Raw genomic sequence first — 115,343 nt, 5'->3', positions numbered from 1 at the left:
ATGTAGACCAACCTTTATTGATAAAAGGAGCCGGTGCAGGAGCTGCAGTTACTGCTTCAGGGATATTTGCTGATGTAATCAGAATTGGAAACGTTTAATTAGTAGTCAGTGTTCAGTAGCAGTTTTCAGTTTGAAAACGGATAAAAAACATTGTGTCTTTGTGCCTTCGTGGCAAAAAAAATAAAAAATTATGAATGAAATAAAAATATTTTGCCCCGCCACAATCGCCAATCTTTCCTGTGGATTTGATGTCCTTGGACTGTGTTTAGAAACTGCGGGTGACGAAATGATTATTCGAAAATCAGACATAAAAGGCGTTCGTATCACTAAAATCGTTGGTGCCGACTTGCCTTTGGAAACCGAAAAAAATGTAGCTGGAGTATCTGCTTTGGCGATGCTGGAAGCCATTGAAACGGAATTTGGATTTGAGATCGAAATCTACAAACACATCAAAGCCGGTAGCGGAATTGGCAGTAGTGCCGCAAGTTCAGCTGGAGCTGTTTTTGGAATCAATGAATTACTGGGACGTCCATTTACAAGAAAAGAGTTGGTACAATTTGCCATGCAAGGCGAAAAATTAGCCAGTGGAAACGCCCATGCCGATAACGTTGCTCCTGCCCTTTTGGGTGGCTTTACGTTGGTAAGAAGTTCGAATCCTTTAGACATTATCAAAATAGAAAGTCCTTCCGAATTGTACGCAACCGTTGTTCATCCTCAAATTGAGTTGAAAACATCTGATGCGCGTTCGGTATTGAAGCAAACAGTTTCCCTAAAAAGCGCCATAACGCAATGGGGAAATGTGGGCGGATTAATTGCCGGATTATACACCAAAGATTACGAATTAATCGGACGTTCGTTACATGATGAGATAGTGGAACCATTGCGAAGTGTATTGATTCCAGGTTTTGATTTAATCAAGCAAACTGCTTTAGAAAACGGAGCTTTAGGTTCCGGGATTTCGGGTTCCGGTCCCTCTATTTTTGCTTTAAGCAAAGGAAAGGAAACCGCTGATAAAATCGCCAAAGCCATGAGCGCCGTATACGATGCAATGAATTTACCGTATGAAATTCACGTTTCTAAAGTGAATGATGAAGGAATGAAAATATTATCCCCCTAACCCCCCCGAAGGGGGAATAAAAAAATAGTGCTTTTAAAATTACAATAACACATTCTGAATCCAGTTTCGTCTCCCTTCCCTTTGGGGAGGGTTGGGGTGGGGATTCTAAAATTAGTATACATAATGAAATATTACAGTTTAAACCATAACGCACCCAAAGTTTCTTTCCAAGAAGCCGTAATACAAGGATTAGCAACAGATAAAGGTTTGTATTTTCCGGAAACAATTAGCCCTTTAGCTCCCGCTTTTTTTGAAACTATCGAAAATTTAAGCAACGAGGAAATTGCTTTTGAAGCGATTCAACAATTTGTGGGAGACGAAATCCCGGAAGCAACCTTAAAACAAATCATTGCCGAAACTTTATGTTTTGATTTCCCAGTGGTTGAAGTGGAAAAAGACATTTATTCCCTTGAATTGTTTCATGGTCCAACGATGGCTTTTAAGGACGTTGGCGCGCGTTTCATGTCGCGTTGTTTGGGTTATTTCAATAAAGACAACAAAGACAGTAAAAACACCGTTCTTGTAGCGACTTCCGGTGATACCGGTGGTGCAGTAGCCAGTGGTTTCCTTGGCGTAACCGGTGTGGAAGTGATTATCCTGTATCCATCCGGAAAAGTGAGCGATATTCAGGAACGGCAATTGACTACTTTGGGACAGAATATTAAAGCGCTTGAAGTGGACGGCGTTTTTGATGATTGTCAGGATATGGTCAAAAAAGCGTTCTTGGACGAAAGTCTAAAACATAAAAACTTGACTTCGGCGAATTCGATTAATATTGCGCGCTGGTTGCCACAAATGTTTTATTTCTTCTTTGCGTACAAAGCATTAAAAAAACAGAACAAACCATTGGTTTTCTCTTGCCCAAGCGGGAATTTTGGAAATATTTGCGCGGGTATCATTGCCAAAAAAATGGGCTTGCCAATCGAGCATTTTGTAGCTTCCACGAATGTGAATGATACAGTGCCACGATTTTTAGAAAACGGAGTTTACGATCCAAAGCCTTCTATCGCCACGATTTCGAATGCGATGGATGTGGGGAATCCAAGTAATTTCATCCGAATTCAGGAAATGTACCACAATGATTTGGAGCAATTCAAAAAAGATTTTTCTTCGTTTACTTTCACTGATGCAGAAACCATTGCAGCGATGAAAACCATTTACAATACAGACGGTTACATCGCAGAACCTCACGGAGCAGTTGGTTATTTAGGATTGAAAAAAGAATTACAAAACCACCCAAATGCGATTGGTATTTTCTTAGAAACTGCCCACCCAATTAAATTTTTGGATACAGTTGAACCAACATTAAACGTAAAACTGCCGATTCCTACCCAAATTGAAAGCGTATTAGGAAAAGAAAAAGTGAGCACAAAAATTAAAACGTATGAGGAATTGAAAGCTTTCTTGGGATAGCATTTCAATATCCAGACAAAAATACAAACCGACTGAGAAGTGATTTTCAGTCGGTTTTTTTGTGGGAATTAGTCCGATTTTTTTTATTATTAGATTAGTTTTCTGTAGGTAAAATCATTAAGTTTGACAGAGTCTGAATATGCTGATTTATTACACAAATTCAACTGGATTTGAGCGCATTGTAGACAATTTAAAAAGCAACGCACAAATAGCATATTTGTGCATTGCCAAACCTAAGGCAAAAAAAAGCAATAGAGTTACTTTTAGCCAACGACAGAATATGAAGAAACACAAAGAAACATTATCGCAAATAATCAAAGACAAAAATCATTGGTCTGACTTAAAAACCGAATTGTCTAAATACAATATTGACAATAAAGCAGAAGCGTTAAAAGATACTTCAGCAGGTAAAATTTTTGAAGTATTTGCGAAATATTATTTTTTGACTGCGCCTGAATTTGATGGTGTCTATAATAATGTTTGGTTATATGATGAAATCCCACTAAAAATAAAAGAAACTTTAGCTTTAGGAACTGTTGAATACGGTATTGATTTAGTATTAAAAACTCCTAAAAATGAATATATTGCTGTACAATGTAAATTCAAAAATGATGAAACCAGTAAATTAAATTGGTCTTCTGACAAAATCGCAAATTTATTTGCATTTTGCTCAAAAGCCGATGGCTACATTGTGTTTTCAAACTGTGCTTCATTGGATAGTGTGTCCTTATCCAGATATGAAAATTTTACATTTTACAATATAGGTCATTTATTGGAAATTGAACCATATACATTTACAAATATTTTGCTACGATTAAATGATAGCAAACCAAAAGAGAAAGTATATTTTACTCCAAAACCACACCAACAACGAGCTATCAATGAATGTGTGGAATGGTTTACAGAAGGAGAAGAATCAAGAGGACAACTAATACTGCCTTGTGGGGCTGGTAAAACTTTTACTTCATTATGGATAAAAGAAGAATTAAAAAGTCAAAAAACTCTTGTTTTAGTTCCTTCACTTGCTTTATTAAGACAAATCAAAAATGAATGGTCAAAACAACGAAAAACACAATATAAATATTTGTGTGTTTGCTCCGAAACAGATATTGATGGAGATAATCAAGATTCAATTGTAACGCACACCTATGAAATTGGTGGCAATGTATCTACTAATCCTGAAGAAATTAATATTTTTTTAAATCAAGATATTCAAGAAAAAGTAATTTTTTCTACATATCAATCATTACCAGCAATTGTTGAATCAATTAAAAATACTGAAATTACGTTTGACTTTGTATTTTGTGATGAAGCACATAAGACTGCTGGAATAAATAAAGGTGTTTTCGGTTTAATTCACGATAATAGCAAAATACCCGCATATAAACGATTGTATGCAACCGCAACTCCAAGAATCGTAAAAGAATCACTAAAAAAGAAACTAGGAGATGATTTAAAATACACACACGATATGAATGACCCTTTAACATTTGGGGAAGAATTCTTTCGAATGTCTTTCAAAGATGCTATTGATGAAGACGTACTTGTTGACTATAAAATTATCGCAATTGGAGTAAATGACAATCAATTATCAAGCTATTTAAAAGAGAGGAGGTATGTTGATAATAATATTTCAATTGATGAAGTAGCAAATAATTATGCACTAGACTTTGTAATGTCAAAATACTCTGCAAATCATGCTCTCACTTTTCATTCAAGAGTAAATTTAGCAAAAGACTTTTCTTCACGACATTCAAAATTTTTTGAAACTACAAGCGCATTTTCAGTAGATGGGACTCAACCAACCAGTATAAGAAATCAAATTTTACATGAATTTAAGAATTCAGACAAGGCAGTAATTTCAAATGCTAGATGTCTTACAGAAGGTGTTGATGTACCTACTATTGATTTAGTGTATTTTTCCGATCCAAAAAACTCAAAAGTCGACATTATACAGGCTGTGGGACGAGCATTAAGAAAAAAAGACGGAAAGAAACTAGGTTATATTGTTGTTCCAATTTATCATACAGAGAATGGAGAAGTTGAAAATTCAATAAGCCAAGGCTCTTTTAAAAATTTATTACAGGTGATTCGTTCTTTATGTGAACAAGATGAACGACTTCAAGATGAAATAAACTCAATCGCTTTTGGCAAAGGAAAAAGAGGTTCGAAAAAAATAGATATTATCTCTTCATTTGATGAAGAGATAGAAACTTTAAATCTTATTGGATTTGAAGAAAAACTTAGAAAATCCTTATTCGACCAAATTATTTACAAAACTTCAAATAATTGGGATATATGGTTTTTAGAATTAAAAGACTATTTGGAATTAAATGATGATTATCCTTCCCAAACAGTCAACAAAGACTTGTATTCGTGGGTAACTCAACAACGTAACAGGAAAAACAATGGTGTATTAAAAATTGAAGAAATTAGAAAGTTGAATTCTATAAATTTTGCGTGGGATATAGTAAAATGGAAATGGGATAAAATGTTTGAAAAATTTAAATCTTATTCAGAGGTTAACATATATTCTCCATTCAAAGGATTTGACGATTCAGATTTAGTAAATTGGTACAGGAGTCAGGTAGGGTATATCAATGACAATAAAACTCTAACTGATGAACAAATAACAAAGTTTAAATGTATAGATTCTAAATTCTTAGGCTCGGGAAGTAGAAAAAAATGGATTGCCATTTATGAAGATTTAGTAGAATGGCGAAATAAAAATCCTAATCGATGGCCACAATATAACAGAACCGACAAGAATTCAGGAGAAAGTAAACTTAATGTTTTTTGTCAAACAATTAGAAAACGGTTTAGGGAAAATGATTTAGAAGATTATTGGTACGATAAAATTACTGAACTACAATTTAACTATGAGGGTAAAACTGATGCCTGGACTGATTATTTTGAAAAAATAAAAAGCATTCTAAATACTCGCACCTCAATTTCAATTGATGAAATTGGTTCAAATGAATATAATTGGATTTATCGACATAGAAAAGATCTTGATGAAGGAAAATTATCAGAATTTCAAAGTCAAAAAATCAAAGAATTATCTCTTGATAGTTTTTTTGAAACTTGGGAACAAACTTTTGAGAAAGTAAAAAATTGGCAAATAGACAATAATAAATTACCGACAGGAGTTACCAATAAAGATTTTTATAGTTGGCTTAGTTCGCAAAAAGTTAAATATAAAAATGGTAATCTATCAGAACAGCAAATTATGAATCTTAAATCAATTGGATTCAATTTAATCACAGAAGGAAAAGAAAAGAATGAGGAAAAATGGACAGAAAGATTAAATCAATATTCAGATTTTATTAAAGAAAATAAAAAAGAACCAAGTTATGCGGCTGGTGGCGTGGAAAAAATCCTTTATCTGTGGTGTGCTGCACAGCGAGCAGTTAAAGCTGGAAATGCAAAAAATAGAATTCCATTGTCCAAAGAAAGAGAGAGTGCTTTAAACAATATCAATTTCAACTGGATTGGTGAAGGTACCTTCATACAATCTTGGGAAGATAGTTTTAATGAATTTAAACAGCACGTAGACATAAAAGGAAATTTGAACCTTTCTTTAACCATTAATGGAGAGAGGAATATTTTATATACTTGGTGGACAAATCAAAAAAGTCTCTTTAAAAACAATCAGTTATCAGAAGAAAGAATAAAAGCTTTTTATGAAATTGGAATAACATTTGAAAAATTCACTGATTCAAAAAGGGATGGTTATACAAAATGGGCAAATAGAACTAAAGAAATAGCAGAATTTATAAAGATTAATGGAGTATATCCGAAAGCAGGTAAGGATGATCAAAGAAATTTATATCAATCGTTAGCTAGAACAAAAAAAGCTTTTAAAGACGATAAGTTATCCGAAAAACAAATTGAATTACTAAAAAAACTTAATATTGAGCTTTAATAAGACCGCACGGATATGTCCCTTAGTTCGATAGTGCGGAAATCTTTTCACTACTCACAACAATCAGACACAACAACAAGACAAAAACAGAAAAAGCTACATTCATAAAAAGATGTAGCTTTTTTTATATCATGGCTTTAAAATAAAATCATATCAACAAAATACGAAGCAATCTAAATCGCTCAGTTTTCACTGGCAAAAAAAAGTGTCACAATTTATTAAACTTAAACTTCTGACCTCCAATCGATGCTTCGTACATGAGTCCGCCTTTTTGCATGGTGAACACCATAACACCATCGGTATATTTTACATTCGCTGAGGCGCCTTCTGTTACGGCTACCGCTGAAGCTTGTGCGGAAAACTCGAATCGGCTTTCTTTAAAACGGTCCAATTCCTTTTTTGTTTCAAAAAATATCACTTCCCGATACGCTTGTCCGCCGGCCTGAAATCCAATGCTTAGTTGCGACAACTTGGCCATTCCTATCCGCTTGTTCTGTTCATAGACAACGCCGTTTCCAGCTGCACCTCCAATACCGAGTCCGGCCTTGCCCACATTGGGAAAGATCACATAGCCGTAGGCTTTATCAAAAAGTGCTTTCATAAGAGGGTCACTTTTAATGAACTCGGCTTTTGCTGTTTGGCTGTCTGCAATGATTTTATTCTTTTTAGCGGTCGATTGCCCGAATATAGGCGCTGTGTTTAGTACAAAAGCCATTACTATCACCCAAATAATATTTAAATTTTTCATAATTATAGCTATTAAATTGTTATAAATTTTCTTTATCCAAAGGTAAAAAAAAAATTTTGTTTAATAATTAAATATACTGATTATCAATTACATACAATTTATTTTATACGTTTTAAGAATAATTATTTCATCTAAAAAATGAAACGATTAATCCCTTTTTTCTACCTTTGAAAAACATAAAGCAATAACCCAAGAATAGAAATATTATCCATGATTACAAAAGCAACAATAGAAGACGTTTCCCTATTAAATACATTAATCAATTCAGCGTATCGCGGCGAATCTTCTAAAAAAGGATGGACCACTGAAGCCAACCTGTTAGAAGGACTCCGAACCACCGAACAGGAACTGACAGAAACCATTCAGAATACTAAAAATACCATTCTAAAATTTACGGAGAACAACCAGATTATAGGTTGTGTATTGTTAATTGAAAAAGAGCATCAATTGTATTTAGGAATGCTGACGGTTTCGCCTGAATTGCAAAATAGTGGTGTTGGGAAAAAATTATTGCAACAAGCTGAAATTCATGCTTCAGAATTGGGTTTACCTAAAATTGTAATGACGGTGATTTCCGTTCGAGAAGAATTGATTGTATGGTACAAACGCAACGGTTATGCAGATACGGGAGCAAGGGAACCTTTCCCGGCAAGCGACGTTCATATTCCAATCTCAAAAGAACCTTTGGAATTTATTGTATTGGAGAAAAGGATTGGATAGTTATTGTCATTCAACAATTGGATTGTCTGAATAGCAAATTAATTATCTCCACCTTAGGGCTGCCCGCGTAAGGGATTGTGGCGTTATCCTTTATTTTTTTCTTTAAAAAATAAAGATATAGCCAAAAGCCCGACCCCAAAGTTGAAAATACGGAAGGAACGACCGAAATTTTTAACTTTGGGGTTACGCCCAGATTATAAAGAATATTCTTGGGTATTATTCCCCTTACAATACCAGTTCTTCAAACAATCGTTGTGCTGTTTGTTCCAAATCATCACAGATTCCCGGATGTGGTCTTGAGGTTTGAATGGCGGAACTACGAATAGCCGTCAACCAACGGAAACGCGATGGAATATCGAATTGCGCTATTGGCCCACCCGATTTTTTGCCATGTGCCACTTTCTCGAATGCCTGTAAATTTAAATGCAATTGCTCCAGATCTAAATCTACTGAAAAAAGTTGGAGTTTGGCTTCGTTAATCGAAAAGAGGACTTTTATAAATTTCGCTTTTTTACAAAAGAGAATAATACCCACATTGAGGAATTCTTCGCGTTCTACCCTTGGTACAACCCGGATTACAGCATACTCATATAAGTGTTTCTCTTGCATTTTGGGCTTCATTTATAAAAATTTCGGAATGGTTCAAACGTATGGATAAAAACTGGAAATAGACTTCTCGAAGCGCTTCGGGAGTTTCATCCGAATCTTCCCATTGCAGCCATTCGTCTGGAATGAGATTAACAATTGACTGTAGCACTTCGTTAGTTAATATTTTTTTGAAAATCGCATCGGTTTCTTTCAACAACGAAGCTTGAGGCAATAATACGTGGTCTTTTATCAGTGCAAAAGGACTTTGTGCATGAGTTTTCCAATTGGTCCAAGAATGATGAAAATAAAGACTTGCACCATGATCAATCAGCCACAATTCTTTGTGCCAAATCAGCATGTTGGTGTTTCTGAAGGTTCGATCCACATTGGTGATAAAAGCATCCAGCCACACAATTTCTGAAGCTAATTTTGCATCAACCACCGTAACTACCGGATCAAAAGTTATGGCTCCCGATAAAAAATGTAAGGCCAAATTAAGTCCCTGACTCCCTTGAAGCAAGTCCTGAATTTCTTCGTCTGCTTCGGTTCGTCCGAAAGCTTCGTCTAGATTTGCATAAACGAGTTCCGGCATTTTTAGGTTTAAAACACGGGCAATTTCCCCGCCTATTAATTCGGCAATTAAGGCCTTTACGCCATGTCCGGCACCTTTAAATTTTAAAACATATTTAAAATCATCATCGGCTTCAGCGAGCGCAGGTAAAGAACCTCCTTCCCGCAAAGGAGTGATGTATCTCGTAACATTTACGGTTCTAAGATGGGGTATTTTTTCCATAATTGAATTGGATAAAGCTATTTTGCTTGAATACAAATGTAAATCAAAAGTTAAAGACTTTTTTGTACCACAAGGCACTAAATATTGGTAGAAAACAAGAATCGAAACGGATTTAGCGTGCCGTAGGTACGCAACATTTATCATTTTGTCGCGCACTACGGCACGCTAATAAATTTTGAAACTAATTGCTCCCAATATTTAGTACCTAAAGGCACATTCCAAACCTTGACTTACATTACAAACTTACAAATAACTCGGATAAATTTAAGGCCTATTTTGTAGAATGATGGTTTTCTATTAAGCGAAACTTCGATACCGTTGAGATTCCTCCTTTGTCGGAATTGACAAACTGGAACGGAATGACAAATCAGGATGGAATGACGAATGAGAAATAAATTACAAGAAGTTCCAATCCTTATTCTCTAAACTCAAATACGCTTTCCCAATATTCGTAATAATATCAGAAGCAATAAAGGACTGATAACCGGTTTCGGGTAGTGCGATATCAGCGGTTAATCCATGAAGATAAACGCCAAGTATCGCAGCACTAATTGGTTCATAGGATTGTGCCAATAAACTGGTAATCATTCCGGTTAGGACATCTCCGCTTCCTGCGGTGGCCAAAGCGGCATTTCCTGTAGTGTTTTCGTAGATTGTATCTTCATCAATAATACGAGTTGGTGCGCCTTTCATTACAATAATCAGATGGTATTGTTTAGAAAAAGTGATCGCTTTATCGATTTTCTCTTCTTCCGAATTCCATTTTCCGATTAATCGTTCCAGTTCTTTGGGATGTGGCGTAATTATGGTTTTGGGCAATAATAAAGGAAGCCATTCTTTGTTTTTAGATAGAATATTCAACGCATCCGCATCGATTACCAAAGATGTTTTATTGATTTTTAAGAATTTATAAACGGCTTGTTGCGTTTCGATTTCCAGGCCTAACCCCGGTCCTATTCCTATGGCTTGCGGTTTGATATCGAAAGTGATATTGGAGATAAATTTTTCCTGATTATCCGTTACAACCATGACTTCGGGAATGGAAATTTGAAGGATATCGTAACCGCATTTGGGTATGAAAACAGTGACTAATCCGCAACCGGTTTTCAAGCAAGCTTTGGAAGACAAGGTCACCGCTCCTATTTTTCCATAACTTCCACCAATGATAATAGCGTGTCCCTGAATTCCTTTGTGGGTATATTTGTCAGGTTGTTTATAGTGTTTGAGAATTTCTTTTTGGTCTATATAAATTGGATTCATCATGGGATTTATTTGTATAAAATTACAAATTTAAAAGTTTGTGGTAATCCAGAAAATTATTTTTTTGCCGCTAAGACACAAAGGCGCTAAGTCTTTTTGTAGTTGAACAAGATTATCTGTTTTGGTAATAAAACAAAAGCATATGTTCTCATTTACAAAAAATGTTATCTTGGATTCTAAATTCCCTAGCCCTGATTGAAACGGCATCCTTTCCTTGCTTTCTTTAAGCAAGGAAAGATAAAGTGTAAAGCAGGACACGAGCGAAGCGAACTGACGAAGTAAATAGCTCCTAAAAATTATGCTTCTTTTTTCGCTTTTAACTTATTTACTGAAGCATTCAATTCAAAACCCAGCAGTAATATCATACAGTTGATCCAAATGTAAAACATCAGAATTAATAAGGTTCCTATCGAGCCATATAATTCATTGTATTTTGAGAATCGGATCACCCAAATCCCAAAAGCATAAGAATCCAAAAGCACCAATATAGTAGTAAATACGGAACCTATCGAGATAAAAGCCCTGTTTTTATCGTGTTTTGTACCGAATTTGAAAAGTATGGAAGTTGTGACTAAAATCATTAAAATCACAAATGCATATCGCCCTAAAATAATCAATTCAACTTGGTCACTCAATATCGTTTTTTGAATAAATACCTCAAAAACAACTATTATTGCTACGGTAACGATCAATAGCACTGACAATAATAATGACATGGCCAGAGCAACTATGTATTGGTGTATAAATCCTCTTTTGATGAGGACATGACGCGAGGATTCAAAGCCTCCTAAAATTCCATTTAACCCATTTGCCATCAGAAAAATAGACAATATAAATCCCGAAGACAATAAACCGGAATCACTGTTATTGAGAATATCATTGATAATTTTATAAATGGCGTCATACGTGTTTGGCGGTACTCCTTCTTTTACAAATAGAAGAAAATCATCCTGAAAACCTTCAATGGGAATGTAGGGAATAAGATTTAATATGAACAGCGCAAAAGGAAATAATGCCATGAAGAAACTAAATGCAATCGCACTGGCATGATAGGTCAAGGCACTTTCGACAATTCCTAATCCGTACAATTCCAATAAATCATACAAAGACAATCCCTGTAACCATGGGAGTTTTATCTTTTTTAACCCTCGGGCAAGATTCCGTATTACGAGGATTTTTTCTATTCTTTCTTCTATTTCTGCTGACATAAACTAAATTGCTTTTAAGCTCAAATCCATATTATAAACAGAATGTGTTAAGGCTCCAGACGAAATATAATTCACACCACATTCCGCATAATGACGAATCGTGTTTTCATTGATATTTCCCGATGATTCGGTTTGGCATTTGTCTCCTATCAAAGCTACTGCTTTTCGGGTATCTTCATAATTGAAATTGTCTATCAGAATTCTATAAACGCCTTCGCTCTGCAAGATTTCTTTGATTTCGTCTAAATTTCTGGCTTCGACAATGATTTTCAGATCCAGATTATTTTCTTTGAGATAGGCTTTGGTTTTGGCTATAGCCAAAGGAATTCCGCCGGCAAAATCATTGTGATTATCTTTGAGCATAATCATATCATATAAAGCAAAACGATGGTTTTCGCCACCTCCAATTTTCACCGCCCATTTCTCACAGGCTCGGAAACCAGGTGTCGTTTTGCGCGTGTCGAGTATTTTAGTTTTTGTTCCTTCCAGAAGATGAACATACGCTTTGGTTTTGGTAGCGATTGCAGACATTCTCTGCATCGAATTTAAAACTACCCGTTCCGATTTCAAGATGGATTGTGAGCTTCCCGAAACATGAAAAACAACATCCCCTTTTTTTACCGAAGTTCCATCCTCTATAAACGTTTCTATTTGCAAATTAGAATCTACATATTCGAAAACCATTTTGGCGAAAGCCACACCGGCAATAATACCATCTTCTTTCACAAGTAATTTCGCTTTTCCAGTTGCCGTTGCAGGAATACAGGCCAAAGAGCTATAATCACCTGGACCAACATCTTCCCTTATGGCGTTTTCTATTAGTATGTGTAACTCGTTTTCGAACTGTGCTTCGCTAATCATTTTTATAGGAAATTTATGGAATGCTAAAGTAAGATTTATTTTGTGGATTTAAAAACATGTTCGCTGGGTTCTTTAGAAAAGAAGCAAACGAATCTATTTTTAATAAAGCATTGCAAAGCTATAAAAGACGAGGTTGTGATGGAATCTCCTGATACTAAACCAAAGCTCACCATAAAGTCACACTAAAAGATGGCTTCTTAACAAATACCAAAGAAAAAGTTAGTATGATAGTCCATTCTGCCATTTGGAAAGTAAAGCCCTTAAAATCAATCCTTATTATTTAGTCCAGTATTATTTAAAATCCTATATTTGGTTTCAGTAACAACAAAAAACACTGTTTATGAAATCTTTTTTAAGCCTCCTTTTTGTTTCCTCAATACTATTGGCTTCTTGTAAAAAAGAACTCGAACCACAACAAAGCACTACTCCAACAAACGTAGTTCCCTTTACCGAGGTTGGAAAACAGATGCAGAATCAATCCGCAATTTCTTCTCAAGTACAACAAGACCCCAATATGGTCAATCAAAATAAGGCTTTGGCAACACCAGCCCCTGTTGCCAAAGGAATGAATCCAGCGCACGGTCAACCCGGTCATCGTTGTGATATCCCTGTTGGTGCTCCATTAAATTCTCCGGTAGCCACAGCTAAAAATACTCCAGTAATTCAACCAGTTTCTACTAATCCCGTAACTTCTGCTCCAACAGTAACTACACCCACTCCTGAAGGAATGAACCCACCACACGGTCAAACAAACCACCGATGTGATATTGCCGTTGGCGCACCATTGCCTAAGTCATAATTTTAAGATAGCGTACGTTTACATGAGAACTGGCACGAATTCGTTTGAAAAATCAAAATCATGACTAAAGAAACAAAATATTATGCAAAAGCTGAAATGCTAATTAGAAAACCCATTGAACACGTTTTTCAGGCATTTATAAATCCAGAAATTACAACTAAATTTTGGTTTACTAAGAGTTCAGGAAAACTTGACGAAGGAAAAGAAACCGAATGGACTTGGGAAATGTACAATCATTCTATTTTGGTTAGAACTAAAACGATAGAACGGAATAAAAAAATCATAATTGAATGGGGAAACTATGATGAAATTTCAACCGTTGAATGGACATTTAAAAATTTAGGAGAAGTTGGAACTTTTGTAAGCATTGTTAATAGCGGGTTTCAGGGCGAAACGGAAAAACTTATCTCACAAATACGGGATTCAACAGAAGGATTTACATTGGTTTTAGCAGGTTTAAAAGCTTATTTGGAACATAACATTCAGCTAAATTTAGTTTTTGACAGATTTCCAAAGGAACTTAATGAGTAAATAATAAACATCACACAGCTCGGAGAACTATTACTGTTGACTTCCAAGAAAACACAAGAAAAAAAGCACTTAAAAAAGCTCCTCAAATATTCCTATAAAAACTATTAAGCAGCTCTTTATATTAATTACCTAAATTTGATTATTATTTTCTTCCGTAGGAACTTTATATTGGTAGTAAAAAATTGGAAACCAATGATTTTTGTTCCGTTAGGAATTATACATTAATCTGCAGGTATAATCCCTACAGGATATTTTTTGATTTATCAATTAATTTTCTACCAATATTGAATCCCTACGGGATAATTTGAATTGAAAATCAATTAGTTAATTATCCGATTCAGGTCTATCAGCATTAAAAACAAGTAATCAAATATTTGATTTACAATTAATTAACAAAAATACATTTAGATTAACTTTTTATTTTTAACTAATTTTGTACTTTTAATATCCCAAAATAATTGCTTGTTTAAAATGATGCAATCTCCTTATTTTTTCCTGTTTTGTAATTTAAGTTCAATACATAAAAAGCTGTTTTATGGAAAATAAAAAAATAATCACCCAAAAAATCACACCTTGTTTATGGTTTAATGATAATGCAGAAGAAGCAGTGACTTTTTACGCATCTGTTTTTAAAAATTCAAAAATTGGAAAAGCAACCCATTACGGTAAAAATGCACCATTGCCGGAAGGAACAGTTTTAACGATTCCATTTCAATTAGACGGAGAAGATTTTTTGGCTTTGAATGGTGGATCGGTATTTACCTTTTCGGAAGCTATTTCATTCATCATTAATTGTGAAAACCAACGGGAGATTGATTCGTTTTGGGAAAAACTTTCTGAGGGCGGGCAAATTCAACAATGCGGATGGCTGAAAGATAAATTTGGTGTTTCCTGGCAAATTGTACCGGTTATATTGGGTGAAATGCTACAAAGCAACGATAGTGAAAAATCAAACCGGGTTATGCAGGCGATAATGCAAATGGTAAAAATTGATATCGAAAAGCTAGAAACAGCCTATCATGGTTAAAATAATTAAACCTTCAAAAAAAAGCAATCCAAAGAAATTATTTAATTAAAAAAACAAATAAAAATGGCACGAGTAAGCACATATCTAAACTTTCCTCGCAATACAGAGGAAGCATTTAATTTTTACAAATCCGTATTTGGAGGAGAATTTAGCGGAGGCGGAATAGCACGATTCAAAGACATTCCAGCAGCAGAAGGAATGCCTCCAATTGATGAAAATGATAAAAATCTAATCATGCACATTGAATTACCAATTCTTGGCGGACACATTTTAATGGGAACTGACGCTCCTGAATCAATGGGTTTTAAAGTTAATTTTGGCAACAATGTTTATATCAATTTGGAACCAGACACAAGAGCCGAAACAAAAAAATTATTTGAATCATTGTCAAATGGAGGAACCATAACTATGGAACTTCAAGTAATGTTTTGGGGAGCCTATTATGGAAGTTGCACAGATAAATTCGGTGTTCAATGGATGTTTAACTGTGTTGAAAAAACAGAATAAATTGAGTTATGGACAAGAAAGCCAAAACATTGATAACAGTTGAAACTGTTGTTAATGCCCCAATTGATACAGTTTGGAAAAAGTGGACAAACCCTGATGATATCGTTAAATGGAACAATGCCTCTGATGACTGGCACACAACCCGAGCCGAAAATGCCATGCAACAGTCGGGTTGGCAATCCATATTGAATAACTTCAAAAAATATACAGAATCTAAATTGTAAAAAAATCAAGAACTAGCTCAAAAAGTCCATTTATATCCTTACTGTATAAACACAAATTTTGGATTAGATATTTAAACACGAATTTCACTAATTTCCACTAATTAATTCGTGTAAATTAGTGAAATTCGTGTTAGACTTTTTTATATTAACTTATAAATCAGTATAAATCCGCTTAATCAGCGTCATCTGCGTTCTTATTCTACTTGTGTCCATATGTTAGGATATAAATGGGCTTTTTTGTTAATCAAATACAGTATCAATTTTCTATCTTTGCGCCTCTGAAATTCCACAAAATGAACATTAAACTTATTGCTATAGGTAAAACCGATAACAAAGCTTTACAATCTTTGATAGATGATTACACCAAGCGTTTGTCTTTTTATATCAAGTTCGATTTGGATATTATTCCTGATATCAAGAACGTAAAAAACTTATCTGAAAGTCAGCAGAAAGAAAAAGAAGGCGAATTAATTTTGGCAAAAATCACACCTACAGACCAACTCATTTTATTGGATGAAAACGGAAAAAATTTTTCCAGCGTTGGTTTTTCAGAAGAATTACAAAAGAAAATGAATTCCGGTGTTAAAACCTTAGTTTTCGTAATTGGTGGTCCTTATGGCTTTTCGGAAACGGTTTATGCCAAAGCGCAAGGAAAAATCTCCCTTTCGTTAATGACTTTTTCACACCAAATGGTTCGGTTGTTTTTTATAGAACAATTGTATCGTGGGTTTACAATTTTGAGAAATGAGCCATATCATCATCAATAATTAGTTTGCAGTGTCCAGTCGCAGTTTTCAGTTCAAAAACTTCACATCCTAATCAACATTTAGAAAAATCTATTTTCGGTTTTATAAAAAAACAATTTGTAAAAATTTGTATCAAGGCGAATTTATGACATAATTTCAACCCTTCCATTTTTTTTAGCTATTGTGTCCCCGAACGATTACTCTTAAACAATTATAAAAGTCAACACGTTACACATAAATAACTGAATATCATAATATTAACGCAAAATTAACGCCTCTCAAAACATAAAATTACTAAATTTATTCTCATTTTAAGACTAGATTTTGCTTACACCACTTGATTCATTCAGGGGTTACTCAACTTACTAGAAGTAGTGATTACCAATCATTTTTCTAACCTTTTAAATATTTTTATCATGAAACTCTTAATTAGGTTTTTAGCAATTTCAATTATTTTATTGGGTCAATTTTCCTGCGATGGAGACGGCTACTCAAGCGATCCTACTCCAATCCCAACCACAACAACCTTTACGGCTGTCTTAACTGGTGCGAGGGAAGTTCCTCCCAATGGTTCAACGGCAACAGGAACTGCAACGCTTACATTCAATAATACCACAAAAACATTTACGCTTACAGTGACACATAATGTTGTAGCACCAACTGCCGCCCACATCCATAAAGGCGCTGTAGGAGCCGTTGGATCTCCTGTTTTTCCTTCTCCCACTTCAAGTTTTACCTTTCCAATAACTTCTTATGTAAGTCCTGCTTTAACTCCAACAGAGGAAGCTGACCTTAAAGCCGAGCTTTATTACGTAAACATACACAGCGCTGCATATCCGGGAGGAGAAATAAGGGGACAACTTTTTAGACAGGGGGCAGGAGGAGGATCTTATTAAACAATATTATTCTATTTTCTTGTACGGTTTCATCGGTAAAGCCTTTCTTTTTTGCGAAAGAAAGGCTTTTGCCTTTATACTATTCCCTGCCCCCTGTTTAAGCCATTTAGAAAATCATAAACGCAGTCAATGTCTATACTATACAGCGTAGTTTTTTTGGGTTAGTAAACAAACTCTTCGTTACCAACATTTAATTCCGACATCGGAAGTTTTAAACTTTGAATGAAAATTTTATTCTGAATGTAACTCCAAAACTTAAGTCTTTATCAAAACAAAAGAAGTATTTATTGGTTTCATCGCTTGGTAATTTATTCAAATATTCTTTTAGTTTTTTTCTTTTTACAGCCAAATTATCCACTAAAATTTCATTGCTTTTTGTAAAAAATATTATTACTCCGAATTTCGGTTTTCCCAGTTTGTAATACACGTTTGTAAAAGAAATAAAAGCTAAGTTTTTACCAATGGTATCTGCATAGGAGTAATAATTTTGAGCCTTTTCATTCTTGTGCGCTTTTTCAGTGCGCTTTTTATCCTGCAATTTCATGATTTCCGGAATTACAATTCGCAAAGACAAACGTTTGTCAATATTGAGAATCCAATTGGTAGAAATAATACTGTTTTTTCTGTTTACTTCTGCCAAAGTATCTTTCTCTTTTGTTCTAAAAAAAATATAAATTGGTGAAAGATCATCTACATTTTTGACAATCGTTGTATTTGCTTTTGGCAATAATATGTCTTCTTTATTACCACAGGAAAGAAAAGTAAAAAGAACAATCAGACTAAAATATTTCATGTTTATAGATTTATTTTATTAAATAATGTAACGCATTCCACCGCTTCTTTTACATCATGAACACGAAGGATTTTTGCACCTTTGGTTAATGCCAAAGTATTTAAAACTGTGGTTCCGTTCAACGCTTTTTCCACATTGGTATTCAGTGATTTATAAATCATTGATTTTCTGGAAATTCCAATAAGAAGTGGCAGTTCAAGCATTTTAAATAATTCCATTTTTTGAAAAACTTCATAATTCTGTTCTATTGTTTTGGCAAAGCCAAAGCCTGGATCAATAATTAAATCATTGATTCCAAAACTTCTTGCTTTGGCAATTAATTCCGAAAAATAGAACAACATTTCTTTTACAATATCCTCATAATTTGTGAGCTTTTGCATCGTTTGTGGATTGCCTCGCATGTGCATCATGATGTAAGGAACATTGTATTTTGCAATTACCTCAAACATTTTATCGTCCAGATTTCCAGCGGCGATATCGTTAATGATAGCAGCACCGTTTTCGATACTCGCTTTCGCCACTTCACTTCTAAAAGTATCAATAGACAGAATAGTTTCCGGAAAATGTTTTAAAATCAAATCAATAGCGGGAATAATTCTCGAAATTTCTTCTTGTTCAGAGACAAATTCGGCACTAGGCTTACTGGAATACGCGCCTAAATCAATGAATGTAGCGCCATCTATTAGCATTTTTTCGACTTGAGAAAGTATTTCGTTTTCATTTTTATACTTTCCACCATCAAAAAAAGAGTTGGGCGTAACATTCAAAATTCCCATTACCTTGGGAGTTGATACGTCTATGAGTTGTCCTTTGCAGTTAATAGTCATTATTTTTTAGTTTTCAGTCGCAGTTTTCAGTTTAAAACCTTTTACATTAAACATTATTTATCCTTCAATCTTCATTCAAAAAAAATATGCTATTTTTGAAGAAATTTTAGACAAATATACATCAATAATGAAGAATACTTCAAAGGAATATGATACCGTGATTGCGATTTGTCGCTCGCTGTTTATCAACAAAATGAAAGATTACGGATGCGCATGGCGTATTTTAAGATTGCCTTCGTTGACAGACCAAATCTACATTAAAGCCCAAAGAATAAGAAGTTTACAAGAAAACGAAGTCCGTAAAATTGATGAAGATGAAACGGGTGAATTCATCGGAATTATCAATTATTCCATTATGGCATTGATTCAATTGGAATTAGGCGTTGCTGACCAACCTGATTTAGATGTCGAAAAAGCAACCGAATTATACGATGCTAAAGTTAAATTAACCAAAGAGTTAATGGAAGACAAAAATCATGATTATGGTGAAGCTTGGCGCGACATGCGCGTTAGTTCGTTAACGGATTTGATTTTGCAAAAACTACTTCGTGTAAAACAAATTGAAGATAATAAAGGTAAAACTTTGGTTTCTGAAGGTATTGATGCAAATTATCAGGATATGATTAATTATTCGGTTTTTGCATTGATTTTAATGGGTTTTGGTAAATAAAAATAAAACTATGAAAAATATAATTACACAATTTTCTAGAATTTTCGTTGGAATACTATTTATCATTTCGGGATTAATCAAACTAAATGACCCAATTGGGTTTTCTTATAAATTAGCTGAATATTTTAGTGAGCCGGTTTTCAATATGCCCTTTTTTGTTCCATTTGCATTGGGAATCGCTTTGTTTCTAGTGATTCTTGAAGTGGTTTTGGGCATTATGCTACTTATTGGATACAAAACAAAATTCACAATTTGGAGTTTACTGGTTTTGATTGTACTATTTACTTTCTTGACTTTTTATTCTGCTTATTATAATGTGGTGAAAGATTGCGGTTGCTTTGGAGACGCTTTGAAACTTACACCGTGGCAGTCCTTCACTAAAGACATTGTTTTGTTATTTTTCATTCTAATATTGTTTTTCAACAAAAAACTGGTTCAACCGTTATTTAGCAATAATGTTCAAAACATAATTATTTATACTAGCATAATTTTGTGTTCGTTTATGGGAGTTTTGGTTTTAAACCATTTACCATTGATAGATTTCAGACCGTTCAAGGTGGAAAATAATATCCAAAAAGGAATGAGAATCCCTGATAATGCACCAAAAAGCGTAGTAGAAATGGTTTTCATTTATAAAGTAAATGGCGTTGACAAGGAATTTACTGAAAAGGATTTAATGGCTCTTCCTGAAGGAGCAACTTTTGTGGATCGAAAAGACAAAGTAATTATAGAAGGTTATATCCCTCCTATCCATGATTTTACTATGGAAAAAGACGGCTCCGATTATAAAGATGAGTTGTTAGAAGAGCCCAAATTGGTCATCATTGTGGCTTATGATTTGGTAAATGCAGATCAAAGTGGCTTAGCCAAAATGGAGAAATTAAACAAGGAAGCTAAAGCAAAAGGCTATAAAGTAATTGGTATGACAGCTTCTTCACCAGAAGAAATTGAAAAATCAAAAAAACAATTCGGAATAACATTCGATTTCTATTTTTGTGATGCCATCACTTTAAAAACTATTGAAAGAGCCAATCCTAGTATTGTAATTCTTGAAAAAGGAACGATAAAACAAAAAGTGCATCATAATGATCTTGCAGATTTGAAGTTATAAAAAAGTTTAAAGTTACTTGAAATATGAAATTTTAAACCTTAAACAATTTTATATATTCAACACTTTTTCCTAAAATAGATTCACAATAAAAAGATATTTCACTCTCATTACTAGAGTAACTACAACATTTAATATTGCATTTTTGCAGAAATATGTCTCAAAAAGTAATAAATTGGTTTGTTTTAAGAGCTAAAATTTCAATTTAATTAAACAAACACTTCTTTTAAAGTCTAACTATTACGATTTCACTACTTTTAACATTACAAAAAAATCATTTTTTGTGATATAATAGCGGAGAATTCAAAATTATCTAATCTATATTCCTCAATCAAATTGTTTGTTTAACTTTGTTCCAAAATTTTAAAAGATGAAAAAAATATTCGCTTTATTCATTGCTTTCATTACCTTTTCTTGCACTAATGCTCAAAAAACGGCATTTTCAAAAGAAGCATTATCAGAAACATTGTTATCAGCTGATGGAAGCCAAGTTGCTTTTAAGAATATTTTAAAAAAATATAAAGGCAAAACTCTAGTGATTGAAGTTTGGGCCTCTTGGTGTGGCGATTGTGTAAAAGCGATGCCGAAAATCAAAGAATTACAGGCTAATAATCCTGATGTGGCTTATGTGTTTATTTCTATGGACAAAACAGCCGATAAATGGAAAATCGGTATTGAAAAACACGAAATGAAAGGAGAACACTTCATGGCAAATGACCAGATGAAAGGTGTTTTTGCAAAAGCGATTGACCTGGATTGGATTCCAAGATATATAATTATAGACAAAACCGGCAAAATTGTTTTATATCGTGCGATAGAAACTGATTTTGACCTCATAAATGAAACTTTAAAAAAATTGAAATAATAGCACTATTAATTTCAAAACAAACTATCTAACTAAAATAAAAACAAGAAAAATGAGAAAGAAGATCGTAGCAGGAAACTGGAAAATGCATAAAAACGCAGAACAAACGGAAGATTTATTGAACGAATTAATTGCAAAAATCCCAACAGAGACTAAGGCACAAGTAATTGTCGCTCCAACTTTTGTTAACTTGGCTTCTGCTGTAGATCATTTAGAGTTTACCAATATTGATGTAGCCGCACAAAATGTACATCAGGCAGAAAGTGGTGCTTTTACAGGTGAAATTTCAGCTGATATGCTTAAAAGTGTAGGTGTCAATATCGTAATTCTTGGACATTCAGAGCGTAGAGCAATTTTCAATGAAACAGATGCTTTAATTGCTAGTAAAGTAAATACCGCTTTAGAACATGACATGACTGTTATTTTCTGTTTTGGTGAAGAATTAAAAGACCGTCAATCTAAAAATCATTTTAATGTAGTTGAAAATCAATTGCGAGATGGTTTGTTTCATATTGAAGCTAAAGACTGGGCAAATGTTGTTTTAGCATATGAGCCAGTTTGGGCAATTGGAACTGGAGAAACAGCTTCTCCGGAACAAGCACAAGAAATGCACGAATTCATCAGAGAAACGGTTCGTAAAGCTTTTGGAAGCGATATCGCAGAAGATGTTTCAATTCTTTACGGAGGAAGTGTAAAACCAGAAAATGCAAAAGAAATTTTCTCTAAACCGGATGTAGACGGTGGCCTTATTGGTGGAGCTGCACTAAAAGCAGATGATTTTGTAGCAATTGTAAACGCTATTTAATAATTTAGATTAAACTTTGTAAATAGAATCCTCAATTACAAATGTAATTGGGGTTTTTTTTTATCTAACTTAGGAATAAACAAAACTATTCATATCTTACTTTAGCAACTAAGGTAAATAATCATAAATTGACACAAAGATATAAAGGCAGGAAGGAAATTAATAACAATTGCTTATACTATCAAATGGCTTAAAATCTGGTGTATTTTTGACTTGGCAACAACAAAATGGTTTCTATTTAGTTCTAGAATAGTTACAAATAAATAATTCAAAAAAACACAATACAAAAACCCATGAAATCAGAAGGTTTAATTAAAAAATCAGGAAGAAAAATTTGGCAAAAATGGTCCATTGCAATCCGAATAATCCCTTTAATCATTTTAATAGCAACATTAAAAATTATTTCCCATAATTATGGATTAGAAGTAATTGAATTAAATGCACTTTTTACAAGTTTAGTGGCTGGTACCATATTCCTTATAGGATTTTTAATTAGTGGTGTACTATCCGATTATAAGGAGAGTGAAAAATTGCCCAGTGAACTTTCGGCATCCATGAAATCATTATTTGATGACACTTACACTATTTATAAAAGCAAAAATACTCCAACAGCTCTCGAATTTATAGAATTCCAAAAATCCTTTTACAGTTCCCTTGTTGATTGGTTTTACAAAAATGAAAAAACCGAATCAATATTAAAAAAAATAAGCGATATGAATCATTTTTTTATTGAGCTTGATAAAGAAGGAATTCAAGCGGGGTATATCATTAAAATGAAAAATGAGCAAAATAGTCTTCGAAAAATGATATTGAGAATCGATACCATCAGAGACACTGATTTTATTGGTTCTGCTTATGCAATTCTGGAAGCAATGGGTTTTTTAATTGGATGCTGTCTTCTAATTATAAAAATCGAGCCCTTTTATGCTTCGCTATTTTTTACATTAGTAGTAACGTTTTTAATTTCTTATATGTTTATGTTAATCAAAGACCTTGACAATCCATTTGATTATTCCCAAAACGGTGAGAGTGGAACAGAGATTTCATTAAAACCAATTCATGACCTTAAAATTGTGATCAACGATTTTATATAAAAAATTAAATAGCGTCTTTTTCACATACCATTTATAATATTTCATTGCGTCAAACCTTACGGTTTATAATGCCTAGTTTAAAATTTCCTTGAATATTTACTTACCTTTGCAAAAAAAATAAACATGTCAAACATTTATATCGGATATCATTTTACCATAGAACCAAAAGACTCGAGCGATAGCGAACAGGCGAAGCAATTAGGTTCGGAAATATTAATTGCCCAATTAGGAGAAAAAGCATTTGAAAGTTTTACTGAAACCGAAACTGGTATTTCTGCTTTTGTGCAAAAAGATTTATGGGATGAAATGATTCTTAATGACATTCACATTTTACAATCGGAGGAATTCAAAATTGACTACACTTTTGAAGAAATCGAGCAAGTCAACTGGAATGAGGAATGGGAAAAGAATTTTGAACCGATTGATGTAGATGGAAACTGTCATGTCCGTGCGCCTTTTCATCCAAAAACTGATGCCGAATTTGATATTGTAATTGAACCAAAAATGAGTTTTGGAACAGGTCATCACGAAACCACTCACATGATGATTCAACATTTATTGGAAATAGATGTTACTGGATTAAAAACACTTGACATGGGTTGCGGAACCGCAATTTTAGCTATTCTTGCTGAAATGAAAGGTGCTCAGCCTATTGATGCCATTGATATTGACAACTGGTGTTATTTGAATTCTATCGAAAATGCCGAACGCAATAATTGTGGACATATTTCAGTTTATGAAGGAGATGCCGCATTGTTGAAAGACAAAAAATATGATTTGATAATTGCTAACATCAATAGAAATATTTTGTTGAACGATATGCAAAGTTATGTGGATTGTTTGAATCCAAAAGGAACCTTACTTTTAAGCGGTTTCTATGAAGAAGACATCCCATTTATTGACGCTTCTTGTACTGAGAAAGGGTTAACTTATGTTAAAAAGTTCCAAAAAAATAATTGGGTTTCTTTAAAATACGTAAATTAGTTTAATATTTTTTTTTATTAATAAAACGAGTACAAAAAACCTACAAAATGAGTACTAAAGAAAAAGTAAGAGAAAGAGTCAGTGTAAAAGAAATTATATCAATAAATAACGAAATTATTGTCTATAATGATGATGTAAACACTTTTGATCATGTTATAGAAACTTTAATACGTGTTTGTAATCACACTGCAGAACAAGCGGAACAATGTTCGTTGATTGTTCATTACAACGGAAAATGTACGGTAAAAACAGGTCCTTACAACAAACTAAAACCTCAGTGTACCCAACTATTAGAAGCTGGATTAACTGCTGAAATTATATAGCCGTATTTAAATCACATAGCCTATTATAGAATTATTACAAATAATTCAAAAAATATATACTTTTATTATATATTTGAACAATAAATTAGGCTTTTATGGAAGAATACGGTAAAATTTTAGTTTTTGTAATGCCCATTTTTTTGATATTAATCATAATAGAAAAAACATATGGCCATTATAAAGGAGAAAACACTTCTCCTAATATGGATTCTGTTTCGAGCGTAAGTTCAGGAATGGTCAATTCCGTAAAAGATGTTTTAGGACTTAGCATCACACTCATTTCTTATGATTGGATTGTTTCTAAAATAGCACTTTTCCATTTAGAGGCCACTACCCTTGCTTACCTCATCGGTTTTATAGCTATCGATTTTTATGGCTATTGGAGCCATCGTTTCTCGCATCAAATCAATTTTTTATGGAATAAACATGCTATTCATCACAGTAGCGAAGAGTTTAACTTAGCTTGTGCTTTACGCCAACCCATATCCAGTTTTGTAAATTTATTTACTTTTCTGCTTATTCCTGCGGCTCTTTTCGGAGTTCCTTCAAAAGTGATTGCGGTTACACTTCCCATTCATTTATTTCTTCAATTTTGGTATCATACCAAACACATTAAAAAAATTGGTTTTCTGGAAAATATTCTTGTTTCACCCTCCCATCATCGGGTGCATCATGCTATCAATTCAGAATATATGGATAAAAATCATTCCCAAATATTTATAATTTGGGATAAGTTATTCGGAACATTTCAGGAAGAGTTAGAAACTGTTCCGCCAGTTTTTGGAATCACAAGACCCGCACAAACCTGGAATCCAATCCGTATTAATTTTCAACATCTTTGGTTAATGATAACGGATGCTTGGCGCGCCGAAAATTGGAAAGACAAATTCGCCATTTGGTTTAAACCAACGGGATGGCGTCCAGAAAATTTTGAAGAAAAATATCCTGTACACAAGATTAAGAATGTTTATGATTTTGAAAAATATGGCACCCAACACTCCAAAAAACTCATGATTTGGTCCATGGTTCAAGCGATAATCACTTTATTGTTCATTAGCTATTTATACAATTCTATTGCCATAATAGGTTTACCCAACGTATTTATATATGGTGCTTTTATTTTTGTCACTGTGTATAGTTACACCGAACTAATGGATGCCCGAAAAATCTCAATACTTTGGGAAATCCTCCGATTTGCATTTGGGATAGCTATAATTGCATATTTGGGTGACTGGTTTTCAATGAATCAACTTTTCCCTTTAGCAAATTATATCATTATTGGATATCTTACGTTATCATTAATAGCCACAATCTATTTTGTAAGCGTAAATTTTGAAAAGGAAAAAGTGGCGTTAGCATAATCTTAAAAATAATTCATGAGAAGTACCTTATCATTCAAAGCCTATATAGGAATTAGTTTTCTTTATCTTTTATTAATTATTTTAGGAAAAGAAGCCATTGCCTGGTTTTTAAAACCCTTTTTGATTCCTTTTCTTATATCGGCAGTTTATTTCTGTGGAGACTTTCCATCAAAAAGATTTCTTTCAATAGCCTTAACTTTTTCTTGGATGGGAGATGTAATTTTAATGTTCGCTGACCAAGCAGAAATATATTTTATACTTGGATTAGTAGTATTCCTGATTTCGCACATTGCTTATATCATTTTGTTCAGCAAACAATTAAGGATAAATTCGTCCAGAAACAATGCCGTTTTCTGGGTAGGCATCACAGCTATTATTGTATATTTAGTAGTAATGTTTTTACTATTATTACCCACTTTAGGCGATTTAAAAGTGCCGGTTTTGGTTTATGCTATCGTTCTGTCTACAATGCTTTTATTTGCATTTAAAGGGTATTTAAAATGGAGTAAACCTGCTGGGGCTTATATATTACTGGGTGCTGTTATTTTTGTAAGTTCGGATAGTATTCTGGCTTTCAATAAATTTTATGAACCCATTCCCTTTAGTTCTTTTCTTATAATGGCAACATACTTAATAGCACAATACCTGATTGTAGTTGGTATTTTGAAATTAAATAGAAAAAAATAGCATTCACTTATTTTAGAAAATGCTATTTAAAATTTTAATTAAAGTGGTATTAATGAGGCAATTTATCTTTCAATAATCCATAAATAAAGGTACCTAACAAAGCTCCCAAAAGCACTAAGAACACACTCCAGAAACCAGCACCCAGCAAAATAAATATCGGGCCTGGGCAAGAACCTACAAGGGCCCAACCTAATCCAAAAAATAATCCGCCAATCCAATAGCGGGAAGAACCTACTTCTTTATCAATAATTTCTATTGGTTGTCCTTTTATATCTTTCAAGTTATTTCTTTTTATGATTTGAATGCCAATAATTCCTGTCAAAATAGCCACAGCAATAATTCCATACATGTGAAATGACTGAAATTGAAACATTTCATAAATGCGGTACCATGAAACCGCTTCTGATTTTGTAAGTACAATTCCAAAAACAAATCCGACAAATAAATATTTTAATACGTTCATATTCTAAAAAATTAATGGTAATAAAAAATGAGCCATAATCAATCCGCCAACAAAAAATCCTATAACGGCTTTTAAGGATGGAAGTTGCAAATTACTTAAGCCTGATATGGCATGTCCTGAAGTACATCCTCCGGCATAACGAGAACCAAAACCTATTAAACCCCCTCCTATAATAAGGATAAAAATGCTTTTGGGAGATTGCCAAATTTGTGTACCGAAAAGTGCATCTGGCATTAATTTTCCGTTTGGAGCATCAATTCCCAATTGCGCTAACTGTGCAATAGTTTTTGGGTTTACAGCAACATTTGAAGCATCACCCATAAAATGAACTGCAACAAAACCACCCAACATAGCTCCCAATACAACTGCTAAATTCCAACGTTGTGCTTTCCAATCAAAATCAAAAAATTCCACTCGTTTACCCAAACCAGCCATAGAACATAGTGAGCGTAGATTAGAAGACATGCCGAAAGTCTTTCCAAAATAGATAAGACATAGCATAATCATGCCTATCAAAAATCCGGAAACATACCAAGACCATGTTTGATAAATTAAATTCATATTATTTCTTTTTTTGTAAAAATAAGGATTCTGTTTTTTAAAAAAAGTACAATTGAGGCACAATTGTTGTTCAAAGTAAGAAACCGTTTAAAGTTCTGATTATATTTGTATTTTTTAAATTAGGTTACACTATTATATTGCATAAAATAGTATTCCAAAATTAAGAAAAAAATAATCAAAATAATTCTTAGTTCAAAGTTTAAGGAAGTTTAAAAAAATATGAAAAAATGAAAAAGTCACTACTTTTTATCGCTTTGCTACTCGTTTGTGTTTCTTGCATAAGTACCAAATCTACTTTGAAAAATGTGGATAGCAATGCGCCTAATCTCAGAGTTACAGATCAAAATACTTTTTTAATAACGGAATATAGTAAAGACAAAAAATATGGTTATGACCAGGACTATCCCATCAACCTATTTTATGGAAACACAGCAAACGAGACGATTAATCAAGAGCGTTTTTTGAATGCATTGGCTGGACCTAAAGGTGAGAAAATCACCTATACAAAATTAGAAAGCTGCTGTCCGTTTCCAACAAAAAATACTGATTTGGGTGCAGGTTTTCTGGATGTGTATGAACTAAAATGGGAAGGTCAAAAAAAACCTGTAAAACTCTATTTGAATATTTACGAAAAAGGAATTTTAATGGTACCCGTTGGTCTTACTTTAAAAAAATAATTAAATACACAAACGACTTCCCTAGCCCTGATTACTTCACTTTGCATTTATTTTAATTGGTGTTCAGTGAATTTCATTTGAAGTGAAAATCTTTTTCTTTTTTGCTGCCAAAAAGGAAAAGATTACTTCACAAAGTTTTATTTTTATTAGAGTTCAGTGAATTTTATTTGTAACGGATAGCAGGAATTAGCTTCAAAAAAATACTAAATCAAAATTTCTAATTACCTTTGCACTTTCAAAAAAAATATTTATGAACATACAACATATTCCACAAATCAAACATACTGAAAGTGGTAACTTCTTCCTACTTGCTGGCCCTTGCGCCATTGAAGGGGAAGAAATGGCAATGCGCATTGCCGAAAAACTAGTTGGAATCACAGATAAACTGGAGATTCCATTTGTATTTAAAGGTTCTTTTAAGAAAGCTAATCGCTCTAGAATTGACAGTTTTTCTGGAATTGGAGATGAAAAAGCATTGAAAATCCTTAGAAAAGTATCTGAAACTTTTGGAGTTCCTACAGTAACTGACATTCATACCAATGAAGATGCGGAAATGGCTGCTCAATATGTAGATGTGCTTCAAATTCCCGCTTTTTTGGTTCGTCAAACTGATTTAGTTGTGGCTGCTGCCAATACTGGAAAAGTCGTAAACTTAAAAAAAGGACAATTTATGAGTCCGGAAAGTATGAAACATGCCGTACAAAAAGTACTGGATTGCAACAATCAAAACGTAATGGTTACGGATCGTGGAACGATGTTTGGCTACCAAGACATGATTGTGGATTTTAGAGGAATTCCTACGATGCAACACTATGCGACTACCGTTCTTGATGTTACGCATTCGCTGCAACAACCCAACCAAACGGCTGGAGTAACTGGCGGAAGACCTGATATGATCGAAACTATTGCCAAAGCTGGAATTGCTGTAGGTGTAGATGGAATTTTTATCGAAACTCATTTTGATCCCGCTAATGCGAAAAGTGACGGAGCTAATATGCTTCATTTAGACTATTTTGAAGGTTTAATGACCAAATTAGTTGCCATAAGAAAAACTATAAATCAGTTTTAAATTTAGATACAAAAATGTATTGAACATTTTTATGTTCAAATGGAATATAAGGGAGGCTGTCAAAAATGATAGCCTCCTTTTGTTTGACCTATTTTTTTATTTAAATGATGGCGATACGTTTTATTTTAATTATAAATTTGTTTATACCATTGCTTTTATAAATAATTATTAGCTAAATTTGATATTATGTTTTCTTCTAAAATAATAAAATTAAACAATTCATAAAATTTGTATTTGTCTAAAATCCGAATAACAAATAACTTTTAAACTCAATGACTATAAAAAAAAGAAATCCTGATTCAGATTGGGCATATCACTTCGATAATTTTTTTAATATCTCAGCTGATTTTATTTGTATTGCAGGATTTGATGGCTATTTCAAGAGAATAAATCCCGCTGTTTCAAAATTATTAGGTTATTCAGATGAGGAATTGTATGCTAAACCCATAAGTAGTTTTGTTTATACACCAGACCTTAAAATTACTATCGAAACTAGAGAACAAGTATATAAAAACAAGCCCCTTTTAAATTTTGAAAATCGGTATTTAACTAAAAGTGGAGAGATCGTTTGGTTATCTTGGACATCAATGCCGGTAGAAAATGAACAACTGGTTTATGCTATCGCTAAAAACATTACACACAAAAAAAGAATTGAAGAGGAACGAAACTTACTTCTTGCAAATCTGACAAAAATCAATAAAGACCTCAAGCATTTAACATACACCACTTCGCATGACTTGAAGTCTCCCGTAAATAATTTACTCTCTGTATTCAGCCTGATTGATATTTCGAAAATTAATGATCCTGAAACACTTGAATTCATAACTATACTAAAATCAACAACGGAGACTTTAAGACAAACGATAAAAAATTCTGTAGATGAGTTAATTCAAAAAGATGAATTAAATGCTCCCATTGAAGAATTAAGCTTGAATGATTATTTAAATGAAGTGTTACTTTCTATAAACTCTTTAATAGAAAATTCAAAAATCATCATTAATATTGACTTTTCAGAGCTTCCTGAAATTAATTTCAATAAAGAATACCTTAAAAGTATATTTCTAAACTTAATTACAAATTCAATTAAATACGCTAAACCGGACACATTACCATGTATCGCTATTTATTCTAAAAAAGTAAACGGAGTCAGTCAATTAATTTATTCTGATAATGGCCTTGGTTTTGATATGGAAAAAGTTAAAGACAAAATTTTCGGATTGCATCAAAAATTTCATAATCATATTGACAGTAACGGGATAGGACTTTACTTAATCTATAATCACATTACTAATTTAGGAGGTCGTATTGAAGTGGAGAGCAAAATTAATGAAGGTGTAAAATTCACGATTTTTTTTAAAAATTGAAAATTTTACACCTTCCTATTTATATCCTTAAAATTTATTCTTACGTTTTAGATTTAGATACCAAAATGTTTTCTATCCCTTATTGATTTTCCTTACTTTTTTCAATTCCATTTTGATCTATCAAATACATCAAAGAAGCCATGGTTGCTGCTCCCAACTCCAATTCTCTTTTATTGATGGCATCAAAGGTATCATTCTCGGCATGATGATAATCGAAATAACGTTGCGAATCTGGTTTTAATCCCGCTTTTACAAGTGTTTTAGACGTTAATGGATCAATATCTGAGCCACTGTGTCCTTTTACAAAACTATGAATTAAATAAGGTTCGAAGAGGTTTTTCCAAGTCAGAATTTTGTTGAAATTAACATCATCACTTTCAAATGAAAAACCTCTTGGACTAAATCCGCCCGAATCACTTTCTAAAGCAAAAATGTGATTTTCCTTATTGGCTTGAGCCAATTCTTCATATTTGTCTCCACCTCTGCCTCCATTTTCCTCATTCATAAACAGCACGACACGAATGGTATTTTTGGGCTTATAGCCAATTTTTTTGAAGATGTTTACCACTTCCATACTTTGCACCACACCTGCGCCATCATCATGAGAACCATCAGCTAAATCCCAAGAATCAAGATGTCCGCCAACAACCATAATATTTTCCGGATTTTCACTTCCTTTTATTTCTCCTATGACATTGTATGACAAAACATCCTCCATCTGCTTACAGGATTGCTTAAAATAAAATTTTAAATTTGGATTGTTTTTCAAAGTTTTGCTTAATAATTCCGCTCCATTGGTACTAATGGCAGCTGTAGGAATGTATTCCGATTTTGAAATATCACCATAACTTTGTACTCCAGTGTGCGGAAAATCATCCAATCGTAAATTCATGGAACGCACAATTGTACCCACAGCACCAAACTTTGATGCTTCTTTTGCCCCAGCATATCTTTGATCCACGCAACCGCCATAGGATTTAAATGTTTCTATATTTTCCGGTTCCATCGGTCTGTTGAAAAATACAATCTTACCTTTTATTTTATTCCCTAAATCAGTTAATTCTTTAATGCTTTGCACTTCAATTACTTCAGCAGTAAGTCCGTTTTTTGGTGTAGCTATAGATCCACCTAAAGCACAAATAGGAACATTTATTTTAGTCTTTTTATCTTGAATATAGGCTGTTTCTTTTTCGCCACGTACCCATTTTGGCACCATTACTTCCTGAAGATAAACTCTGTCTAAACCCAGTGTTTCCAGTTGCGCTTTGGTATATTGAACTGCTTTTTCAGCGCTGGCAGAGCCTGATAATCGAGCTCCGATTTTATTGGATAAATAATCCAACCAAGAATAACATTTGGAATTAGTTAATGCTGATTTATAGATTTCCTTGATGTTTTTTTCATCATTTGTTTGCGCAAAAAGAAAAAAGCTATTTAAAACCAGAACAACAGATACGATTGATTTTTTCATTAATTTTTTTATTACGATTTGGAATTCAAATATATTAAAAAACAAGTTGGGTATAACTATCAAAAAATAATTATACCCAACGGATTAAATTGTGAAGCAAATTTATTCCACTTTCTTAATCTCACTTCTTGTACTGATACCATTATTATTGAATGCTTCAATTTGGAAATAATAAGTATCCTCTCGATCCATTCCTGTAAAGAAATAATCATTTTTACTATAAACCATAATACTTCCGTATAATTTATCCGGCGATTTTCCAAAGTAAATTACATATCCATCAGCTCTATCGTTTTGTTCCCATTTCATCCAAGAACTTCTTCTCTCACCAAATTTATTTTTTTCTGCACGAAGCACAACAAAATTTTCTACCGCTTTTGGTTTTTCTCCAGCTCCTTTTCCAAAAACCCTGAATCCGCTTAAAGCAAATTTACCTGTTGGCATTTTTATGTTTTCTAATTTTAAAAAACGAGCTTTTATTGGTGTTTCTAATTCAATATAGTCATGCGGAACATCTTTCTTATTGACACTTTTATCAACTGCAACAGTCCATTTTTTTCCGTCAATCGAAGCTAAAATTTTATATTGATGAAACTTACCAATTGTTTTCCCCATAAACTCTGCATCCTGATCGGCATAATTTATTTGGATAGCATTTACGGTCGAAACGTCACCCAAATCGGATTGAAACCATTCACCGGCATTAGCAGTTTTGGCACTCCAATAGGTTTTTATATCTTCATCAACAGCCAGATTCGGTTGAAATCCACCCAAAGTAGAAGAAACTTGTACGGGTTTATTATAATTTAATACCATCCAACCCGTAAATAAACCTTTGATATGATCGGCATTTTTGGTTGGTAATTGCGTTGGATAATCGCCATAGGCCGTATTGCAATACATCACATCATCTTTATCAAAACCAGCAGGCCAAATCCCTAGTCGACGCTCAAAACTATTTTTGACCCCTACAACTATAGTTGAAACATGCCAGTAATTTTTGAAATTATCTTGATAGGTAGCACCATGACCCGCTCCACGGGCAAATCCCCCCGGTTTATACGAAAAAGGATTATGGGCTTGATAAGCAAAACCTAGTAAGGGATCATTGCTTACAAAAACACCATCGGCATAACCACTAAATTCGGTTGCCGGTGCTCCGTATTGCAAATAATATTTCCCATTGTGTTTTGTCATCCATGCCCCTTCCATAAAAGGTTGCAAAAAAGTATTGTCGTTATATTCTCCAAATCGTTCCCAACCATGATCATTAGGATGCAATGAAATCATGGGTTTTACAAAACCTTCAGATTGCAATGTTTTAGTATTAATTTCAGTCCCTAAAATAGGAAATTCATTGCTTGAATTCCAGTACAAAAATAATTTATCTTTTTCTTCATCATATAAAAATCCTGGATCCCAAGCTCCTACTTTTAATGAATCTGTTGCTATTTCCCATTCGTCCTTGGTTGGATTTTTGCTCTTCCATATTGGGAAAGTTGGTTCGTGCGTAGATCCTATAACATACATTTCGTCTTTCATTACAAAAACAGCTGGCGCACATAATTCATCATATACTTTGTGTTGCGGCAATAAAAATTTCCGCGGTACAAAATTCCAATTGCTCATATCATCACTCCACCAATATCCCCATTGATTAGTCGAAAACAGAAAAAATTTGCCTTTGAAATTTACAATTACAGGATCTGCAGTAGCACGATGTTTTCCTTGTGTTACGAAGTTTGGAATTGGGCAATATCCATAATCAATATTGATGGGATTGCAATAGGTTTTTTGCTGCGCATTTGCATTTAAAAAAAAGCAAAAGAGTAAACTGAAAAGTGTGTTCTTGATGGTTTTCATTTTAATATTGTGGTTTTTATCACTTCGAATTTCACCAAAAGAGAGCAGTCTATTACAATTCAATAAAAAACATATCCTGCAAGATTTTGAACACTTGCAGGATATGTTTTTTATTGAATTGGTTCGAAGCTTATCGCTGTTCCTCCTGCTGGTGCCATATTCAAATTGATTTTTGATTTGTTTGTTACTACTATCATTCTTATTTTGTAAGCGATAGGATTTTTTTGCCAATCGGCATCTTTTGTATTTTCATAAACAATGGTTTTATACTTTTCCCCTTTGGTAAGAAAATTTAAAGCCATTTCTGCTATTCTTGCATTTTCATCTGTAATTGCTCCAAGAAACCAAGATTCCTTTCCTCTTGCTTTTGTGGCAATCGTCAAATAATCACCAGTCATAACAATTTCATTTCTTTTGGTCAAAAAACCCTTCGGTATTGCTACCGAAGGGTCATCACTAAATAAACAAACCACATTTATTTAATCAACTCCAAACTAACTTTCTTCTCTGTAGTGGAATCAGGGCCGACAAAAACTTGAAAGGCACCAGGTTCCGCAATAAATTGTAAATCTGAATTATAAAACTTCAACTCTTCAACGGAAATTTCAAAAGTTACCGTTTGCTTTTCTCCCTTTTTTATATTGATTTTCTGAAATCCTTTCAACTCTTTTATAGGCCTTGTAACAGAACCTACTAAATCTCTTATGTACAATTGAACGACTTCTTTCCCATCAAAATTTCCAGTATTTGTAACATCAACGGTAACGGTTACTTTTTCGTTGAAATTCATTTTATCCGATGAAATTTTCAGGTTCGAATAGTCGAATGTGGTGTAACTCAATCCAAAGCCAAAAGGAAATAAAGGTTCATTTCTCAGGTCAATATAATTAGATCGGAATTTTTCGAACTTTCCTTCTTTATTTAAAAGTGGCCTTCCTGTATTTTTTTGATTGTAGTAAATAGGCACCTGCCCTACACTTCTAGGGAAAGTAGCAGTCAACTTCCCCGAAGGATTTTCATTTCCAAACAAAACGTCAGCAATAGCGCTTCCTGCTTCACTTCCTGCAAACCAAGTATTAAGAATAGCAGGAACAGTTGCGTTTTCTTGATTTAAAACCAATGGCCGTCCAGTAAATAAAACCAGAACCACTGGTTTTCCTGTTTTAAGCAATTCCTGTAACAAATCTTTTTGAGCTTGTGGAATTTCTAAATTGGTTCTGCTACTGCTTTCTCCACTCATTTCAGCAGATTCACCAAGAGCTGCAATAATTACATCGGATTGATTGGCGGTTTTCAAAGCTTCCGCAAGTAATTCTTCCTTGGTTCTGCTATCGCGATGCAGGGTTTTACCAAACATAGTTGCTTTTTCTTCGAAAGCTGCATCATAATCCAGATTACTTCCTTTGGCATAAAGCACTTTAGTTGAATTTCCTACCCCTTCTTTAATTCCCGCTATTAATGAAATCGATGTTTGCATATTGGTGGCCACGCTCCAGGTTCCCGCCATGTTTTCTTTGGCATCAGCCAATGGCCCAATCACGGCAACAGTCCCTGATTTTTTCAAAGGAAGCAATTGGTTTTGGTTTTTTAATAAAACCAAAGATTGTGCAGCAATTTTTCTGGCTTCAGCTCTATTACTACTAGTGAAAATTTCAGTTTTAGCCCTTTTTTCATCACAATATTTGTACGGATCTTGAAACAATCCCAAATCATATTTGGCATTCAAAATAAGTCGAACAGCATTATCAATTTGCTCCATACTCACTTTGTTTTCAGCCAATGATTTCTTTAAAGTAGTAAGAAAACCTTCGCCCACCATATCCATTTCAACACCAGCATTTAGAGCCAAAGCAGATACCGTTTGCAAATCACCCATTCCGTGTTCCATCATTTCGTTGATACCGGTATAATCAGTAACTACAAAACCTTTAAAGCCCCATTGCTTTCTCAACACATCGGTCAATAACCATTTGTTTCCTGTTGCGGGAATTCCGTCAATTTCATTGAAAGATGCCATCACCGAACCAACTCCGGCATCAACAGCGGCTTTGTATGGAGGAAAATAATCATTATACATTTTTATTCTGCTCATATCAACGGTGTTGTAATCACGTCCTGCTTCGGGCGCACCATACAAAGCAAAGTGTTTTACACAGGATAAAATGGTATTATTTTTTGACAAATCATCTTGTTGATATCCATGCACCATTGCTTTTGCAATTTGGCTTCCCAAAAACGGATCTTCACCCGAACCTTCAGAAACTCTTCCCCAACGCGGATCACGAGAAATATCAACCATAGGAGAAAAAGTCCAGTTGATTCCATCAGCACTGGCTTCCTGAGCCGCAATTTGTGCACTTCTTTCGATCAGTTTCATATCCCAGGTACAAGATAATCCAAGCGGAATAGGAAAAGTCGTTTCATAGCCATGAATAACATCCATTCCAAAAAGTAATGGGATTTTCAATCGGCTTTTTTCAACTGCAATCTTTTGTACTTCTTTGATTTTTTGAACGGACTTGATATTAAATAAACCACCAACTTTACCTTCTTCAATATTTTTAGCCACATTAGAACTATTGGCTGCACCAGTTGTAATATCTCCCGAAGTGGGCAAGTTTAATTGACCTATTTTCTCCTCCAAAGTCATTTTCGACATTAATTCGGCTACGAATTCGGTTTTGGGTTTAATTTTAACCGTCTTTTTAGCTGCCTTTTTTTGGCTGTAGCCAAAAAGTGAAAAGCCAAAGAGTAGTATAATTAGTTTAATTTTCATTTTTTATCTGTTTTAATTTGTTGAAACATCCAATCATAAATTTCTTGGTTGTCATATACTTTCGACCAGCTATCGTGCCCCGCATCATCAAAGATGGTTAGCTGGACGTTAGCATCACAGGCCTTTAATTTTTTATAAATGGTAATCGCGTAATCGACATGGACAACATCATCTAACAAACCATGAAAAATTCGGGTAGGAATGTTCTTGATTTTGCAGTCTTCTATCATCGGAACTCTATCTACAAATCCTGCAATAGGAACTAATGCCGCAACTATTTCAGGATGTGCAAAAGCAAGATTCCAAGCACCCCAACCTCCCATGCTTAGGCCCGTTAGGTAAATTCTGTCTCTATCAATATTATTTTCTTTTTGAATTTTTAAAATCAGGCGATACAACACTTCTTCATCCCAATATTCATTTTCAGGACATTGCGGGGCCAGAATATAAGCATCTAATTCGTGGCTTTTTAAGTATTTGAAAGAACCATGAATTTTTTACTTTTTCAATATCCGATCCTTTTTCACCAGAACCATGTAGAAAAATAATCAATGGCTTTTTTTCTTTAGTATTCGCTGGAATATGTAATGCATAACCTAATTCGTGTTTTTCAACAATTTCAGTTTTCATCCTTCCATTTACATCCGACTGCGAAAAGGAATTCAATGAAAATAAAAAAGCAATTACTATAATTTTATACTTCATAATTCGCTAAAAATTATATTTCCCTGAATGAAAACCAAGTTTTACTAAACCTTGTTTTACTTCTGGTGCATTCATAAATAATTTCCATAATAAACCCGTACGATAATTTTCAATCATTGGTGCAATTGTTCCTTGATCGATTGCTAAATAACGTGTTGTTACCCAATTATAATGTGGAGAAAAAGCATCATAAGGTCCCGCAATTCCAACTAAAGAACTCTTTTTCTCATCATATAAATAATGCAGGAATTTCATACTTTCAGCAGGTGTAAAAGGGAAAGAGGACAAAGCTGCCGTTGGCGAAATTACTCCTGTATCATTCAAAGGTTGATGAGCAGTATACCCAGTTGTGCCATCTGCATTTCTAGTATAACTTGCCGTAAGTCCCCAACATTTTTCAGAATAACCATTCCATTGTTTTGGATTAGCAATACAATATTTGTTCATGATTTTAGCATGATTTTGAGTCAATGCCCAATAATCTGCATACTGATCCGTCAAGTTAGTAGGATCTAAACCTAAATACGAATAATGCGCCCAAAACATAGGACCTACATTTCCTGTAGCTCCATTATAATTGAATAGTACTGGAATGCCGTATTGAGAACCACCATTTACAATTGCTCCACTTCTTGCCCAAGCTTGATGATACGCTGCTGCCGGAATAGGATGTGTTGGAGAAGCAGCACCCATTACATAAGTAATCAAACATTCATTGTATCCTTCCAGTTTAAAATTCATTTCCCAACCATAAGTAGGAGACCAATGCCAGTATAAAGCATTTTCGCCTTTGGTGTACCAGTCCCACTCTACGCCTTTCCATAAATTATCTGCTTTGATTGCAAGTGCTTGTTCTGCAGTAGTTCCATTTTTGAAATATTCTCTCACGGTTAATAAACCCTGACATAAAAAAGAGGTTTCTACTAAATCCCCTCCATTATCTTTAGTTCCAAATGGAATTACTTTACCTGTTGTCCCATTTATCCAATGTGGCCATGCACCGTGAAAACGATCTGCATTTTCGAGAAAAGTTAAAGCAGTAGCAAGTCTTGAAACAGCTTCAGTTCTATTAACAAATCCACGTTCTACACCAACTACAATTGACATTAATCCAAAACCCGAGCCTCCAGTTGTAACGATATTAGCTTCAAAATTAGGAGCATCGGTATGATACCTTTCCCGGGCTAATTTTGAATTGGTTTCAGCATAATCCCAAAAATATTTGATCGCATCTTTTTGAACTTGATCCAAAGCTTCGGTATCCGTTAAAACGGGAATAGGAGTTGTAAGAGTTGTTGGCAATGGAGTACCTCCGCCACCCTTACCTTCAGGGGATGATGAAGAACAAGAGTTCAAAATACTCAAAAAAATTAACAAGAATAGGCTACTTTTCATTTTTATAAATAATTGGATTAATAACTAAAAATATACACCTAGTTTTATGCAAACTAGGTGCATCAATAGACCTTTATCTGTTATCTTTTTCTAATTTATATAAAGCAACAACTTCATTGTCAGAAAGAGCAGCGTTATAAATTCTAAACTCATCCATTAGACCTGTATAATTCAACATCCAACCATCCGGAGCACCCCAGGGTGCACCTAAATGTTGTTGATATCCCCCAATAATGAATTTTGAAACATTTGAATTAGCTAGTTCGCCATATCCAACTCCACCAGCAAGAGGGTCGCTAGCATATCTTTTTGCTATTGAAGCAGGCAAATCAAGCTTTTGTCCATCAATATACATACTGTAAGTAGAACTGGCCCCACTATACGTCCATACCACATGCTTCCATTTCCCAAACATATTAGTTAATACGTTAGTACCGCTGTGTTCAATAAACTGACCTGACCAGGCAATACTTGGAGTTACATCTTTTTGAAGGTGATTTTTCATTAACATAGTAGTGGCCGGACCCGTACCTTCAATCAATGAGAAAATATTCCCCCAAAAATCTGTTGTTTTTGGTAACATAAATAAGGATTGTGCTCCTCCCGTGTGTGGATTCGTATTGATCCACATAGAAACAGTAATGCTCTTTATATCTACCAAAGAACTTGCTACTGTACTATAAGCGATAAAAGAACTTGAAGACCCTTTATACGCTTTCCCTTTTACACCATTATCATAAGAAACATTTGTTCCAACTCCACCTGTAATTCCATTCTTTGAATCCGCAATATTGTCCTCAAAACTCAGTTTAGCAATCAAATTACTGGCAGCAATATCATCTGAGTTTTCATAACCTCCAATTGACTCGTAAGGAATTGGACTGTTTACTTTATCTATACTATCCTCATTACAGCTCACAAAAAATTGTGAAGCCAGAACAGAAGCAAATAAGAAAATATATTTATTTTTTTTCATTTTTACTGTTTTTTAAAATTAATAACCAGGATTTTGTATCGATAATCCATTTGCTTGTGTAATGAATGACTGTGGCAATGGAAACAATTCGTGTTTACCTGCAACAAATGTTTTTCCATCAATAGCAAAAGCGGCAACGGCTTGTCCTGTACGTACTAAATCAAAGAATCTGTCGTGTTCAAATGCCATTTCAACTCTTCTTTCTTTCCAGATTGCAGTTCTAACATCTGCTTGAGATACAGCCGTTGTATTTCCTAATCCAGCTCTTACTCTGATTTGGTTCAACAAAGGAATAGCTGCGGGAGTTTGATTTAATTCGTTTAATGCTTCAGCTTTCATTAATAGTACTTCAGCATATCTCAAATATTTGATATTCACATCCGTTTCCCATGCATCCGTATAAGCAGAAGAATACGCTTTATAATTGTATCTAGGGTTTTCGACCGTTGTTGGTACTATTCTACCATCATACAAAGTGGTTCCTGCAAAAATAATGGTTGCATTTTTTCTTACGTCACCTGCTTCATAAGCATTTACCAAACTCACAGATGGTGTATTAAAACCCCATCCCCATCCACCGGCACCACGGGCACCTTGTGTAGCTGAATATCCTGAGATTCCTTTGGCCGGAGTTGAACCAGTTCCTTGAATTTCAAAAATTGATTCTGCATCATTCTCCCCTGCCAATCTAAACATAGAAGCATAATCTGAAACTATAGCATATCCTGTAATCAAATTACAGTTGTCTACGACTTTCTGCCAGTTTTTTTGATATAAATTTACTTTTGCCAACAGTGCATAAGCGGCTCCTTTTGAAGCTCTTCCTTTTTCAGAAGCAGCATATTCTGATTTGTTTGGTAATGCCGCAATGGCATCAGCCAAATCACTTTCTATAAAAGCATATACTTCAGCACTTGTTTTACGTGTTAATTGCATAATTCTATCTTCATCCGAAGATGGATTTGGCAAATGATCAATAATTGGCACACCACCGTAGGTTTTTACCAAAGTAAAATACATGAAAGCTCTTAAAAACTTAGCTTCGCCTAATAATCTGGCTCGTAAAGCCGGATTTGCCTGATCTAATTGTGGGATAATGTTTAATGCTTGATTGCATCTGTTAATTCCCTCATAATTAGCCGCAAAAATCTCACTGGTTGACGGACTTGAAGCATTGTAAGTCAATGCATCCATTACATCTTTATCTGAACCTGTATCTCCGGGAGAAGATCCTTTATCAGCATCATCAGAAGCAATGCTTGACAATCCAATCCACGAAAATGAAGTCATGTTCCAATCTAAAAATTTACTATAGATTGCCGTTACAAAAGTAGCCGCTCCTTGATCATTGTTGAACAATGCTATATCTTTCGTAGAAATAGATTCGGTTTGATCTACATCTAAATAATCGCTTGAACATCCTGAAACAAAGTAAGCGGATAGCACAAACATTGATATATATATCTTTTTCATAATATTAAAATTTTAAATTAGCACCAATAACAAACGATCTTAATGTAGGGTACGCATCCAACTCGATACCTTGAGTCCCATAAGGATCGCCATTACCATTTAATTCTGGAGAAAAACCTGAGAATTTTTGAGTAATAAATGGATTTATCGCATTCACATATATTCTACAAGAATTCAAAAATTCTCCTTCTAATGGAATTTTATATCCTAGCGTAATATTATTGATTCTAAAGAAATCCCCTGATTCTAAATAGTAAGTAGAAGCTACCGGAACTAAATTAAATGGTGCAGGATTCAAAGCAGTTGTATTGTTTGGTGTCCAGAAATTGGTTGCCAGTGATTCTTCAATGTTTTCTCCAGTAAAACGTTGTGCTTTTTTACCGTTGTACACTTTTGCTCCGGAAGTACCGTATCCATCAACTGATAAATCAAAGTTTTTATAGTTCAAACCTAAAGTAACACCATAAGTTGAAGTTGGTAAAATAGAACCTACATATTTTTTATCCGCTTCTGCTAAAACATCTTGGGTTACTTTTGCACCGGTAGCGTCAAAATATAACATTTTACCATTTGCAGCATCTAAACCAGCATATTCATACATAAAGAAACTACCCAATGGCTGACCTACAGAACTATTATCCAGTAATTTTGTCCACTGTCCGTTTCCTAAACCTCCTCCGTTAATTGGAGATAGTGTCGCATTTTTTAAACCTGTAAGCTCATTTTTGTTGTTAGAAAAATTACCTCCAACCCAGTAACTCAAGTTATCGGTTAGTTTATCATCCCAACGTAAAGCTACTTCATATCCTTTATTAGAAACTTCCCCAACATGTGCAGGTGAAGCATTGCTTATTCCAGAAGTAGTGTATGGTTTTGTATTTAAAATGACATTAGTTGTTTTTTTATCATAAACATCAAACGACCCTTTCAATCTGTTATCTAATAATTCAAAATCTACACCTGCAGAAGCTTCTTCTGTAATTTCCCATGATAAACTCGGGTCAACTTGAGAATTAATAGTAGTACCTTCATTTAATATAGAACCTCCTAAATAACTACTAAGTCCTGAAGTATAAGCTTGGTTATTAAGAGGAACATTTTGGTTTCCTAATTTACCCCAACCTCCTCTTAATTTTAATAAATTGATTGCTTTTGCATTAGCCAAAAATTCTTCTTTGGTAACAATCCAGCCTAAACCAAAGGCAGGGAAAGTTCCCCAACGGTAATCTTTACCAAAATTTGATGAACCGTCACGTCTAATTGTACCAGTAAATAAATACCTGTCCATTAATTTATATTGGAATCTGCCAAAATAAGAAGCTAATTTATTTTCATTAAAAACTTCATCCTTATAACTAGTCACCGTTCCTACATAATCAACATCTTTTAGAGACCAATAATTAGCATCAGCATTCACATTTTTTCTGGCAATAGTCAATTGTTCTCTTGAACCTTTAACAGAAGTTTCAATACCTCCAGTTACTTCAATATCATGAATTTCTCCAAAAATTTTGTTGTAAGTAAAATAATTAGATAAGTTCCAGTTGAAATATTGATTTCTTCCTTTAGTTAATAAATTGATATTAGCTGTAGCGCTGTATTGAGAGGCAACTCTACTTGGATCAGCAGCTAACCAGATGTTTTTAGTATCTTCGAAATTGTAGTTTTTCCAAGTATAATATTCTCCATTAAACTGCGATGTAAATTTTAATGCTTTTACAATTTCATAGTCTAATTTTAAACCGCCCTGCAATGTTATGCTTTTTTGCTTTTCATTAAAAAAGTCTAATTGAGCTACAGGATTCCCTACATTATTAAATGAAGAACCTGTTGTTCCTGCAAAACCATCGTTTCCAACAAAAGACACACCATATTGTCCATTTGGAAAACGAACCGGAACTATTGGAGATTGCTTGTACGCATTTGTAAAAGCACTCAATGGTTTTGGAGTTGAATTTGTTGAACCGAAACTAAAGTTTTGATTCAAAGTCAATTTTTTAGAAATTTTGTATTCATTATTATTTCTAAAAGTAGTACGACTGTAATCTAAGCCATTAAGAATTGCTTTCTCTTGATAATTTCCTAAACTGAAAAAGTATTTTATATTTTCTGTTCCTCCAGAAACCGATACGTTATTTTGATTATACGATCCTGTTCTGGTAATTGCATCAAACCAATCTGTATTTAAAGGTTGATCTTGTGAAAAAGTGGTCGTTTGCAAAGCTGCATTCGAATAATGAGCATACTTGTTACTTCCTGCCATTTTTACTTTTTTCAAAGGCTCTCTAAAACCTGCAAAGCTTTCAAATTCTACAGAAACCTTATCCCCTTTTCCTTTTTTGGTAGTAATTATGATTACACCATTTGCAGCTCTGGTTCCATAGATTGCTAATGAAGAAGCATCTTTCAATATCTCATATGATGTAATATCATTGGTATTGATGTTATTAATATTCTCAGTAGGCATACCATCTACAATAAATAAAGGAGTTCTTCCTCCTAATGCAGTTCCTAAACCTCTAATAACAACAGAAGGTGTACTTCCCGGCAAGTCTGAAGAAATTACTTGAACACCAGCGGCTTTACCTTGTATTGCTTGTGAAGCATTCAAAACTTTGGTTTTAGATATTTCTTCTGCTTTTAATGAAGTAATTGCGGTGGTATTATCAATCTTTTTTCTGGTTCCATATCCAATAACAACCACTTCTTTTAATTCGGTGTCTTTGGCTTCTTTCAAAGTAATGTTCATAACCCCGGATGTTGCATTCACTGATATGGCATCAAAACCTACCATGCTAATTTTTAATACCTCACCTACTTTGGCATTGATATTAAAATTACCGTCAAAATCAGTATCAGCTGAAGTCTTAGAATCGGCAGCAATTATCATTGCTCCAGGAATTCCAATCCCATCCTTATCCAATACTTTTCCCTTAATTACTTGACCAGACATGTACGCCGGAAGTAGAATGAGTGCTAAAAAGCTAAAAATAAAATTTCTCATATATTAATAATTTGTTAAAGTTAGTGGGACCAAATTAGATAATTACAACGTTATAGTAACCATAATGGAGTTACTACATGAATACATCAAAATAGTAAAAACGAACAAGAAATCTATATTTTAAAGCAGCTAAGAAAGGTAAAGAGGTACTGTACTACATCGGTATGATGTAGTAATGATGTATTGTAATTTCGTAAAAAAATGAGTGTAATAATATATTATCTATAAAAAATATAACTTATTTATATATTTAATAAAAACTTGGAAAGGTTTTCATCCTGAACAAGGTTCAATTTTTTTCTTAATCGATAGCGATGCAATTCAACACCTCTGAAAGAAATATTCATCATTGGTGCAATTTCTTTGGAGGAAAGATTCATTTTTAAGTAAATACAAAGCTTAATATCCTTAGAAGTCAGGTTTGGATATTTTTTAGAAAGGTTAATTATAAACTCATTATGAATTTGATTCAAATTTGTTTCAAATGTTTCCCATTCATGTTTGTTAACCGCATTGATTTTTATGGCCTTTTTTATCTCGCTTTTTAGTTTGTTGAAATCCGTTTCAGAATCTAAAATTCCTTGAATATTCTCTATCATTTCACTTTGCTTGGCAATCGAAAGTGATTTACCAGCTACTTCTGATGATTTTGACTGTAATTCGAGTTCTAAAATATGCTTTTCATACTCCTGAACATTCAACTCGTTTTCGGCTTTTAATTCCATTTCCAGAATTTTCTTTTGATGCTTTAATTCTTCTTCCTGTAATTTCAGTTTCTGAATATATTTCATCTTATTCCATTTATAATAAAGATATAATATCAAACCTATAACAATCAGGTACACTAAAATCATCCAAAAAGAAAAATACCATGCCTTTGCCACAATGAATTGAAAATTGGAAACTTTATTATAATGCAAGCCATCATTATGGTAAATAGTCACATCGTGGGAACCACTATTGAGGTTATTCAAAATAATCAATCCTTCTTTTATAGGAATGAATTCTTTTGTCCCATTTATTCTATAAAATAAATCAGGCTTTGTCGCTCCGTAAATTCCGGATATTACATGTATTCTAAGCTCTGAATTATGCTTGATTTTTGATTTATTTTCCACCAAAACATCATCGTTGAAAGCTTCAATCTTTACATTTGTTCTTGGCTTATTTTTATATTTTAATTGAAGAGAAATAAAACCATCATCCAGATTCAAAAGATAACTGTCGTTATTCTTAAACACTTTCAAATTGTTATTGATGATTTTTCCTTTATAATATTTCTCCTGAATACTATTCTTAATGAATTTATTATCATTAGCATAAATATGATACAAAAGTCCATCTTGAAGTACCATAAAGTTATTTTCATCAATAGCAACAATATCTGAGACGTTTTTGAAATTGGAATTAAACAATTCATTTCCTTCCAATTGATTAGTGATTGAATTGTAAGTGTCCCAGGAATTATGTATTAAAAAAAGGATTTCATTTCTAAACTCAAATATTTTTACGCCAAAATCATTGTTGATTTTACTGCGTTGGGTAACATTTTCGACATTGGTGGTCTCGTAAGCATCATTATAAAGAATTCGATACAAACCTCTATTATTATCCGCAGCCCATATTTCATTTTTCCTGTTTTGCGCCACATATTTAATAGGCTTCAATAGTCCTTCTACAACTATCTTTTTATTCAAATCATTAGCGTCATTATAAATGATCACACCACTGTAAGTAGCTTGCAAATACGAATTGTTAATGCTGCTTTTTGTTAAATTCCAACCTCCATTTATAGAACTTAATTTATAGAACAATCCATTATCATAAATAAAAGTCCCTTCGTTGTGGCCTATGAGGTATTTATTATTTATTTTACTGATATTCCAAGCCTGGCCTTGTGTATTTGGAACCAATGAAAGTTGTTTGTCCTCATATTTAAAAACACCATGATTAGAAGCCATCAAATAGCCCTTTGCAGTGCTTGCCACCGAATAGACAGAACCTAAAATCCCTGAACTATCATAAAAAATAGAAATAGGAGAATTGACTTCAATATGAGCAATTCCATTATCCAGTCCCAACCATAAATCATCCTCTTTGTCCTGACCAATACTTAAAATAGAATTGTTCATCAAGACGTTATTTCGATTGATGTTTTTATAAGAACCATCATTCAAATCAAAAACGTAAACCCCTTTATTTGCTGTTCCTATTATCAGCTTATTGCTTTTTATAAACTGGGCAATGTTAATGTTTGCAGCCTTCAAAATGTCATTTAAAGGATTTTTCCAAGCAATCAAAACGCCATTTTCCAGAATATAAACACCATTTTTTTTAGTAAAAAAATATGTTTTGTCATGGTGTTTTTGAATAGTATGAATAACATTATTTTCTAAAATAGCCCATCCATTTACTTTTTCTATATGCCCATTATTCATTCTATAAATTCCCTTCTCCACTGAAGCAATCAACAGTTGATTGTCTACAACAAAACAATAGGAAATAAGAAAAGGAAACTTTATTTCCTTAATTGCTTTTCCATCAAAGAGAAAAACCCCATTAAAAGACTGAAAATAAATTTTATTATTGAATTTAAATATCTTCCAAATTTCTTCATTGTTCTTTTCATCAAAAACCTTATTGCCTTTGGAAATCGAAACATAATGCATCTTTCCTTCTTTTCGAAACCAATACCCAAATTCTTTATAAGAACCGGAATAAATCTTGTCGCCGTCAACCATTATGGAGCGAATAATTGTTTTGTTAGGCAAGGTATATTTCTCCCATTTTACGCCATCGTATCGCAGTAAATAATAATTATTAGCAAAATACATGGCAGCATCATTTCCTTGTGCCACATTCCAAATCTGGTTATCGCCCTGATAATTTGATTTGCTGTAATTTTCGACAAAAGGAAGTAACTCTTGAGAATAAAGTTGGAACGAAAAAAAATATAATAGGATTATTAATGTAATTCTTGCTTTCAAAATGTGGCGTTTTATGTCCAAATATAAACAGATTTCTTAAATAAAAAGAAACTAAAAGCTTCCCTGCAGGGAAGCTTTTAGTTTCTTTTTGGCCGTATTCTACTTTCATAACAGAAAATAAAATTCGAACCATTTAAGGGATGTAAGTTCATTTAAGTAAAATAGTCCTGAAATCTGTATTATATGACCTTATATTTCTTAAATGGTTAACCTTAATTGAATATAATTTTTACTATTTTAGAGTTAAAAAAATATAGCTTTTTTTAATTGGTAAGTAATTCAAATACCTGATTTGCAATTTCAATTTCTTCATTGGTTGGAATAACCAATATTTTTGTTTTTGAATCGGGTGTATTGATTTCTCGAATTTCCTTAGAACGAGTTTCATTTTTGGAATCGTCTAATTCAATTCCGAAATAATCCATATCCGTACAAACCAGTTTTCGAATGTAAGAGGAATTCTCTCCAATTCCTGCTGTAAAAACAATAGCGTCTAAACCATTTAAAACTGCAGTGTATGAACCAATGTATTTTTTAATTCGATACGCATTCATATCCAAAGCCAACTGACAATCAACATTTCCTTTTTCTGCATTTGCTTCAATGTCTCTCAAATCGCTATAACCGGTAAGTCCTAGCATTCCGCTTTGTTTTTGCAGCATCGTATTTACGGCTTCAAGCGAATACCCTAACGAATTAACCAGATAAAAAATCACTGATTGATCCACATCTCCGCTTCGGGTTCCCATAATTAAGCCGTTCATAGGGCCAAAACCCAATGTATGATCAATACTTTTTCCATCTTTTATGGCGGTCATGCTACATCCATTTCCTAAGTGTATCGTAATAATTTTAGAACCTTTATTTATAGAATTCTGTTTCAGATAATGAATTGCATTTTCCGAAACATATTTGTGACTCGTTCCATGAAAACCATATACCCGTATTTTATTTTCAGTCAAAAGGTAATTGGGCAATGCATATTTGTGCGCCACAACAGGAATCGTCTGATGGAAAGCCGTATCAAAAACAGCGACCTGCTTTGCTGTATTGAAAATTGCTGACGCAACATTTATTCCTTCCAAGTTAGCAGGATTATGCAAAGGTGCCAAATCAAAAAGTTGTCTTATTTTGTCTTTTACCGCACTGGTAATGATTACCGTATTCGAAAAAGCACTGCCGCCATGCACCACACGATGCCCGACAGCTTCAATCTCATCAGTACTTTTAATAACTCCAACTGTCTCGTCCATTAACAATTGAGCGATTTTTTTCAAACCAATTTTATGATTTGGAATAGGCAACGTTTCTTCTAATTTATTATTATTGGTTACATAACTTAGATTTGAAGTCTCCAATCCTATTCTGTCAATCATCCCCGAGCAAATAACTTCATTAGCCGGCATGGCTATTAATTGGTATTTTATGGATGAACTCCCTGAATTTATTATTACTATTTTCATAATTTGTTTTATTTAATCAAACCTTTTTTGCCACGAAGACGCTAAGGCGCAAATTTTAAATAATCTGATAAATGTTATTAAACGATCAGATTAATTTCTTATCCTTTATAAACCTATTTTCTTTGTGTCTTTGAGCCTTTGCGGCAAAATATTATTATTTTCCTTAGCAGTTAAAACGTGACGTAAAAGTTATAATTTCTTATAATCCCTGTGCTTGAATCGCTGTAATCACGACTGTATTTATAATATCATCTACTGTACAACCTCGGCTTAAATCATTTACAGGTTTGTTCAATCCCTGTAACATTGGACCAATTGCTAGTGCGCCAGTTTCTCTTTGCACCGCTTTATACGTGTTATTTCCCGTATTTAAATCCGGAAAAATCAAAACGCTGGCTTGTCCTGCCACTTCTGAATTTGGCATTTTACTTTTTCCGACAGCCATGTCAACTGCTGCATCATATTGAATAGGTCCTTCAATTTTTAAATCTGGACGTTTTTTTCTTACTATTTCCGTGGCTGTTCTTACTTTATCGACCTCATCACCTTTTCCAGAAGAACCGGATGAATAGGAAAGCATGGCAATTTTTGGTTCAATTCCAAAAGCCAAACTGGACTCGGCAGAGGAAATCGCTATTTCTGCCAGTTGCTCGGCGGTAGGATTTGGATTGATGGCACAATCCCCAAAAACAGAAACCCGGTCTTCTAAACACATGAAAAATATGGAAGAAACCACAGTGGAATTGGGTTTTGTTTTAATGAATTGCAAGGCTGGTAAAATAGTTTGTTGTGTGGTATGTGCCGCACCGGAAACCATTCCGTCTGCATCGCCTTTATATACCATCATCGTCCCAAAATACGAAACATCTTCCATCAAATCTTTGGCCATTCCTAAAGTTACGTTTTTTGCTTTTCGCAACTCATAATACGTATTTACATAATCATCGTAATGCAACGATTCTATTGGATTAATGATGTGTATTTTAGAAAAATCAAAAGCCAAACCCAGTTCCGAAACTTTATTCTCTATTTGTTTTTTGTTCCCAATAATCGAAATATCAACCACATCCATCGCTAATAATCGCGAAGCCGCAATAATGATTCTTTCGTCATTCCCTTCCGGTAAAACAATATGTTTTCTATACTTTCTGGCTCTTTTTACTAAGTTGTATTGGAACATTTTTGGCGTCATTCCCTCAGCTTCAAAAGTAATTAGCTTTTCAGCCAAATTATCTAAGTCTACATACTTTTCGAAAGTGTTTATGGAAGTTTCAATCTTTTGTTTGTTGTTAGCGTAAATTTTGGATTTAATGGAACCTATTTTATTGGTAATATAATACGTTCCTTCCTCCACAGCAAAAATGGGAACAACAGGAGAAAGTCCTTCTATCAATTTTAAAATACTAACTTCAGGTAATATATTTCCCGTAAGAAGTATTCCCGAAATTGTTGGATAATTTACCGATTCATTCGCTTGCAATGCACCAAGAATAATGTCGGCTCTGTCTCCGGGCGTAATCACCAGACTATTTTCTTTCAAGTGCAACAAGTAATTACAAAGCTGCATGGCACCCACACTAAAATTACCAGTTTGGTTGTTTAAATAAGCGGAACCAAATAAAACTTTAGCATTTAATTTGTTTACAATTTCTTGAATTGTGGGATTATTCAAATTTAAAATTAAAGGAATTGAATTCACTAATACACTCTCAGGTAAACTTTTTCTTAAACCAGTAGTCACCAATTCAATGTTTTCAGGTTCGACTTTATTGGCAATTACTGCCAAAACTTCTACTTCTTTAACTTTGAATGAATCGTATACTAGGTACAAACTATCGATTAATTCCTCTAATGTTTTACCCACTCCTGAACCCACAATAATAGTTGGAATTCCAAGATTTTTGGCAATCAAAACATTCATATCTAATTCGATAACGGTTCCTTCCCCAGTAAAACTGGTTCCTTCAACCAAAACAAAATCGAAATGTTCTTCTAATTTCTTGTATTTTTCAATAATTAAATCAAGGACCTCACCTATTTTCCCTTTATTCTTCTTTTTGATTAGTTTACTTTTTGTAATAGCATATGCATCTTCAAATTGAATATCCAACCCAAAATGACCAATCACGGTTTCTATATGATTGTCAAATCCTCCTTCTTCAAAATCTTCTACAATGGGTCTAAAATAACCCACTTTGGCAGTCTTACCAATAAGCATGCTCATCAACCCTAAAGTTATAATTGACTTACCACTATTTTGTTCGCTTGTTGCAATATATATGGCCTTGTTCATCTTTTTGTTTTTATATTTAATTCCAAAATAAATCGGATGTATTGTTTTTTAATTCCTAAAACCAACGACGCTTTTTAAAATAAATAATCATTCCAATTACTATTAAAAACATAGCGCCCATAACGGTCTGATAGCCATAATGACGTTTAAGCTCCGGCATATATTCAAAATTCATTCCATAAACCCCCACAATAAAAGTTAGCGGAATAAATATCGCCGACACAATAGTCAGCGTTTTCATAATCTCATTCATCTTATGCGTTTGCGCTGAGAAAAAGAAATTAGAAGCACTCTCCAGTGAACCCATATCAGATTCTATTTGTTCTAAAAGTTCTAAGCTCTTTTGATGCAATCGGGTAAAAAAACTAAAATTATCCGCTTCCATGGCATTAAACACATTATCGTCTTTTATGCTTTTAATATCGTACAAAGAATCCCGAAGCGGTATAATGGATCGTTTCAAAAAATTGAAATTATCCCTGTGTTTTTCAATTCTTTCCAGAATTAAAGGATCCGCACTTTCCTTGGTAAGGTTAATCAATTCTTCCACCTTATCTTCTTCATTTTCTATGGTTATGTAGAAATTTTCCATGATGGCATCCAAAAGAATGTACAACAAATAATCGGCTTTTTTTGTTCTGACAATCCCTGAATGTGTTCGAATACGTTCTCTAATATGAGTAAAAAAATCACTTCGCTTTTCCTGAAAAGAAACAAGAATGCCGTCTTTTATCAAAAAACTAATTTGCTCCACACTTATATTATCGGAATTTCCTGCAGGTAACAGTGATTTTATATTAAAGAATAAACTGTCCTGAGACTCTGCCAGTTTAGTTCTTCGGGTAGTATTCAAGATATCGGCCAACATGAAATTATCTATTTTAAAATAATCTCCAATAGATTTTAACCACTCAACATTATTTAATCCGTGTATGTTAATCCAATTGGTTTTTTGGACATTGATAAATTTGTCTAAATCGGAAACTTTAAAATCTTCATATTCTATCAAATCTAAATTATCATATACAAACAACTGCATTTCCGACTCCTTATTTTTATGAATACCAGTATATTCCAAATTATAAGGTTGCAGTTTCCTTCCTTTCTTGTATTTAATTTTTCTCATTCCAACTGATTTATGTAGTAATATTACAAAAAACTTTTATCAATGAATGACTACTTTATGAATTTGGCATTCATAAAAATGAATATTATCTTATTGATTTATTTTGAAAAACAAAGGTATATAGAAATAATAATCCGTTTTATGAGATTAATCATGTTTCATTTATAAAATTCCACAAAAAAACCGAGCTATCACTAACTCGGTTTCTTCTTAAAAAATTATATTCTTTATTCAGCATCTACATAATCCTGCAAATAACTAAATCTTGGAGTCAATTTTCCTTTTTCGGTTATCTTGGCTCTTTGAAGAATATCATCAGCATCTCCATTGAAAAAAGCAGGTATTACATGCTCCATAAACATTTCACCAAAACCTATACTGGCATCCTTTGGCAATTCACATGGTAAATTATCAACTGCCATTACAACAATTGCAGCGGGATGAAAGATATCAACTTCTTTATTTTCACTGGGCAAATATCCATATAAAGGTTCCGCAATTGTTGATGCTCTTTGCGTACAGGCTATTGGACCATTGACATCACAAGAAATATCCGCAACGACTTTAATTTTGCAATCTTTCGACTGCAGCATTTCGCGTGTAAGAATAACCGGAGCTTCATTGGCATAAAAATGCCCTGTAATATAGATATCGGAAACTTTAGTAAATCGTTCAAAATTGGATACGTAATCTTGTGGATTAGTATAAAAATCTTTAAAATCCAATATCTTCCCATCTTTACGTTTGTTGTATTCTAAAACATCAATTTGAGTATAAACGGGTTGTGAATAATTCTTTGTCAAATAATTTTCAACCGAAACTTCCTTTACTTTTATAGCATCCAGAACTTCTTTTGCTCCATTACCCACTTTTCCGGTACCCGTAATCACAAATTTTAAAGGCGGCAATATCAATCGTTTTAAATGAGCGATTAGTGCTTCTTTACCAGAAAGTGTATCTGCCTTTGGCAATTTGAACAATTCGAATTTTATTCCAAAAGCGCGAATACTGTTATAAACCCCTACAATTCCGGCATAGCGTCCAAAACCAATTAACCTGCGATTATGGGAATCCACGATGGTTTCATGATCGTATAAATCAATGTTTTTTTCGAGTATGGCTTGCAACAATTTTCTGTTGTATGGTTGTTTTTTTATGGTATGCGAAAAAAAGAAATACGCTTTATTAGGGATTAAGTCTTCCACAGGAACTTCTTTTACACCAAATAAAACATCACAATCACTGATGTCATTTGTAACTTCAATCCCAAGTTTTTTATATTCCTCATCTGTAAAAATTCGAATATCGGAATGTTCCACTTTTATAGAAACTCCCTGATAAAGCTGTTTTAATCTTGCCAATTCATCTGGTGAAAAAACAACTCTTCTGTCTGGTGGGTTTTTTCTTTCTTTTATAATTCCGAATTTCATTTTCTGTACTTTTATATTAATATAACTTATTTCGTTTTATTTGTTACAAATATAACAATTTTAAATAAATTGGCTTTCTTTTTTAAATAAATTTACAAGTCATAAGCCATTAAAAGCTGATGTCCAAAATGATACAAAACAGCATTTATAAAACGTTGATAAAATAGTGTTAAGGTTTCGGAAAAAAGAGGAATCAAAAGAGATTGATTCTATATATTTGTCTTTCTAGCACTATGAAAATGAAATTTATAAAAAAAGCAAATATACTACAAATACTCATCTTGATAATCGTTTTGAGTTCTTGTACCAAAGAGAAAAAGAAAACAGAATTAAGTGATGCCCAACTCCCAAAGAGTACATTGCCTAAGATGAAACCTTTAATAAATGATCTTCCTAAACTAACTGCTGAATACATCGATACTAAAAAAAGGGCTGTTGATGCTTTTTACAATAAAAATTGGTCCAATAATAGTGCTAACGGTAGTTTTCTGGTAGCTAAAAACGGCCAAATTATTTATGAAAAATATGAAGGCTACTCTAATTTTAGGAATAAAACATTAATTACTAAATCGACACCGCTACATATTGCATCAGTGAGTAAAGTCATTACCGCAACGGCTATCTTAAAATTAGTAAATGCCAAAAGAATAGATTTAGATCAAAAAGTAAATACCATCTTGAAAGAGTTTCCTTATCCGGATGTAACTATCAAAACATTGCTGAATCACAGAAGTGGGATGCGTAATTATGCCTATTTTACAGATCGTGATAAATTGATTTGGGACAGACACAACATACTTACCAATCAAGATATCCTGACTATTATGGCAACTAAGGATATTGGTTTAGAATTCAAAACCGATACCCGTTTTAGCTACTGTAATACTAATTATGCCATGTTGGCATTAATAATTGAAAAAGTAACAAAACTCCCTTACAAAGATGCCATGAAACAAATCATTTTTGAACCACTTGGGATGAAAAATACCTATGTTTTTGATTATGAAAGAGATAAAGACACAGCAGTTACCTCTTATAAAGGAAATAAAGTTGAAATTGGCAAGGATTATTTAGATGCGGTTTATGGTGATAAAAATATCTATTCCACACCACGGGATTTATTGAAATTTGACAGAGCCAGAAATAGTTCTTCTTTTTTAACACCAAAGCTGCAAAGTCAAGTATATAAAGGATACAGCAATGAGCGTAAAGGGACTAAAAATTATGGTCTTGGTATTCGGATGGTCAATTGGGATACGGGACAAAATTTTTATTTTCACAACGGTTGGTGGCATGGCAATACGTCATCCTACATCACCTTGAGAAAAGAGAGTGTTACCATTATAGCACTATCCAATAAATTTACCCGAAAAACATACGATGTTAGGAAATTGGCTGTTTTATTTGGTGATTATCCGTTCAGAATAAAAGACGAATAAAAAAGGGAATGATTTTTGTGATAGAGTTGAGAGTTTAGCAATACTAATTCAAGTTTAAAATTGTACATTTGCAAACTCAAAATTCATATTTTGAATTTTGAAATAAAAAAGGGGTCGACTGGTTTTGACAGCAAGTCGAATTGATAAGTAAGCACGTCGAGCATTGAGACCTTGCTCGTAAATATAAGATCTTACACTTTTACACGGCGAAAATAACTACGCTTTAGCTGCATAATCCGAATTATAGTACGATTAAGCCACGTTCCTATCAGATAGGAAAGCTGGATTCTCCTTGAAAGCCTTGGTTTGTGGCGGTCAATTTAGGGGAACCGTAAAAATAAACCTAGATTTCCATAAGCTTCGGGTGGATTTCGAAATTAAGAAGATAAGTATCGTGTGGCTGTTTCTGGCCTAGCACAATATCGAAAACCCAATCAGGAAATAAACGTGTAGAAAGCTTTTTAGTTGCTTGTTTGGACCCGAGTTCGATTCTCGGCGACTCCACTCGAAGGGATGATTAACAAATCATCCCTTTTTTTTCATAAATAAGACACCCTTTTCCATTCATTAACAGGCAATTACGAGAAAATATACTTGGCATAGTAGGTGTTCGATACACCCCTTCTTCATAGTATAAGTTAGTGTCGAACACCATACTTATAAATTCCCTTTTTTGCAGAGTTGTCGATTTAGTATAAACATAAGGTATAGTTTCATTAGATTTACTATATAAAGAAGTTGCAGTAGGTTGTGTTTTTAGTGCCAAATGTACTATATCAAATACAATATTTTTAAAAAATTACGCTTTTACAATTATTACAAATTAGCTTTTAAAGCTTTTACTTCATCGCCACTTGCCGTTTCTCTTGAATCAGTTATAGCAGATGAATGATAGAAAATAGCCTTTGTCTTTTCTTTTAATAACTCAATATTAGTTGAACGCAAGCTACCACCGGGCATGATAACAATTCGATTGTTGGCTTTTTCAACTAATTCAGCCAATACATCAATACCTTCAACTACATTATTTTCTTGCCCAGAAGTCAATATGGCTTTAAAACCGCATTCAATTACGGATTCAAGCGATTGATTTACGTCTTTTACCACATCAAAAGCACGATGAAACGTACATGGAAGTGGATGTGCCAGTGCCACTAATTCCTTGTTTTGTTCTTTATTGACACTACTATCTTCCTTTAAAATTCCGAAGACAAAGCCATTAACTTTTAGCTTTTTGAATGCTAGGATTTCTAATTTCATTTGTTCAAATTCAAAATCAGAATAGACAAAATTTCCACCACGAGGCCGAATCATTACATTCAAATCGATGGATAATTCCTTTTTTGCCAAATTAGTTATTTCAAGATCTGGCGTTGTTCCTCCTTCATTCATATTGGCACACAATTCTACTCTATCTGCACCATTTTCTTGTGCAATAATTACAGATTGCAGATTAAAACATGCTATCTCCAGTTTACATTTTTCCATTTATTTTAAAAAATAATCTGCATCAATTAATCGATTCCCAGTTTCATCATTAACGGCGTAATTAAAACCTCCTTGTATACAATAAGCACCGCATTCTCCTTTCTTATTCAAAGCTATAAAACCAACTTGAATTTCTTTTAAGTCTTTATTTCTATTTTTAGTCAATTTTACAATTCGAGCAACTGCTTCTTCACACGCTTTTTGTGGTGATTTCCCTTGACGCATCAATTCTACAACCAAATGACAACCCGAAATCCGAATCACTTCTTCACCATGACCAGTGGCAGTGGCGGCTCCAATTTCGTTATCAACATATAATCCTGCCCCAATAATTGGAGAATCACCCACACGTCCGTGCATTTTGAAGGCCATTCCACTTGTAGTACAGGCACCTGAAAGATTTCCGCTTGCATCCAAAGCAATCATTCCAATAGTATCATGATTTTCGATATTGGCAATGGGTTTGTATTGACTGGTTTTCAACCACTCTTTCCATTCTTTTTCGGATTCTTCGACCAATAAATTCTCTTTCTTAAAACCTTGTGACAAAGCAAACTGCAAAGCACCATCACCTACCAACATCACGTGAGGCGTTTTTTCCATCACTGCTCGAGCCACAGAAATGGGATGTTTAATATATTCCAAACAAGCCACCGAACCAATATTTGCATTTTCATCCATTATGCAAGCATCGAGTGTTACACGCCCGTCTCTATCTGGTCTTCCACCATAACCCACACTTCGTTCTTTTGGGTCTCCTTCAGGAACTCTCACCCCTGCTTCTACAGCATCTAAAGCACGTCCTTTATTTTTTAATATTTCCCAAGCGGCTGCATTAGCTTGTACTCCAAAATTCCATGTAGAAAGCACAATGGGTTTCTTTCCTTTTTTTAATGAAAAATCATTTTCTTCTTCCGGTTTCCCTTTGAATGAATTTAATGCCACAGCTACAGAAGCAATCGCCGCTGTTTTTATAAAATTTCTACGATTTGTCATATTTTCTATTTTATATTAATTCAAATATGGTTTAAAAATAACCTTAATTATAATTGAATAAATCACTTCTTTTAGCAAGTTAAACATATTAAAATACTACATTTTACACAGTAAACTTACAGCCCCCAATAAAGCGGCTATTTCATTATCTGTTGAAACCAAAACAGTGACTTCACTACCTGCATTCTTTATTTTTTGTTGAAAAGCCGGCAAGAAATAGACACTGGCATTTGCAATTTTACCACCAATTATAAAGCTATCCGCTTTAAAACTCCTTAACCACGGAATTACAATTTCGGCTAAATCCTCTCCTACTTCCTCGAATACTTTTATAGCCAAAACATCTCCATCATTAGCACGATTAAAAAGTTCAAGACCATTGCTGATTTTTATACCGCTAACAGCTTCATAACGAAATAAAAGCCCCCGAGCAGACACATAATCTTCAGCAATTCCCTGTTTAAATGGAATGTTATATAACTCGCCATCTGTTGGCACTTGAGTTCCTGAATCTATTGCTTTACCGTTATCTATAAAAGAAGCTCCAAGACCAGTACCAAGGGTAACCGCCATTACTTTTTTTGAAATATTTTCTGCATTTTTAAAAAATTCTCCTTTACCAAAACAATTGGCGTCATTATCGAAAAGAATTGGTAAATCGTTAGACAAATTAAGCCTTTCTTGAATTAGTTCCCGAATATTTAAACTATAAAAATGTTCATATTTAGCTTGCCCTTTTATCCAACAAATGCCACTTGCATAATCAAATGGACCTGGCATACATATTGCTAATCCTTCCAACTTTTCTATCCCAGAATTCTTCCATGAAGTACGAATGGCTTTTTCCCAAATATCCATAACGGCAGCTACTGGTAAATTAGAATCAAAAGACTCTATATGCAACGAAAAATCAAGAACTTTCATTTTATTAATAGCTATAACTGCCACAGTAATGTGAGTTCCTCCAACATCTAACCCTAATGCATATTCTTTATTCATTTATTTTTCTCTTGTATTTACTATTTGTTTAAAAAGTTACACAATAACTTTTTGAAAATTGCACCTTTATGCTGCGTTCACTTAATCTGCTATAATTTCATCTACAAATAACCATCCTGACTTTCCTGCTCCACTATGACCCGGAGGACAAAGATTATTTTTAGCCGTTACTCTAATATACCTTACTTTTTGCTGTGTAAATGCGGCGCTAAAATCATATAATACCGTTTTCTGATTAATATCAATTGGGTTGTTAATCGTTTTTATTTCAGTAAAAACAGTTCCATCAGTTGAGACTTCAAATTTCACGGATTGTGGTAAAAAAATCCAGCTGCCATAATTTTGCAAAAAGCCTAACGAAATGTTTTTAATTGGTTTTGTTTCACCTAAATCAACCGTTGCAATCAAGTCATTTCCACTGAATCCATGCCAATATTTGCCTGTAGCATTACCTCCTCTGACTCCATCAGTCAAAGAGTTGGGACCATCGGCCAAATAATGTTGGCTTACCGGATTCGTGTATTTGACAGCACTCCCAACTGCTTTATGCATCACAAAATTTTGTTTTGCAGCCTGCAATCCTTTTATTTGTCCGTCTACAACCGTGGATGCTTTTAATACAAGAGATGAGTTTATGGTAATAGGCTGTTCGTATTTTTCGCTTTTTATGGTAGGCTCTGAACCATCAGTGGTATACCGAATTTCTCCGTTCAGTGCTTCCGAAAAAAGAGTCACCATCAATTGTCCGTTTTGAGAAGAGGGCTTGATATTTACCGTGAAATTACCCGGAGAATAATGCAAGCCTTTTTGTGCATATCCTTTAAAGTGATATTGCAATCGTTCATTAAAACCATCCCAGTTTTTATTCTCTTTTGGAGACCATAACACTTCTGCTAACACTGTCATACGAGGAAGCACCATATATTCCAGATGTTCCGTCGTAGTAATAAATTCAGTCCAGACATTCCCCTGAGCACCTAACACGTACTTGCCTTCTTCCTCATTTAATTCTTTTGGAATAGGCTCATAATCAAATACCTTTTTAACTGTATTAAATCCTCCAATGGCGAAAGGTTCTCCCTCTGGCCCTGCCTGATAATGGTCGAAGTAACACGGAGAACCCGGAGTCATTACCACATTGTGTTTCATTTTTGCAGCCTCGATTCCACCAGCTTCACCTCGCCAACTCATAACAGCAGCTTCCGGAGCAAGTCCTCCTTCTAAAATTTCATCCCAGCCGATCATCTTTCTCTTATTGCTGATGATAAACTTCTCCATTCTTTTCATGAAATAACTCTGCAACTCATCTTCGTCTTTCAGCCCTTCCGCTTTCATTCTTTCCTGACAGCGGGGACATTTTTTCCAAGGTGCTTTGTCTACCTCATCCCCTCCTAAATGAATATAAGTAGAAGGAAAAAGTATCAAAACCTCACTAAGCACATCCTGTAAAAAAGAGAAAACTTCTTCATTTCCGGCACAATAATTAGATGACATATTAGTATAATTACCTCCCGTTAGTGGCAATTGCGGTTGTTGCGTACAACTTAATTGCGGATAAGAAGCAATTGCAGAAGCTACATGGCCCGGCATTTCAATTTCAGGCACAATGGTTATATTTCTTTCTGCAGCATATTTTACAATTTCTTTAATTTGTTCTTGCGTATAAAAACCTCCGTAAGTTGGCTTTTCTCCCTCTTTAGCTTGTGGTCTTTCTCGCCAATTTAGAGTAGTGTGATCTACTCGCCAAGCCCCTATTTCTGTAAGTTTTGGATATTTTTTTATTTCAATTCTCCATCCTTGATCGTCCACAAGATGCCAGTGAAACACATTAATTTTATAGGATGCCATCAGGTCGATGTACTCTTTTATTATCTCGGGACCAAAGAAATGACGGCTTACATCAAGATGCATTCCTCTCCATTTAAAACGAGGATAATCATTTACCTGCATAACCGGCACTTCCAAAGCCGCATTGGTACGTATAGCCGGCAAGGTTTGCAATATCGATTGTATGCCGTAAAAAATACCTTTTGGGCTGCTCGCTTTAATTACAATAGCAGTTGGAGATACAGTTAACTGATATCCTTCTTCTTGAATGTCTTTTTCAATTACAAACTCCACTTTTTTCGCTGCAGCTTTATTTGATTTTAAAGAAAATCCTGAAATATTTTTAATATAGGATGCCAAAAAATCAGCAGTTGCTTTTAACTCTTTTTGTGATTTCTTATACTGGATAGCCGTATTTCCATCAATTGTAAAGTTACCATTCCCCATTTTAAGATCAACGGGTTTTGGAATAATGGAAGGTTGTTGTTGCGCTTTCATTAGCACTGAAACTAATAAAAGAAATACTAAAATTGAACTTCTAAGTGCCATAACTGTTTGTCTTATTATACTATTCATAAGTTATATTTTTATTTTGATAATCTAAAAGATGCTATTCTCACCCCTCTATGTTTTAACTGGTTTCGACTACTTAAAGTCGATCGATCTAAAAATGGTTAATTATTTCAATACTTCTGGTATCTCTTTGGCTATTGGGTGGTTGGCCTTAAAAGTATATCCCAGTAATTTAGCAATAGTCTGCGCAAATTGTTGTTGATACAATTGTCCTTCCGTTTTTAGTTCTCCTTTGCCAGTAATTCCCGGTCCCATTGCTGCAAACCATATTTCGGATGCATCTTGTATAGAGCTTCCATGACTAGTCCATTCCGCTTTAATTTTATCCCCACGGCCATGATCCGTTGTAAAGACTAAAGTAGTTTTGTTTTTATACTGCGGATCATTTTGCACAAAATCCCATATTTGCTTAATCCATGCGTCTACTTGATGAGCGGCATCTAAATACGAACGATATTGTCCGCCATGCGCCCATTCATCTGTCTCTCCGTAGGCGATATACAATACTTTTGGCTTCTTGGTTTTTAATTCCTCCAAAGCTTCATATTGTGTAAACACATCTAAGCACTCATCCAAATGCCAAGGTTTATAGGAATCAGCCAACATATTATTGATAAGATTCTGTTTCGCAGTTGGGTTAGTTCCACCTATTTTATCAAATGCTGAAGCTACCGGAATACCACTTCTCTTTTCATTTAAGATTCTATCAAATGCTTCCCAAGCTCCAAAAGCAGCCACTTTACCCTTAAATTTTGGTTGTTGATTTAAAAACTCCAATACAGTAACATGAGGATTCGGCTTATACTCATTTGAATTGATGGCCGGATCGGCATAACCGGTCATTATTTCACTATAACCCGGATAACTAAACCAGTGTGGATTGGCATTATTTACCTTATTGTTATAATTTCTGTTGCCATATAATTGTCCTTTTGCGGCAACTACTGACCACATAAAAGGCATCAACTTTTCCCTGCGTTCTTCAACATCATCACTCCAATATTTTTTAAAAAGGTAGGTGCTATCACCCTGATTAAATTTCCGATTATTGGCAATGGAGAAATCCATCCCCTTAAAAAGTTCCTGCCATCTAAACCCGTCTGTTGTTATGATGATGATGTTTTCTGCTTGTTGCGCATTAGAAATAACACTTGTAAAAACCAACAATAGTACTGCAATTTTCTTCATTTTATTTTTTTATCAAGTTATAGATAATATACTTTTTCGTTATTTTTGATAAACGCTTACAGAATCAATTAATTTGTTGTTTTCAACTGGATTAATACCGATTATAAAATATCCAAATTGAATTATTTAGCTGTTTTTATTTGATATATCGCATCAAGCATCCCATTGCGCGGACTGTCTAAAACCAGTTCCCAAAACATAATACCTCCTAGTTTCTTTTGTATTGCATAGCTCGTTTTTGCCTTAACAGAAGCAATATCATCACCAGTAGCAAATAATTTTGATTTTTCATTATACCAGTAAGGTGCTTTTGCTTTTTTATCCCAAAAATATTTCCAACCACCAACTGTTGTAAATGAAGTGGTATATTTTTTAAAATTTACACCACCGGTTGGTTCACCAGATTGATATAAACCGTTATTAATATTGGATACTTCTTTCCAAATGCGGGTATAAAAGGCTGCTCCAATAACAAGTTTTTTGGCAGGTATTCCCAATTTTAATAAATAGCTTACCGCTTTATCTGTAGATTCTTCATCTTTTTTCGTACTAAACAATGGCGTATGATGTCCCGTTACTTTTGAATAACCGTTTACCAAATCGTAACTCATAATATTTACACGATCCACCAATGGCATTATTTTTTTCCATTCAACAGATTCGTCTAAATATTTCTGGAATCCTCCAGCCGCAAAACTCAATTCATTCTTATTCCCTAAGGTTTGGCGAAGAATTGTTATAAGCTCCGTAAAATTCTTTTTGTCAGCTTGTTGATACAAATGCCCTGAAAATCCTTCTATAGTGGGATATTCCCAATCTAAATCTATTCCATCACACTTAAAATAAGTATTGACTTCTTGTACCGATTTTGCAAAAACTGCTCTTCCCTTTGCTGTAGAAAAAACATCGGAACAAGGAGCACAACCGCCCCAACCGCCTAATGACAACATAATTTTTAACTGCGGGTTTTTAGCTTTTAATGATACTAAATGTTTAATGGCAAGGGAATCTTTAGCCGTATCAACATTTAATTTACCCTCTTTCAGATGACAAAAACTATAAATAATATGCGTCAGTTTATTTATCTCAAACTCATTTATTAGTTTATCATCACCCGTGTAATATGCAATTACAGCAATATTTTTATCGCTCTGAGCTGTTATACCATTAGTGACAAGAAGTAACAAAAAAAGGAATTTTATACTCTTCATTTTTACATTATTTATTGATTTTGAACACACATTGTTGATTTTCAAATTGATATTGATATTGCCTAAATATTCTTATCGCTTAAAATTTGAGGATACTTGTTACCCGTATGAACAATCAACTCTCCAAAAAGCGTATTCGCCCATGCAAACCATTTTCGGGTAAATTTTGTTGCGTCATCCTTATGAAAAGACTCGTGCATGAAACCAGTATCGGCATGTGTTTTTATCAAATTGCTAATACACTTTCTTATTTCCTTTTCATCTACACTGGTAATCGCTCTTAGAATTATACTCATCGGCCAGATGGTATCAGCGCCAGTGTGCGGTCCTCCAACACCTTCGCCTGCTTTTCCTTTATAAAAAAACGGATTATTTTCTGAAAGGACTACTTTTCGGGTATTAAGATACAAACTACTATCCGGCTGAATCGCTCCTAAATACGGTAATGACAATAAGGAAGGCACATTGGCATCATCCATCATGTGAAAACTTCCGTATCCATTTACTTCAAAAGCGATTATTTTTCCAAACTTTGGGTGTTTGATGATTCCGTTTTCTTTCAATCCTTTCTGTACTTGTTCTTGCAATTCTTTGGCTTTGGCAACCAAATCAGTATCCTTAATTTCCGGCAGAGAGAAAATCTCCATTAAATAACCGAGTACTTCAATGGCAAACATATTACTTGGAATCAAATACCCAAACAAGGTACTGTCATCACTTGGTCTAAAGGTAGAAACAATCAGCCCGCAAGGTTTTACCGGATAACCGTAACCACTCAATGGAACACCATCGGTAGCCCAAGCGGTAGTACGCTGAAAAGTGTACGGTCCTTTATTATCCATACGTTGCTGTTCTTTGAACGTTTGCAATACCAAAAGCATGGCTTCTTTCCATTGGCTGTCAAACAAGCTTATATCGCCCGTTTCTTTCCAATAGCCATGCGCCAATCGGATGGGATAACACAAACTGTCAATCTCCCATTTGCGCTCATGAATTCCCGGTTGCATTTTGGTAATATCATTTTTCCATTCGCTTACTTGGTTGAAATCTTTATAAAAAGCATTGGCATACGGATCAAGCAAAATGCATTTGGTCTGACGGTTAATCACTCCTTTTACCAATTCTCCGAGTTTTTCATCTTCCTTTACAAACGGAATATACGGCCAAATTTGGGCAGTACTGTCACGCAACCACATCGCATCAATATCTCCGGTAATCACATACGTATCTGGTTTGCCATCGATGATTTCAAAATCGACTGTCGTGTCCAATGTATTTGGGAAACAGTTTTCGAACAACCAAGCCAGTTCCGGATTTGCAATTTGTTTTTTAATTCGTACAATAGCCGCTTCAATCGCTTCACTGGTAAATTTTCTTTCGGCTAATGGTGGACGTTTACTGACAAAATCCTTCATTGGAAAATTAAAAATATTGGACTCAGAAGCAAAAACTTCTGATTGAATTGCCAACAATCCTGCGGATAAAATTCCTGTGTTTTTTATAAATTTTCTACGTGTTTGCATCGTATTATTTTGAAGTTGAATAAGAATATGGATAACTACTCGCGGAAGTTCCTCTTTGATTATTAGGAGTATTGTTCATGTCAAAATCCAATACCGTTCCTTTGAGTAAATCAAAATGATTGATATAGTTCTTTGTGTAAGTGGAATTATTCCATTTTAATTCCTGAACATATTTATTATCTTCCGAATTACCCGGAGCATTTATGATTACTTCTTTTCCATTTTCTAATTGCAACGTTACTTTCTTAAATAAAGGCGCTCCAAGAACATACTCTTCTGTAGCCGGACAAACAGGATAAAACCCCATCGCTGAAAAAACATACCAAGCCGACGTTTGTCCGTTATCTTCATCACCACAATATCCGTCTGCCGTTGGTTTGTACAAACGGTTCATTACTTCTCTGGACCAATATTGTGTTTTCCAAGGCTGACCAGCGTAGTTATACAAATAGATCATGTGCTGAATAGGTTGGTTGCCGTGCGCATATTGTCCCATATTCATGATTTGCATTTCCCGAATTTCGTGAATAACGGAGCCATAATAACTTTCGTCAAAAACTGGAGGCATACTAAAAACAGCGTCCAATTTAGTAGTGAATGCCTTTTCGCCACCCATTAAATCAACCAAGCCTTGCACATCATGAAAAACACTCCAGCTGTAATGCCAACTGTTCCCTTCGGTAAAAGCATCTCCCCATTTGAAAGGATTAAAATCAGCAGGAAAACTTCCGTCTTTATTTCTTCCACTCATGAGTTTGAATGATGGATTAAAAACGTTTTTATAATTCATCATTCGTTTTTCAAACAAATTAATTTCTTTTTTGGGACGGTTTAAGGCTTTCGCCAATTTCCAAATAGCAAAATCATCATAAGCGTATTCTAATGTCCTTGCCGCATTTTCATTAATCTTTACATCATACGGCACATAACCCAAAGTATTGTAATACGCAGCGCCTTTTCTCCCTACCGCATCCATTGGCCCTTCATTATTGGCTCCATGCAACAAGGCTTCATACAATGTATTGATATCATAATCCCGCAATCCTTTCATATAAGCATCTGAAACAACGGATGCCGAATTATTTCCCACCATCACATTTCTAAATCCCGGGCTGGACCATTCCGGCAGAAATCCACCTTCTTTATAATCATTAATCAAACCTTCCTGCATTTCTTTATTTATGGAAGGATAAACTAAATTCAGTAATGGGTACAAGGCGCGGAAAGTGTCCCAGAAACCAGTACCGGCATACATATAACCCGGCAACACTTTGCCATTATACGGACTATAATGCATAATTTTTCCTTTCGAATCTATCTCATAATGTTTTTGAGGAAAACATGCGGTACGGTACAAACAAGAATAAAAAGTTTTGAATTGTTCGTCACTGCCACCTTCCACTTTTACTTTCCCTAAAACTTTATTCCATTCTTCTTTTGATTCCGCAACGGTTTTTTCAAAAGAAGCATTCCCTAATTCCGTTTTCAAATTCAACTCAGCTTGCTCAAGGCTTATAAATGAAGAAGCGACTCTGACATTGATTTTCTCTCCTTTTTTAGTTTTAAAACTCACCACAGCACCTGCATGATTGGCTAAACTTTCTAATTTATCTTTTTCCAAAATAGTGTCTTTCCAAGTATAATTCGATGAAAAAGACTTGTCGAATACTAGCACAAAATAATTCTTGAAATTAGCAGGAACGCCACCGCTATTGCGAGTCGTGTATCCTATAATTTTATTTTCAGATGGAATTATCTTAACATAAGACCCTTTATCAAAAGCATCAATTACAATAGAAGATTGTTGGTTTTCAGGAAAAGTAAATTGAAAATGTGCCGCTCTTTCGGTAGTGGTTAATTCAGTAGTCACATCATAATCGGCAAGATATACGCTGTAATAATACGGCTTCACAGTTTCAGATTTATGACTGAACCAACTGGCTCTTTCCTCTTCTTTAAAAACTAATTTCCCAGTAACCGGCATGATGGAGAACTGTCCGTAATCATTCATCCACGGAGACGGCTGATGCGTTTGTTTGAACCCTCGAATTTTTTCAGCGGTATAGGTATAAATCCATCCGTCTCCCATTTTACCGGTTTGCGGTGTCCAAAAATTCATCCCCCAAGGTCTTGCAATCGCCGGGTAGGTATTCCCATTAGAAAGACTGTGTACGGATTGTGTGCCCATCAAAGGATTTACATATTCTACTGGATCTAAAACTTTGGTCTGTGCATTTGCAACAACACAGAGTAACATTAAACCAAAAATCAAACTATTCTTTTTCATAATTTTAATATAAAATAATTTCTAATACCGATAGCTCAATATCATTAAGTTAAGGATTCGTCAGTTCGAGTTGAGTAAAAATTTGCGATAGAAAATTTTTACGAAGTATCGAGAACTCTCAGTTAATTAAGGCTTCTCGATACTATTTTAAACATTAAAGCTATCGCATTAATATTTAAAATCACTCGAAGTGACGGTCAAAATCTCTTAACTTAATGTTATTGCCCGATAGCTATTGGGACTCTCCAAAATAGAGAGCAAACTACATATAACTGAACACTGAGCACTAAATACTGAACACTATTACAACGGTCTATCCTCTTTTTTCACTCCCCAAGTTCCCGAAGGTTTGCTTCCCATATATAATTTCAATTCCCCTCCTTTTACAATCATATCGTGAGTGATATAAGATTTTGTATACGGTTTCCCATTGTATTCCGCTTTCTGAATGTAAATATTAGTGCTGCTATTATCTATAGCATTTAATGTAAATGAAATACCGTCTTTATTTTTTACGGTTGCATTATTTACCAATGGGCTTCCCAAGATATAAATCCCATTCGCTGGATTAACCGAATAAAATCCCATTGCCGAGAAAACATACCAAGCCGACATTTGTCCCAAATCTTCGTTACCGCATAATCCATCTGGTTTTGTGGAATAAAATTTATCGTCAATTTCCCGAATCAGTTTTGCCGTTTTCCAAGGTTGTCCTGCATAGGCATACAAATAGGGAATATGATGATTGGGTTCGTTTCCTTGCGCATATTGCCCGATCAAACCGCTAATATCCGGGGAAGCTTCTTCGCCTTCTACTTTGTCAGTTATTAGGAATAGAGCATCTAACTTGGCTAAAAACTTATCTTCACTTCCAAACAAATCAATTAAACCATAAGGATCTTGAGGCACTAACCAAGTGTATTGCCACGCATTTCCTTCTACATAATCATCTTTGCGATGGGCAGATGAAAGCGGATTAAAAGGCGTTCTCCAATTTCCATTGGCTAATTTTCCTCTCATAAACGTTGTTTCTTTATCAAAATAAAGTTTATACAAATTGGCTCTTTTTGAAAAATAAGCAAAATCCTCGGTCTTGTTCAAGGCTTTTGCCATCTGGGCCACACACCAATCATCGATGGCATATTCCAAAGCATTTCCAACGGTTTCTAACATCGTATCAGCAGGAATGTATTGTAGTTTTTGAACATAATCCATTCCGTCACGGGTTTGCATCGCCGTTTTCTTGATGGCTTCATAAGCAAGTGCCGTATCATAATCTCGGTAGCCTTTTAGATACGCATCTACAATAACAGCAATCGAATGATTTCCATTCATGGTATTGGTTTCGTTACCCATCAAGTGCCAAACCGGTAATCTTCCTTGTTGCTGATAGATTGCCAAAAATGATTTGACAATATCATTAATTTTATCGGGCTGTGTAATGGTGTACAAAGGATGCAAAGCACGGTACGTATCCCAAAGCGAAAAAGTGGTATAATTTGTGAAATTTGCTTTTTCATATACTTTTTTATCTGTTCCTCTATAATCGCCATTAACATCATTAAAAATAGAAGGCGCAAACGCCGTATGGTACAAGGAAGTGTAAAAAACTTTCATCGTTTTTTCATCGGCCTTAATCTGAATTTTATTTAATTCGGTATTCCATTTTGAATTGGCTTGTTTCACCGTTTTAGTAAAATCCCAACTTGGAATCTCCGCTTTTATATTTGCGGAAGCATTCTCATAACTCACCGGAGAAAGACCAACTTTGACTAAAACCTGTTTGTTTTTTAAAGTTGCAAAATCAATAACAGCTTTCATTCGGACACCTTCTCCTTGATTTCCTAACACCGCTGAAACATTGTCATACAAGGAAATATTCGCAATAGGTTCCGAAAATTCCATTGTAAAATATACCCTTTGATCATCAGCCCAACCTTTCGAATGACGATAGCCAACAATGGTCTTGGCTCCTGTTTTTTTTATGAATGTTTTCATTGGTTTATCCCAACCAATACCATCAGCCAAATCAAGTAAAATATGGGAATCATCGCTAGAATTAAAAGTGTATTTATGAAATCCTACTCTTTCGGTTGCCGTTAACTCTGCTTTTATTTTGTATTTATCAAGTAAAACACTGTAATATCCAGGCTTAGTAATTTCATTTTTATGTGAAAAATAAGAACCATAACCGGTAACCATATCTTCTTTTGTTCCTTTGGTAAGCGGCACTTTTCCTGACACCGGCAATAAAAGAATATCATTCAAATCTCCAATTCCAGTCCCGCTCAAATGAGTATGTGTAAATCCCAATATCGTATTACTCGCGTAATTATAGCCACTGCACCAATCCCAACCCTCAAAAACATTTACTGGTCCTAGTTGTACAGCACCAAAAGGCACATTAGCACCCACAAAAACATGACCATGACCAGCAGAACCAATCAAAGGGTTAACATATTGAGTGTAATCTAAACTGTTTTGTTTTTTAGCTTTTACCTGTGAAGTTACAGGCAAAGTGAATAAAATAATTATTGAGAAAACAATGTGTTTATATTTTGTAACCATTTTGTTTTTGTTTTATATGACTTGCGTACTGTAGAAATAGATCTCTCTAAAAAAATGGAACACAGATGACACGGATTAAACGGATTTACGCAGATTCAGCATTTATAATTAGTTGGATTAAAAAACAACATTTAGTCCTGTTCGGATTGTAGTATTGCTTTCGTTTTAAAATTAATCATTACCAACTTACAAACAGCAACTTACATTAAATTTTATTAGTTTTTATTTGTATCTGTTAAGCACATCATACAATGACGTAACTGTTATAATAGGCTTGATTATCTTCCCTTCGAACGAAATTATTCTTTCTTCTCCTGCATCCAAATCCATATAATTAGTACTTAATTTTCCTTTGTATCCCTTAATTTCCACATATACATATTTAGCTGATTTCAGAGCTTTAATTATTATTTCATTTCCTTTAATTGTCCAACTGATTTTAGGATTTTCCAATTTCAAATCTATAGGACGAGTCAGGTCTATTTCAGGTGTTTTATCATCCCGGTACGCTTCCCGCATGGCATACCAAGCTGCTTTGGGTTGTCGGTTATAATAGTCCGTAACACTCCAACTCGCCACAGGCCAACAATCATTCAATTGCCAAACTAAAGTTCCCATATTATAAGGCGCTTTGGAACGGTGAATCCCAATAATATTCTTTAGCGAATAATGCTGCAAACACTGCGTAAGATAAGTATAATCGGCCACTTTCATATTTTTCACTTTGGTGGAATCAATAAAATAGCGGTTCAAGTAGGAGTTTAACTTTGTAAAACCTTTCCCTGCTTTTTGATGTGCTTTTAATACATCCGAAAATAAATAACGATCTTCAGGTGACGTAAATTTTTCTATTGAAGAATAATTCGGCATCGCTTGCATTCCGTATTCACTGACAAAACGTCCTGTTTTATTTTTAACCACTTCAATATCTTCCAGTCCCCACCAAGTTCCCCAATAATGGCTATCGCCTTCTGTAATGCTTTTCTCTTTACCCCAACCAAATAATGGCGAGCTGCTGATATACGGTCTCTTATCATCTACTTCTTTTACCCATTTTGGAATACTGTCCTGAAACAAGCGAACATAATCTTTCCATAAACGAGTCGAATCCTGCTTTGACATATTCATCGATTTTTGCCATCCCCAATTTTTAAATGCTTCATCAGATTCGTTATTACCACACCACAAAATAATACTTGGATGATGCCGCAAACGCTTCACTTGGTATTGAACTTCTTCTTTTACATTGTCGAAAAAAGCTTTGTCTCCGGGAACCATGGTTCCTGCAAACATGAAATCCTGCCAAACGTTGATTCCGTATTTATCACATAAATCATAGAAATAATCATCTTCATAAATACCGCCACCCCAAACACGAAGCATATTCATATTGGCGTCTTTGGCCATGGCAATTACCTTTTCATATTCCTTTTTGGTAACTCTCGAAAGAAAAGCATCCGATGGAATATAATTCGCTCCTTTCATATAAACCGGCTTGTCGTCGATTTTAAAATAAAATGATTTTCCAAGGCTGTCCGGTTGTTGCACCAATTCTATTTTACGATTTAAAACATATGCCTTCTCTGGTGTTTTTTCATCGAAAGTTTCCAATCGCACTTCTTTCCAAATGCCGCAAGTCGTAAATTTAGGTCCCCAATCCCATCCAAAATGATACTGTGCTTTCCGAGCATACAAACGAGGATTATCTGGAATTACAAAAGGCAAATCTTTCTTGGCAAGTAAATCAACTACATTTTGCGCCGATAAAAAGACAATCACTAATTTATTCGTACCGGGATGCAAATACTTTTTCACATCAACACGCCATTGGCGAAACATATTATCCGCTTTTAGAATCAATTTGCCATTAAGATAAACCGATGCATAGGTATCCAATCCGTCAAAAACAAGTTCCGTATTTTTTCTCTTTAAAATTTCTGCACTAATCTGAAAAGACGTTTTATATTCCCAGTTTTTTTTCTCAATCCACTGCAGTTTTTTCTCATTATCACGGTAGTATGGATCCGGAATGAGTTTGTTATTCAACAAATCAGTATGCACTTCTCCCGGCACTGTTGCGGCATTCCATTTTACCGTTTTCTCCTGACGAAATTGCCAGCCGTTTTTTAAAACTACTGAACTATTTTGGGCATTCGTCACAAAGGACAAGTTTGCCAAGCAAATAATGATTAACCAATAAAAGCCTTTTTTACATTTCATTGTGATTCGGTATTTTTAAATTATTACTGTGCTGATTTATTTTAAGTTACATTTTTCTTTTTTGAACCCAAAATTTTTCTAATTTAATTCTCATTAGTATTTTATAAATACATTCTTAAAATAAAAGAGGGAGTATCGTTTGTAACAACATCCCTCCTTTCAGGTCCTGTTCCTTCAGAATAACTAACAAAAATCAGTAAACATTACCTCTTAAAAAAACAATTTTATTATACTATACACAGTAAAAATTGATTTTTTTATTTAATGAAAAGCACTTTCATTTTCTAAAAGCATATTCTATATGAAATATACGTTGTTGATTAAATATAAACCTAGCACTTTTTTATACTTGCTTAGGGCAAAACTAACATCAATATAAAAGTATTCGCAACAAATGAAGCTTTTTTAGATTGGTTTTAAAAGATCGTTGCTCATAATTCCATTTTTTTCAGCAGAGAACAATTTTGTCTGTTGCGAAAAAAAGAGATTAAAAACATTTTATTAATCCTTACAAATAACCCAGAAGTCGCAAATCCTAAAGTTTTTAAAGTCCAAAAGCCAGTAAATGAGTGTAAAATCTACATTTTGAATCTCACCATTTTGGTACAGCCAATTTTTATGAAATGTAGCAAGACTTTATGACTGTGGCTTTAGGGAAGTACTAATATCTTTTTGTACTTTCTCGTTTCTTACAAATAAGCCTTTTATTATTAAAAAAATAAGCCGGGCAGGTATATGCTACCCGACTCATTTTATTTATTTTGCATTCTAAATCATTTAGTGTTTAGCCCACCAAAGCGGAGTCAATACATCATCTGTACCTCCTAAAAATCCTACCGCTTGTGCATACCCTTTTACATTTGAATTTCTCAAACCTGACGGATATTTCAATCGTTGCGGGAAGAAATTCACCTGATTAGCCATAAAGTTAGATGCATTTAAAGCCGGTAAATTTGGTAGAGCATTTTCAATTGCAGGATTTTCAAAGAAAGGCAATCCTAATCTTCTATGATCATTCCATGTTTCTAATGGCAACCAAGGAGTTTGTGCAATGAATTTCTGGGTTATAATTTTTGTCAATAAATCATTTTTCACAGCTCCATTTTTATACAAAGTATTTTTAGGGTATAAAATTGTAGCTACTCCAGGTAAATTTGTATAACCGTCTACGTAATTCATCGCATAGCTTGTAGAAGGTTCTGCAGTGTGTGTCCAACTTACAGAAGTACCTGCTCTGTTATAATCTTCCGAAGCAAGGTAAGCACTCAAATGAGAAGAAACACCCCAATAGGTAAAATTCGCTTTGATTCCCTCCTCATAAGCATCTTTACCACTCATTGGAACAGCCCAACCTTTAACAGCTGCTTCGGCTAACAGGAAATAGGTTTCCCATGGAGCAAAAAAGATACGTTTACTTGCACTACCTCTGAACTGTTGAGACAAACGTGGCATGGTGCCATTGAAGGCTCTTACTCTATTTTTACTGCCCAACGCTCCCCAGTCTCCCGCCGCGAAAGCATTCCAGGTATTCTTTGCGTCAATTGTTTTAACCACTGCGCCACTAGCATTTATTAAAGTTTGTGTTGTAGTCTCTGAATCATTATCCCATGAAGGATAACCAGAGAAATTTGAATTGGTGAAATCACCAGGAATATTAAATGCTTTATAGGCACGAGGGTCTATCGCATTTGGCAAACCGTCTAACCAATATCCCGCTGCCGGTTCATTCGTTTTCATTGAAAAATGATCCGCAAATTTTAATCCGATATAATTAGCCGGTTTTACACTGGCATGAAAAGAAGAGGCTAATTGATCAGTTGATTTCACACCACCTAAACCTACAAACAGGTTATTTAATGTTACAGACATCAATTGCGGATTCCATTCACGACTCATTACCCCAGTCAAAGCATCCCAGCCCCCTTTTTCTTGTACTTGAAACGTATCAGCAGTACCAGTCATCAAATCTCCACTGGCCGCAGCCTCAAATTCAGATTTTGCTTTAGCCGGATCTACTTCAGACAAACGCATTGCCAAACGAAGACGCATGGAATTAGCATACTTTCTCCACTTTACGTAATTATATTCAAAAGCAGGATCATGTTTCTTTAAGAGATCAGGATTTACAACCGCAACATCTAATTTTTCAGAAGCGTCTTTAAGTTCTGCCAACAAGAAATAGTAAACAGTTTTCAAATCCACAAATTCCGGATTTGTTCCTTGAAATGCGTTAATGGCTATAGGTCCAAAGTTATCGGCAAGTTCACTCATCAGATAAACTCTCCAGATACGCGCAACCTGAATTAGATTTTTGGAGTATGCTTTTACGTTTCCTTTAGCCTCTTTCTCTTCAGCTACTTGAATAGCGGTATTTGCCGAATTTAACCAACCTGAAATATAGCTGTAATAATCGCCAGACCAACCATCATCAAGATTTCCGCCAGATATACCTGTCCTTAATTGCTGATGTCCTGCCGTTTTCCAATAAAGCACAAAAGCTCTTTCGGCTATATGAGGATCCATTTGCGCCCCAATAATGGAGTTATTTATGAAATACTCAATTTGTACCTGATCAGCAGTTGCGGCATTAGGGTCCTTGTTAATCTCATCGAAATTTTCACAAGAAGCCAGCAATGTTACCATTGCTAAAGCTATACTTGATTTTTTAAATATATTTTTCATGTTATAAAATTTTATAATTGATTAAAAACTCAATGCCAGATTTACCAAAAAGGTACGAACGGTTGGCGCACCTCCATTTTCAAAACCTACCGCATTGGTACCGGTAGCAAAAACAGATTCTGGATCAAGTCCATTCATATGACTTTTAATCATCCAAACATTATTGCAGGAAACCCCAATTTTGGCCTTTTGTATAGCCGTTTTAGCTAAAAATTTAGAAGGAAAATCATAATTTAACTGAACATTTCTTAGACGAATGTTGCTTGCATCATATATATTAGCTTCCGTTATACCTAGGTTGTCTGCTCCAGCAATTGCGCCCCAATACAATTGAGGACTTACTGCCTTGGTGTTTTGTGCATAACCTGTACCGCTCACGACAACTCCATCTGCCACGATATCATCTCTTAATCCGTTTACAACAGTTACAGATGCGGTTCCGCTTTGTTGCATATCTGCCAATGTACCTGAGAACATTTTGCCTCCAAATCTGGCGTCAATCAAAAACGATAAAGACACTCCTTTATACCCAAATGTATTAGTTAGACCAAGCATAGCTTTTGCCTGCTGATTTCCTAAACTTACCGGAGCTCCATTGGCTTTTTGTGGCAGCCCAGTTGCATTTATAACCAGTTGCCCGAATGAAGGACTCGTTTCATCAGTAACTCTTAAAAATTTACTACCATAGATTTCTCCATAAGCCTTACCTACTTCAGCGACAACAGAAATGTTATCAAACCCTCCTAAAGTGTATTGTGTTACCCCTTCAGCAAGTGCTACAATTTTACTTTGGTTGGTAGAGAAATTAGCAGAAACATTCCACAATAATGAATTTTGATTGGTCAAAATCTTTCCATCTACCACCAATTCAACTCCTTTGTTCTGAATGTCCCCGGCATTAATTTTCTTAGCGCTATAACCACTTGATGGATCCATTGGAAGATTTAACAACTGATTGGTAGCATTGGATTTGTAAACCGACACATCAACACCAAACCTGCTTTTGAAAAAACGCAATTCTGCTCCAAATTCTGTTGATTTAATCAACTCACTTTTCACATTCTCATCAAACAAAATATTACCTCTTGAAGCTGTTGTATTACCATTTGGATCCTTCCCTATTCCATAAACATTCTCTAACTGATAAGGATCTAAGTCATTCCCTACTGATGCATAACTGGCCCTTAATTTACCATAGGTAAACCATTCTGGCAAATCGGTATTCATAGCCGCAAACATATCCGTAAACACATACGAAAGACTTACTGACGGATAAAAGAACGAACGGTTTTTCTTACTTAATGCAGAAGACCAGTCATTTCTAAAAGTGGCATCCAAGTACAAATAGCCATCGTAACTAAGCTGGGCCGATCCAAAAACAGAATTGATTGATTTTTTACTAAATCTCTCTCCAACACTTGGATTCCCCTCAGCATTACCTAATGAAAATAAATTAGGCACTACCAATTGACCTGCACTAGCACCAATTGAAGACGATTTACGATCCATCAAGTTACCTCCTAGTGTAGCCATACCTCCAAATTTTCCAAAAAGATCATCTTTTTTGGCAATCAACAAAGCTTGGTAATTCGTTTCGGTAAATGTACCTTTTCCAGAACTATATCTTCCTGTGGGAGTTAAAGGACTGCCTGCATACGTTTTGGCATTTGAGCTATTGGTGTACATATCGGCACCTGCTTTGATTTCGGCATTCAACCAGCTTGTTATATCATATTTTAACGAGGCGTTCATCATAAAACGATCTCTTATGTCTTCGTTAATATTGAATTTTTTAGCCCAATACGGATTAATTCCACTTCCGCCTCCAAACCAAATCATATTACCGGCAGCATCGGCAGCATCGCTGAATTGGGTAATATCAACCGATCTAGGAAACAAGTTCAACAAATGAAATGGGTTGTTAGAGACATTTGGTCCGCCTATAGGTCTATTGTTTGCTTTTGCATTGGTATATTGAACTTTAGTATCTACAGTCCAGCGATCACCCTCACCAAATTTAGTTACTGCTCTTGCCAGTAAGTTCGTTCTGCCCAATTTAGCGCCAGGAATCATGCTCTGATCCTCCATGCGGTTGAAAGAAGTATAAATAGATGTTTTTTGAATGGATTGTTGAAACGAAACGCTGTTGTTTTTAGTAATTCCGACACCACTGAAATAATTACCTACGTTATCATAAGAAGCCAAAGACTCACTTACTCCATTCCAATTTACCAAATTTTGCCCTGCAATTTTAGGTCCCCAACTTGAATTAGAACGCGGATCAGTTACATTATCAGAACCCTGACCAAAATCATTTTGCTGTTTGGGTCTGGTAAAAATACTTTCAAATCCAACAGAAGAAGTAAAAGTAATTCCCAATCCTTTTTGCTTTTTACCTGTTTTAGTAGTAATCAAAATTACTCCATTACCTGCTCTAGAGCCATAAAGAGCCGCGGCAGAAGGCCCTTTTAATACCGAAAGGCTTTCAATATCTTCAGGATTGATATCAGCGATACCATTACCCATATCAAGACTTGGATTCCAATAATCATTATTGGAAGCACCCGTAAAGTTGTCCATAGGTACTCCATCCACAACAATCAAAGGTTGGTTATCTCCTGTCAAGGAATTAAAACCTCTCAAAACCAATTTTGAAGATCCTCCAGGACCTGCACTGGAACGTACTACCTGTAAACCTGCTACTTTTCCAGTTAGCGCATTAGCCAGATTGGGTTCTCTGGCTTCTACCAGACTACTTCCTTTTATTTCCTGAACGGCGTAACCTAACGATTTTTTTTGCTTTTTGATTCCCAAAGCCGTTACTACAACTTCCCCTAACTCTTGTGTGTTTTCAGCCAACACAACAGTAATATTATTTTCATTTTCAGTAACATCTACTGATTTTGAAGTAAACCCGATAGATGATATTGTCAGGGTTACTTTACCCGAAGGGATCATCACCGCAAAGTGCCCGTCCGAATCTGTTATTGTACTGATGGATTTCCCTTTTACCTTTATGGTTGCAGAAACAACACCCTTGTTTCCTGCATCCGCTACTACGCCTGTTATGGATCGGTTTTGTGCTATTGCGCCAAAGCAGCTGAGCATAACCAATCCTAACACTGCTAAAATTCGTTTCATAAGCAATTGTTTTAGTTTGTTTTTGGTTTTGTTTTAAAATATTAATAAAAAAAATAAGAACTTAATTTTAAAATAGAACTCTAATAAATTCTCAGATCCTACTCTAATTTCTTGCACTTTAAATACTATAAATCGATTGCTTAAATCGATTTAATAATTGGAAGAAAAAAATTGTTGCATTTCAATATTTTAAAATAGCTTACTATTCTTACTAAACAAAAATCGAGTTGAGCAACTACATCGATTTCGCAAATAAAAATAGCATCCAGATTTCCTGTTTTTTAAGCTATTCCATCTCTCAATCAAAAATAGAATAGAGCAATTATCGATTTTGCGATTAACAAAAAAACAATATGAATTTTCAACTCCTAAATAGTTATTCCAATACTTTATAAAAATTGTATGAAACAACTATGTTTACTTAATAAGTAAATGAAAATCAGCTACATTTTCATCTTTTAAATAACCTCCACTTCGAATAAGATCATATTTAAATTACTAAATCGATTTAGCAATTTGATAAAAAAAAACGAACCGTCATTTTTTACTCTAAAATGACTAATCCTAATCTAAATTATACCGATTCCCTTATAACTAGTCTCCCTTTTTGAAGCACCTTCTCTATCACAAAATCCCTATCATCCATCATTTGATCCATAAGCATCTCAACAGCTTTTACCGCAATAGCATCAATGGGTTGTTCAATAACAGATATTGGTGGTGTATGCAATCTAAAACTATAATGATCATCAAAACTGATAATCGACAAATCCTCCGGTATTTTTAAACCCATTTTACGAAAAGCCTGTAGTCCCGCAAGACCCATATAATTAGCAGAAAAGAGCACTGCATCAATCCCAGGGTTCTTTTCAAAAAAATGAACTATGGCTTCAATTTTAGTATCTTCATTACTATGATAATCTAAATGAAGAATAAGGGATTCATTGTAAAGTCCCGCCTCTTTCATTGCATCAACATAGCCCTTTTCCCTTAATTGCATCTGAATCATTCCTGATGTATTATTAACTAAAGCAATAGTACGACGCCCGTTCTTTATAAGAAATTGTGTTGCGGAATAAGCCCCTTCATAATTATCCATAACAACATGACTAACATTTTGCCCCGGAAAATACCTGTCAATCAATACCACAGGTTTTTTTAATTTCATAAGGTGATCGATACTTTTTTCCAACTTTTCTGTTGGAGTAATAATAAAGCCATCCACATTTGCCTGAAGAAGACTTTGTATCAGTTCATCAGAACGGTCATCATCATCACCGGTACTGCAATAAAAAACCCTGTAACCCAGCTTTTTTGCCTCGTCCTCTATTACCCTCGCGAGATCGGAAAAAAATTGATTCGAAATATCCTCAACAATAAGACCAATCGATCTTGTCTTTCCTGTACGAAGACTACTCGCAATCATATTAGGTCTGTAATGTAGCTTTTCAGCAACATCCTGCACCTTTTTAATAACAGCCTTGCTAATGTTCATTTTTTCACCCTTATCGTTAAGGACAAAAGATACCGTAGAGATAGAAACCTTAGCTTCCATGGCAATATCTTTAATAGTGATTTTTTTCATTTAGCGCGTTAATTTTGTATTAAACTGTTATTAATTCTGTCACAAATATATATAAAAATAGTTACAAAATCGTTTTAGTAAATATTTTTTTTAAAGAATTATTTTTTTAAAGTTAATAAACAAACAAAAACACAGTAATTGAGGACATTTACAGATATATCCCTATAACTGAATAATAAACAAATTCGCATTAAAATTTGATTTCCGACTAATCGCCATCTGATAAAACAACACTTTCTTCCTGAGGGTATTATCAAGATTGTTTAATAAACCAAACTGTTTAGCAGGATATTATTCTTTTTCTTTAAAATAATTAGTTCTCCACATTTCGTATCGTTTCTTCCTCATCGAGAACATCTTCCAGGAATTTAAAGGTGTACTCCGTTGGAGCATATACATCCGTAAAAACGCCCCATGTTTCTTGTACTAGTTTTACCTTTCCGTTTACCAATTCCTGTTTACTTTTTTCAGAAATCATGTTATCAGGAAGATCTCTTTTTTGATTTGGAAAACAACTTAACATTGGGTAGGCAGCAATTGCAGCACTACTGTGACCTGAAATCTCAATTTCCGGTATTACTGTAATGTATCTAAAGGACAAGCATTAAAAGTTTTTAACAAATGTTTAGTGATCTATCAATATAATTTAGCTAACTTTATATGAATATTTGTAGAGTACAAATGAAAAAAATTCAGATAATATTAATCATTACCCTTGGCATTTTCTTGATGCCAAGTAATGGCTTTGCGTGTGGAAGAAATAAAATTAAAACTGAAAAAACCTGTTGCAAAAAAGAAACTGCCTCCAAAACAGAGAAAAAATCTTGTTGCGATAAAAGCGATAATTGCACAAAAGAATGTCGCGGTAAATGTGGACATTTTGCCTGTACTGCTGTTTCGATTCTTCAGTTTAGTATAATCAATACTTTTGATATTGATTTTAAAAATAATAATTTCAGTTTTTCGGTAGAGAAATTGAGATTTTATCAATCAGAGACCTTCGTTTCTTCTGGTTTCTATTCTATTTGGATTATACCAAAAATAAGCTAAATCCCAATTTTGACAGCCATAATTATGTCAAATTGAGAGCAATTCTCCCTTAAAATTATTTGCTTTTTTTGCTAATTACAATTATTAAATCATAGCTTAATTACTATTGTTTAGTTCTTCTATTTAGAGTTATTCAAACAGAATATTGGTAAACACTTATTAAAAAACAATAAAGTAGATATCAAATAAATTACAAAAACATTGAAAACAATAACCATATTGTTTTCAGTGGGAGGAGCCAATGCACGAATTAGAAATACTAAAACTAAAACGCCAACTTATTATCAATATTGACCATTTACAAAAGCAGGTTGGTTTAACAAAAAAAATACAATTAAAAATCATTACTGCAATTCTCTAATTAATGAATTGTGACTAAATAGCAGAAATAATCAAGTTAAATTTTAAAAAATGAAAAATGAGAACATTAATTATCGTACTAAGCGTATTCTTAGCAGTAAATTCATTGGCTGAAGCTCAAGAGGTCTCACAACCTTCGCAAAAGGAAGCTCAAAAAGCAACTTACTCTTGCCCTATGCATCCTAATGAGGTGAGTTCAGACCCTGGAAAATGTGCCAAATGTGGTATGGAAATGGTAAAAACTACCGAAAAAAAATATAAACATGCTGTAAAGGGAAGTCAGGCAGGGGTTGAAATTGTGACTAAATACGTTTGTAAAATGGATAGTACAACTTCTGATAAACCAGGAAAATGCCCTAAATGCGGAATGGATATGACTAAAACCGAAGTCCAAAAAGCAACTTACACTTGCCCTATGCATCCTAATGAGGTGAGTTCAGATCCCGGAAAATGTGCCAAATGTGGTATGGAAATGATAAAAACTACCGAAAAAAAATATAAACATGCTGTAAAAGGAAGTCAGGCAGGTGTTGAAATTGTGACTAAATACGTTTGTAAAATGGATAGTACAACTTCTGATAAACCAGGAAAATGCCCTAAATGCGGTATGGATATGACTAAAACTGACGACGTTCAAGAAACAACTTATACTTGCTCCATGCATCCTAATGAGGTGAGTTCAGATCCCGGAAAGTGTGCCAAATGTGGAATGGAAATGGTAAAAACCACTGAAAAAAAATATAAACATGCTGTAAAGGGAAGTCAGGCAGGTGTAGAAATTGTGACTAAATACGTTTGTAAAATGGATAGTACAACTTCTGACAAACCAGGAAAATGCCCTAAATGCGGTATGGAAATGATTAAAAAAGAAGGCGACAAAAAATAATCCCGTCGCATAAATTTTAAATTCCCTTTTAGTTTAATTCAATGCGCATCGTACCAATTATGACGGTGCGCTTTTAATTACAATTAAAAAGGATAGTGATGTTCCAAAATAAAAGGGTAATTGCCAAATTTAAATAATACCATTTTTAACAATTTAATAAAATAAAATGAAATACATAATTCTTTCAGCCCTAGCGATCACATTAATGATGGTTTCCTGTAACCAAAAAAACGAACAAGCCAAAACAACTAATTCAGAAACAACCGAAAACTCTTCGCAGCTTTATGCCTGTCCTATGCATCCCGAAATTACGGGAAAGAAAGGCGACAAATGCCCTAAATGTGGAATGGAATTAACAGAACCTGCAGTACAATCAACAAAGTCAACTTCAAATACTCCAACCGATGTAACAGCTGAATCAACCGCAGCACCAGTAACACATACTCAATTTAGTATCGATGAAATTATAAATAACTATTTAAAAGTGAAAAATGCACTAACTAAAGACGATACACAAAATGCAGGAAACGCTGGAAAAGTACTGTACGCAACTTTTAATGCCATAAATCCTAGTGCAATAGAAGCAAAATTGAAAAAAGAATATCTTGACATTGCAGATGATGCTAAAGAGCACGCTGAGCATATTGGTGATAACGCCGGAAAAATTGACCATCAAAGAGAACATTTCGCAATGTTGAGTGAAGATATCAATGATTTAATAAAAGTCTTTGGTACAAAACAAAAACTATTTCAGGATTCTTGCCCAATGTATGATAATGGAAAAGGGGCAATCTGGATCAGTGAAACCAAAGATATTAAAAACCCATATTACGGAAATAAAATGATGGGGTGTGGTACTGTGAAAAAGGAATTGTAAAATGAAATCAATCATCAGTAAAACAGTATTAATAGGGTTTATTCTTTTTTTGCTGGTACAATTGTATCAGCCTTCACGTAATATTGATAACGGGCAGATTTTACCTCAACATATTACCAAAGTGTATAAAGTACCTGACAATGTGCAAACTATTTTGCAAACTTCTTGTTTTGACTGCCATAGTAACAATACTAATTATCCTTGGTATTCGTATATTCAACCTGCAAGATTTTTTATGGAAGAACACATAGAGGAAGGTAAGGAAAATTTAAACTTTAGTGAATTTGGAAAGTATTCAAAGCGAAAACAAGAAAACAAACTAAAAGCTATAGTTAAACAAATAAAATCTAATGAAATGCCTTTGTCCTCTTATACTTTAATCCATAGAAATGCTGTACTTACCACTACTCAAAAAGAGGAAGTAATCGATTGGTTTAATAAAACGGAAGATAGTCTTTCATCAAAACACTAAACATTATGGTCGAAAAATTAATATCATTTTCATTAAAAAACCGATTTGTTGTCCTGCTTGTTTCCGCCTGTTTATTTGGTTGGGGTATTTATAGTGTGCAACAAAACCCTATTGATGCCATTCCTGATTTATCAGAAAATCAAGTCATAGTTTTTACGGAATGGATGGGAAGAAGCCCACAGGTTATCGAAGCCCAAGTGACCTACCCTTTAGTTTCTAATCTTCAAGGAATTCCAAAAATTAAAAACATTCGTGGTGCTTCTATGTTTGGGATGAGCTTTGTCTATATCATTTTTGAAGATGATGCAGATGTCTATTGGGCAAGAACTCGTGTATTGGAAAGATTAAATTATGCGCAACGATTATTACCCCAAAATGTTGTCCCAACCTTGGGCCCCGATGGCACAGGGGTTGGACATATTTTTTGGTATCATTTAGATGCAAAAGGAATGGATTTAGGAGAGCAAAGGGCTTTACAGGATTGGTATGTGAAATTTGCATTACAAACCGTTCCCGGCGTGGCTGAAGTGGCTTCCTTTGGTGGTTTTGAAAAACAATACCAATTGGTATTAGATCCTTTAAAAATGCAGTATTATAATATAAGCATGATGGAAGTGATGAATGCCGTAAAGGCAAACAACAACGATGTCGGCGGAAGAAAATTTGAAATGAGCAATATGGCCTACATTGTGAGGGGATTGGGTTACATCAAAAACATAAAAGATGTAGAAGATATTGCCATTAAAAATTACAATGCCGTTCCTGTAAGAGTAAAAGACATTGGTTCCGTACAAATGGGTGGCGATTTGCGTCTTGGAATTTTTGATCAAAATGGTGAAGGTGAAGTAGTCGGCGGAATCGTGGTGATGCGCTATGGCGAAAATGCCAATAAAGTGATAAAAGCGGTAAAAGAAAAAATGAAAGAAGTCGAAAAAGGATTGCCCGAAGGGGTTTCTTTTAAAATTTCGTATGACAGAAGCGAACTAATAGAACAAGCTCTCGAATCTGTTAAAGGCACTTTGATTGAAGTGATGATTACCGTTTCTATTGTTATTCTTATTTTTCTTTTTCATTGGAGAAGCGCTTTAATCATCCTCATACAGTTGCCGATATCCGTTTCGATTGGGTTTATTTTGCTTGAGGCTTTCGGGATATCGTCCAATATTATGTCACTAACCGGTATTGCTCTTGCCATAGGTGTTGTGGTTGATGACGGTATTGTGATGGTCGAAAATGCGTATCGGAATATTTCAGAGAAACAGGAAGAAATGGATAGTAATCAACAATCGATTGAAAAATGAAAAATCTTCTAAAAAAAATATTCAAAAAAGAACACGACCCGTTATCTTCAGAAGAAAAACTTAAAATAATTGAGGCTTCCTCCAAATTGGTGGGGCCAGGTGCTTTTTATTCAACCGTAATTGTAATTACTTCCTTTTTACCGGTATTTCTTCTTACGGGTATGGAAGGCAAGTTGTTTAGCCCATTGGCTTATACAAAGTCATTTATACTCATTATTGATGCCTTTATAACCATTACACTTACGCCTGTTTTAATTAGTTTTTTACTCAAAGGCAGACTTCGCCCAGAAGCAAAAAATCCAATTAACAGAAAACTGGAAAGCATCTATACTCCAATCCTGACTTTTTGTTTGAAATGGCGAAAATCATTGTTGGGTTTAAATATCATTGCTTTGCTAATTGGCGTATTGATGTTTACGCGTCTGGGATCAGAATTTATGCCTCCTTTGGATGAAGGTTCCATTTTGTTTATGCCGGTCACCTTGCCCGATGTGTCAAATTCCGAAGTAAAACGAATTTTGCAAGTCCAAGACAAACTGATAAAATCGATACCCGAAGTTGCTCATGTTTTAGGAAAAGCCGGCAGGGCAAATACAGCGACCGACAATAGCCCCATAAGCATGATTGAAACAATTGTTTTACTAAAACCCCAACACGAATGGAGAGAAGGCAAAAATAAAAATGATATTGTAACAGAAATAAACAATAAGCTGCAAATGCCCGGTGTAACTAACGGTTTTACCCAACCCATTATTAATCGAATTAATATGCTTTCAACAGGTATTAGAACCGATGTGGGAATAAAAATTTACGGAGCAAGTTTAGATACGATAGATGTTTTATCACAAAAAATTAAAAAAGCACTAGAGGGCACAGCTGGAGTAAAAGATTTATATTCAGAACCAATAACAGGAGGGAAATATATTGACATAATAGCAAAACGGGAGGCAATTGGCAGGTATGGACTTACCATTGACGATGTGAATAGCGTTGTCGAAGCTGCAATTGGAGGAATGAAACTAACCACAACTATCGAAGGAAGACAGCGCTTTTCTGTAAATGCGAGATATGCACAAGAATACAGAAATAGCTTGGAAGCCTTGAAAAAACTGCAAATACAAACCATGCAGTTTGGACCAATTCCATTAGAAACCGTTGCCGATGTAAAAATAAGTGACGGGCCACCCATGATAAATAGCGAAAATGCCATGCTTCGAGGAAGTGTATTGTTTAATGTTCGCGAGCGGGACCTAGGAAGTACTGTAAAAGAAGCGCAGAAAAAATTGAACGAAATGATGACTAAAATGCCTAAAGGGTATTATGTGGAATGGAGCGGGCAATGGGAAAACCAAATCAGAGCCAACAAAACACTTCGTATGATTTTGCCGATTGTTATTAGTATCATTTTTCTTGTTTTATACTTCAGATATCATTCAATGAAAGAAGCTTTAATTACTATGATAACAGTACCATTTGCCCTAATTGGCGGGATATTTATGGTCTATTTTTATGGCATCAATTTATCGGTGGCAGTGGCAGTTGGCTTTATAGCACTATTTGGACTGGCAATAGAAACAGCCATGTTAATGACCATTTTTTTAAATGAAGCCATGAATAAAATGGTAGAAAAATATGGCAATAGCAGAGAAACTATCTCTGAAGCTATTTTAAGACAGTATATTATTGATGGTTCAGCAAAAAGGTTGAGACCAAAACTAATGACGGTTTCCGTTTCGCTGTTTGGATTAATACCCATTCTTTGGGCAACAGGAACTGGTGCCGATGTGATGCTCCCTATCACTATTCCACTCATTGGAGGTACAATTACTTCAACTATTTATGTATTATTGGTAACCCCTGTTGTTTTTGAAATGGTAAAACTACGCGAATTAAAAACAAAAGGTAAAATAGATCTTATAGATGTTAAAGAATAAATATTATATCGCCATAAGTTGTTTGATTTTAAGCACTACAAATTTAGTGGCTCAAACACTTTCGTTGGAAGAAGTTTTGACAAACATCAAAACGAATAATCCACAATTTAAAATGTATGATGCCGATATTCAAAGTATGGATGCCGCCGCAAAAGGAGCTAGAAGTTGGATGCCTCCACAAGTGGAAACAGGTTTCTTTATGACACCTTACAATGCAAAAATGTGGAAAGCAGACGATATGTTTCCTGGAATGGGGAATTATATGCTGGGAATTACGCAAATGATACCAAATTCTAAAAAACTAAAGGCAGATTACAACTACATGAGTGCAATGTCTTCAGTTGAGAAAGAAAACAAAAACTATACTATTAATCAATTAAATGCTTTAGCAAAAACGAATTATTATCAATGGCTGGTGTTAAATAAAAAAATGCAATTTGCCGACGATAATTTATTGCTTTTAGGCTATATGATTAAGAGTATGGAGATACGCTACCAATACAATATGGATAAATTACCAACCTATTACAAAGCAAAATCGCAATACAGCGCATTACAAAGTATGATTGTAATGTTACAAAACGATATTTCCCAGAAGCGAATTATGCTAAATACCTTGATGGCTAGAGATAAAAATACTTTGTTTGAAATAGATGAAACCTATAAATTAAATGATTTTGATTTGATAAAATCAGATACAACATCACTTTCCCAAAGCCGAAGTGACGTTAAAGCCATTGAAAAAACAATTGCGTTAAACCATCTAAAAATAGAAGCCGAAAAAACAAAATTATTACCAGAGTTTGGCATTAAATATGACCACATGTTTGCCTTTGGACAACAACCACAGCAATTCTCTTTAATGGGAATGGTTACTATCCCTATGCCATGGTCGTCGAAAATGAATAAAGCCAACATCAATAGTTTTCAGATAAAAAACGAAAGCCTTAATTGGCAAAAACAAATGATTCTGAATGAAGCATCAGGGATGATTTCGGGTATGAATACAGAATTGACAAACCTGAAAAAGCAATATGATATTACCGAAAAAAGCATCATTCCGGCCTTGCGAAGAAATTATGATACCGCAATAATAGCCTGGCAAAATAACACTGGCGATTTGTTTGTTGCTCTCGATGCCTGGGAAGCATTGAATATGGCTCAAATAGAGGCACTAGATAAATTACAAGCTATTTTGAATGCACAAGTAGAAATCGAAAAACAACTGGAAACTAAATAATTATGAACAGATATTTAAAATATAGTTTGGTAGTTACAGTAATTTCAATTATTGGAATGGCAATATATTTCTTTGCAATAAAGTCAAATGAACCAGTAGAAAATCAGCGTCAAAAAGAAGTGTACACCTGTCCCATGCACCCCGAAATTATTCGGAATAAACCGGGTAATTGTCCTATTTGTGGAATGATTTTAGTAAAAAAAGTAAGCAACAATCATGCTGTGGAAAGCAATTCCATTGAAAACCTTTTAAAGCCTACCGATAATTTTATAGTGGGCAATTATCAAACCACAACAGCAAAAGATACTACATTAATCAGTGAGATAAATTTGCCCGGTATCGTGGCTTACGATCCAAATTCATCAGTAAACATTGCTGCACGAATAAGTGGAAGAATAGAAAAAATGTATGTCAATTATAAATACCAAAAAGTAAGTAAAGGACAAAAGCTTTTTGATTTATACAGCCCGGAATTACTCACGGAACAGCAAAATTTTATCTATTTGATTGTCAATGATTCAGAAAACCAGTCGATTATAAAAGCATCAAGGCAAAAATTATTGCTCTATGGAATGAGTGGTAACCAAATAAATGCATTGGCTTCAGCCAAAAGAACAAACCCAGTAATTTCTATATATAGTCCGGCATTTGGGATTGTACAAGGAACGGAAAGTATGGTCAAAAGCACAGATGACTCCATGCAAAATCCGAACACAACCACGGAACCTTTAAATGTAAAAGAAGGAGATTATATTAAAAAAAATGAAATCGTTTTCAAATTGATAAATACAGATAAAGTGTGGGCTGTCTTTAATGTTTTGCAAGGTTATAATAGTCTGATTAAGATGAACCAGCCTATTAGCATTTCCTCGGAGTTAAATGAAAAAGAAACCATTACTGCCAAAGTAAATTTTATTGAAACACAATTTAATCCAACGGATAAATCCAATAGAATTCGGGTTTATTTAAACAACAATACGCTGAAATTACCCATTGGTTTGCGGTTACAAGGCATTGTGGAAACAAATCCGATGAAAGCCATTTGGTTACAAAAACAAGCATTGGTGAGTATTGGAAACAAAAAAGTAGTTTTTATAAAAATGGATAATGGCTTTAAAGCAGCAGCAATAAAAACGGGAATTGAAGTCAATGGTTTTGTCCAAATTATAGACGGCATTTCCGTTGAAGATACCATTGCTAAAAATGCGCAATATTTAATTGATAGTGAAAGCTTTATTAAAACCGAGTAAAGATGAAAAAGATAAAAAACAATAGTATTCTATTACTACTATTTACAGTATTTATTGCTTGCAATACTAAAAACAAAGACGAACATAGCGCACATAAAAATAAAGAAACTATTTTTTACACCTGCTCTATGGATCCACAGGTAAAAGAAGACAAGCCGGGAAAATGTCCCATTTGTCACATGGAATTAACTCCAATGAAAAATGACGATACGGAAGCTAACGAAATAAGCTTGAGTAAACAGCAGCTACAATTGGGGAATATCACCACGGAAACTATAGCAACAACTCAAAGCAGTTTAGAGCAAAATTATACAGGAGTTTTAACAATTAATCAAGAGAAAATCAATACCATTTCAGCTAGAGCGATGGGACGAATTGAAAAATTATACTTCAAAACGGTTGGAGATTATGTTGCTGAAAACGAACCAGTATATCAATTGTATAGTGAAGATATTGCCATAGCCAAACACGATTATTTTACAGCATACAAACAACTTACCATGCCAGGTGATTTTGGGAAAAATGCACGTACTATGCTCATTGCTGCCAAACAAAAACTATTGTTCTTTGGTTTATCCAATGCCCAAATTGAAAATATAAAATCGACCAAAGAAATTTCTCCTTACACTATTTTTTACAGTACTAGCAGTGGAACTATCTCAGAGATAATAGCAACAGAAGGCAGTTATGCAATGGAAGGTGCCGGTATAATTAAATTGACAGATTTAAATAGTCTCTGGCTTGAAACACAAGTAAACGTAAACTATGCGAAAAGCGTGCACCTTGGGCAAAACGCCAAAGTTTCATTTTCCGATTTTCCTGATAAAACTATAAATGCAAAAATTTCATTTATCAATCCTGAAATAAATCCAGACACCAGACTGCTTTTAATTCGAATGGAAATACCTAATCAAAATTTGCTGTTAAAACCCGGGATGCAGGCCATTGCAAAATTGACACAATCTAATATAACAGGATTATTTATTCCAACTGATGCCGTAATTCGAGAAGAAAATGCTTCTTATATCTGGATTGAAAAAAGACCAGGAGTATTTGAAAGCCTAATGGTGGAAACAGGAGTGGAAATAAATGGTATGATTGAAATTAAATCGGAAATAGATATAAACAAAAAAGTTGTCATCACTGGAGCGTATGCTATAAACAGTGAATATAAATTCCGCAAAGGAAGCGACCCTATGGAGGGAATGGAAATGTAATGTTTAAAATATAAAAATGACACACCTACACCATTACCGGAATGGCTTGTGATATTTGTTTTTCTAAAGTTGAAAAAAAATTGAAGTTTATTTATGGGATTGTAGCTTCAGTTTCATTACCCTCGCCAGTGGCTACATAACAATGATAAAAACGATGCAATAATGAAACACCATGATCATTCAAATCCGTTAAAAGTAAAGTCTCTTGGAATAGACACGTACCGAGAGAATAATATTTACATGTTAATCGACTGTGATATTTGTCGATCTGAAGGGTTTACGGCACTTACACGACTCGTTGTTCACCACAACGAAAAAAGTATCGTTGCAACGCTAAACGTAGTACATTCTGAATTGTTACAGGAAAATGAAGCTGGACTTTCCGATATAGCATTAAAGCGTCTCGATGTTGAAGATGGGGATTTAATTACAGTATCACATCTTAAACCGATTGAATCATTGGGCGATGTTCGTGCAAAAATATATCACAAAAAAATTGATGAAACTGCCTACCGTAAAATCATCAATGATATAACCAATGGCCTTTATTCTGACATCGAAATAGCTGCTTTCATTGCCGGATGTGCCGGGGACAATCTGGATTTGGAGGAAATCACATGGCTTACCAGAGCAATGATTGATTCCGGGTCAAAATTAAAATGGGACGAAAAAATCATCATGGATAAACATTCCGTTGGTGGCCTGCCTGGAAACCGGACAACTCCAATAGTAGTAGCAATCATTGCAGCGGCAGGACTGACAATTCCAAAAACATCTTCGCGCGCCATCACTTCTCCTGCGGGCACAGCCGATACAATGGAAACAATAACTATTGTGAATCTATCCATTGAAAAAATAAAGGAGGTAGTAAAAAAGGAAAGCGGATGCTTTGCATGGGGACGTTTGGCAAAATTAAGTCCGGCCGATGATATTCTAATCGCCGTGGAGAAAGCTTTAGACATTGACAGCTCAGGACAAATGATTGCCTCCGTACTTTCAAAAAAGGCTGCCGCAGGTTCAACACATGTCGTTATTGAAATTCCTTTTGGGGAAACGGCAAAAGTACGAACACACGATGAAGCATTGAAACTGCAATATTATTTCAAAGCCGTTGGCGATGCTATAAAATTAAATATTGAAGTATTAATTACCGATGGCTCACAACCCATTGGGAAAGGGATTGGCCCTTCATTGGAAGCAATGGATGTACTTGCAGTATTGAGAAATTGGAAGGATGCTCCAAATGATTTAAAAGAAAAATCATTGCTGATTGCAGGAACATTACTGGAATTATCAACTAAAATTGAAAAAGGAAAAGGAGTTCCGGAAGCAAGACAAATTCTGGAAAGCGGTAAAGCGTATAACAAGTTTGAAAAAATCTGTTTGGCACAGGGAGGAATTACTGAACCAAAATTTGCTAAATATAAAATCGAAATCAAATCAGAAATTGCAGGAATTGTAGCTGCCATCGACAATAGAAAATTAGCGAAGATTGCCAAACTTTCAGGTGCTCCTCGATCTCCTTCGGCTGGAATTTATTTCAATTCACCCATTGGAACTAAAATAGAAAAAGAACAGACACTCTTCACCATTTATTCTGAATCGGAAGGAGAATTACAATACGCTGTTGACTATTTAAAATCTGTAAACCCTATAATCAAAATTGTTTAAGATGAAATAAGCATTAGGCAAACTCGATGCAAAAACTAATGAAGAGATACGAATTCCATATTCCTTTAAAAAACAAATATTAGCTACAGATGAAAAAAATTTTTTTTGCTTTACCCGGAAATGATGCACTGACTAAATCTTTAGCTGAAAAATGTAATGCTGAATTAGGCAAGGCAATTATCCGCCAATTTCCCGATGGTGAAACCTATATCAAAATCGAATCCGATGTATCAGACAAGCAAGTACTACTGATTTGTACACTAAATAATCCTGATGAAAAATTATTGCCTCTCTTTTATTTATCACAAACCGCAAAAGAATTAGGCGCAAAATCCATCTGTATTGTAGTGCCTTATCTTGCTTATATGCGGCAGGACAAACGCTTTCAGCCGGGAGAAGGAGTCACTTCATCCTATTTTGCAAAACTCATTTCGTCATTTGCTGATTCACTCATTACTATTGACCCTCACCTGCACAGAAGAAGCTCCCTGTCTGAAATATATACTATTCCAACCACTGTAATTCATGCTGCAGATCTCATTTCAAAATGGATTCTCAGCGATATTGAAAAACCTGTGTTAGTTGGTCCAGATAGTGAAAGCGAACAATGGGTTTCCGAAGTGGCTCATCAAGCAGGGGCACCTTTCATTATTCTTAAAAAAATAAGAAGAGGTGATGAAGAGGTAGAAATATCAGTTCCGGATGTCGAGAAGTATAAAGAGTATACTCCGGTTTTAGTAGATGATATTATCTCTACTGCCAGAACTATGATTGAGACTATTGGTCATTTAAAAAATGTAGGAATGAAAAAACCAGTTTGCATAGGTATTCACGGAATTTTTGCAAATAATGCCTATTCCGATTTGTTCTTTGCGGGAGCAGATAAAGTGATAACATGTAATACTATTCCGCATGAATCGAACAGAATAAAAATTGATGAAATTATTTCCATATCGATCAACCGTACAAAATAACGTTGGTAGGAAAAGATGATGGTTATTAATTTTAGTGAGACAGTTACGAAGTGGCAACTTGAAAACAAACAGCTATTCTTATTGTGCCGCCCCATTGAGAATATTCATCGCAACTAAGTTTTGAATGATTTCAAACAAAATTTTCATCATTTAAAGCACATTTCAAAAAACAAATCTCAATAGTGGTACTAAAAAGACCCATAATTACCTTTTTTACCCAATTATTAACTAATTAAATATCAATACTTTGTAATGAAAATAAATATTAAACTCTTAGATGAGTTAACCCACAGTATTTTTTATTTTTATTTACTTCCCAAAAAATTCATTTTTTTAAAATAAAGTTACCTATGTGATAAATGTTACTGTACGAAAAATTTTAACTGACAATCTTTGCAGTATAAAATTTTACAATTATGGAATATATAGGTTATTTTTCGTCAATACTCATTGGCGTTGCATTAGGACTAATTGGCGGTGGTGGTAGTATTCTTACAGTACCGGTATTAGTTTATTTATTTGCCATTGAACCTGTTTTGGCAACGGCTTACTCGCTATTTATTGTAGGACTTACAAGTGCTGTAGGTACGGTTGGATATTTCAAAAAAGGTTTAGTAAATATCAAAACAGCTACTGTTTTTGGTATTCCTTCAATCATTGCCGTTTTTACAACTAGAGCTTTAATCGTCCCCGCCATTCCAAAAGAAGTATTTACTGTTGGTGATTTTATGGTAACCAAAAACCTCTTGATGATGTTGCTTTTTGCGGTAATAATGATTGCAGCTTCATACAGCATGATTAAAAAAGATAAAAAAAATATAGAAGAAAAATCTGAAGAACAAAAATTCAATTATCCGCTCATACTTATTGAAGGTGCTATAGTTGGAGTTATCACCGGTTTAGTAGGTGCTGGTGGTGGTTTCTTAATTATTCCCGCATTAGTGATTTTAAGTAAACTTCCTATGAAAGAAGCCGTTGGAACTTCATTAGTAATTATTGCTGCTAAATCTTTGATTGGTTTCTTTGGAGAAGGTGGAGAAAATGGTATTAATTGGCAGTTTCTATTTATCATTTCGGCATTTGCGATTGTTGGAATTTTCGTGGGTACAGCATTATCTAAAAAAATTGATGGCAATAAACTTAAGCCTGCCTTTGGTTGGTTTGTTTTAGTGATGGGAATTTACATTATAACCAAAGAACTTTTTCTAAAATAAAATACTATTTTATAAAAAATAACTGATTCAATATTAAACATTTAAAAACAAAACGACTTTTTTTCTGCTGTGTGACATTAGTTACTGATACTATGATAATCGAATACTAATTTTGGACTATAATAAAAACATTAAAATTAATCTCATTATGAAAATAGAACAAATATATACAGGATGTTTAGCACAGGGTGCTTACTATATTACTTCAAATGGTGAAGCTGCCATTATTGATCCACTACGTGAAACAGAACCTTATATGAAGAGGCTGGAAAAAGACGGAGTAAAATTGAAATACATTTTCGAAACCCATTTTCACGCTGATTTTGTTTCTGGTCATTTAGATTTGAGTAAGAAAACTGGCGCTGCAATTGTATATGGACCCAATGCAAAACCAGAATTTGAATTCATTTCTGCCAAAGACAATCAAGAATTTTCTATTGGAAACATCAAAATAAAAGTATTACACACACCTGGTCACACCATGGAAAGTACCACATACTTGCTCATAGACGAAAACGGAAAAAACCATGCGATTTTCTCTGGGGACACTTTATTTATTGGTGATGTAGGTCGTCCTGATTTGGCTCAAAAAGCGGCTCATATGACACAAGACGAATTGGCTGCAATATTATTCCATTCGTTAAGAGACAAAGTAATGACTTTGGCTGATGATGTAGTTGTATATCCAGCTCACGGTGCGGGTTCTGCCTGTGGAAAAAACATGAGCAAAGAAACCGTTTCTACCATTGGTGAACAAAAAGCAACCAATTATGCTTTGCGTGCCAATATGACTGAAGCCGAATTTGTACAAGAAGTTACTGAAGGTTTATTACCTCCACCTGCTTATTTTGGTATGAATGTAGCTATGAACAAAAAAGGAATTGAAAGCTTTGAAAATGTTTTCAATAACGGAATGAGAACGATCAATGCGATAGAATTTGAAGTTGTTGCGGAAGAAACCGGCGCTTTGATTTTAGACACCAGAAAGAATGGTGATTTTGCAAAAGGATATGTACCACAATCGATAAACATTGGTATCAATGGCGATTTTGCTCCTTGGGTGGGTGCTCTGATTGCCGATGTAAAACAACCGATTATTCTAGTCACTGAACCAGGATTTGAAGAAGAAACTGTAACCCGTTTAACACGAGTTGGATTTGATAATTTGATAGGACATTTAGAAGGTGGATTTGAAGCTTGGAAAAAAGCCGGTTTTGAAGTGGATACTGTAAATCGCATCACTGCGGAACAATTCGCAAAAGAAGTAAAAATTGGCGAAAGCAAAATAATCGATGTTCGTAGAGAAAGTGAATATGAAGCGGAACACGTTGATGAAGCCTACAGCCGACCATTAGCGTATATCAATGACTGGGTAAAAGACATTAATCCAGAGGAACATTTTTACATGCATTGTGCCGGAGGGTATCGCAGTATGATGGCTGCATCTATTTTGCAAGCACGAGGATACAGAAACTTCACAGAAATTGAAGGTGGTTTTGGAGCGATAGCAAAAACTACTGTTCCTAAAACTGATTTCGTTTGCCAAAGCAAAGTATTATAATAATAATATATGACAGTCCGCAATATGTTCCAAAGGATAAAATATGGCACACAGATAACACGAATTGAACGGATTTTGCACAGATTTAAATAACAGTTTGATTCACCAAGTAAAAAAATCCGTGTAAATCGGTATAATCTGTACAATCTGTGGGCTAATATTTATGCTTTATAAATGTACAAACGACGAAAATTGTATTCGAAATGATTTTAGTCCGCATTACGGATAGTCATATAATAATAGCAATACTAACACTATAAATCATGTTTGGAATTTTCAAAAATATGTTTTCTAAAAAAGATACAACACAAATGGAAAAATTAATAAAAGAAGGGGCGTTCCTTGTAGATGTTCGCACACCAGCAGAATTCGCAGAAGGTCATGTAAAAGGATCAACAAACATTCCTTTGGACCAAGTAGCAAACCAATTGGCAAAATTTAAAGGAAAAGAGCAAATCATTGTTTTCTGCCGAAGCGGGAATCGCAGCGGTCAAGCCAAATTGATTTTGGAACAAAATGGTTTTACCAATGTCACTAATGGTGGTACTTGGCAAGATGTCAATGAAGCGTTAAACAAATAAATTTCAGGCAATATTAAAATAATGTGCAGTTTAAAACAAAAAAGTATTTGTTTTAAACTGCACAATTATTTGTTTAGAAATCGAAATTTGATAAGAATAATAGGCGGTTTAATTTTTAATCTGTTTGTGAAATCACCTAAAAAAGTTTAATTTTTAAAATTGATTTTAAATAAAGGGGTAAATTTGAGGGGCTTTGGAAAGAATACTACTGGATGTATTCCTTTGTATTTAACAAAGACTACTGAACTACCTTTTGAAATTAATTCGAAAAAATAAAATGACATGGAAGCGAAAAAAGCAATGAACAAAGACTTAATTTTAAGAGAAAAGTTAGCATTACAGCGCACTGTACTGGCCAATCAATCAACTTTTCTTGCCTTTTTGAGAACGTCAATGTATTTTTTGATTGCGGGTTTGAGTTTGCGAAATTTATTAAAAGTAGAAAATAGTTTACTTATTGAAATCGCACTTTTCATCACTTCGTTTGTGATTTTTATTCTCGGGACGCTCAACTATTTCAAGCATAAAAAATCCATTTCCGAAAACAAAAAACACATTGGTGATTACCAATTAGAATATTACGAGTTATAAAAACGCAACTCTTTTTTTGCCTTTACTCCTTTTCTAAACTAGCAATCGGTTTAAAAAACACGAAACTATTTTTTGAACTTAAAAAAACCACACACAGTTGAAAACAAATACAACCAAACTTGGGCTGAAAGAAAATTGGAAACAATTTACCATTTTGGTCATCGTCAATGCCTTTGTTGGCGGAATGATAGGAATGGAAAGAACTATTATTCCAAAGTTTGCCGAGATTGAATTTGGCATTGCTTCAAAAACGGCTATTTTATCTTTTATAATTGCCTTTGGGATTACAAAAGCAATAACCAATTATTTTACGGGCAAGTTGGCGAATCGTTTCGGCAGAAAAAATTTACTTTTATTTGGGTGGATTCTCGCCATACCTATTCCCTTTATTTTGATACATGCAGCCTCGTGGAATTGGGTAATTTTTGCCAATATTCTGTTGGGCGTTAGCCAAGGACTAACTTGGAGTAGTACGGTGGTTATGAAAATTGATTTGGTTGGAGAAAAAGATCGCGGACTGGCGATGGGACTCAATGAATTTGCCGGTTATTTTGCCGTTGGATTAGTCGCTTTTCTTTCAGGCTATATTGCCCAAAAATATGGAATTACCCCCTACCCCTTTTACTTGGGAATTGGAATTTCCATAATTGGTTTTTTATTGACTTTGTTTTTTGTGAAAGACACAAGAATATTTGTAACCAAAGAAAATACGACCAATAAAACCGAAAAATTGGAAAATATCTTTATAGAAACAACTTTCAAAAACAAAACGTTAAGTGCCATAACACAAGCAGGATTAGTCAATAATCTGAATGACGGAATGATTTGGGGACTTTTACCTATCGTCTTACTTTCTTTGAACTACGATTCTGAAAACATTGGTGTGATTACCGCCATTTATCCTACTGTTTGGGGCTTTGGACAATTGATTACCGGAAAAATGTCTGATGTTTATTCGAAAAAAAAGATGCTTTTTTGGGGAATGTTATTACAAGGAATAGCGATACTTTTTATTCCTTTTGCTAAAGAATTCTATCTGTTAGCCATCATTTCAGCACTTTTGGGATTTGGAACAGCCTTGGTCTATCCTACTTTTTTATCCGCTATCGCGCAGGCGACAAATCCGCATCAAAGAGCCGAAAGTATTGGTACATTCAGACTTTGGAGAGATTTAGGGTATGCCATAGGCGCCATTATTTCAGGAATAACAGCCGATTTATTTGGAGTAAATTATGCTATTATACTAATAGGAGTTATCACTATTGTATCGTCCCTAATTATTGAAATCCGAATGCCGAAAGACAATTTATAAAGGGCAAATAACTAATACAAACAATATGAAAGAAATAGATAATACAGCAAATGAATGTATTCAAGTCGAAGAAGTAAAACAAGCACTTCAGCAAAATGAAAAAATACAGATTATTGATGTTCGTTCCAAAGAAGAATTTGAAAATTACCATATCCCGGAAGCCATAAATATTGCTTTGTCAGAAATTGAAAACCAAATAAATCAGATCAAAAAAGACCATAAAATTATTATAGCTTGTGGCAAAGGTGGAGGAAGGTCGATGGATGGAGCCAAACTTTTAAAGAAAATGGGGTACAATGCAAATTGGCTTTGCGGTGGAACGAATGAATGGTTGAATTTAAAATAAAGTATAAAGCTATAACGTCGGGATTCTTTCTTTTCAGAAAGTAATGATTCAAAAAAATAAAAAATGAACTGGAAAACACCAAAAAAATATACTATTCAAAATATTGCTTTTATCATATTTATAGCACTACTTCTGTTTAGTCCTTTGGGCACTTTTGTAAAAATACAATTAAACCGCTTAATTGCTTTTTCGCCCAAAACGATTGCTGTAACAGATCAAAAAATGCTCTCCAGTTACCAATGGCAATTAGTCGATGCTACCGGTAAAAGTGTGACATTGGAAGAATACAAAGGAAAAATAATATTCATTAATTTCTGGGCCACATGGTGTCCGCCCTGTATTGCCGAAATGCCAAGTATGCAAAAATTATATGCTGACTATCAGGATAAAATTGTGTTTTTATTTGTAACAACTGATTCTTTTGAAAGAGCAAATGCGTTTTTAGTCAAAGAAAATTTAACGCTTCCTATCTATCAATCGGTTACTAATCCTCCTTTAGAAATGGAGTCGTCTACAATTCCAGCCACTTATCTTATTGACAAACAAGGAAATGTGATTTTAGCCAAAATTGGAACTGCAAATTGGAATAGTGATTCGTTCAGAGAAAAGTTAGATCATTACATTAGAAAATAAAATCAATGTAATTTTTTTAATTTTTTTGTTGTGTGACAAAAGTAACACAACTACTCATTTATAAATATAATCTTTGCAGTAATAAATCAATAAATATGCAAATTTTAGAATTAATCAAAGAACCTTGGCCTTGGTATATAGCAGGCCCATTAGTTGGACTTACAGTTCCGGCTTTATTAATAATTGGAAACAAATCATTTGGTATTAGTGCCTCATTACGTCACACCTGTGCGATGTGCTTACCAGCAAATATTGCTTTTTTCAAATACGATTGGAAAAAAGAAATCTGGAATATGTTCTTCGTATTGGGTATTATAATTGGTGGTGTTATTGCTTTCAGTTTTTTATCAAATCCGGATCCAATTAGTATTAACGCTAATCTAAAAACAGAATTAGCTACTTACGGAATTACAAACATCAACGGAATGTTACCCGAACAATTATTCTCGTGGAAAAATTTATTTACACTTAAAGGATTTTTTATGATGGTTATAGGTGGTTTCTTTATTGGTTTTGGTTCTCGTTATGCGGGAGGATGCACCAGTGGTCACGCTATTTCTGGTTTGTCTAATTTACAATTGCCTTCGCTTATTGCAACTTGTTGTTTCTTCGTTGGCGGATTGATTATGGCAAATCTTATTTTACCTTTTATCCTTTCACTTTAAAATTAGTAGCTATGCAAATTAAAGATAAAAATACAGATTTCGAAACTCGTTCCTTAGATACTGTTTGTATCAACGAGAGTCAATTAGAACACAAATGGTACCATAATTTAAAATACTTAGTCATCGGTTTATTGTTTGGTATTGTTTTCATCAAAGCCGAAATCATCAGTTGGTATCGCATTCAGGAAATGTTTCGTTTTCAATCCTTTCACATGTATGGCGTTATAGGAAGTGCTGTTGTTGTTGGGATAATATCCGTTTTCCTGATAAAAAAATTCAATATTAAAACCATTTATGGTGAGAAAATTGAGTTCCATGACAAAACGTTCAACAAAGGTCAAATTTATGGTGGACTCCTCTTTGGATTGGGTTGGGCAATAACAGGAGCATGTCCTGGACCTTTGTTTGCACAAATTGGAACTGGCGCAACTGTAATGATTGTTACCCTATTTTTTGCAATAGTGGGAACTTGGGTATATGGATATTTTAGAGATAAACTGCCTCATTAAAAAAGTATGAATCCAGAAAAACAAAATATACTCCAATTTAAATCGCTTGTAAAAAGGCTGATTTATCTGTTTACAACTATTATTTTCTTAGTAATAACAGTGTTCTTTTTTTTGTTTTTCAATTCATCAATCACTTCTTGGTTTCAAAATAGTGATACGGAACTCGATTCCCTTTACATTGAAGCAGAAAAAAAGGTGCTTGTACAAAATGAAATGGCAAAAGCTTGGAAACCCGCTGATATTAGTCTGATTACAGATGCCACCTTAAAAGAAAAAGTGGAATATGGCAAAGAATTAATTGCGCATACCGCTAAATATTTGGGTCCAAATGGTAGTGTTAAGAAAATTACCAATGGTATGAATTGTAACAATTGCCATTTAGATGCCGGTACAAAAGCTTGGGGAAATAACTACGGCTCCGTATATTCTATGTATCCAAAAATGAGAGCGCGAAGCGGGCAAGTGGAAAACCTTTACAAAAGGGTTAACGATTGCATGGAAAGAAGTTTAAATGGACAGCCACTCAAAGAGGATGAAAAAGAAATGAAAGCCATGATTGCGTACATTGAATATATTGGCAGTAATGTTCCTAAAGGCAAAGAAGGGTACGCCTCCGGAATATATGATTTGGAGTATTTAGATTGCGTAGCCGATCCTGCAAAAGGAAAAGCTTTGTATGATGCCAAATGTGCCAGCTGCCATCAAGTAAATGGTCAAGGGATTTTGGCAGAAGATAAAAAAGAATATACCTATCCCCCATTATGGGGTGCTAACTCCTATAATAATGGTGCTGGATTATTTAGAATCAGCCGCTTTGCAGGGTATATAAAATATAATATGCCACTGGGAGCAACCTATGAAAATCCACAATTATCGGATGAAGAAGCTTGGGATATTGCAGCCTATGTGGAAAACCAACCAAGACCATCCAAAGATTTAAGTCAAGATTGGCCTGATATTTCTAAAAAACCGGTCGATCATCCTTTTGGTCCTTTTTCGGATACGTTTACTGAAGCGCAACATAAATTCGGTCCTTATAAACCAATAAAAGACGAAAAAAAGAAAAACGAAAAAAAACAATCTTAAAACTCAATTATGAAAAACCTAACGCTTTTATTTGTTCTTCTATTTAGCTTGATTTCTATTGGCGCATTGGCACAAAAAAAATCGAACAACCACAAAATAATATTTCAGTTTACCAATGCTAATGATACTTTACAACAGAAAGCATTTGCAAACCAGCTAAAAAATATAACGACGCATTGGCCTAATGCAAAATACGAAGTGGTCATTTATAATATGGGATTAGAATTTTTAATGCCTACAAAATCAAAGCATATAGCAGCGATAAAAGCGCTTCATGCCAAAGGAGTTCGTTTTGTAGTTTGTGAAAACTCGATGAAAAGTCGAAAAATAACAAAAGATCAATTTATTCCAGAAGCAGAATATGTGCCCGCTGGAATTGCCGAAATTGTTGAAAAACAAGAACAAGGCTGGAGTTATATCAGAGGTGGATTCTAAATCAATTTAAAATTGCCAATTAAAATTTTGCACAATCCTACACCATTTGTTTGGCTGTAGGTTTTCCCGTTAAAATCTGCTAAAAACTGAACCTATAAAATTAAAAACATGAGCAATAACCGAAGAAATTTTCTTAAATCAGTAGGGACATTAGGTCTTGGTGCAGCAATTATTTCGCCTCTTTCCACTATTGCAAATACAAATCAGACCGAAGAAACCAACTTGGAAATAGAAATTGACCGAAGCAAACCCCAAACAATTTCCATTCTTCAAACCACCGATGTGCATTGTCAGATTCATCCACATGATGAGTTATTTTGGGAAAATGAGAAAGCCGTTTTTAGAAAAACCGGGGGTTATGCCTATATGGCAACCCTACTGAAACAATTAAAAAGGGAAAACCCAAATACCTATATCATTGATACGGGTGATATGTTTCAAGGCAGTGAATTAAGTGTTGAAACTACGGGTGAAGCTTTTGTTCCCATTTTAAATGCTTTAAATTATGACTTATATCTTCCCGGAAATTGGGAAGTTATTTATGGAAAAAGAAAAATGCAAACGCTGATGGGTTCTCTCGATGCACCAAAAATTTGTACCAATATGTACCATGATTTAGGCGAAGGAAAACGAGGTGAACTTATTTTTCAGCCGTATGCGATTTGGCATATTGCCGGAGCAAAAATTGGGTTTTTAGGATACACCGATCCATTGGTACCCTTGCGACAAAGTCCAAATTACAGCAAAGGAATTCTATACACAAACCCCGAAGAAAATCTGGCTCATTATGTGGATGTGCTAAGAAATCAGGAACAATGCAGTTATGTAATTATAATTGCACACCTGGGTTTATCCCAGCAAATAGCGTTGGCAAACCGACCGGAATGTGAAGGGGTAAATTATATTTTAGGTGGTGACACGCACGAAAGAGTCCGCAAACCTATTGTTTGTAAATATTCAAAAGTGGTAGAACCAGGAGCGTTCGGTTCGTTTATTGGAAAATTAGATTTGACCATTCTCAACGGAAAAGTCATTGAAGACAACTATGAATTAATTGAAGTTGATTCTCCAAAAATAAAGCCCGATGCCAAAATCGAAAAATTATTAAAAGAGAAAGAAGCCGTTTGCCAAGAAAAAATCAATCAGGTTATTGGCTATAGCACGATTCCTCTGTACCGTTATTTTGTGGTTGAAAATCCAATTGATACGATGATTCTGAATGCTTTACACTGGAAATTTCCTGAAATTGATATTAATCTTTCTAATGGATTCCGTTTTTGTCCACCCAAAACAACTCCGGATGAAACTGGAAATATTCCCATCACAAACGGATTTATTTTTGATATGTTACCTGTGGACAGCACCGTACGAACTGCCAGAGTTACCGGAAAACAATTGAAAAATTGGTTGGAAAAAGAATTAAATAATGTTTTTGCACAAGACGCTTCAAAACGTTTTGGCGGTTGGGTCGTAAAATTCAAAGGAATGGAAGTACGATTCAATGCTTTTGCAGAAATGGACAAAAGAGTGCAAAGCATTACCGTAAAAAATATTCCGATAGATCCTGAAAAATTATATACAATCATGGCGTGTGAACGCGATGGCGATCCTGTGGATATGCTTTGCAGAATGAAAGGAGTTATGGATGTCAAAAACACAAATTCAACCTTGCATACAGTAATGAGAGAATACTTAAAACAAAACTCTCCAGTTACGCCAACACCTCAAAAAAACGCCATAATTCTTGATGCTCCAGAGACACTATTAACGCAAGTTACTGGAGTTGATTATACTTTTAGGTAGTTTTTCAGTCGTAAAGTAATCCGTTTTTAAAGTCGAATGTCAAAAGCATTCGACTTTATTTTTTAAGAGGTAACTGTGATAAAAGTTACTCCCAATTTATACTGATGGGATTATTTTTGTATCAAATCTAAAAGTCAAAAAATGAAAAAGTATTTCCCTATAATTTACCTGTTAACTTCCATCCTTTTTTCTATAAATATAATAGCACAACATCAGGAAATTTCTGAGAAGCCAACAGTTTGGAAAGAAAAAAGTAACGAAAAAATTGATTCCACCTCGATTTTAAATGCTTTCAAAAATGGACATTTCAGTGGACATTTTCGCTATTTTTTCATGAATACCAATAATGAAAAGGGGGTATCTGATTATTATTCGAATGCCCTTGGCGGAGGCGTAAAGTTTGAAACCGCTAAGTTTCATAATTTTCAATTTGGCGTAAGCGGCTATTATATTTTTAATATTGGTTCCTCTGATTTTACTGAAAAAGATCCCATCACCAATGCTCCCAATCGATATGAACTAGCACTTTTTGATATTCAAAACCCATCAAACAAAGACAATTTAAGCCGATTAGAAGAATTATATTTAAAATACAACTATAAAAATTCGAATATAACCCTTGGAAAGCAACTCCTGAATACTTCATTTATAAACCTTCAAGATGGCCGAATGCGTCCTACAGAAGTGGATGGTATTTGGGTAGATTTTAATGAAATAAAAAAGACTAAAATCAATGTGGGCTACCTCTACGGAATTTCACCACGAAGCACGCTGAAATACTTTAAAGTTGGAGAATCCATAGGGATTTATCCAACAGGCGTGAATCCTGATGGAACAAAATCCGGTTATGCAGGGAATTTAGACAGTAATGGAATTTATATTATTGGCATACAAAATGAATCGGTAAAGAATTTAAAAACACTTTTGTGGAATCAATATGCTGAAAATCTGTTTAATTCAGTATTGTTCCAAATGGACTATACATACGATTTGAATCCAAACTCGAAATTACTTTTTGGGTTTCAGACTATTTACCAAAACGCACTGGATTTTGGTGGAAATGAAAATCAAAGCAAAACCTATTTTCAAAAAAACGGTAATTCTCAAACTTTTGGCGGAAGATTCGGTTGGAAAAACAGCACTTTGAAATTGACTTTAAACTACAACCGAATAACAGCCAAAGGAAGGTATTTAATGCCACGAGAATGGGGACGAGACCCATTTTACACCTTTATGCCCAGAGAACGAAATGAAGGCTTTGGTGATGTAAATGCATTGATGACTAAAATACAATATACGAATCCTAAAAAGACATTCAAATCACATCTGGCTGTGGGCTATTTTGATTTGCCGGATGTAAAAAACGTTGCATTAAACAAATATGGATTGCCATCTTATGTGCAGACTAATGCTGATATTCGTTATGAATTTCAAGGATTGTTGAAAGGTTTTGATGTACAACTATTATATGTGCATAAATTCAACCTGGGTGAAACCTACGACAACAAAAATTATGTTTTCAACAAAACGAATATGAGTACCACCAATTTTATACTCAATTTTAATTTTTGATATTTTATCTTATTGATTATTATTAAACTTTAATCGCTCTGTCAATGCTCTCCTGTAGGTAATGCCCACTGGGATTTTCTCGTTATTGATGATGACCGTATTTCGTTCCCAATCCTTAATTTTATCAATCGCAACAATATAGGACTTATGAACGCGCATAAAATATTCTGATGAAAGACTATTTTCCAATTCATTAGTCGTCATCGAGGCGAGATAGATTTTTTTGAGCGTAAAAATTTTTACGTAATTGCCATAGCTCTGGGCAAAAAGAATGTCATTTACATTCAGATCAAGCATAAACCCATCGATTTTTACTGCAATAATTTGGTTGTTAATTTTGGGCTTTTCATCAGTATAAGAAGAAAAGAAACGCTCTATAGATTTTAAAAAACGGGGGAAATAGATGGGCTTCAATAAATAATCAAATACGCCGAATTCATAACTCTCCAATGCAAATTCCGAATAGGCTGTGGTCAATATTGTTTTAGGCGGTTCATTCAGAGTTCGTAAAAGTTCCAATCCTGTAATTTCAGGCATGTCAATGTCTAAAAACATCAAATCAACAACATTCGACCGAAGATAATTTAAGGCTTCAATACTGTTATAACACTGTTTCACCAGTTCCAATTGTGGGTTTTGACTGATATAATTCACCAACACATAATGCGCGACAGGTTCATCGTCTACTATAATACATTTTCTTACGGTCATGCGCGGTTGAGTTGAATTTCTAAATTAACATTATAAGCTTGCTCATTTTGCGTGATTTTGAGATTGTGTTTTTTCGGATATACAATTTCCAGTCTTTCTAACGTATTTTTCAGACCAATTTTATTAGAAGCCACTTTCTTCTTATGCTGCGGAACCGAATTGGACACTTCCAAGTACAATTTTCCTCTCCTGATCTTTATATCAATTGTTACAAAACACTTTTCAATTGTAGCAGCTCCGTGTTTAAAAGCGTTCTCAATAAAAGTAATTAACAGCATCGGTGCAATTTCGTAGTGTCCTTCCTGATCGCATTCATAATTGAAATCAATACTACAGCGGTAACCTACCCTTTCTTTTTCCAGTTGTATGTAGCTGGTAATAAACGTGATTTCGTTTTCTAAAAAAACAAACTCCTTATTCCCTTGCTCCACCTGATACCGCATTAGTTGTGAAACTTCCATAATCATTTCCGAAGTGCGTTCCGGATATTGAAGGCTAATTCCATAAAGTGTATTCATGGTATTAAACAAAAAATGGGGATTGAACTGGTTCTTTAACGCATTAAGCTGAACCTGGTTGTATAACAGCGCTTTATTTGACTTCTTTTTTTGATCCCGATAATGTTCTAAAATCTGTATGGTTCCCAAGATACAAACCAATGTTCCAGACAGTGTGGCAAACTGAAACTGATAGCTTTTTTGATGAGCTGATTTGTATAAAAAACAGTTTTTATAAATAAACTCCGTCGAAACTTCATACAAAAAGGCCGTAAACAGTGCTATTAATCCAACGGTAAGGATTAAATATAAAACCGGACGGTGTTTTTTTAATAAAACTGGAAGCAAAAAAAAGCGATTGAGCTGTGCATGAAAATACAATACAAAAAAATAGAGTAAACCGTTACTGAAACCTTTCCAACTCTGTATAAAAACCCAGTCGTTGAGCGTAAAAAGTATAAAAGAAAAAACCAAAATAGCAGTTTCCTGCTCCCATTTATTTTCCAAAATCGGTTTAAATTTCCATTTCATTTATAAGGAATTAAAGTCTCAAAGAAACAACATATAATTTAAATTTTAACTGATATAATGACCAATTCAATTCATCATTTATAAAAAGTGTTCGTCATTTATAACAGTCCAAAAGGAATTCCACAGGCTAGATTTGCATTTCAAATTTATTCTTAACATGATAATGACAAAAAAAAAACTAACCCTTTTTCTATTTCTGATTTTCTTTTCCGAGGGTTTTTCCCAGACGCTTTCGCTAAAAGAGGCGCTGGAAACCGGAATTGCCAATTACGGAACGATAAAAGCAAAAAGCAATTATGTCAATGCTTCCAAAGAAACTGTTAAACAGGTTCGTAGAGAATATCTACCGAATATCAATCTCTCTGCACAACAGGACTACGGAACTGTTAACGGACAAAATGGGCCGCTTTATGGTTTTGGCGGACTCGGAGTGGCTTCTTCGGGACTTCCGTTGGAAAAACAAAATTGGAATGCTGCTTTCGGAGCTTTATACTTGGTCAATGCCAATTGGGATTTTTTCACTTTTGGCCGAATGAAACAAAAAATAAATCTGTCTAAAGCGGATGCACAGCGTTTCGAAAAAGATCTGAATCAGGAAAAATTCCAGCATAAAATTAAAATAGCAGCTGCATACCTCAATTTACTTGCTAGTCAGCGCTTATTGATTTCTCAGAGAAAAAATCTCGAAAGGGCGGCTATCTTTCAAAATATTACAGCAGTAAGAGTAAAAAACGGACTGCTTCCCGGAGTAGATTCCACACTAGCTTCCGCCGAAGTTTCCAGATCCAAAATCACACTAAATCAGGTGAAAGACCAGGTTAAGGAACAAAACAACAAACTCATCGCACTAATGAGCGTTTCCATTCAGGATTTTGCATTGGACACTACCTTTGTAACGACAATCCCAAAAGCTATGCTATCTCTGGAAACCTCAAATAAAAGCTTGAATCCGATATTACAATATCATAAAAGCAGAATAGATTTCAGCGAACAACATCTTCGTTTTTTTAAAAAGGAATACTATCCCACCTTCAGTTTGTTTGGTATTTACCAAGCTAGGGCTTCCGGATTTAACCCAGATTATGCCGCGAACCAAAAATCCTTTACCCCAAATTATTTAGACGGAATTGATCCTTCACGACAAAATTATCTTTTAGGCGTTGGTGTTACTTGGAACCTGACCTCCATCGCTAGGCTGAGTAAAAAAATCAGTGCACAGAAATTGATTACAGAAGGTTTACAAGAAGAATACAAAGTGATTGACCTGCAATTAAAAACACAATCGGATGCAGCAGACGCCAAAATAAAATATGCAATAGAAAATTTTATAGAAGCGCCAAAACAGGTGCAGGCAGCTCAACAAGCCTATTTGCAGAAAACCACTTTGTACAAAAATGGAATGACCAACCTTCTGGATGTCACCCAGACTCTATATGCATTGAACCGTGCGGAAACCGACCGCGATATTATTTACACCAATGTCTGGCAATCACTTTTGATGAAAGCGGCAGCCATAGGAGATTTTGACCTATTTATTAATGAATTTTAATTTTTTAAATCGATGAATTTAATACGTTTTGCCCTTCGAAAACCTATCTCTATATTGGTGCTGGTAACTGGATTATTCTTTTTTGGAATAGGTGCCGTTCGTGACATTAAAGTGGATATTCTGCCGAAAATGAATCTTCCGGTTATATATCTGGCACACCCTTTTGGGGGTTACACACCCAATCAGATGGAATCTTATTTTGCAAAAAATTATGTTAGTGTAATGCTTTTTGCCAACGGAGTAAAATCTATTGAAACAAAAAATATTCAGGGACTAACACTGATGAAGGTAACCTATTACGAAAACACTAACATGGCTCAGGCTGCTGCTGAACTCAGCGCACTTTCTAACAGGATTCAGGCCGTATTCCCACCGGGCTCCCAGCCTCCGTTCATCATTCGTTTCGATGCTTCATCATTACCTGTCGGGCAATTGGTTTTGAGCAGTAAAACCCGCTCCAACAATGAACTTCAGGATTTGGCCAACGTATATGTGCGCGCTTCTTTTACTGCTATTCCAGGATTATTGTCTCCTCCCCCTTTCGGCGGAAGCCCAAGAACTATTGAAGTTAATGTTGACCCTGACTTGCTTCGTTCGCATAACCTGACAGCGGACCAAATCGTTGAAGTCATCCGTATCAACAACCAAACCGCCCCTTCAGGAAATTTGAGAATAGGTGATAAAAACTACATTACACCTACTAACAATACCATTAAAGAGGTTAAGGATTTTGAGAAGATACCTTTATTTAAAGGCGGTATTCAAAATCTGTACCTTGGCGATGTGGCTACGGTAAAGGACGGTGCGGATATTACTGCCGGGTATGCTTTAGTCAACGGCAAACGCTCTGTTTATATTAGCATTGCCAAATCAGGGGATGCTTCTACTTGGGATGTAATTCAAAAATTAAAATCGGAACTGCCAAAAATCCAAAATACTTTGCCGAAAGATGTAAAACTTTCGTATGAATTCGATCAATCAGTACATGTAATCAACTCTGTAAAAAGCTTAATAACCGAAGGTATCATTGGTGCTATTCTTACTGGTTTGATGGTTTTATTGTTTTTAGGTGACCGAAGAGCTGCCTTGATTGTAATTCTCACCATCCCCATTGCTATTATTTCGGGTGTGTTATTCTTAAAATTATTTGGACAGACCATAAATCTAATGTCGTTGAGTGGACTGGCTCTAGCTATTGGAATATTAGTGGACGAAAGTACAGTAACTATCGAAAATATACATCAACACCTTGATATGGGCAAACCTAAAGCACTGGCTATATTAGATGCCTGTAAAGAAATTGCCTTGCCAAAGTTGTTAATCCTGCTCTGTATTCTAGCCGTTTTTGCCCCTGCATTCACCATGACTGGAATACCCGGTGCCTTGTTTCTCCCTTTAGCTTTAGCAATTGGGTTCTCGATGATTGTCTCTTTTTTACTCTCACAAACCTTTGTTCCGGTTATGGCAAACTGGCTCATGAAAGAACATCCAAAAAAGCCGCATGATTCGAATATAACCGATGACGAAGCTGAATTTAATGCATCTGGACTGACAATAGAGTCAGAAGAAGATACTTTTGACCAGAAGAAAATTCTGATTCAAAGAGAAGATTTTAATAATGATGGCAAAATCAGCCGTTTTGAAAGATTCAGAAGCCGTTACATGCTATTGATTGATCGGCTTTTTGCCTACAGAAAACCCGTTACGCTACTATATCTTTTTGTTATTACCGGTTTGGCGATACTATTCCTGACTATTATAGGCCAAGATGTGTTTCCTAAGGTAAATTCAAGCCAGTTCCAAATGAGACTGCGTGCAACGGATGGAACACGTCTTGAACGTACAGAAGAAAAAGCGATAACTGTTCTAAAGGAACTCGAAAAAATGGTCGGAAAAGAACACATTGCTATTTCTTCCGTGTATGTAGGTCAGCATCCTTCATTATTTTCTGTTTCGCCAATCTATTTGTTTACTGCCGGACCACATGAAGCGGTCTTCCAGATTGGATTGAAAGAATATCACACCGATATGGATATTTTTAAAGATGATTTCCGTCAGAGAATCAAAAAGATCCTGCCCGATGTGAAAATCTCTTTTGAACCCATTGAACTAACGGACAAAGTGCTGAGCCAAGGTTCACCTACACCAATTGAAATAAGAATTGCAGGAAAAAACAAGAAACTAAATGAAAAATATGCCCACAAACTTATCGAAAAACTGAATAAAATTGATTATTTCAGAGATGTACAGATTGCCCAGCCCATAAAATATCCAACTCTTGATATTAATATTGACAGAACTCGTGCGGCCCAGCTGGGAATTGATATGAATGAGATTTCTCGTTCATTGATTGCTTCCACTTCTTCTTCCCGATATACCGAAAAAAATACCTGGATTGATGAAAAAGCAGGATTGTCCTATAATGTTCAAGTTCAGGTTCCTCTAAACAAAATGAAAAGTATAAATGATTTGAGAGAAATTCCACTGCTTAAAAATGCATCACGGCCGGTTTTAAGTGATGTTGCTACAATTACATCCTCACACACTTATGGAGAGAATGATAATATCGGAGCCATGCCCTATATTTCAGTAACCGGAAATATTGATCACACTGATTTAGGAACTGCTTCCAAAGCCGTGCAGAAAACAATTGAATCTTTAGGAAAACTTCCAAGAGGATTGTCCATTAAGCCTATTGGCCTAAGTAAGGTTTTATATGAAACAATGAGCAGTCTCCAAACGGGCCTATTACTTGCTATTGTAGTTATTTTTCTGATGCTTTCGGCTAATTTCCAGTCTTTCAAAATTTCATTAGTCATCCTAACAACTGTTCCTGCCGTGGTTTTAGGCTCTTTAGCACTACTCCTTATTACAGGTTCTACTCTAAATTTACAATCATATATGGGGATTATCATGTCAGTTGGAGTTTCTATTGCCAATGCCGTTTTACTCGTTACTAATGCTGAACAACTGCGAAAACACAACGGCAATGCACTACAGTCTGCACGTGAAGCCGCTTCTCTGAGGCTTCGTCCTATTATTATGACTAGTGTAGCAATGATTGCCGGAATGCTTCCGATGGCAATCGGACATGGTGAAGGCGGTGATCAGGTTTCTCCATTGGGAAGAGCCGTAATCGGAGGATTATTATTTTCCACTTGTACAGTACTGATTATTTTACCATTGATTTTTTCCTGGGCACAAGGTAAAGCTTCTGTACAATCTATATCCCTAGATCCGGAAGACAAGGAAAGCAAACATTATATATCATCTTTACATTTACACCAACAAAATGAAAAATAAATTATTAAAAACATCGATTTTATTTTTAGTGCTGACAAGTACTTTAATTGGCTGCAATTCTGAAAAGAAAGAAATTGTAACTATAGATACCGCTCCGGCTATGGAAACCTTTACCATCAGTAAAGAAAAATTAGCTACCGAACTCCGTATTCCGGCTGAACTGACTGGTTTTCAACAAGTGGATATTTATGCCAAAGTGAGCAGTTTTGTCAAAGAACTCAAAGTTGATATTGGTTCGCAGGTTAAAAAAGGGCAGTTATTAATAATTTTGGAAGCGCCGGAAATCAGTTCCCAACTGGCTGCTGCCCAATCCAGACAGCTTTCGCAAAAAGCCATTTATACCGCCAGCAAAAGCACCTTCGACAGGCTTTTTGAAACCAGCAAAATAGAAGGAACAATTTCCAAAAATGATCTGGAACAGGCTACTGCCCGAAAAAATTTCGATTATGCTCAATATATGGCAACTAAAGCAGCTTATAAAGAAATTACGATTATGAAAAGCTATCTGGAAATTCGAGCGCCTTTTGACGGAATCATCTCAGCTAGGAATGTAAATCCTGGTGCCTATGTTGGTCCAGCAGGAAAAGGATCGGAGTCACCTTTGTTTACCCTCCAACAGCAGGTTAAATTGCGTTTGTCAGTCTATGTTCCTGAGCTTTACACCGGCTATCTAAAAATTGGTAATGAACTGACTTTTAATGTAAAATCAATCAATAACCAGACTTTTAATGCTAAAATAGCGCGTATGTCTGGAGCTTTAGACAGCAGACTCCGATCCGAACGCGTGGAACTGGATGTTGTCAATAAAACTAAAAAACTATTGCCAGGAATGGTTGCTGAAGTTCTTTTGCCTTTGAAGGCAAAAGACAGCAATTATGTTGTGCCGAAATCTTCCGTTGTGACTTCCAGTGACGGCGTTTATGTGTTGAGAGTAGAAAATAATAAAACGATAAAAACACCAGTTCAGAAAGGTCGAGAATTGGAAAATCGGGTCGAAATTTTTGGGAATATTCCTGAAAATTCCCTCCTTGTAAAAGTGGTTTCAGAAGAAATTAAAGATGGTACAGCAGTGAAGTAGCTTTTTCGAAATAAGTATGATTTTTAATTATTTAGGCAACACTATTTTTGTTTTTAAACAGCTGCACTCAAATTCAATGTTAGTGAAACTAACAACAATAAAAATTATAATTTAAAAAAAACAAAAGTAAAAGAAAAAACCCGTCTCGTTTAGTGTAACGAGACGGGTTTTTTTATACCTTTTTAAATTACTGATTTTATAGCTTTTTTTAGCAAATGAAAAACTTGTTTTAATCCAAGTGATAAAATTTCTTAATCAAATAATTCAGGATAAAATAAAGCAAAGTGCCAATCACAGCAAATGCGATTATAAAACTAATCAGATTCACAACAATATTGGGAAGAAACTTTAATCTGGGATGCGTAAAATAGGGCTCCCGATGCAGTCTTTCGTGAATATTTTGTTTCGCTATTTTAATTTTCTTTTTGATGGTTTAATAATTTTTAAAAACAACGTTTATGAATTTTTGGTGCTGGCTTGTTGTTTGTTATTTTGAATATTCTAAATTAAGCAATTAATTTAATATAAAGAGGTTATGAAATAAAAAAAGAGAATGACCGTACGGAAATCCTCTTTTGGGTTTATCACTGATATTTGAAAAAAAAAAAAAGTGATTTTGGAATTCATCTATTTTTAAGCAGAGTACTAAATCTTGCAGCAGTTGTTTATATTTCTTTAAGATTACCTTTATTTTTCAAGAATATAACTTCTATAATTTTACTGGTCATTCCAGTATCTATTTTAAGTTGTTTTGATAGAACCTCAATCACGTTTTTTTCTTCTTTCCCCAGTGTGCCATCAGCAAGTAATATTTCCAAAGCAAGGGCAAATACCGTTTCTTTATCTTCTTCTTTAATTAGTTCACAACAAGCAGAAATATATTTTAACTGCCCCAGTTCCGTTTTTAAATGATATGATTTTGCATAAAGAGGTGCAATATCGATTCCAATAAATTTCTCTTTAGAATATAACAATTTGGATAATGATGCTGTTTCGGAATCCTTAATTTGATTATCCGCGGAAATACAAGAATATAAAATTCCAACCCAAGCTTCAAATTCTGAGGTTACGCGATTTTCGGCAGTGTTATTTTTTTCTCCAAATTTTTCAAATAAACTCATGTTTTTATTTTTTTGGTTAAAGTTACTGCGAACCTTATAACACATTGCTCCGCTTTGGGAATAAATTATCATTTGATTGTTAGGGAAACTGTAATTATAAGACCAACTATAAATTAAAAACTATTGACTAAATCTGGGGAAAACTGTATTGAAAGTGTAAACGATTCCGTTCAACACGAGTTTCATTGTTTGTGCTACGCACGCAACGAAACCCTAGCTGTTGTGTGCAGTTTAATTTAATTTATTTAATAAATCCCAAATGTAAAATGATGGCGTAATTGCAGCTAATTTTCCACCAGTATTATCTCCAGCTGTTCCGTGAACAACTCCAATTAATAAAGTCCTACCAGAACCCATATACATTGCTTTTTTGACTGAACAAAATACGCCACCACCACTTGCTCCTTGCATACTCGGTTGATCTAAATAATAAAAAGTGCATTTTGATTTAGTATCATATCTTTTATTGGTAATTAAGCCACTCGCAAGATATGCAGTAAAACTTAGCGATGAAAAATGTTTAAGATTCAAATCAAGTAATGGATAACCAAAAAATGTCACATCATTATCTCTCGGTAGAGTATCTTGTCCCTTGTATATAAACTTTGATGAAAATGATGATTCATCAAATCGTTTTTGAACATCATTATTAAAAGGTAAAAGTTCAATAATAGATAAATCTGCTTCGTTGTGATTAATCCAATCAATTTTATGATTAGGAGTAAATAAGGAAAGATTTAAAATTATAGGTTTATCACCAGTTATGCGAAAAACAATTTGTGAATTTACTTTCATTTCCTTTGCGACATGATTTGCGGTCAAAAGAAAATATCGTTTATTGTGATTAATTATTGTTCCAGTTCCACCTATTCCTGATGTATCTGTGACTTTTTGATATAGATAAACAGACATATTAGAAATTTCGTCTATTGTCCAAAGTGAATCCTTTTCCATTTTAATTGATTGACTAAAAGCAGTTAAGTTGAAAAATAGAAAGCAAAATCCTATAATCTGAATAATCTTTTTCATATGTTTTAATTGATGACTTTGGTATTGTTTTTGGCAATTGCACACAACGTCCCGCTACTACAGCGGGTTTGGGATTAAATTAAGCCCTATTTTCGGATTTGCCAAATCATCCCAAATACAAAACCAACTTTCCATTAAGCCTATTGCCCAAATCCGTTGTAGTAGCTGTTGAACTAAACCTTCGGTAGCACCAATCTGAATTTTAATTACTTTGCTAATATAATTAAAAAACAGTATTATGACTACAAAAAAAAGCATCCCGATGCCTTAAGAGAAAACAA

General features: G+C 34.6%; 95 protein-coding genes and 1 other RNA gene (1 of these 96 running past the window's edge). 53 read left to right on the top strand and 43 right to left on the bottom strand.

Annotation, left to right across the window (positions count from 1 at the left end; genetic code table 11):
- From thrA to ACNO7W_RS05055, 4 genes are all read left to right on the top strand, one after another.
- Positions 1-98, top strand: the end of a protein-coding gene (thrA, locus tag ACNO7W_RS05070; RefSeq protein WP_417937279.1) for a bifunctional aspartate kinase/homoserine dehydrogenase I. 2,350 nt of this gene lie to the left of the window's left edge; the window shows 98 of its 2,448 coding nt (coding positions 2,351-2,448); its start codon lies beyond the left edge, outside the window; the stop codon is at positions 96-98.
- Between the two features lie 92 nt (positions 99-190).
- Complete coding sequence (locus tag ACNO7W_RS05065; RefSeq protein WP_417937278.1) at positions 191-1,117, top strand: homoserine kinase; 927 nt, start codon at positions 191-193, stop codon at positions 1,115-1,117.
- 123 nt (positions 1,118-1,240) lie between these two features.
- Positions 1,241-2,530 (top strand): threonine synthase, encoded by a 1,290-nt coding sequence (thrC, locus tag ACNO7W_RS05060; RefSeq protein WP_417937277.1) that lies wholly within the window; start codon positions 1,241-1,243, stop codon positions 2,528-2,530.
- Between the two features lie 139 nt (positions 2,531-2,669).
- Positions 2,670-6,455: a Helicase associated domain protein gene (locus ACNO7W_RS05055; RefSeq protein ID WP_417937276.1), complete on the top strand. Its 3,786-nt coding sequence runs from the start codon at positions 2,670-2,672 to the stop codon at positions 6,453-6,455.
- 208 nt (positions 6,456-6,663) lie between these two features.
- Here the strand turns inward: ACNO7W_RS05055 and ACNO7W_RS05050 are convergent, their stop codons facing one another.
- A complete protein-coding gene (locus ACNO7W_RS05050; protein WP_417937275.1) occupies positions 6,664-7,203 on the bottom strand; it encodes a YSC84-related protein in 540 nt (179 codons plus the stop codon).
- A gap of 210 nt (positions 7,204-7,413) precedes the next feature.
- On the opposite strand from ACNO7W_RS05050, the gene ACNO7W_RS05045 reads away from it, so the two are divergent.
- A complete protein-coding gene (locus tag ACNO7W_RS05045) occupies positions 7,414-7,923 on the top strand; it encodes a GNAT family N-acetyltransferase (protein WP_417937274.1) in 510 nt (169 codons plus the stop codon).
- A gap of 225 nt (positions 7,924-8,148) precedes the next feature.
- Here the strand turns inward: ACNO7W_RS05045 and ACNO7W_RS05040 are convergent, their stop codons facing one another.
- The 5 genes from ACNO7W_RS05040 to nadC form a co-directional block, all read right to left on the bottom strand.
- Positions 8,149-8,532, bottom strand: a complete 384-nt coding sequence (locus tag ACNO7W_RS05040; RefSeq protein WP_143386218.1) for a DUF3037 domain-containing protein — start codon at positions 8,530-8,532, stop codon at positions 8,149-8,151.
- Positions 8,510-9,304, bottom strand: coding sequence for a HipA family kinase (locus ACNO7W_RS05035; protein WP_417937273.1), 795 nt, complete (start codon positions 9,302-9,304; stop codon positions 8,510-8,512). The genes ACNO7W_RS05040 and ACNO7W_RS05035 overlap by 23 nt, the downstream gene beginning before the upstream one ends.
- Positions 9,305-9,700: 396 nt before the next feature.
- Entirely contained in the window at positions 9,701-10,567 is an 867-nt protein-coding gene (locus ACNO7W_RS05030) for an NAD(P)H-hydrate dehydratase (RefSeq protein WP_185963087.1), read from the bottom strand.
- A 293-nt stretch (positions 10,568-10,860) separates the two neighbouring features.
- Complete coding sequence (locus ACNO7W_RS05025; RefSeq protein ID WP_143386220.1) at positions 10,861-11,772, bottom strand: YihY/virulence factor BrkB family protein; 912 nt, start codon at positions 11,770-11,772, stop codon at positions 10,861-10,863.
- Between the two features lie 3 nt (positions 11,773-11,775).
- Positions 11,776-12,633 (bottom strand): carboxylating nicotinate-nucleotide diphosphorylase, encoded by an 858-nt coding sequence (nadC, locus tag ACNO7W_RS05020; protein WP_417937272.1) that lies wholly within the window; start codon positions 12,631-12,633, stop codon positions 11,776-11,778.
- Between the two features lie 340 nt (positions 12,634-12,973).
- On the opposite strand from nadC, the gene ACNO7W_RS05015 reads away from it, so the two are divergent.
- The 7 genes from ACNO7W_RS05015 (at position 12,974) to ACNO7W_RS04985 (ending at position 17,363) form a co-directional block, all read left to right on the top strand.
- A complete protein-coding gene (locus ACNO7W_RS05015; RefSeq protein ID WP_144064669.1) occupies positions 12,974-13,432 on the top strand; it encodes a hypothetical protein in 459 nt (152 codons plus the stop codon).
- Between the two features lie 60 nt (positions 13,433-13,492).
- A complete protein-coding gene (locus ACNO7W_RS05010) occupies positions 13,493-13,963 on the top strand; it encodes an SRPBCC family protein (RefSeq protein WP_417937271.1) in 471 nt (156 codons plus the stop codon).
- A gap of 535 nt (positions 13,964-14,498) precedes the next feature.
- On the top strand, positions 14,499-14,990 hold the full coding sequence (locus tag ACNO7W_RS05005) for a VOC family protein (protein ID WP_417937270.1): 492 nt from the start codon (positions 14,499-14,501) through the stop codon (positions 14,988-14,990).
- 63 nt (positions 14,991-15,053) lie between these two features.
- Positions 15,054-15,497, top strand: coding sequence for a VOC family protein (locus ACNO7W_RS05000; protein ID WP_314898026.1), 444 nt, complete (start codon positions 15,054-15,056; stop codon positions 15,495-15,497).
- Between the two features lie 8 nt (positions 15,498-15,505).
- Positions 15,506-15,721 carry a hypothetical protein gene (locus ACNO7W_RS04995; RefSeq protein ID WP_417937269.1) on the top strand — a complete coding sequence of 72 codons (216 nt, stop codon included), beginning with the start codon at positions 15,506-15,508 and terminating at the stop codon, positions 15,719-15,721.
- Positions 15,722-16,014: 293 nt separating this feature from the next.
- Positions 16,015-16,488, top strand: coding sequence for a 23S rRNA (pseudouridine(1915)-N(3))-methyltransferase RlmH (rlmH, locus tag ACNO7W_RS04990; protein WP_039109797.1), 474 nt, complete (start codon positions 16,015-16,017; stop codon positions 16,486-16,488).
- Between the two features lie 395 nt (positions 16,489-16,883).
- The gene (locus ACNO7W_RS04985) at positions 16,884-17,363 is read left to right on the top strand and encodes a CHRD domain-containing protein (protein WP_417937268.1); all 480 of its coding nucleotides are present in this window, start codon (positions 16,884-16,886) and stop codon (positions 17,361-17,363) included.
- 211 nt (positions 17,364-17,574) lie between these two features.
- Here ACNO7W_RS04985 and ACNO7W_RS04980 read toward each other — a convergent pair whose 3' ends face one another.
- Together ACNO7W_RS04980 and folP are read right to left on the bottom strand one after the other, a co-directional pair.
- A complete protein-coding gene (locus ACNO7W_RS04980; RefSeq protein WP_417937267.1) occupies positions 17,575-18,156 on the bottom strand; it encodes a hypothetical protein in 582 nt (193 codons plus the stop codon).
- A gap of 2 nt (positions 18,157-18,158) precedes the next feature.
- Complete coding sequence (folP, locus tag ACNO7W_RS04975; RefSeq protein ID WP_417937266.1) at positions 18,159-18,983, bottom strand: dihydropteroate synthase; 825 nt, start codon at positions 18,981-18,983, stop codon at positions 18,159-18,161.
- Between the two features lie 127 nt (positions 18,984-19,110).
- Between folP and ACNO7W_RS04970 the strand changes: the two genes are divergently transcribed.
- The 9 genes from ACNO7W_RS04970 (at position 19,111) to ACNO7W_RS04930 (ending at position 26,880) form a co-directional block, all read left to right on the top strand.
- Positions 19,111-19,653, top strand: coding sequence for a DUF1599 domain-containing protein (locus tag ACNO7W_RS04970; RefSeq protein ID WP_314898032.1), 543 nt, complete (start codon positions 19,111-19,113; stop codon positions 19,651-19,653).
- Positions 19,654-19,663: 10 nt separating this feature from the next.
- Positions 19,664-20,764 (top strand): BT_3928 family protein, encoded by a 1,101-nt coding sequence (locus ACNO7W_RS04965; RefSeq protein ID WP_417937265.1) that lies wholly within the window; start codon positions 19,664-19,666, stop codon positions 20,762-20,764.
- Positions 20,765-21,131: 367 nt separating this feature from the next.
- On the top strand, positions 21,132-21,626 hold the full coding sequence (locus ACNO7W_RS04960; RefSeq protein ID WP_143386232.1) for a TlpA family protein disulfide reductase: 495 nt from the start codon (positions 21,132-21,134) through the stop codon (positions 21,624-21,626).
- Positions 21,627-21,678: 52 nt separating this feature from the next.
- Entirely contained in the window at positions 21,679-22,431 is a 753-nt protein-coding gene (tpiA, locus tag ACNO7W_RS04955) for a triose-phosphate isomerase (RefSeq protein WP_143386233.1), read from the top strand.
- Between the two features lie 293 nt (positions 22,432-22,724).
- A complete protein-coding gene (locus ACNO7W_RS04950) occupies positions 22,725-23,525 on the top strand; it encodes a hypothetical protein (protein WP_143386234.1) in 801 nt (266 codons plus the stop codon).
- Between the two features lie 123 nt (positions 23,526-23,648).
- A complete protein-coding gene (gene prmA, locus ACNO7W_RS04945) occupies positions 23,649-24,509 on the top strand; it encodes a 50S ribosomal protein L11 methyltransferase (RefSeq protein WP_143386235.1) in 861 nt (286 codons plus the stop codon).
- A 47-nt stretch (positions 24,510-24,556) separates the two neighbouring features.
- Positions 24,557-24,832 carry an ATP-dependent Clp protease adaptor ClpS gene (locus ACNO7W_RS04940; protein ID WP_143386236.1) on the top strand — a complete coding sequence of 92 codons (276 nt, stop codon included), beginning with the start codon at positions 24,557-24,559 and terminating at the stop codon, positions 24,830-24,832.
- 95 nt (positions 24,833-24,927) lie between these two features.
- Positions 24,928-26,193, top strand: a complete 1,266-nt coding sequence (locus ACNO7W_RS04935; RefSeq protein ID WP_417937264.1) for a sterol desaturase family protein — start codon at positions 24,928-24,930, stop codon at positions 26,191-26,193.
- A 15-nt stretch (positions 26,194-26,208) separates the two neighbouring features.
- Positions 26,209-26,880 carry a lysoplasmalogenase gene (locus ACNO7W_RS04930; protein WP_417937263.1) on the top strand — a complete coding sequence of 224 codons (672 nt, stop codon included), beginning with the start codon at positions 26,209-26,211 and terminating at the stop codon, positions 26,878-26,880.
- A gap of 49 nt (positions 26,881-26,929) precedes the next feature.
- On the opposite strand, the gene ACNO7W_RS04925 is transcribed toward ACNO7W_RS04930, so the two are convergent.
- Both ACNO7W_RS04925 and ACNO7W_RS04920 read right to left on the bottom strand, forming a co-directional pair.
- The gene (locus ACNO7W_RS04925; RefSeq protein ID WP_417937262.1) at positions 26,930-27,343 is read right to left on the bottom strand and encodes a DUF6691 family protein; all 414 of its coding nucleotides are present in this window, start codon (positions 27,341-27,343) and stop codon (positions 26,930-26,932) included.
- Positions 27,344-27,346: 3 nt separating this feature from the next.
- Positions 27,347-27,904, bottom strand: a complete 558-nt coding sequence (locus ACNO7W_RS04920; protein ID WP_144064664.1) for a YeeE/YedE family protein — start codon at positions 27,902-27,904, stop codon at positions 27,347-27,349.
- 227 nt (positions 27,905-28,131) lie between these two features.
- Between ACNO7W_RS04920 and ACNO7W_RS04915 the strand changes: the two genes are divergently transcribed.
- The 3 genes from ACNO7W_RS04915 (at position 28,132) to ACNO7W_RS04905 (ending at position 31,014) form a co-directional block, all read left to right on the top strand.
- Positions 28,132-28,581 carry a 2-dehydro-3-deoxyphosphooctonate aldolase gene (locus ACNO7W_RS04915; RefSeq protein WP_143386241.1) on the top strand — a complete coding sequence of 150 codons (450 nt, stop codon included), beginning with the start codon at positions 28,132-28,134 and terminating at the stop codon, positions 28,579-28,581.
- Positions 28,582-28,831: 250 nt separating this feature from the next.
- Entirely contained in the window at positions 28,832-29,650 is an 819-nt protein-coding gene (gene kdsA / locus ACNO7W_RS04910) for a 3-deoxy-8-phosphooctulonate synthase (RefSeq protein WP_143386242.1), read from the top strand.
- A gap of 272 nt (positions 29,651-29,922) precedes the next feature.
- Positions 29,923-31,014, top strand: coding sequence for a PAS domain S-box protein (locus tag ACNO7W_RS04905; protein ID WP_417937261.1), 1,092 nt, complete (start codon positions 29,923-29,925; stop codon positions 31,012-31,014).
- Positions 31,015-31,093: 79 nt separating this feature from the next.
- Here the strand turns inward: ACNO7W_RS04905 and ACNO7W_RS04900 are convergent, their stop codons facing one another.
- The 15 genes from ACNO7W_RS04900 to ACNO7W_RS04830 all read right to left on the bottom strand — a co-directional run bounded on the left by ACNO7W_RS04900 (position 31,094) and on the right by ACNO7W_RS04830 (position 53,976).
- The gene (locus tag ACNO7W_RS04900; protein ID WP_417937260.1) at positions 31,094-32,485 is read right to left on the bottom strand and encodes a M28 family peptidase; all 1,392 of its coding nucleotides are present in this window, start codon (positions 32,483-32,485) and stop codon (positions 31,094-31,096) included.
- 102 nt (positions 32,486-32,587) lie between these two features.
- Positions 32,588-34,348: a discoidin domain-containing protein gene (locus ACNO7W_RS04895; protein WP_417937259.1), complete on the bottom strand. Its 1,761-nt coding sequence runs from the start codon at positions 34,346-34,348 to the stop codon at positions 32,588-32,590.
- A gap of 110 nt (positions 34,349-34,458) precedes the next feature.
- Positions 34,459-34,746, bottom strand: a complete 288-nt coding sequence (locus ACNO7W_RS04890) for a glycoside hydrolase family 97 C-terminal domain-containing protein (protein WP_144064675.1) — start codon at positions 34,744-34,746, stop codon at positions 34,459-34,461.
- A gap of 77 nt (positions 34,747-34,823) precedes the next feature.
- Positions 34,824-37,124, bottom strand: coding sequence for a beta-glucosidase BglX (bglX, locus tag ACNO7W_RS04885; RefSeq protein WP_417937258.1), 2,301 nt, complete (start codon positions 37,122-37,124; stop codon positions 34,824-34,826).
- Complete coding sequence (locus tag ACNO7W_RS04880) at positions 37,121-37,525, bottom strand: prolyl oligopeptidase family serine peptidase (RefSeq protein WP_417937257.1); 405 nt, start codon at positions 37,523-37,525, stop codon at positions 37,121-37,123. The genes bglX and ACNO7W_RS04880 overlap by 4 nt, the downstream gene beginning before the upstream one ends.
- A 22-nt stretch (positions 37,526-37,547) precedes the next feature.
- Entirely contained in the window at positions 37,548-37,829 is a 282-nt protein-coding gene (locus tag ACNO7W_RS04875) for a hypothetical protein (RefSeq protein WP_417937256.1), read from the bottom strand.
- A 6-nt stretch (positions 37,830-37,835) separates the two neighbouring features.
- Positions 37,836-39,224, bottom strand: a complete 1,389-nt coding sequence (locus ACNO7W_RS04870; protein ID WP_417937255.1) for a glucoamylase family protein — start codon at positions 39,222-39,224, stop codon at positions 37,836-37,838.
- A gap of 73 nt (positions 39,225-39,297) precedes the next feature.
- A complete protein-coding gene (locus ACNO7W_RS04865; protein WP_144064659.1) occupies positions 39,298-40,200 on the bottom strand; it encodes a LamG domain-containing protein in 903 nt (300 codons plus the stop codon).
- An 18-nt stretch (positions 40,201-40,218) separates the two neighbouring features.
- Positions 40,219-41,673, bottom strand: coding sequence for a RagB/SusD family nutrient uptake outer membrane protein (locus ACNO7W_RS04860; protein ID WP_417937254.1), 1,455 nt, complete (start codon positions 41,671-41,673; stop codon positions 40,219-40,221).
- Between the two features lie 4 nt (positions 41,674-41,677).
- The gene (locus ACNO7W_RS04855; RefSeq protein ID WP_417937253.1) at positions 41,678-44,677 is read right to left on the bottom strand and encodes a SusC/RagA family TonB-linked outer membrane protein; all 3,000 of its coding nucleotides are present in this window, start codon (positions 44,675-44,677) and stop codon (positions 41,678-41,680) included.
- A 242-nt stretch (positions 44,678-44,919) separates the two neighbouring features.
- Positions 44,920-47,664 (bottom strand): histidine kinase, encoded by a 2,745-nt coding sequence (locus tag ACNO7W_RS04850; protein WP_417937252.1) that lies wholly within the window; start codon positions 47,662-47,664, stop codon positions 44,920-44,922.
- Between the two features lie 263 nt (positions 47,665-47,927).
- A complete protein-coding gene (locus ACNO7W_RS04845) occupies positions 47,928-49,127 on the bottom strand; it encodes an acetate/propionate family kinase (RefSeq protein WP_417937251.1) in 1,200 nt (399 codons plus the stop codon).
- Positions 49,128-49,326: 199 nt separating this feature from the next.
- Positions 49,327-51,420 (bottom strand): phosphate acetyltransferase, encoded by a 2,094-nt coding sequence (pta, locus tag ACNO7W_RS04840; RefSeq protein WP_417937250.1) that lies wholly within the window; start codon positions 51,418-51,420, stop codon positions 49,327-49,329.
- Positions 51,421-51,475: 55 nt separating this feature from the next.
- Positions 51,476-52,546, bottom strand: a complete 1,071-nt coding sequence (corA, locus tag ACNO7W_RS04835) for a magnesium/cobalt transporter CorA (protein WP_417937249.1) — start codon at positions 52,544-52,546, stop codon at positions 51,476-51,478.
- 227 nt (positions 52,547-52,773) lie between these two features.
- Entirely contained in the window at positions 52,774-53,976 is a 1,203-nt protein-coding gene (locus ACNO7W_RS04830) for an NAD(P)-dependent oxidoreductase (RefSeq protein ID WP_417937248.1), read from the bottom strand.
- A gap of 233 nt (positions 53,977-54,209) precedes the next feature.
- Between ACNO7W_RS04830 and ACNO7W_RS04825 the strand changes: the two genes are divergently transcribed.
- Positions 54,210-55,415, top strand: a complete 1,206-nt coding sequence (locus ACNO7W_RS04825) for a serine hydrolase domain-containing protein (protein WP_143386256.1) — start codon at positions 54,210-54,212, stop codon at positions 55,413-55,415.
- Positions 55,416-55,525: 110 nt separating this feature from the next.
- Positions 55,526-55,922: a transfer-messenger RNA gene (ssrA, locus tag ACNO7W_RS04820) on the top strand.
- Positions 55,923-56,231: 309 nt separating this feature from the next.
- Here the strand turns inward: ssrA and ACNO7W_RS04815 are convergent.
- The 14 genes from ACNO7W_RS04815 to ACNO7W_RS04750 form a co-directional block, all read right to left on the bottom strand.
- Positions 56,232-56,903 (bottom strand): copper homeostasis protein CutC, encoded by a 672-nt coding sequence (locus tag ACNO7W_RS04815; RefSeq protein ID WP_417937247.1) that lies wholly within the window; start codon positions 56,901-56,903, stop codon positions 56,232-56,234.
- A complete protein-coding gene (locus ACNO7W_RS04810; protein WP_417937246.1) occupies positions 56,904-57,899 on the bottom strand; it encodes an isoaspartyl peptidase/L-asparaginase family protein in 996 nt (331 codons plus the stop codon). It abuts the gene before it with no gap.
- 96 nt (positions 57,900-57,995) lie between these two features.
- Positions 57,996-58,898, bottom strand: coding sequence for an ROK family protein (locus tag ACNO7W_RS04805; RefSeq protein ID WP_417937245.1), 903 nt, complete (start codon positions 58,896-58,898; stop codon positions 57,996-57,998).
- Between the two features lie 81 nt (positions 58,899-58,979).
- On the bottom strand, positions 58,980-61,301 hold the full coding sequence (locus ACNO7W_RS04800; RefSeq protein WP_417937244.1) for a family 20 glycosylhydrolase: 2,322 nt from the start codon (positions 61,299-61,301) through the stop codon (positions 58,980-58,982).
- A gap of 102 nt (positions 61,302-61,403) precedes the next feature.
- Positions 61,404-62,486: a sulfatase-like hydrolase/transferase gene (locus ACNO7W_RS04795; RefSeq protein ID WP_417937243.1), complete on the bottom strand. Its 1,083-nt coding sequence runs from the start codon at positions 62,484-62,486 to the stop codon at positions 61,404-61,406.
- Positions 62,487-62,608: 122 nt separating this feature from the next.
- Positions 62,609-63,697: a glycoside hydrolase family 18 protein gene (locus tag ACNO7W_RS04790; RefSeq protein ID WP_417937242.1), complete on the bottom strand. Its 1,089-nt coding sequence runs from the start codon at positions 63,695-63,697 to the stop codon at positions 62,609-62,611.
- A 62-nt stretch (positions 63,698-63,759) separates the two neighbouring features.
- Complete coding sequence (locus ACNO7W_RS04785) at positions 63,760-65,220, bottom strand: glycoside hydrolase family 125 protein (protein ID WP_417937241.1); 1,461 nt, start codon at positions 65,218-65,220, stop codon at positions 63,760-63,762.
- Positions 65,221-65,224: 4 nt separating this feature from the next.
- The gene (locus tag ACNO7W_RS04780; protein WP_417937240.1) at positions 65,225-67,507 is read right to left on the bottom strand and encodes a GH92 family glycosyl hydrolase; all 2,283 of its coding nucleotides are present in this window, start codon (positions 67,505-67,507) and stop codon (positions 65,225-65,227) included.
- A gap of 303 nt (positions 67,508-67,810) precedes the next feature.
- Positions 67,811-70,075 (bottom strand): GH92 family glycosyl hydrolase, encoded by a 2,265-nt coding sequence (locus ACNO7W_RS04775; protein ID WP_417937239.1) that lies wholly within the window; start codon positions 70,073-70,075, stop codon positions 67,811-67,813.
- A gap of 222 nt (positions 70,076-70,297) precedes the next feature.
- Positions 70,298-72,295, bottom strand: a complete 1,998-nt coding sequence (locus tag ACNO7W_RS04770; RefSeq protein ID WP_417937238.1) for a beta-mannosidase — start codon at positions 72,293-72,295, stop codon at positions 70,298-70,300.
- 777 nt (positions 72,296-73,072) lie between these two features.
- Positions 73,073-74,977 (bottom strand): SusD/RagB family nutrient-binding outer membrane lipoprotein, encoded by a 1,905-nt coding sequence (locus ACNO7W_RS04765; protein ID WP_417937237.1) that lies wholly within the window; start codon positions 74,975-74,977, stop codon positions 73,073-73,075.
- 21 nt (positions 74,978-74,998) lie between these two features.
- The gene (locus ACNO7W_RS04760) at positions 74,999-78,118 is read right to left on the bottom strand and encodes a SusC/RagA family TonB-linked outer membrane protein (protein ID WP_417937236.1); all 3,120 of its coding nucleotides are present in this window, start codon (positions 78,116-78,118) and stop codon (positions 74,999-75,001) included.
- 574 nt (positions 78,119-78,692) lie between these two features.
- Positions 78,693-79,703: a LacI family DNA-binding transcriptional regulator gene (locus tag ACNO7W_RS04755; RefSeq protein WP_417937235.1), complete on the bottom strand. Its 1,011-nt coding sequence runs from the start codon at positions 79,701-79,703 to the stop codon at positions 78,693-78,695.
- 313 nt (positions 79,704-80,016) lie between these two features.
- Positions 80,017-80,304 (bottom strand): family 20 glycosylhydrolase, encoded by a 288-nt coding sequence (locus tag ACNO7W_RS04750; RefSeq protein ID WP_417937234.1) that lies wholly within the window; start codon positions 80,302-80,304, stop codon positions 80,017-80,019.
- An 80-nt stretch (positions 80,305-80,384) separates the two neighbouring features.
- On the opposite strand from ACNO7W_RS04750, the gene ACNO7W_RS04745 reads away from it, so the two are divergent.
- From ACNO7W_RS04745 to ACNO7W_RS04630, 24 genes are all read left to right on the top strand, one after another.
- A complete protein-coding gene (locus ACNO7W_RS04745) occupies positions 80,385-80,753 on the top strand; it encodes a hypothetical protein (RefSeq protein WP_417937233.1) in 369 nt (122 codons plus the stop codon).
- 418 nt (positions 80,754-81,171) lie between these two features.
- Positions 81,172-81,999, top strand: a complete 828-nt coding sequence (locus tag ACNO7W_RS04740) for a heavy metal-binding domain-containing protein (protein ID WP_417937232.1) — start codon at positions 81,172-81,174, stop codon at positions 81,997-81,999.
- 166 nt (positions 82,000-82,165) lie between these two features.
- Positions 82,166-82,876, top strand: coding sequence for a DUF3347 domain-containing protein (locus ACNO7W_RS04735; RefSeq protein ID WP_417937231.1), 711 nt, complete (start codon positions 82,166-82,168; stop codon positions 82,874-82,876).
- A gap of 1 nt (position 82,877) precedes the next feature.
- Positions 82,878-83,348 (top strand): heme-binding domain-containing protein, encoded by a 471-nt coding sequence (locus ACNO7W_RS04730; RefSeq protein WP_417937230.1) that lies wholly within the window; start codon positions 82,878-82,880, stop codon positions 83,346-83,348.
- Positions 83,349-83,353: 5 nt separating this feature from the next.
- Positions 83,354-84,649, top strand: coding sequence for an efflux RND transporter permease subunit (locus ACNO7W_RS04725; RefSeq protein ID WP_417937229.1), 1,296 nt, complete (start codon positions 83,354-83,356; stop codon positions 84,647-84,649).
- Positions 84,646-86,583 (top strand): efflux RND transporter permease subunit, encoded by a 1,938-nt coding sequence (locus ACNO7W_RS04720; RefSeq protein ID WP_417937228.1) that lies wholly within the window; start codon positions 84,646-84,648, stop codon positions 86,581-86,583. The genes ACNO7W_RS04725 and ACNO7W_RS04720 overlap by 4 nt, the downstream gene beginning before the upstream one ends.
- Entirely contained in the window at positions 86,570-87,823 is a 1,254-nt protein-coding gene (locus tag ACNO7W_RS04715; RefSeq protein WP_417937227.1) for a TolC family protein, read from the top strand. The genes ACNO7W_RS04720 and ACNO7W_RS04715 overlap by 14 nt, the downstream gene beginning before the upstream one ends.
- 2 nt (positions 87,824-87,825) lie before the next feature.
- On the top strand, positions 87,826-89,073 hold the full coding sequence (locus tag ACNO7W_RS04710; RefSeq protein WP_417937226.1) for an efflux RND transporter periplasmic adaptor subunit: 1,248 nt from the start codon (positions 87,826-87,828) through the stop codon (positions 89,071-89,073).
- 2 nt (positions 89,074-89,075) lie between these two features.
- On the top strand, positions 89,076-90,290 hold the full coding sequence (locus tag ACNO7W_RS04705) for an efflux RND transporter periplasmic adaptor subunit (protein WP_417937225.1): 1,215 nt from the start codon (positions 89,076-89,078) through the stop codon (positions 90,288-90,290).
- A gap of 162 nt (positions 90,291-90,452) precedes the next feature.
- Positions 90,453-91,961 carry a thymidine phosphorylase family protein gene (locus tag ACNO7W_RS04700; protein ID WP_417937224.1) on the top strand — a complete coding sequence of 503 codons (1,509 nt, stop codon included), beginning with the start codon at positions 90,453-90,455 and terminating at the stop codon, positions 91,959-91,961.
- Between the two features lie 89 nt (positions 91,962-92,050).
- Positions 92,051-92,935 (top strand): ribose-phosphate pyrophosphokinase, encoded by an 885-nt coding sequence (locus ACNO7W_RS04695; protein WP_417937223.1) that lies wholly within the window; start codon positions 92,051-92,053, stop codon positions 92,933-92,935.
- 416 nt (positions 92,936-93,351) lie between these two features.
- On the top strand, positions 93,352-94,149 hold the full coding sequence (locus ACNO7W_RS04690; RefSeq protein WP_417937222.1) for a sulfite exporter TauE/SafE family protein: 798 nt from the start codon (positions 93,352-93,354) through the stop codon (positions 94,147-94,149).
- A 148-nt stretch (positions 94,150-94,297) separates the two neighbouring features.
- A complete protein-coding gene (locus ACNO7W_RS04685; RefSeq protein WP_417937221.1) occupies positions 94,298-95,710 on the top strand; it encodes an MBL fold metallo-hydrolase in 1,413 nt (470 codons plus the stop codon).
- A 311-nt stretch (positions 95,711-96,021) separates the two neighbouring features.
- Positions 96,022-96,291, top strand: a complete 270-nt coding sequence (locus tag ACNO7W_RS04680; protein ID WP_417937220.1) for a rhodanese-like domain-containing protein — start codon at positions 96,022-96,024, stop codon at positions 96,289-96,291.
- 282 nt (positions 96,292-96,573) lie between these two features.
- On the top strand, positions 96,574-96,882 hold the full coding sequence (locus ACNO7W_RS04675) for a DUF202 domain-containing protein (protein WP_417937219.1): 309 nt from the start codon (positions 96,574-96,576) through the stop codon (positions 96,880-96,882).
- A gap of 97 nt (positions 96,883-96,979) precedes the next feature.
- Entirely contained in the window at positions 96,980-98,194 is a 1,215-nt protein-coding gene (locus tag ACNO7W_RS04670; RefSeq protein ID WP_417937218.1) for an MFS transporter, read from the top strand.
- Between the two features lie 25 nt (positions 98,195-98,219).
- Positions 98,220-98,540, top strand: a complete 321-nt coding sequence (locus ACNO7W_RS04665) for a rhodanese-like domain-containing protein (protein WP_417937217.1) — start codon at positions 98,220-98,222, stop codon at positions 98,538-98,540.
- Positions 98,541-98,603: 63 nt separating this feature from the next.
- Positions 98,604-99,173 carry a TlpA family protein disulfide reductase gene (locus tag ACNO7W_RS04660; RefSeq protein ID WP_417937216.1) on the top strand — a complete coding sequence of 190 codons (570 nt, stop codon included), beginning with the start codon at positions 98,604-98,606 and terminating at the stop codon, positions 99,171-99,173.
- 101 nt (positions 99,174-99,274) lie between these two features.
- Entirely contained in the window at positions 99,275-99,838 is a 564-nt protein-coding gene (locus ACNO7W_RS04655) for a YeeE/YedE family protein (RefSeq protein ID WP_417937334.1), read from the top strand.
- Positions 99,839-99,849: 11 nt separating this feature from the next.
- The gene (locus ACNO7W_RS04650; RefSeq protein ID WP_143388668.1) at positions 99,850-100,347 is read left to right on the top strand and encodes a DUF6691 family protein; all 498 of its coding nucleotides are present in this window, start codon (positions 99,850-99,852) and stop codon (positions 100,345-100,347) included.
- A gap of 6 nt (positions 100,348-100,353) precedes the next feature.
- On the top strand, positions 100,354-101,433 hold the full coding sequence (locus tag ACNO7W_RS04645; RefSeq protein ID WP_417937215.1) for a c-type cytochrome: 1,080 nt from the start codon (positions 100,354-100,356) through the stop codon (positions 101,431-101,433).
- A 9-nt stretch (positions 101,434-101,442) separates the two neighbouring features.
- Positions 101,443-101,868: a DsrE family protein gene (locus ACNO7W_RS04640; RefSeq protein ID WP_417937214.1), complete on the top strand. Its 426-nt coding sequence runs from the start codon at positions 101,443-101,445 to the stop codon at positions 101,866-101,868.
- Positions 101,869-101,976: 108 nt separating this feature from the next.
- Positions 101,977-103,671, top strand: a complete 1,695-nt coding sequence (locus ACNO7W_RS04635) for a bifunctional metallophosphatase/5'-nucleotidase (protein WP_417937213.1) — start codon at positions 101,977-101,979, stop codon at positions 103,669-103,671.
- A 141-nt stretch (positions 103,672-103,812) separates the two neighbouring features.
- Entirely contained in the window at positions 103,813-105,243 is a 1,431-nt protein-coding gene (locus ACNO7W_RS04630) for an OprD family outer membrane porin (RefSeq protein WP_417937212.1), read from the top strand.
- 9 nt (positions 105,244-105,252) lie between these two features.
- Here ACNO7W_RS04630 and ACNO7W_RS04625 read toward each other — a convergent pair whose 3' ends face one another.
- Together ACNO7W_RS04625 and ACNO7W_RS04620 are read right to left on the bottom strand one after the other, a co-directional pair.
- A complete protein-coding gene (locus ACNO7W_RS04625) occupies positions 105,253-105,954 on the bottom strand; it encodes a LytR/AlgR family response regulator transcription factor (protein WP_417937211.1) in 702 nt (233 codons plus the stop codon).
- On the bottom strand, positions 105,951-106,982 hold the full coding sequence (locus tag ACNO7W_RS04620; protein ID WP_417937210.1) for a sensor histidine kinase: 1,032 nt from the start codon (positions 106,980-106,982) through the stop codon (positions 105,951-105,953). Before ACNO7W_RS04620 ends, ACNO7W_RS04625 begins: the two co-directional genes overlap by 4 nt.
- Positions 106,983-107,139: 157 nt before the next feature.
- On the opposite strand from ACNO7W_RS04620, the gene ACNO7W_RS04615 reads away from it, so the two are divergent.
- From ACNO7W_RS04615 to ACNO7W_RS04605, 3 genes are read left to right on the top strand one after another with little or no spacing between them, the layout of a single operon-like run.
- Complete coding sequence (locus ACNO7W_RS04615; RefSeq protein WP_417937209.1) at positions 107,140-108,531, top strand: TolC family protein; 1,392 nt, start codon at positions 107,140-107,142, stop codon at positions 108,529-108,531.
- 12 nt (positions 108,532-108,543) lie between these two features.
- Positions 108,544-111,834 (top strand): efflux RND transporter permease subunit, encoded by a 3,291-nt coding sequence (locus tag ACNO7W_RS04610; RefSeq protein WP_417937208.1) that lies wholly within the window; start codon positions 108,544-108,546, stop codon positions 111,832-111,834.
- A complete protein-coding gene (locus ACNO7W_RS04605) occupies positions 111,824-112,912 on the top strand; it encodes an efflux RND transporter periplasmic adaptor subunit (protein WP_417937207.1) in 1,089 nt (362 codons plus the stop codon). Before ACNO7W_RS04610 ends, ACNO7W_RS04605 begins: the two co-directional genes overlap by 11 nt.
- A gap of 665 nt (positions 112,913-113,577) precedes the next feature.
- Here the strand turns inward: ACNO7W_RS04605 and ACNO7W_RS04600 are convergent.
- Together ACNO7W_RS04600 and ACNO7W_RS04595 are read right to left on the bottom strand one after the other, a co-directional pair.
- Entirely contained in the window at positions 113,578-114,033 is a 456-nt protein-coding gene (locus ACNO7W_RS04600) for a TerB family tellurite resistance protein (protein WP_417937206.1), read from the bottom strand.
- Between the two features lie 231 nt (positions 114,034-114,264).
- A complete protein-coding gene (locus tag ACNO7W_RS04595; RefSeq protein WP_417937205.1) occupies positions 114,265-115,062 on the bottom strand; it encodes a trypsin-like serine protease in 798 nt (265 codons plus the stop codon).
- Between the last annotated feature and the right edge of the window lie 281 nt (positions 115,063-115,343).

This window comes from Flavobacterium sp. ZB4R12, from assembly GCF_048276375.1.
Taxonomy (GTDB): Bacteria; Bacteroidota; Bacteroidia; order Flavobacteriales; family Flavobacteriaceae; genus Flavobacterium; species Flavobacterium gawalongense.
This window is presented reverse-complemented; position numbering and strand designations above follow the sequence as displayed.

Bases quoted from the DNA above. Each gene is read 5' to 3' on its own strand.
- ACNO7W_RS05065 (WP_417937278.1), top strand. From the start codon at position 191: ATGAATGAAATAAAAATATTTTGCCCCGCCACAATCGCCAATCTTTCC.
- thrC (WP_417937277.1), top strand. From the start codon at position 1,241: ATGAAATATTACAGTTTAAACCATAACGCACCCAAAGTTTCTTTCCAA.
- ACNO7W_RS05055 (WP_417937276.1), top strand. From the start codon at position 2,670: ATGCTGATTTATTACACAAATTCAACTGGATTTGAGCGCATTGTAGAC.
- ACNO7W_RS05050 (WP_417937275.1), bottom strand. From the start codon at position 7,203: ATGAAAAATTTAAATATTATTTGGGTGATAGTAATGGCTTTTGTACTA.
- ACNO7W_RS05045 (WP_417937274.1), top strand. From the start codon at position 7,414: ATGATTACAAAAGCAACAATAGAAGACGTTTCCCTATTAAATACATTA.
- ACNO7W_RS05040 (WP_143386218.1), bottom strand. From the start codon at position 8,532: ATGCAAGAGAAACACTTATATGAGTATGCTGTAATCCGGGTTGTACCA.
- ACNO7W_RS05035 (WP_417937273.1), bottom strand. From the start codon at position 9,304: ATGGAAAAAATACCCCATCTTAGAACCGTAAATGTTACGAGATACATC.
- ACNO7W_RS05030 (WP_185963087.1), bottom strand. From the start codon at position 10,567: ATGATGAATCCAATTTATATAGACCAAAAAGAAATTCTCAAACACTAT.
- ACNO7W_RS05025 (WP_143386220.1), bottom strand. From the start codon at position 11,772: ATGTCAGCAGAAATAGAAGAAAGAATAGAAAAAATCCTCGTAATACGG.
- nadC (WP_417937272.1), bottom strand. From the start codon at position 12,633: ATGATTAGCGAAGCACAGTTCGAAAACGAGTTACACATACTAATAGAA.
- ACNO7W_RS05015 (WP_144064669.1), top strand. From the start codon at position 12,974: ATGAAATCTTTTTTAAGCCTCCTTTTTGTTTCCTCAATACTATTGGCT.
- ACNO7W_RS05010 (WP_417937271.1), top strand. From the start codon at position 13,493: ATGACTAAAGAAACAAAATATTATGCAAAAGCTGAAATGCTAATTAGA.
- ACNO7W_RS05005 (WP_417937270.1), top strand. From the start codon at position 14,499: ATGGAAAATAAAAAAATAATCACCCAAAAAATCACACCTTGTTTATGG.
- ACNO7W_RS05000 (WP_314898026.1), top strand. From the start codon at position 15,054: ATGGCACGAGTAAGCACATATCTAAACTTTCCTCGCAATACAGAGGAA.
- ACNO7W_RS04995 (WP_417937269.1), top strand. From the start codon at position 15,506: ATGGACAAGAAAGCCAAAACATTGATAACAGTTGAAACTGTTGTTAAT.
- rlmH (WP_039109797.1), top strand. From the start codon at position 16,015: ATGAACATTAAACTTATTGCTATAGGTAAAACCGATAACAAAGCTTTA.
- ACNO7W_RS04985 (WP_417937268.1), top strand. From the start codon at position 16,884: ATGAAACTCTTAATTAGGTTTTTAGCAATTTCAATTATTTTATTGGGT.
- ACNO7W_RS04980 (WP_417937267.1), bottom strand. From the start codon at position 18,156: ATGAAATATTTTAGTCTGATTGTTCTTTTTACTTTTCTTTCCTGTGGT.
- folP (WP_417937266.1), bottom strand. From the start codon at position 18,983: ATGACTATTAACTGCAAAGGACAACTCATAGACGTATCAACTCCCAAG.
- ACNO7W_RS04970 (WP_314898032.1), top strand. From the start codon at position 19,111: ATGAAGAATACTTCAAAGGAATATGATACCGTGATTGCGATTTGTCGC.
- ACNO7W_RS04965 (WP_417937265.1), top strand. From the start codon at position 19,664: ATGAAAAATATAATTACACAATTTTCTAGAATTTTCGTTGGAATACTA.
- ACNO7W_RS04960 (WP_143386232.1), top strand. From the start codon at position 21,132: ATGAAAAAAATATTCGCTTTATTCATTGCTTTCATTACCTTTTCTTGC.
- tpiA (WP_143386233.1), top strand. From the start codon at position 21,679: ATGAGAAAGAAGATCGTAGCAGGAAACTGGAAAATGCATAAAAACGCA.
- ACNO7W_RS04950 (WP_143386234.1), top strand. From the start codon at position 22,725: ATGAAATCAGAAGGTTTAATTAAAAAATCAGGAAGAAAAATTTGGCAA.
- prmA (WP_143386235.1), top strand. From the start codon at position 23,649: ATGTCAAACATTTATATCGGATATCATTTTACCATAGAACCAAAAGAC.
- ACNO7W_RS04940 (WP_143386236.1), top strand. From the start codon at position 24,557: ATGAGTACTAAAGAAAAAGTAAGAGAAAGAGTCAGTGTAAAAGAAATT.
- ACNO7W_RS04935 (WP_417937264.1), top strand. From the start codon at position 24,928: ATGGAAGAATACGGTAAAATTTTAGTTTTTGTAATGCCCATTTTTTTG.
- ACNO7W_RS04930 (WP_417937263.1), top strand. From the start codon at position 26,209: ATGAGAAGTACCTTATCATTCAAAGCCTATATAGGAATTAGTTTTCTT.
- ACNO7W_RS04925 (WP_417937262.1), bottom strand. From the start codon at position 27,343: ATGAACGTATTAAAATATTTATTTGTCGGATTTGTTTTTGGAATTGTA.
- ACNO7W_RS04920 (WP_144064664.1), bottom strand. From the start codon at position 27,904: ATGAATTTAATTTATCAAACATGGTCTTGGTATGTTTCCGGATTTTTG.
- ACNO7W_RS04915 (WP_143386241.1), top strand. From the start codon at position 28,132: ATGAAAAAGTCACTACTTTTTATCGCTTTGCTACTCGTTTGTGTTTCT.
- kdsA (WP_143386242.1), top strand. From the start codon at position 28,832: ATGAACATACAACATATTCCACAAATCAAACATACTGAAAGTGGTAAC.
- ACNO7W_RS04905 (WP_417937261.1), top strand. From the start codon at position 29,923: ATGACTATAAAAAAAAGAAATCCTGATTCAGATTGGGCATATCACTTC.
- ACNO7W_RS04900 (WP_417937260.1), bottom strand. From the start codon at position 32,485: ATGAAAAAATCAATCGTATCTGTTGTTCTGGTTTTAAATAGCTTTTTT.
- ACNO7W_RS04895 (WP_417937259.1), bottom strand. From the start codon at position 34,348: ATGAAAACCATCAAGAACACACTTTTCAGTTTACTCTTTTGCTTTTTT.
- ACNO7W_RS04890 (WP_144064675.1), bottom strand. From the start codon at position 34,746: ATGACTGGTGATTATTTGACGATTGCCACAAAAGCAAGAGGAAAGGAA.
- bglX (WP_417937258.1), bottom strand. From the start codon at position 37,124: ATGAAAATTAAACTAATTATACTACTCTTTGGCTTTTCACTTTTTGGC.
- ACNO7W_RS04875 (WP_417937256.1), bottom strand. From the start codon at position 37,829: ATGAAGTATAAAATTATAGTAATTGCTTTTTTATTTTCATTGAATTCC.
- ACNO7W_RS04870 (WP_417937255.1), bottom strand. From the start codon at position 39,224: ATGAAAAGTAGCCTATTCTTGTTAATTTTTTTGAGTATTTTGAACTCT.
- ACNO7W_RS04865 (WP_144064659.1), bottom strand. From the start codon at position 40,200: ATGAAAAAAAATAAATATATTTTCTTATTTGCTTCTGTTCTGGCTTCA.
- ACNO7W_RS04860 (WP_417937254.1), bottom strand. From the start codon at position 41,673: ATGAAAAAGATATATATATCAATGTTTGTGCTATCCGCTTACTTTGTT.
- ACNO7W_RS04855 (WP_417937253.1), bottom strand. From the start codon at position 44,677: ATGAGAAATTTTATTTTTAGCTTTTTAGCACTCATTCTACTTCCGGCG.
- ACNO7W_RS04845 (WP_417937251.1), bottom strand. From the start codon at position 49,127: ATGAAAATAGTAATAATAAATTCAGGGAGTTCATCCATAAAATACCAA.
- pta (WP_417937250.1), bottom strand. From the start codon at position 51,420: ATGAACAAGGCCATATATATTGCAACAAGCGAACAAAATAGTGGTAAG.
- corA (WP_417937249.1), bottom strand. From the start codon at position 52,546: ATGAGAAAAATTAAATACAAGAAAGGAAGGAAACTGCAACCTTATAAT.
- ACNO7W_RS04830 (WP_417937248.1), bottom strand. From the start codon at position 53,976: ATGAAATTCGGAATTATAAAAGAAAGAAAAAACCCACCAGACAGAAGA.
- ACNO7W_RS04825 (WP_143386256.1), top strand. From the start codon at position 54,210: ATGAAAATGAAATTTATAAAAAAAGCAAATATACTACAAATACTCATC.
- ACNO7W_RS04815 (WP_417937247.1), bottom strand. From the start codon at position 56,903: ATGGAAAAATGTAAACTGGAGATAGCATGTTTTAATCTGCAATCTGTA.
- ACNO7W_RS04810 (WP_417937246.1), bottom strand. From the start codon at position 57,899: ATGACAAATCGTAGAAATTTTATAAAAACAGCGGCGATTGCTTCTGTA.
- ACNO7W_RS04805 (WP_417937245.1), bottom strand. From the start codon at position 58,898: ATGAATAAAGAATATGCATTAGGGTTAGATGTTGGAGGAACTCACATT.
- ACNO7W_RS04800 (WP_417937244.1), bottom strand. From the start codon at position 61,301: ATGAATAGTATAATAAGACAAACAGTTATGGCACTTAGAAGTTCAATT.
- ACNO7W_RS04795 (WP_417937243.1), bottom strand. From the start codon at position 62,486: ATGAAGAAAATTGCAGTACTATTGTTGGTTTTTACAAGTGTTATTTCT.
- ACNO7W_RS04790 (WP_417937242.1), bottom strand. From the start codon at position 63,697: ATGAAGAGTATAAAATTCCTTTTTTTGTTACTTCTTGTCACTAATGGT.
- ACNO7W_RS04785 (WP_417937241.1), bottom strand. From the start codon at position 65,220: ATGCAAACACGTAGAAAATTTATAAAAAACACAGGAATTTTATCCGCA.
- ACNO7W_RS04780 (WP_417937240.1), bottom strand. From the start codon at position 67,507: ATGAAAAAGAATAGTTTGATTTTTGGTTTAATGTTACTCTGTGTTGTT.
- ACNO7W_RS04775 (WP_417937239.1), bottom strand. From the start codon at position 70,075: ATGGTTACAAAATATAAACACATTGTTTTCTCAATAATTATTTTATTC.
- ACNO7W_RS04770 (WP_417937238.1), bottom strand. From the start codon at position 72,295: ATGAAATGTAAAAAAGGCTTTTATTGGTTAATCATTATTTGCTTGGCA.
- ACNO7W_RS04765 (WP_417937237.1), bottom strand. From the start codon at position 74,977: ATGAAAAATATATTTAAAAAATCAAGTATAGCTTTAGCAATGGTAACA.
- ACNO7W_RS04760 (WP_417937236.1), bottom strand. From the start codon at position 78,118: ATGAAACGAATTTTAGCAGTGTTAGGATTGGTTATGCTCAGCTGCTTT.
- ACNO7W_RS04755 (WP_417937235.1), bottom strand. From the start codon at position 79,703: ATGAAAAAAATCACTATTAAAGATATTGCCATGGAAGCTAAGGTTTCT.
- ACNO7W_RS04745 (WP_417937233.1), top strand. From the start codon at position 80,385: ATGAAAAAAATTCAGATAATATTAATCATTACCCTTGGCATTTTCTTG.
- ACNO7W_RS04740 (WP_417937232.1), top strand. From the start codon at position 81,172: ATGAGAACATTAATTATCGTACTAAGCGTATTCTTAGCAGTAAATTCA.
- ACNO7W_RS04735 (WP_417937231.1), top strand. From the start codon at position 82,166: ATGAAATACATAATTCTTTCAGCCCTAGCGATCACATTAATGATGGTT.
- ACNO7W_RS04730 (WP_417937230.1), top strand. From the start codon at position 82,878: ATGAAATCAATCATCAGTAAAACAGTATTAATAGGGTTTATTCTTTTT.
- ACNO7W_RS04725 (WP_417937229.1), top strand. From the start codon at position 83,354: ATGGTCGAAAAATTAATATCATTTTCATTAAAAAACCGATTTGTTGTC.
- ACNO7W_RS04720 (WP_417937228.1), top strand. From the start codon at position 84,646: ATGAAAAATCTTCTAAAAAAAATATTCAAAAAAGAACACGACCCGTTA.
- ACNO7W_RS04715 (WP_417937227.1), top strand. From the start codon at position 86,570: ATGTTAAAGAATAAATATTATATCGCCATAAGTTGTTTGATTTTAAGC.
- ACNO7W_RS04710 (WP_417937226.1), top strand. From the start codon at position 87,826: ATGAACAGATATTTAAAATATAGTTTGGTAGTTACAGTAATTTCAATT.
- ACNO7W_RS04705 (WP_417937225.1), top strand. From the start codon at position 89,076: ATGAAAAAGATAAAAAACAATAGTATTCTATTACTACTATTTACAGTA.
- ACNO7W_RS04700 (WP_417937224.1), top strand. From the start codon at position 90,453: ATGAAACACCATGATCATTCAAATCCGTTAAAAGTAAAGTCTCTTGGA.
- ACNO7W_RS04695 (WP_417937223.1), top strand. From the start codon at position 92,051: ATGAAAAAAATTTTTTTTGCTTTACCCGGAAATGATGCACTGACTAAA.
- ACNO7W_RS04690 (WP_417937222.1), top strand. From the start codon at position 93,352: ATGGAATATATAGGTTATTTTTCGTCAATACTCATTGGCGTTGCATTA.
- ACNO7W_RS04685 (WP_417937221.1), top strand. From the start codon at position 94,298: ATGAAAATAGAACAAATATATACAGGATGTTTAGCACAGGGTGCTTAC.
- ACNO7W_RS04680 (WP_417937220.1), top strand. From the start codon at position 96,022: ATGGAAAAATTAATAAAAGAAGGGGCGTTCCTTGTAGATGTTCGCACA.
- ACNO7W_RS04675 (WP_417937219.1), top strand. From the start codon at position 96,574: ATGGAAGCGAAAAAAGCAATGAACAAAGACTTAATTTTAAGAGAAAAG.
- ACNO7W_RS04665 (WP_417937217.1), top strand. From the start codon at position 98,220: ATGAAAGAAATAGATAATACAGCAAATGAATGTATTCAAGTCGAAGAA.
- ACNO7W_RS04660 (WP_417937216.1), top strand. From the start codon at position 98,604: ATGAACTGGAAAACACCAAAAAAATATACTATTCAAAATATTGCTTTT.
- ACNO7W_RS04650 (WP_143388668.1), top strand. From the start codon at position 99,850: ATGCAAATTAAAGATAAAAATACAGATTTCGAAACTCGTTCCTTAGAT.
- ACNO7W_RS04645 (WP_417937215.1), top strand. From the start codon at position 100,354: ATGAATCCAGAAAAACAAAATATACTCCAATTTAAATCGCTTGTAAAA.
- ACNO7W_RS04640 (WP_417937214.1), top strand. From the start codon at position 101,443: ATGAAAAACCTAACGCTTTTATTTGTTCTTCTATTTAGCTTGATTTCT.
- ACNO7W_RS04635 (WP_417937213.1), top strand. From the start codon at position 101,977: ATGAGCAATAACCGAAGAAATTTTCTTAAATCAGTAGGGACATTAGGT.
- ACNO7W_RS04630 (WP_417937212.1), top strand. From the start codon at position 103,813: ATGAAAAAGTATTTCCCTATAATTTACCTGTTAACTTCCATCCTTTTT.
- ACNO7W_RS04625 (WP_417937211.1), bottom strand. From the start codon at position 105,954: ATGACCGTAAGAAAATGTATTATAGTAGACGATGAACCTGTCGCGCAT.
- ACNO7W_RS04620 (WP_417937210.1), bottom strand. From the start codon at position 106,982: ATGAAATGGAAATTTAAACCGATTTTGGAAAATAAATGGGAGCAGGAA.
- ACNO7W_RS04615 (WP_417937209.1), top strand. From the start codon at position 107,140: ATGATAATGACAAAAAAAAAACTAACCCTTTTTCTATTTCTGATTTTC.
- ACNO7W_RS04610 (WP_417937208.1), top strand. From the start codon at position 108,544: ATGAATTTAATACGTTTTGCCCTTCGAAAACCTATCTCTATATTGGTG.
- ACNO7W_RS04605 (WP_417937207.1), top strand. From the start codon at position 111,824: ATGAAAAATAAATTATTAAAAACATCGATTTTATTTTTAGTGCTGACA.
- ACNO7W_RS04600 (WP_417937206.1), bottom strand. From the start codon at position 114,033: ATGAGTTTATTTGAAAAATTTGGAGAAAAAAATAACACTGCCGAAAAT.
- ACNO7W_RS04595 (WP_417937205.1), bottom strand. From the start codon at position 115,062: ATGAAAAAGATTATTCAGATTATAGGATTTTGCTTTCTATTTTTCAAC.